Annotated in this window: 114 protein-coding genes, 5 tRNA genes and 1 CRISPR repeat array (2 of these 120 running past the window's edge); of the genes, 64 read left to right on the forward strand and 55 right to left on the reverse strand. The window is 52.8% G+C overall.

Going from position 1 to position 111,025, the window contains the following annotated elements; translation table 11 throughout:
- The 3 genes from E3E25_RS02840 to E3E25_RS02850 form a co-directional block, all read right to left on the reverse strand.
- A protein-coding gene (locus E3E25_RS02840; RefSeq protein WP_167891736.1) for a protein translocase SEC61 complex subunit gamma crosses the window boundary here: on the reverse strand, positions 1 to 138 show its 5' portion. It extends 48 nt beyond the left edge of the window; 138 of the gene's 186 nt are visible here — the first part of the coding sequence; it begins with the start codon at positions 136 to 138; its stop codon lies beyond the left edge, outside the window.
- Between the two features lie 38 nt (positions 139 to 176).
- A complete protein-coding gene (gene ftsZ, locus E3E25_RS02845) occupies positions 177 to 1,298 on the reverse strand; it encodes a cell division protein FtsZ (RefSeq protein ID WP_167891737.1) in 1,122 nt (373 codons plus the stop codon).
- Between the two features lie 121 nt (positions 1,299 to 1,419).
- Positions 1,420 to 2,238, reverse strand: coding sequence for a D-aminoacyl-tRNA deacylase (locus E3E25_RS02850; RefSeq protein ID WP_167891738.1), 819 nt, complete (start codon positions 2,236 to 2,238; stop codon positions 1,420 to 1,422).
- A gap of 374 nt (positions 2,239 to 2,612) precedes the next feature.
- Between E3E25_RS02850 and E3E25_RS02855 the strand changes: the two genes are divergently transcribed.
- The 4 genes from E3E25_RS02855 to E3E25_RS02870 all read left to right on the forward strand — a co-directional run bounded on the left by E3E25_RS02855 (position 2,613) and on the right by E3E25_RS02870 (position 8,500).
- Complete coding sequence (locus E3E25_RS02855; protein WP_240910738.1) at positions 2,613 to 4,526, forward strand: KamA family radical SAM protein; 1,914 nt, start codon at positions 2,613 to 2,615, stop codon at positions 4,524 to 4,526.
- Positions 4,527 to 4,685: 159 nt separating this feature from the next.
- The gene (locus E3E25_RS02860) at positions 4,686 to 5,732 is read left to right on the forward strand and encodes a TAXI family TRAP transporter solute-binding subunit (protein ID WP_167891739.1); all 1,047 of its coding nucleotides are present in this window, start codon (positions 4,686 to 4,688) and stop codon (positions 5,730 to 5,732) included.
- A 12-nt stretch (positions 5,733 to 5,744) separates the two neighbouring features.
- The gene (locus E3E25_RS02865) at positions 5,745 to 6,194 is read left to right on the forward strand and encodes a DUF1850 domain-containing protein (protein WP_167891740.1); all 450 of its coding nucleotides are present in this window, start codon (positions 5,745 to 5,747) and stop codon (positions 6,192 to 6,194) included.
- A gap of 2 nt (positions 6,195 to 6,196) precedes the next feature.
- Positions 6,197 to 8,500: a TRAP transporter fused permease subunit gene (locus tag E3E25_RS02870; protein ID WP_167892625.1), complete on the forward strand. Its 2,304-nt coding sequence runs from the start codon at positions 6,197 to 6,199 to the stop codon at positions 8,498 to 8,500.
- A gap of 41 nt (positions 8,501 to 8,541) precedes the next feature.
- Here the strand turns inward: E3E25_RS02870 and E3E25_RS02875 are convergent, their stop codons facing one another.
- A complete protein-coding gene (locus E3E25_RS02875) occupies positions 8,542 to 8,742 on the reverse strand; it encodes a class III signal peptide-containing protein (RefSeq protein ID WP_167891741.1) in 201 nt (66 codons plus the stop codon).
- 78 nt (positions 8,743 to 8,820) lie between these two features.
- A complete protein-coding gene (locus E3E25_RS02880; RefSeq protein WP_167891742.1) occupies positions 8,821 to 10,029 on the reverse strand; it encodes a hypothetical protein in 1,209 nt (402 codons plus the stop codon).
- Positions 10,030 to 10,081: 52 nt separating this feature from the next.
- On the opposite strand from E3E25_RS02880, the gene E3E25_RS02885 reads away from it, so the two are divergent.
- Both E3E25_RS02885 and E3E25_RS02890 read left to right on the forward strand, forming a co-directional pair.
- A complete protein-coding gene (locus E3E25_RS02885; protein WP_167892626.1) occupies positions 10,082 to 10,666 on the forward strand; it encodes an RNA ligase partner protein in 585 nt (194 codons plus the stop codon).
- A 41-nt stretch (positions 10,667 to 10,707) separates the two neighbouring features.
- Positions 10,708 to 10,784 (forward strand) — tRNA-Thr (locus E3E25_RS02890).
- 749 nt (positions 10,785 to 11,533) lie between these two features.
- On the opposite strand, the gene E3E25_RS02895 is transcribed toward E3E25_RS02890, so the two are convergent.
- A tRNA-Pro gene (locus E3E25_RS02895) sits at positions 11,534 to 11,611 on the reverse strand.
- 206 nt (positions 11,612 to 11,817) lie between these two features.
- Here E3E25_RS02895 and topA point away from each other — a divergent pair.
- Entirely contained in the window at positions 11,818 to 13,971 is a 2,154-nt protein-coding gene (gene topA / locus E3E25_RS02900) for a DNA topoisomerase I (protein ID WP_167891743.1), read from the forward strand.
- Here topA and E3E25_RS02905 read toward each other — a convergent pair whose 3' ends face one another.
- From E3E25_RS02905 to E3E25_RS02915, 3 genes are read right to left on the reverse strand one after another with little or no spacing between them, the layout of a single operon-like run.
- Entirely contained in the window at positions 13,972 to 15,153 is a 1,182-nt protein-coding gene (locus E3E25_RS02905) for an NAD(P)/FAD-dependent oxidoreductase (protein ID WP_167892627.1), read from the reverse strand.
- A 5-nt stretch (positions 15,154 to 15,158) separates the two neighbouring features.
- Positions 15,159 to 15,362, reverse strand: a complete 204-nt coding sequence (locus E3E25_RS02910) for a DUF362 domain-containing protein (RefSeq protein ID WP_167891744.1) — start codon at positions 15,360 to 15,362, stop codon at positions 15,159 to 15,161.
- A complete protein-coding gene (locus E3E25_RS02915) occupies positions 15,334 to 16,056 on the reverse strand; it encodes a transcriptional regulator (protein WP_167891745.1) in 723 nt (240 codons plus the stop codon). The genes E3E25_RS02910 and E3E25_RS02915 overlap by 29 nt, the downstream gene beginning before the upstream one ends.
- 131 nt (positions 16,057 to 16,187) lie before the next feature.
- Here E3E25_RS02915 and E3E25_RS02920 point away from each other — a divergent pair, with 131 nt between their 5' ends.
- From E3E25_RS02920 to cas2, 3 genes are all read left to right on the forward strand, one after another.
- The gene (locus E3E25_RS02920; RefSeq protein WP_167891746.1) at positions 16,188 to 16,868 is read left to right on the forward strand and encodes a thioredoxin family protein; all 681 of its coding nucleotides are present in this window, start codon (positions 16,188 to 16,190) and stop codon (positions 16,866 to 16,868) included.
- Positions 16,869 to 16,985: 117 nt separating this feature from the next.
- On the forward strand, positions 16,986 to 17,918 hold the full coding sequence (locus E3E25_RS02925) for a hypothetical protein (protein WP_167891747.1): 933 nt from the start codon (positions 16,986 to 16,988) through the stop codon (positions 17,916 to 17,918).
- A gap of 53 nt (positions 17,919 to 17,971) precedes the next feature.
- Positions 17,972 to 18,807: a CRISPR direct-repeat array (repeat unit 30 nt; unit sequence CTTTCAATTCTCCTAGAGTCTTATTGCAAC).
- A gap of 514 nt (positions 18,808 to 19,321) precedes the next feature.
- Positions 19,322 to 19,579: a CRISPR-associated endonuclease Cas2 gene (gene cas2, locus E3E25_RS02930; protein WP_167891748.1), complete on the forward strand. Its 258-nt coding sequence runs from the start codon at positions 19,322 to 19,324 to the stop codon at positions 19,577 to 19,579.
- On the opposite strand, the gene cas1b is transcribed toward cas2, so the two are convergent.
- The 8 genes from cas1b to E3E25_RS02970 form a co-directional block, all read right to left on the reverse strand.
- Positions 19,576 to 20,556 carry a type I-B CRISPR-associated endonuclease Cas1b gene (gene cas1b, locus E3E25_RS02935; RefSeq protein WP_167891749.1) on the reverse strand — a complete coding sequence of 327 codons (981 nt, stop codon included), beginning with the start codon at positions 20,554 to 20,556 and terminating at the stop codon, positions 19,576 to 19,578. The genes cas2 and cas1b overlap by 4 nt on opposite strands.
- Positions 20,557 to 20,559: 3 nt before the next feature.
- Positions 20,560 to 21,075, reverse strand: a complete 516-nt coding sequence (gene cas4, locus E3E25_RS02940; protein WP_167891750.1) for a CRISPR-associated protein Cas4 — start codon at positions 21,073 to 21,075, stop codon at positions 20,560 to 20,562.
- A complete protein-coding gene (gene cas3, locus E3E25_RS02945; RefSeq protein WP_167891751.1) occupies positions 21,072 to 23,249 on the reverse strand; it encodes a CRISPR-associated helicase Cas3' in 2,178 nt (725 codons plus the stop codon). Before cas3 ends, cas4 begins: the two co-directional genes overlap by 4 nt.
- On the reverse strand, positions 23,246 to 23,863 hold the full coding sequence (cas5b, locus tag E3E25_RS02950; RefSeq protein WP_167891752.1) for a type I-B CRISPR-associated protein Cas5b: 618 nt from the start codon (positions 23,861 to 23,863) through the stop codon (positions 23,246 to 23,248). The genes cas3 and cas5b overlap by 4 nt, the downstream gene beginning before the upstream one ends.
- 4 nt (positions 23,864 to 23,867) lie before the next feature.
- Positions 23,868 to 24,956 carry a type I-B CRISPR-associated protein Cas7/Cst2/DevR gene (cas7i, locus tag E3E25_RS02955; RefSeq protein ID WP_167891753.1) on the reverse strand — a complete coding sequence of 363 codons (1,089 nt, stop codon included), beginning with the start codon at positions 24,954 to 24,956 and terminating at the stop codon, positions 23,868 to 23,870.
- Positions 24,953 to 26,434 (reverse strand): type I-B CRISPR-associated protein Cas8b1/Cst1, encoded by a 1,482-nt coding sequence (gene cas8a1, locus E3E25_RS02960; RefSeq protein ID WP_370456639.1) that lies wholly within the window; start codon positions 26,432 to 26,434, stop codon positions 24,953 to 24,955. Before cas8a1 ends, cas7i begins: the two co-directional genes overlap by 4 nt.
- Positions 26,403 to 27,191: a CRISPR-associated endoribonuclease Cas6 gene (cas6, locus tag E3E25_RS02965; RefSeq protein WP_167891754.1), complete on the reverse strand. Its 789-nt coding sequence runs from the start codon at positions 27,189 to 27,191 to the stop codon at positions 26,403 to 26,405. The genes cas8a1 and cas6 overlap by 32 nt, the downstream gene beginning before the upstream one ends.
- 259 nt (positions 27,192 to 27,450) lie before the next feature.
- On the reverse strand, positions 27,451 to 28,149 hold the full coding sequence (locus tag E3E25_RS02970) for an acetate--CoA ligase family protein (RefSeq protein WP_167891755.1): 699 nt from the start codon (positions 28,147 to 28,149) through the stop codon (positions 27,451 to 27,453).
- 184 nt (positions 28,150 to 28,333) lie between these two features.
- Between E3E25_RS02970 and E3E25_RS02975 the strand changes: the two genes are divergently transcribed.
- Entirely contained in the window at positions 28,334 to 29,596 is a 1,263-nt protein-coding gene (locus tag E3E25_RS02975) for a DUF4139 domain-containing protein (protein ID WP_206204646.1), read from the forward strand.
- Here the strand turns inward: E3E25_RS02975 and E3E25_RS02980 are convergent.
- Positions 29,593 to 29,826: a hypothetical protein gene (locus E3E25_RS02980; protein ID WP_167892629.1), complete on the reverse strand. Its 234-nt coding sequence runs from the start codon at positions 29,824 to 29,826 to the stop codon at positions 29,593 to 29,595. The two genes, E3E25_RS02975 and E3E25_RS02980, sit on opposite strands and share 4 nt — an antisense overlap.
- Positions 29,827 to 29,919: 93 nt before the next feature.
- Here E3E25_RS02980 and E3E25_RS02985 point away from each other — a divergent pair, with 93 nt between their 5' ends.
- From E3E25_RS02985 to trmBL2, 3 genes are all read left to right on the forward strand, one after another.
- On the forward strand, positions 29,920 to 30,450 hold the full coding sequence (locus tag E3E25_RS02985; RefSeq protein ID WP_167892630.1) for an SWIM zinc finger domain-containing protein: 531 nt from the start codon (positions 29,920 to 29,922) through the stop codon (positions 30,448 to 30,450).
- Between the two features lie 51 nt (positions 30,451 to 30,501).
- Positions 30,502 to 34,167, forward strand: coding sequence for a reverse gyrase (gene rgy / locus E3E25_RS02990; RefSeq protein WP_167891757.1), 3,666 nt, complete (start codon positions 30,502 to 30,504; stop codon positions 34,165 to 34,167).
- A 365-nt stretch (positions 34,168 to 34,532) separates the two neighbouring features.
- The gene (gene trmBL2 / locus E3E25_RS02995; RefSeq protein WP_167891758.1) at positions 34,533 to 35,327 is read left to right on the forward strand and encodes an HTH-type transcriptional regulator TrmBL2; all 795 of its coding nucleotides are present in this window, start codon (positions 34,533 to 34,535) and stop codon (positions 35,325 to 35,327) included.
- 66 nt (positions 35,328 to 35,393) lie between these two features.
- Here the strand turns inward: trmBL2 and E3E25_RS03000 are convergent, their stop codons facing one another.
- The 6 genes from E3E25_RS03000 to E3E25_RS03025 form a co-directional block, all read right to left on the reverse strand.
- Positions 35,394 to 36,314 (reverse strand): CGP-CTERM sorting domain-containing protein, encoded by a 921-nt coding sequence (locus E3E25_RS03000; RefSeq protein ID WP_167891759.1) that lies wholly within the window; start codon positions 36,312 to 36,314, stop codon positions 35,394 to 35,396.
- Positions 36,315 to 36,340: 26 nt separating this feature from the next.
- On the reverse strand, positions 36,341 to 38,161 hold the full coding sequence (locus E3E25_RS03005) for a hypothetical protein (protein WP_167891760.1): 1,821 nt from the start codon (positions 38,159 to 38,161) through the stop codon (positions 36,341 to 36,343).
- Between the two features lie 111 nt (positions 38,162 to 38,272).
- A complete protein-coding gene (locus E3E25_RS03010) occupies positions 38,273 to 39,289 on the reverse strand; it encodes a DUF4855 domain-containing protein (RefSeq protein ID WP_167891761.1) in 1,017 nt (338 codons plus the stop codon).
- Positions 39,290 to 39,425: 136 nt separating this feature from the next.
- Positions 39,426 to 39,638: an ArsR family transcriptional regulator gene (locus E3E25_RS03015; protein WP_167891762.1), complete on the reverse strand. Its 213-nt coding sequence runs from the start codon at positions 39,636 to 39,638 to the stop codon at positions 39,426 to 39,428.
- Positions 39,635 to 39,964 carry an Sjogren's syndrome/scleroderma autoantigen 1 family protein gene (locus E3E25_RS03020; protein ID WP_167891763.1) on the reverse strand — a complete coding sequence of 110 codons (330 nt, stop codon included), beginning with the start codon at positions 39,962 to 39,964 and terminating at the stop codon, positions 39,635 to 39,637. Before E3E25_RS03020 ends, E3E25_RS03015 begins: the two co-directional genes overlap by 4 nt.
- 4 nt (positions 39,965 to 39,968) lie before the next feature.
- A complete protein-coding gene (locus tag E3E25_RS03025) occupies positions 39,969 to 40,694 on the reverse strand; it encodes an arginase family protein (RefSeq protein ID WP_167891764.1) in 726 nt (241 codons plus the stop codon).
- Between the two features lie 139 nt (positions 40,695 to 40,833).
- Between E3E25_RS03025 and hxlAB the strand changes: the two genes are divergently transcribed.
- From hxlAB to E3E25_RS03050, 5 genes are read left to right on the forward strand one after another with little or no spacing between them, the layout of a single operon-like run.
- A complete protein-coding gene (hxlAB, locus tag E3E25_RS03030) occupies positions 40,834 to 42,054 on the forward strand; it encodes a bifunctional 3-hexulose-6-phosphate synthase/6-phospho-3-hexuloisomerase (protein ID WP_167891765.1) in 1,221 nt (406 codons plus the stop codon).
- 9 nt (positions 42,055 to 42,063) lie between these two features.
- Positions 42,064 to 42,819, forward strand: coding sequence for a hypothetical protein (locus E3E25_RS03035; RefSeq protein WP_167891766.1), 756 nt, complete (start codon positions 42,064 to 42,066; stop codon positions 42,817 to 42,819).
- 1 nt (position 42,820) lies between these two features.
- Positions 42,821 to 43,465, forward strand: a complete 645-nt coding sequence (locus E3E25_RS03040) for a TIGR02253 family HAD-type hydrolase (RefSeq protein ID WP_167891767.1) — start codon at positions 42,821 to 42,823, stop codon at positions 43,463 to 43,465.
- Complete coding sequence (locus E3E25_RS03045) at positions 43,462 to 43,641, forward strand: hypothetical protein (RefSeq protein ID WP_167892631.1); 180 nt, start codon at positions 43,462 to 43,464, stop codon at positions 43,639 to 43,641. Before E3E25_RS03040 ends, E3E25_RS03045 begins: the two co-directional genes overlap by 4 nt.
- Positions 43,642 to 43,644: 3 nt before the next feature.
- Complete coding sequence (locus E3E25_RS03050) at positions 43,645 to 44,460, forward strand: glutamate cyclase domain-containing protein (RefSeq protein WP_167891768.1); 816 nt, start codon at positions 43,645 to 43,647, stop codon at positions 44,458 to 44,460.
- Between the two features lie 4 nt (positions 44,461 to 44,464).
- Here the strand turns inward: E3E25_RS03050 and E3E25_RS03055 are convergent, their stop codons facing one another.
- Together E3E25_RS03055 and E3E25_RS03060 are read right to left on the reverse strand one after the other, a co-directional pair.
- On the reverse strand, positions 44,465 to 44,830 hold the full coding sequence (locus E3E25_RS03055; protein ID WP_167891769.1) for a hypothetical protein: 366 nt from the start codon (positions 44,828 to 44,830) through the stop codon (positions 44,465 to 44,467).
- Complete coding sequence (locus E3E25_RS03060; RefSeq protein ID WP_167891770.1) at positions 44,784 to 45,599, reverse strand: helix-turn-helix domain-containing protein; 816 nt, start codon at positions 45,597 to 45,599, stop codon at positions 44,784 to 44,786. Before E3E25_RS03060 ends, E3E25_RS03055 begins: the two co-directional genes overlap by 47 nt.
- Before the next feature lie 214 nt (positions 45,600 to 45,813).
- Here E3E25_RS03060 and E3E25_RS03065 point away from each other — a divergent pair, with 214 nt between their 5' ends.
- The 14 genes from E3E25_RS03065 to E3E25_RS11560 all read left to right on the forward strand — a co-directional run bounded on the left by E3E25_RS03065 (position 45,814) and on the right by E3E25_RS11560 (position 57,302).
- Positions 45,814 to 46,290 carry a hypothetical protein gene (locus E3E25_RS03065; protein WP_167891771.1) on the forward strand — a complete coding sequence of 159 codons (477 nt, stop codon included), beginning with the start codon at positions 45,814 to 45,816 and terminating at the stop codon, positions 46,288 to 46,290.
- 6 nt (positions 46,291 to 46,296) lie between these two features.
- Positions 46,297 to 46,650 (forward strand): roadblock/LC7 domain-containing protein, encoded by a 354-nt coding sequence (locus E3E25_RS03070; RefSeq protein WP_167891772.1) that lies wholly within the window; start codon positions 46,297 to 46,299, stop codon positions 46,648 to 46,650.
- Between the two features lie 59 nt (positions 46,651 to 46,709).
- Positions 46,710 to 47,396, forward strand: a complete 687-nt coding sequence (locus tag E3E25_RS03075) for a DUF2226 domain-containing protein (RefSeq protein ID WP_167891773.1) — start codon at positions 46,710 to 46,712, stop codon at positions 47,394 to 47,396.
- Positions 47,397 to 47,443: 47 nt separating this feature from the next.
- Positions 47,444 to 48,064 (forward strand): HD domain-containing protein, encoded by a 621-nt coding sequence (locus E3E25_RS03080; RefSeq protein WP_167891774.1) that lies wholly within the window; start codon positions 47,444 to 47,446, stop codon positions 48,062 to 48,064.
- A gap of 101 nt (positions 48,065 to 48,165) precedes the next feature.
- Positions 48,166 to 48,678 (forward strand): KH domain-containing protein, encoded by a 513-nt coding sequence (locus E3E25_RS03085; protein WP_088180074.1) that lies wholly within the window; start codon positions 48,166 to 48,168, stop codon positions 48,676 to 48,678.
- Between the two features lie 28 nt (positions 48,679 to 48,706).
- On the forward strand, positions 48,707 to 50,023 hold the full coding sequence (gene aspS / locus E3E25_RS03090) for an aspartate--tRNA(Asn) ligase (RefSeq protein ID WP_167891775.1): 1,317 nt from the start codon (positions 48,707 to 48,709) through the stop codon (positions 50,021 to 50,023).
- 60 nt (positions 50,024 to 50,083) lie between these two features.
- The gene (locus E3E25_RS03095; protein WP_167891776.1) at positions 50,084 to 52,126 is read left to right on the forward strand and encodes a hypothetical protein; all 2,043 of its coding nucleotides are present in this window, start codon (positions 50,084 to 50,086) and stop codon (positions 52,124 to 52,126) included.
- A gap of 56 nt (positions 52,127 to 52,182) precedes the next feature.
- Positions 52,183 to 52,539 (forward strand): peptidyl-tRNA hydrolase Pth2, encoded by a 357-nt coding sequence (pth2, locus tag E3E25_RS03100; RefSeq protein ID WP_088180077.1) that lies wholly within the window; start codon positions 52,183 to 52,185, stop codon positions 52,537 to 52,539.
- A 46-nt stretch (positions 52,540 to 52,585) separates the two neighbouring features.
- Complete coding sequence (locus E3E25_RS03105; RefSeq protein ID WP_167891777.1) at positions 52,586 to 53,938, forward strand: AAA family ATPase; 1,353 nt, start codon at positions 52,586 to 52,588, stop codon at positions 53,936 to 53,938.
- Positions 53,939 to 53,943: 5 nt separating this feature from the next.
- Entirely contained in the window at positions 53,944 to 54,453 is a 510-nt protein-coding gene (locus E3E25_RS03110) for a hypothetical protein (protein ID WP_167891778.1), read from the forward strand.
- Between the two features lies 1 nt (position 54,454).
- Positions 54,455 to 55,705, forward strand: coding sequence for a tRNA pseudouridine(13) synthase TruD (gene truD / locus E3E25_RS03115; RefSeq protein ID WP_167891779.1), 1,251 nt, complete (start codon positions 54,455 to 54,457; stop codon positions 55,703 to 55,705).
- 52 nt (positions 55,706 to 55,757) lie between these two features.
- Entirely contained in the window at positions 55,758 to 56,495 is a 738-nt protein-coding gene (locus E3E25_RS03120) for a phosphoglycolate phosphatase (protein WP_167891780.1), read from the forward strand.
- Entirely contained in the window at positions 56,470 to 56,730 is a 261-nt protein-coding gene (locus E3E25_RS11555) for a hypothetical protein (RefSeq protein WP_240910739.1), read from the forward strand. The genes E3E25_RS03120 and E3E25_RS11555 overlap by 26 nt, the downstream gene beginning before the upstream one ends.
- A gap of 5 nt (positions 56,731 to 56,735) precedes the next feature.
- On the forward strand, positions 56,736 to 57,302 hold the full coding sequence (locus E3E25_RS11560) for a GNAT family N-acetyltransferase (protein ID WP_370456640.1): 567 nt from the start codon (positions 56,736 to 56,738) through the stop codon (positions 57,300 to 57,302).
- Here E3E25_RS11560 and E3E25_RS03130 read toward each other — a convergent pair.
- From E3E25_RS03130 to E3E25_RS03140, 3 genes are all read right to left on the reverse strand, one after another.
- Positions 57,295 to 58,440 carry a M20 family metallopeptidase gene (locus tag E3E25_RS03130; RefSeq protein ID WP_167891781.1) on the reverse strand — a complete coding sequence of 382 codons (1,146 nt, stop codon included), beginning with the start codon at positions 58,438 to 58,440 and terminating at the stop codon, positions 57,295 to 57,297. The genes E3E25_RS11560 and E3E25_RS03130 overlap by 8 nt on opposite strands.
- Before the next feature lie 414 nt (positions 58,441 to 58,854).
- A tRNA-Val gene (locus E3E25_RS03135) sits at positions 58,855 to 58,932 on the reverse strand.
- A 10-nt stretch (positions 58,933 to 58,942) separates the two neighbouring features.
- Positions 58,943 to 59,020, reverse strand: a tRNA-Ala gene (locus E3E25_RS03140).
- A 259-nt stretch (positions 59,021 to 59,279) separates the two neighbouring features.
- Here E3E25_RS03140 and E3E25_RS03145 point away from each other — a divergent pair.
- Both E3E25_RS03145 and E3E25_RS03150 read left to right on the forward strand, forming a co-directional pair.
- Positions 59,280 to 59,567, forward strand: a complete 288-nt coding sequence (locus E3E25_RS03145) for a DUF357 domain-containing protein (RefSeq protein ID WP_167891782.1) — start codon at positions 59,280 to 59,282, stop codon at positions 59,565 to 59,567.
- A gap of 10 nt (positions 59,568 to 59,577) precedes the next feature.
- Complete coding sequence (locus E3E25_RS03150; protein ID WP_167891783.1) at positions 59,578 to 59,955, forward strand: DUF555 domain-containing protein; 378 nt, start codon at positions 59,578 to 59,580, stop codon at positions 59,953 to 59,955.
- A gap of 146 nt (positions 59,956 to 60,101) precedes the next feature.
- On the opposite strand, the gene E3E25_RS03155 is transcribed toward E3E25_RS03150, so the two are convergent.
- Positions 60,102 to 60,848 (reverse strand): hypothetical protein, encoded by a 747-nt coding sequence (locus E3E25_RS03155; RefSeq protein WP_167891784.1) that lies wholly within the window; start codon positions 60,846 to 60,848, stop codon positions 60,102 to 60,104.
- A 125-nt stretch (positions 60,849 to 60,973) separates the two neighbouring features.
- Here E3E25_RS03155 and pyrG point away from each other — a divergent pair, with 125 nt between their 5' ends.
- A complete protein-coding gene (gene pyrG / locus E3E25_RS03160) occupies positions 60,974 to 62,572 on the forward strand; it encodes a glutamine hydrolyzing CTP synthase (RefSeq protein ID WP_167891785.1) in 1,599 nt (532 codons plus the stop codon).
- Here pyrG and E3E25_RS03165 read toward each other — a convergent pair.
- Positions 62,569 to 63,459 (reverse strand): hypothetical protein, encoded by an 891-nt coding sequence (locus tag E3E25_RS03165; protein ID WP_167891786.1) that lies wholly within the window; start codon positions 63,457 to 63,459, stop codon positions 62,569 to 62,571. The genes pyrG and E3E25_RS03165 overlap by 4 nt on opposite strands.
- 115 nt (positions 63,460 to 63,574) lie before the next feature.
- Between E3E25_RS03165 and E3E25_RS03170 the strand changes: the two genes are divergently transcribed.
- Positions 63,575 to 63,967 (forward strand): 30S ribosomal protein S8e, encoded by a 393-nt coding sequence (locus tag E3E25_RS03170; protein WP_167891787.1) that lies wholly within the window; start codon positions 63,575 to 63,577, stop codon positions 63,965 to 63,967.
- A 103-nt stretch (positions 63,968 to 64,070) separates the two neighbouring features.
- Here E3E25_RS03170 and E3E25_RS03175 read toward each other — a convergent pair whose 3' ends face one another.
- From E3E25_RS03175 to E3E25_RS03185, 3 genes are all read right to left on the reverse strand, one after another.
- Entirely contained in the window at positions 64,071 to 65,150 is a 1,080-nt protein-coding gene (locus E3E25_RS03175; RefSeq protein WP_167891788.1) for an NOG1 family protein, read from the reverse strand.
- Positions 65,151 to 65,208: 58 nt separating this feature from the next.
- Positions 65,209 to 65,421: a hypothetical protein gene (locus tag E3E25_RS03180; protein WP_167891789.1), complete on the reverse strand. Its 213-nt coding sequence runs from the start codon at positions 65,419 to 65,421 to the stop codon at positions 65,209 to 65,211.
- 63 nt (positions 65,422 to 65,484) lie between these two features.
- Positions 65,485 to 66,291, reverse strand: coding sequence for an MBL fold metallo-hydrolase (locus tag E3E25_RS03185; protein ID WP_167891790.1), 807 nt, complete (start codon positions 66,289 to 66,291; stop codon positions 65,485 to 65,487).
- Positions 66,292 to 66,347: 56 nt separating this feature from the next.
- Between E3E25_RS03185 and E3E25_RS03190 the strand changes: the two genes are divergently transcribed.
- The 3 genes from E3E25_RS03190 to E3E25_RS03200 are packed head-to-tail and all read left to right on the forward strand — an operon-like array spanning position 66,348 to position 69,531.
- Positions 66,348 to 67,163, forward strand: coding sequence for an undecaprenyl-diphosphate phosphatase (locus E3E25_RS03190; protein WP_167892632.1), 816 nt, complete (start codon positions 66,348 to 66,350; stop codon positions 67,161 to 67,163).
- Positions 67,160 to 68,419, forward strand: a complete 1,260-nt coding sequence (gene glmU / locus E3E25_RS03195) for a bifunctional sugar-1-phosphate nucleotidylyltransferase/acetyltransferase (protein ID WP_167891791.1) — start codon at positions 67,160 to 67,162, stop codon at positions 68,417 to 68,419. The genes E3E25_RS03190 and glmU overlap by 4 nt, the downstream gene beginning before the upstream one ends.
- Positions 68,416 to 69,531, forward strand: coding sequence for a DUF835 domain-containing protein (locus tag E3E25_RS03200; protein ID WP_167891792.1), 1,116 nt, complete (start codon positions 68,416 to 68,418; stop codon positions 69,529 to 69,531). The genes glmU and E3E25_RS03200 overlap by 4 nt, the downstream gene beginning before the upstream one ends.
- Before the next feature lie 6 nt (positions 69,532 to 69,537).
- Here the strand turns inward: E3E25_RS03200 and E3E25_RS03205 are convergent, their stop codons facing one another.
- A complete protein-coding gene (locus tag E3E25_RS03205) occupies positions 69,538 to 70,713 on the reverse strand; it encodes a CBS domain-containing protein (RefSeq protein ID WP_167891793.1) in 1,176 nt (391 codons plus the stop codon).
- A gap of 136 nt (positions 70,714 to 70,849) precedes the next feature.
- Here E3E25_RS03205 and E3E25_RS03210 point away from each other — a divergent pair.
- Positions 70,850 to 70,935, forward strand: a tRNA-Ser gene (locus E3E25_RS03210).
- A gap of 199 nt (positions 70,936 to 71,134) precedes the next feature.
- On the opposite strand, the gene map is transcribed toward E3E25_RS03210, so the two are convergent.
- Entirely contained in the window at positions 71,135 to 72,022 is an 888-nt protein-coding gene (gene map / locus E3E25_RS03215; RefSeq protein WP_167891794.1) for a type II methionyl aminopeptidase, read from the reverse strand.
- 99 nt (positions 72,023 to 72,121) lie between these two features.
- On the opposite strand from map, the gene E3E25_RS03220 reads away from it, so the two are divergent.
- Together E3E25_RS03220 and E3E25_RS03225 are read left to right on the forward strand one after the other, a co-directional pair.
- Positions 72,122 to 73,603, forward strand: a complete 1,482-nt coding sequence (locus E3E25_RS03220; protein WP_167891795.1) for a TrkH family potassium uptake protein — start codon at positions 72,122 to 72,124, stop codon at positions 73,601 to 73,603.
- Positions 73,600 to 74,460: an energy-coupling factor ABC transporter ATP-binding protein gene (locus E3E25_RS03225; RefSeq protein ID WP_167891796.1), complete on the forward strand. Its 861-nt coding sequence runs from the start codon at positions 73,600 to 73,602 to the stop codon at positions 74,458 to 74,460. The genes E3E25_RS03220 and E3E25_RS03225 overlap by 4 nt, the downstream gene beginning before the upstream one ends.
- Here the strand turns inward: E3E25_RS03225 and E3E25_RS03230 are convergent.
- The 6 genes from E3E25_RS03230 to hjc all read right to left on the reverse strand — a co-directional run bounded on the left by E3E25_RS03230 (position 74,414) and on the right by hjc (position 79,526).
- The gene (locus tag E3E25_RS03230) at positions 74,414 to 75,244 is read right to left on the reverse strand and encodes a hypothetical protein (protein ID WP_167891797.1); all 831 of its coding nucleotides are present in this window, start codon (positions 75,242 to 75,244) and stop codon (positions 74,414 to 74,416) included. The genes E3E25_RS03225 and E3E25_RS03230 overlap by 47 nt on opposite strands.
- Positions 75,228 to 75,782 carry a class IV adenylate cyclase gene (gene cyaB / locus E3E25_RS03235; protein ID WP_167891798.1) on the reverse strand — a complete coding sequence of 185 codons (555 nt, stop codon included), beginning with the start codon at positions 75,780 to 75,782 and terminating at the stop codon, positions 75,228 to 75,230. Before cyaB ends, E3E25_RS03230 begins: the two co-directional genes overlap by 17 nt.
- On the reverse strand, positions 75,779 to 76,330 hold the full coding sequence (locus tag E3E25_RS03240) for an archaemetzincin family Zn-dependent metalloprotease (RefSeq protein WP_167892633.1): 552 nt from the start codon (positions 76,328 to 76,330) through the stop codon (positions 75,779 to 75,781). Before E3E25_RS03240 ends, cyaB begins: the two co-directional genes overlap by 4 nt.
- 167 nt (positions 76,331 to 76,497) lie before the next feature.
- Positions 76,498 to 77,535 carry a lysyl aminopeptidase gene (locus E3E25_RS03245; protein ID WP_167891799.1) on the reverse strand — a complete coding sequence of 346 codons (1,038 nt, stop codon included), beginning with the start codon at positions 77,533 to 77,535 and terminating at the stop codon, positions 76,498 to 76,500.
- 73 nt (positions 77,536 to 77,608) lie between these two features.
- Positions 77,609 to 79,135 carry a hypothetical protein gene (locus E3E25_RS03250; RefSeq protein ID WP_167891800.1) on the reverse strand — a complete coding sequence of 509 codons (1,527 nt, stop codon included), beginning with the start codon at positions 79,133 to 79,135 and terminating at the stop codon, positions 77,609 to 77,611.
- Positions 79,125 to 79,526, reverse strand: a complete 402-nt coding sequence (gene hjc / locus E3E25_RS03255) for a Holliday junction resolvase Hjc (protein ID WP_167891801.1) — start codon at positions 79,524 to 79,526, stop codon at positions 79,125 to 79,127. Before hjc ends, E3E25_RS03250 begins: the two co-directional genes overlap by 11 nt.
- Before the next feature lie 71 nt (positions 79,527 to 79,597).
- On the opposite strand from hjc, the gene E3E25_RS03260 reads away from it, so the two are divergent.
- The 4 genes from E3E25_RS03260 (at position 79,598) to E3E25_RS03275 (ending at position 82,478) form a co-directional block, all read left to right on the forward strand.
- The gene (locus tag E3E25_RS03260; protein WP_167892634.1) at positions 79,598 to 80,122 is read left to right on the forward strand and encodes a gamma carbonic anhydrase family protein; all 525 of its coding nucleotides are present in this window, start codon (positions 79,598 to 79,600) and stop codon (positions 80,120 to 80,122) included.
- 5 nt (positions 80,123 to 80,127) lie between these two features.
- Positions 80,128 to 80,922 carry a polyprenyl diphosphate synthase gene (gene uppS / locus E3E25_RS03265; RefSeq protein WP_167892635.1) on the forward strand — a complete coding sequence of 265 codons (795 nt, stop codon included), beginning with the start codon at positions 80,128 to 80,130 and terminating at the stop codon, positions 80,920 to 80,922.
- 100 nt (positions 80,923 to 81,022) lie between these two features.
- The gene (locus E3E25_RS03270) at positions 81,023 to 81,697 is read left to right on the forward strand and encodes a TBP-interacting protein (RefSeq protein ID WP_167891802.1); all 675 of its coding nucleotides are present in this window, start codon (positions 81,023 to 81,025) and stop codon (positions 81,695 to 81,697) included.
- A 52-nt stretch (positions 81,698 to 81,749) separates the two neighbouring features.
- Entirely contained in the window at positions 81,750 to 82,478 is a 729-nt protein-coding gene (locus E3E25_RS03275) for a hypothetical protein (protein ID WP_167892636.1), read from the forward strand.
- Here the strand turns inward: E3E25_RS03275 and E3E25_RS03280 are convergent.
- Entirely contained in the window at positions 82,468 to 84,351 is a 1,884-nt protein-coding gene (locus tag E3E25_RS03280) for a threonine--tRNA ligase (RefSeq protein WP_167891803.1), read from the reverse strand. The two genes, E3E25_RS03275 and E3E25_RS03280, sit on opposite strands and share 11 nt — an antisense overlap.
- Before the next feature lie 121 nt (positions 84,352 to 84,472).
- Between E3E25_RS03280 and E3E25_RS03285 the strand changes: the two genes are divergently transcribed.
- The 5 genes from E3E25_RS03285 (at position 84,473) to E3E25_RS03305 (ending at position 87,765) form a co-directional block, all read left to right on the forward strand.
- Entirely contained in the window at positions 84,473 to 85,060 is a 588-nt protein-coding gene (locus E3E25_RS03285; protein WP_167891804.1) for an exosome complex RNA-binding protein Csl4, read from the forward strand.
- A gap of 2 nt (positions 85,061 to 85,062) precedes the next feature.
- The gene (locus tag E3E25_RS03290) at positions 85,063 to 85,695 is read left to right on the forward strand and encodes a DUF2067 family protein (protein WP_167891805.1); all 633 of its coding nucleotides are present in this window, start codon (positions 85,063 to 85,065) and stop codon (positions 85,693 to 85,695) included.
- On the forward strand, positions 85,685 to 85,972 hold the full coding sequence (locus tag E3E25_RS03295; RefSeq protein WP_167891806.1) for a DNA-directed RNA polymerase subunit L: 288 nt from the start codon (positions 85,685 to 85,687) through the stop codon (positions 85,970 to 85,972). Before E3E25_RS03290 ends, E3E25_RS03295 begins: the two co-directional genes overlap by 11 nt.
- 84 nt (positions 85,973 to 86,056) lie before the next feature.
- The gene (locus tag E3E25_RS03300; protein ID WP_370456665.1) at positions 86,057 to 87,382 is read left to right on the forward strand and encodes a hypothetical protein; all 1,326 of its coding nucleotides are present in this window, start codon (positions 86,057 to 86,059) and stop codon (positions 87,380 to 87,382) included.
- Positions 87,379 to 87,765 (forward strand): ribonuclease III family protein, encoded by a 387-nt coding sequence (locus tag E3E25_RS03305; RefSeq protein ID WP_167892637.1) that lies wholly within the window; start codon positions 87,379 to 87,381, stop codon positions 87,763 to 87,765. The genes E3E25_RS03300 and E3E25_RS03305 overlap by 4 nt, the downstream gene beginning before the upstream one ends.
- On the opposite strand, the gene E3E25_RS03310 is transcribed toward E3E25_RS03305, so the two are convergent.
- Positions 87,760 to 88,566, reverse strand: coding sequence for a sugar phosphate isomerase/epimerase (locus E3E25_RS03310; RefSeq protein WP_167891808.1), 807 nt, complete (start codon positions 88,564 to 88,566; stop codon positions 87,760 to 87,762). The genes E3E25_RS03305 and E3E25_RS03310 overlap by 6 nt on opposite strands.
- 94 nt (positions 88,567 to 88,660) lie before the next feature.
- On the opposite strand from E3E25_RS03310, the gene sppA reads away from it, so the two are divergent.
- The 3 genes from sppA to E3E25_RS03325 are packed head-to-tail and all read left to right on the forward strand — an operon-like array spanning position 88,661 to position 91,141.
- The gene (sppA, locus tag E3E25_RS03315; RefSeq protein ID WP_167891809.1) at positions 88,661 to 89,668 is read left to right on the forward strand and encodes a signal peptide peptidase SppA; all 1,008 of its coding nucleotides are present in this window, start codon (positions 88,661 to 88,663) and stop codon (positions 89,666 to 89,668) included.
- Positions 89,669 to 89,673: 5 nt separating this feature from the next.
- A complete protein-coding gene (locus tag E3E25_RS03320) occupies positions 89,674 to 90,156 on the forward strand; it encodes a PH1570 family protein (RefSeq protein WP_167892639.1) in 483 nt (160 codons plus the stop codon).
- On the forward strand, positions 90,146 to 91,141 hold the full coding sequence (locus E3E25_RS03325; protein WP_167891810.1) for an AI-2E family transporter: 996 nt from the start codon (positions 90,146 to 90,148) through the stop codon (positions 91,139 to 91,141). The genes E3E25_RS03320 and E3E25_RS03325 overlap by 11 nt, the downstream gene beginning before the upstream one ends.
- Here the strand turns inward: E3E25_RS03325 and folP are convergent.
- Positions 91,119 to 91,937: a dihydropteroate synthase gene (gene folP / locus E3E25_RS03330; RefSeq protein ID WP_167892638.1), complete on the reverse strand. Its 819-nt coding sequence runs from the start codon at positions 91,935 to 91,937 to the stop codon at positions 91,119 to 91,121. The genes E3E25_RS03325 and folP overlap by 23 nt on opposite strands.
- Before the next feature lie 69 nt (positions 91,938 to 92,006).
- On the opposite strand from folP, the gene E3E25_RS03335 reads away from it, so the two are divergent.
- The 5 genes from E3E25_RS03335 to E3E25_RS03355 all read left to right on the forward strand — a co-directional run bounded on the left by E3E25_RS03335 (position 92,007) and on the right by E3E25_RS03355 (position 96,429).
- Positions 92,007 to 92,975 (forward strand): beta-ribofuranosylaminobenzene 5'-phosphate synthase family protein, encoded by a 969-nt coding sequence (locus E3E25_RS03335; protein WP_167891811.1) that lies wholly within the window; start codon positions 92,007 to 92,009, stop codon positions 92,973 to 92,975.
- A 1-nt stretch (position 92,976) separates the two neighbouring features.
- Positions 92,977 to 93,768 (forward strand): N-glycosylase/DNA lyase, encoded by a 792-nt coding sequence (locus E3E25_RS03340; RefSeq protein WP_167891812.1) that lies wholly within the window; start codon positions 92,977 to 92,979, stop codon positions 93,766 to 93,768.
- Positions 93,769 to 93,947: 179 nt separating this feature from the next.
- Positions 93,948 to 94,823, forward strand: coding sequence for an ABC transporter permease subunit (locus E3E25_RS03345; protein WP_167891813.1), 876 nt, complete (start codon positions 93,948 to 93,950; stop codon positions 94,821 to 94,823).
- Between the two features lie 5 nt (positions 94,824 to 94,828).
- On the forward strand, positions 94,829 to 95,746 hold the full coding sequence (locus tag E3E25_RS03350; protein ID WP_167892640.1) for an ABC transporter ATP-binding protein: 918 nt from the start codon (positions 94,829 to 94,831) through the stop codon (positions 95,744 to 95,746).
- A 95-nt stretch (positions 95,747 to 95,841) separates the two neighbouring features.
- Positions 95,842 to 96,429, forward strand: a complete 588-nt coding sequence (locus tag E3E25_RS03355) for a hypothetical protein (protein ID WP_167891814.1) — start codon at positions 95,842 to 95,844, stop codon at positions 96,427 to 96,429.
- A gap of 4 nt (positions 96,430 to 96,433) precedes the next feature.
- Here E3E25_RS03355 and E3E25_RS03360 read toward each other — a convergent pair whose 3' ends face one another.
- Positions 96,434 to 97,699 (reverse strand): UbiD family decarboxylase, encoded by a 1,266-nt coding sequence (locus E3E25_RS03360; RefSeq protein ID WP_167891815.1) that lies wholly within the window; start codon positions 97,697 to 97,699, stop codon positions 96,434 to 96,436.
- 73 nt (positions 97,700 to 97,772) lie between these two features.
- On the opposite strand from E3E25_RS03360, the gene E3E25_RS03365 reads away from it, so the two are divergent.
- Positions 97,773 to 99,167: a DEAD/DEAH box helicase gene (locus E3E25_RS03365; protein ID WP_167892641.1), complete on the forward strand. Its 1,395-nt coding sequence runs from the start codon at positions 97,773 to 97,775 to the stop codon at positions 99,165 to 99,167.
- Here the strand turns inward: E3E25_RS03365 and truA are convergent.
- From truA to tdh, 4 genes are all read right to left on the reverse strand, one after another.
- Entirely contained in the window at positions 99,114 to 99,917 is an 804-nt protein-coding gene (truA, locus tag E3E25_RS03370) for a tRNA pseudouridine(38-40) synthase TruA (protein WP_167891816.1), read from the reverse strand. The two genes, E3E25_RS03365 and truA, sit on opposite strands and share 54 nt — an antisense overlap.
- A 254-nt stretch (positions 99,918 to 100,171) precedes the next feature.
- A complete protein-coding gene (pheT, locus tag E3E25_RS03375) occupies positions 100,172 to 101,878 on the reverse strand; it encodes a phenylalanine--tRNA ligase subunit beta (protein ID WP_167891817.1) in 1,707 nt (568 codons plus the stop codon).
- 9 nt (positions 101,879 to 101,887) lie between these two features.
- Positions 101,888 to 103,390 (reverse strand): phenylalanine--tRNA ligase subunit alpha, encoded by a 1,503-nt coding sequence (locus E3E25_RS03380; protein ID WP_167891818.1) that lies wholly within the window; start codon positions 103,388 to 103,390, stop codon positions 101,888 to 101,890.
- Positions 103,391 to 103,461: 71 nt separating this feature from the next.
- On the reverse strand, positions 103,462 to 104,514 hold the full coding sequence (tdh, locus tag E3E25_RS03385; RefSeq protein WP_167892642.1) for an L-threonine 3-dehydrogenase: 1,053 nt from the start codon (positions 104,512 to 104,514) through the stop codon (positions 103,462 to 103,464).
- 153 nt (positions 104,515 to 104,667) lie between these two features.
- On the opposite strand from tdh, the gene E3E25_RS03390 reads away from it, so the two are divergent.
- Positions 104,668 to 105,411, forward strand: a complete 744-nt coding sequence (locus E3E25_RS03390) for a MinD/ParA family protein (protein ID WP_167891819.1) — start codon at positions 104,668 to 104,670, stop codon at positions 105,409 to 105,411.
- A gap of 17 nt (positions 105,412 to 105,428) precedes the next feature.
- Positions 105,429 to 106,655, forward strand: coding sequence for a hydroxymethylglutaryl-CoA reductase (NADPH) (gene hmgA / locus E3E25_RS03395; protein WP_167891820.1), 1,227 nt, complete (start codon positions 105,429 to 105,431; stop codon positions 106,653 to 106,655).
- On the opposite strand, the gene E3E25_RS03400 is transcribed toward hmgA, so the two are convergent.
- The gene (locus tag E3E25_RS03400) at positions 106,652 to 107,302 is read right to left on the reverse strand and encodes a hypothetical protein (RefSeq protein WP_167891821.1); all 651 of its coding nucleotides are present in this window, start codon (positions 107,300 to 107,302) and stop codon (positions 106,652 to 106,654) included. The genes hmgA and E3E25_RS03400 overlap by 4 nt on opposite strands.
- A 271-nt stretch (positions 107,303 to 107,573) precedes the next feature.
- Between E3E25_RS03400 and E3E25_RS03405 the strand changes: the two genes are divergently transcribed.
- Positions 107,574 to 108,257: a hypothetical protein gene (locus E3E25_RS03405; protein ID WP_167891822.1), complete on the forward strand. Its 684-nt coding sequence runs from the start codon at positions 107,574 to 107,576 to the stop codon at positions 108,255 to 108,257.
- Between the two features lie 16 nt (positions 108,258 to 108,273).
- Here the strand turns inward: E3E25_RS03405 and gatE are convergent, their stop codons facing one another.
- The 4 genes in view from gatE to gatD are tightly spaced (each overlapping or abutting the next) and all read right to left on the reverse strand, a layout consistent with a single transcriptional unit that may run on beyond the window.
- Entirely contained in the window at positions 108,274 to 110,163 is a 1,890-nt protein-coding gene (gene gatE, locus E3E25_RS03410; protein ID WP_167891823.1) for a Glu-tRNA(Gln) amidotransferase subunit GatE, read from the reverse strand.
- On the reverse strand, positions 110,160 to 110,606 hold the full coding sequence (locus E3E25_RS03415; protein WP_167891824.1) for a type II toxin-antitoxin system VapC family toxin: 447 nt from the start codon (positions 110,604 to 110,606) through the stop codon (positions 110,160 to 110,162). Before E3E25_RS03415 ends, gatE begins: the two co-directional genes overlap by 4 nt.
- Positions 110,599 to 110,817 (reverse strand): antitoxin family protein, encoded by a 219-nt coding sequence (locus tag E3E25_RS03420; protein ID WP_206204603.1) that lies wholly within the window; start codon positions 110,815 to 110,817, stop codon positions 110,599 to 110,601. Before E3E25_RS03420 ends, E3E25_RS03415 begins: the two co-directional genes overlap by 8 nt.
- Positions 110,817 to 111,025: the 3' end of a Glu-tRNA(Gln) amidotransferase subunit GatD gene (gene gatD, locus E3E25_RS03425; protein WP_167891825.1), read on the reverse strand. 1,111 nt of this gene lie beyond the right edge of the window; 209 of the gene's 1,320 nt are visible here — the last part of the coding sequence; its start codon lies beyond the right edge, outside the window — the gene reads right to left on this strand; the stop codon is at positions 110,817 to 110,819. Before gatD ends, E3E25_RS03420 begins: the two co-directional genes overlap by 1 nt.

A 111,025-nucleotide genomic window follows, 5' to 3' on the forward strand; every position in this document is an offset into this window, starting at 1 on the left:
GAGGCCGATTAAGACCATTCCGATGCCGGTAATCTTCGCTGCCATCTTAAATTCCTTCATTCCCGGCTTTTTAGTGACCATCAAAACCCTCCGCGACTCCGCGAAGAAGCTTTTAAGCTTTTCCGTGGTTGTTGCCACCCTCGTCACCTCGCTAAATTTTGAAAATGAAAGGGTCGTCAAAGCTCCTCAAGGTCGAGCTTAATAACTTTTCTCTCCGACTCCTCCGGATAGTAGAGGGTCTCCTCTTCCGCCACCGCGTAGGGTGAACTGACGCCGGTGACGACTATGAGTATCCTTATCATCTTGCCGAGTTCCTCGTCGAGCTGTATTCCCCAGATGACCTGAGCCTCAGGGTCGAGCTTGCTCGTGACGAGTTCGATAATCTGCTGGGCCTCCTCAAGCTTGACGTCGCTTCCGCTGATGCTTATCAAAGCTCCCTTGGCACCGCTTATGTCCACGTCGAGGAGCGGGCTGTTGAGGGCCTGCTGGGCGGCCTCTAAAGCCCTCTTCTCGCTGTCGCTCTCGCCGATACCGATCATGGCGACGCCGCCGTCCTTCATGACGGCCCTGACGTCGTTGAAGTCGAGGTTGACGAGGCCTGGCTTGGTGATGAGCTCGGTGATGCCCTTGACGGCCTGGACGAGTATCTCGTCCGCGACCTTGAAGGCCATGTGGATCGGCAGGTTGGGAGCGACCTCCATGAGCTTGTCGTTCGGGATGACTATGACTGTGTCGCTGTTCTTCCTGAGCTTCTCAAGGCCGTATTCAGCGTTCTTTATGCGCCTTATGCCCTCCACGGTGAACGGGAGGGTTACCACCGAGACGGTCAGGGCGCCCATTTTCTTGGCTATCTCAGCGACCACGGGGGCGGCACCAGTGCCGGTTCCTCCTCCGAGACCGCAGGTGATGAAGACCATGTCGGCACCTTCAAGGGCATCGCGTATGTCCCGCTCGTTTTCCTTGGCGGCCTCCTCACCCATCTTGGGGTTGTTTCCGGCTCCGAGACCGCGGGTGAGCTCCTTACCGATGAGTATCTTCTTGTGAGCGCGAACCTTGAGAAGGTCCTGAGCGTCGGTGTTAACCGCGATGACCTTCGCACCCTGAATACCAACCTGCATCATCCTGTTAATGGTGTTACAGCCGGCACCGCCGACACCAACGACATAAATCTTGGCCTGTATCTGCTCAAGAATCCTCTTGAGCTCTTCATCAATGTCCGTCTGGGGGACTTGGGCCTCGGGGACCTTGTTAAGGTCGGCAGAGGTTCTTTCGATAGCGTCTTCAATCAGCTTCAGCATCTTTTCACCCTCCGGGCAATTTAACATCTGTTTCACTTTGTAGGCAGGTAGTATATAAATTTAGCTAAGGGCGAGTGCTGATTTTAAAATCCCGCTTAACATCTTTAAAGATTTCGATTGTTTAGTCACGTATGAACTCCAAGCCCAGTTCCTCGGCCAGCGCCCTAGCCATCTGCCTGGTTTCGCCCTTGCTGCCCTTCCAATCGACGTATATAGCATCCACGTTCCCGGAGGTTCTCTCTATCGCCTTTAGAATGAGTTCCCTCTTGAGCGGGTGAGCGTACTTCGCCGCTATATGGCTGAACGCCAGATCAGTTTCAAGGGCCCTCTTCGTCTGCTTCGGTGCATAGTGTCCTCCACCTATTCCTATGGCAACTGGGAACTTGACCTTCTCGTAGTTTTCAAGCACGTGGATTATCGTCTCGGCTATTATCTCCCCTGCCCTGTCGACTACCCATTCTTCCTCGCTTGAACCTATCTCTATGAAGAAGCTCGGCACTTCAAGCTCGCTCGGGCCGTGATGGGTTGCCTCGTAGCAGACGGTCCAACCCAGGTCGTTGAGTTCACTCATCTTCAGTAGTGCCAGCTTCATCGCTGCTGGCTGAGCTATGGCGAGGCTCTCATCTTTTCCGCCGTATATTCCCTTGCCCCAGTTTCCGGTCACGTGGACGGTGAGTGCCGGCAGTCTTTGTTTGCTTGAGTGCCTGGAGGCGAAGACTATGATTTCTGGCCTAATGCCGAGCTGCTCCTCGATGGCCCTGTCGAGGCCGTCGTAGTATATCATCTCATCGTTGGTTGTCAGGATAAGAGTTTGGCCCCTTCTGTAAATGGGATTGCCGTCAAAAAGTTTATCTGTTTCCGTGAAGCCAAAGTTTTCCACGAGCCTCTCCTTTATGTTCATAGATGCAAGATCGATTTTTGTGGTCATTATTACCCTCATCTTTCATCCCCACTTCCCCTGGAGGGGGCACGTTAAAACTCTTTTGTTCTGCCCTTTTTGCTATTTCAGTTCAGCTTCATCCCTTTGGACATTAGTGTAAACTTCAAGGTTTGCAATAGTAAACTAACATCGCTGGTTTTGATTTAGTTAAACTGAATTTTGTCAAAATTTCAAGATTTCTCTGGAAATTATGTAAAATTTTCACTATTTTTGCCTCTAATCTTTAAATTCGTCATGTTTTACTCGATAGTAAAAGTAAAATATATATAGCCTTTGAATGTCACTAAAAGCTGAAACACGACCCCCATGATGGGATTAATACATTAATGTCCCTGAGGGAACATATGTATGTAACTGTACATGGAGGGTGGCGTATGGAGAAACAGATGGAAAGCGCCATTTCCACGTTTAACGTGGAGGAATCCCCCTGGGGACTCAGACAGGGGATAGAGCACGAAAAGTTTCTGGAGGTGTTCGAGCCCCTCCCCGAAATCAGGGAAATCCTGCTCACCAGCGAAACCCTCGAAGAAGCAAGGGAGAGACTATCCAGGTTCACGGAGGATCTTCTTTGGAAATACAAAAACGGAGAACTCAATGTTGATGCAATTGACAGATGGCTAGGAATCGAGGCGGCAAACGTCTTCCTCAACATAATCTCTGAGTACGGGGAAAAGGCCGCTGGATTCAGCACTCTTGAGTATCTCTGGAAGGCTGCAAAGGGGGACAGACACGTCCTGAGCATAATAACCGAGGGCTTCGTTGAAGAGTTCAGGCACTTATTTAAGGCAATGGCCGGCGTGAGCGGCTATTCCAAGGGCTGGCTCGGGCCTAAACTTGAAGCGGCAGGTATCAAATTCGTTGATTTCAGCAAAATAAAGGGAAGGAAAGCGGCCCTTGCCCGCTCTGAGTATCTGGACAAGGAATGGAACTATATCAGGGGTTATCTCAAGAGGTATCCAAGTGGCCTCGACAGGGAGGTAATCGAGAAGAGGAAGAAGCAGAGAGAACAGCTTATGGAGTACTTTGGAATAACCGAGGACGAGTGGTTCGACTATAAGTGGCAGTTCTCCCACGTCCTCAAAAGGGAAAAGGGCCTCGAAACTCTCAGAGAGCTCAATGAACTCGGCATCGTCAAGGTTCCGGAGGATGACCTTAAACAGGTGGAACTGGCCGTCAAGTATCATATCCCATGGGGTATAACCCCATACTACCTTCACCTCTGGGACTTCCAGGAGCCGTATCGCTACGACCGTCAGGTTAGGCGGCAGGTGATGCCCCCAGACTGGTACATGAGGAACATGATAATTCACCGCGAGGACAGGGAGTACTACTTCGACTTTATGGGGGAGCATGACACATCTCCGATAGACCTCGTTACGAGAAGGTACGTCACAATAGCGATTCTCAAGGCCTACGACACCTGCCCGCAGATATGTGTTTACTGCCAGAGGAACTGGGAGGTTCTTGAGCCTTTCATGGCAGGTTCCTTCCCCGGATGGGACAAGATTGAGGAGGCCCTAAACTGGTTTGCGGAGCACGACTCGATGATGGACGTTCTCATAACCGGCGGTGATCCTTTGGCTCTGAGCGACAAGATAATCGACAAGATAATGTCTAGATTCGCCGAGATGGACCACGTAGTCAACATCCGCTGGGGCAGCAGGATATTCGTGACGGTCCCAATGAGGATAACCGAGAGCCTGGCCGAGATACTCGGCTCCTACATTGAGCCTGGGAAGAGGAACGTCTCCATATCCACCCACGTGGAGAGCGCCTACGAGGTCACGCCGGAGATGGGGGAGGCTGCCTACAAGGTGAGACGTCAGGGTATTTACATCTACAACCAGCTGGTCTATCAGAGGAACGTGAGCAGGCGCTTCGAGAACGTTGCCCTCAGGATAGCGCTGAAGAAGGTGGGCATTGATCCGTACTACACCTTCTACCCGAAGGGCAAGATAGAGCAGAAGGACTACCTCGTGCCCATAGCCAGGGTCGTCCAGGAGAGAAAGGAGGAGGCAAGGCTCCTGCCTGGACAGTTCAGGCCGGACGAGCCCGTCTTCAACGTCCCGAGGATGGGTAAGAACCACCTCCGCGCTTGGCAGGACAGGGAACTCGTCGGAATAAGGCCGGACGGAAGCAGGATATACCTAATGCACCCGTGGGAGAAGGGCATCAGCGAGACCAAGCTGTACACCTATCCGGACGTTCCCATCAAAGAGTACCTCGAATACCTTGAGAGCATCGGCGAAGATCCGAACGATTACTGGACTATCTGGTACTACTACTGAATTATCTTCGCATTTCGAACCTTTCTTTTTGTTTAATGTCCTGTAAAACTTCCAAACTGCCAAAAAATATATAATGGATTGGTGCACATAAGGTATGATGCGTGTACATGTTTAGACGCCTGCCCTTTGGTGGGCGTTGATGCTAAGAGGTGGTGGAAAATGAAAAAGAGATGGAGTGCCCTTGGCCTGATGTTGGTGTTGGTTCTGGCGGTTGTTGCCGCCGGCTGTACCCAGGGCGGTGGAGGAACCCAGACTGGGACCGAAAGCAAGCCGATTGTACAGAAAAACGACGAAGGAAAGTATGAAATAACAATATATACCGGTTCAGGTCCTGGTAGCGTCTATTTTGCCATAGGTTCGATGCTCGCCAAGGTTACCAACAAGAAGAGCAAGATAATAGCCGCCAAAGCCGTTACCAGTGGAGCCAGCGTTGCCAACTGTAAGGCCGTTGGAAAGGGTGAGGCTCAGGTGGCCATAGCTCAGAACGACGTTACATGGTATGCCTGGGAGGGCAAGTTCCAGTTTGAGGGTAAGCCCATAAAGGTTCTCCGTGCCATAGGCACCCTCTATCCGGAGCCGGTCCAGATAGTGGTTAGAGCAGACAGCGACATCAAGACCATCTATGACCTAAAGGGCAAGAAGGTAGTCGTCGGTGCCGCCGGAAGCGGTGTCGCTGCTACCGCCGAGAGGGTTCTCAAGGCCGCAGGAATATGGGATGAAATAGAGCCCGTTTACCAGACCTTTGAGGAAGCCGCCCAGAGCCTCGTTCTTGGCCAGGTCGATGCGGAGTTTACGGTCATAGCGTACCCGGCCCCGGCAATCAACCAGATAGCGGTTAAGGTTCCCGTTAGGATCCTCTCAGTCCCGGACGAGGTCGTTCAGAAGCTCCACGACGAGGGTTATCCGTTCTACGTTAAGGTCACCATACCGAAGGGAACCTACAACGGCATGGACGAGGATGCACAGACTATAGCCGTTAAGGCAACCCTCATCGTCCACAAAGACCTCCCGGACGAGGTGGTCTACGAGCTCACCAAGATCCTCTACGAGAACATCGATGATCTCGCCAAGGCCCACCAGGTTGCGAAGCAGATAGACATCAACCACGCTTTCGACGGTCTCATGGTTCCGCTCCACCCAGGAGCTATAAAGTACTACGAAGAGCACGGCATCACCGTTCCGGATAAGTACAAACCCAAGGAGTGAGGGGGGAACCTTTTGAGGAAACTCTTTCTTTTTTTGTTTCTGCCAATCGTTCTGCTACTTCTTCCCGTTTCCACAGTTGGGATAGAATTTGATGGGGATGTGTGTTATTATCACATGAGCGGCAACTCTACCCTTGAAGTCCACTATACCCACAGTGTATCACTGACCAAGGTTGTTGATGTGTACAGTGTCTCCAGAGATGGCCTCTATTTTATCCAAGAGCGATGGCAGGAATTTTTGGCGGGGCAACCTATAGATTTCGACTACAGGGACGGTCCGTTTTACGTGAAGAACGTCAGGGAGTATCTGGGGAACTCTTGGGAGTACTGGTTCATTCCAGTCAACAACGTCACCATAACCATAGACGGGGACGTCGCCTTCAGACAGCCTGGAAATGAGGGAGTACTTGAGATACGGGTGGGGAGAGCCCCTCTCATCTTGTCGATCCTTAGGGGGTGTTGAGTATGGGGGAGAACCTTGAAAAGATCGAGAAGAAGATAAAGCTCGAAACGACTAGAACCCTTCCTCCGAAACTGAACAAGGTAGTGAGCTCGGCATCGATACTGATTGGTATATTCGAGATACTCTTTATCTTCAACTTCATGTTCCTGCTCTACTCGATTTTTGACAAGCTCGGAATAACCATTGAATTCCTCAAACTGGACTTCCAGGACCAGCAGGTCATGGCCTTTGTCCTAGCGATGATATTCATAATAACTTTCCTCAGGTATCCAGTCATGAAAAAGCAAAAGTACCTCGACAAAGTGATGATCCTCGACTATATCTTAATAATCGTCGGTGTGGTCGCCGCCCTCTACAAGTTCTGGCGCTGGCCAACGTATATGGTTTACTATGACGTCAACCAGACAGATGTCATCTTTGGAGTACTCGCCATAATCCTGGTTCTCGAAGCCACTAGGAGGGCCATAGGGTGGATTCTGCCGACGATAGTGGCTGTGTTCCTCCTTTACGGAATCAGAGATGCTGGCTTCAACTGGACCAGGATAATTCAGTACCTCTACCTAGACCAGGGAATATTTGGAATCCCCTTCTATGTCATGACGATATACGTCTTCGCCTTCGTTTTCTTCGGGGCGTTTCTCCTTAGGATAGGCGTCAGCGATTACATAACTGAGTTCATGATAAGCGTCTTTGGAACCCGGCCCGGCGGACCTGCAAAGGCTGCCGTCATATCGAGCGGTATGATGGGAACGGTGAGCGGTTCAAGCGTTGCAAATGTCCTCACCACAGGAACATTCACCATTCCACTGATGAAGAAAGCCGGGTATCCTCCAGAGATAGCGGGGGCGGTTGAGCCGGTTGCCTCAACGGGAGGTCAGCTCATGCCACCGGTGATGGGTGCAGCGGCCTTCATTATGGCACAGTTCCTGGGGGTTCCATACAACAAGCTCATCATAGCAGCGGTTCTCCCGGCCCTGATATACTACGCTGGAGTGTATCTCTTCATAGACCTAGAAACCAAGCGTCTTGGCCTCAAGGGAATGCCAAGGGAGCACTTTAAACCGCTGAGCTACTTCCTGAAGAAGATTTACATACTGCTCCCGATAGTCGTTATCACAGTGGCCCTTGTATGGGGCATAGCACCACACATTGCTGCAGTATCGTCCTTGGGAATAGCAATCTGGGTAGCGTGGATATCCAAGGACGAGATACCCGGACACGAGCACTTTTACGTCGCGCTGGCATTGCTGACGACACTCCTGATGTTCACCAGCAGGGAAATAGCAAAGCCCGTTGGGGCAGTTCTCTTCATCCTCTTGGCGGTGCTGGTGGGCGCTGCCCTCTTCACCGACAAGGTCGAGTTCAACGAGAAATTTTACATAAGCTTCCTCTTCATAACCATGACAATACTCGGAAAGGCCCTCTACATGAGAAAGGAGGAAATCCTTCTGATGAGCGGAACCTTTGGCATAATATTCTCCCTCATAGTCGGCTACAGGTCAAAGACGGAAGGTGGAAAGAAGATGTACAGTGCAACCTATGAATCAATGATAGACGCGGGTAAAACAAGCACTACGGTCATGCTGGCAGCCGCTTCTGCGGGCCTCATCCAGGGAGTGCTCACGATGACAGGACTTGTCACGGCCCTCGGTTACAAGCTCGTTGACCTCGCCGGAGGAAACCTGCTCCTACTCCTTATAATGGCCATGATATTCAGCCTTATCCTCGGTATGGGTGTTCCAACGACGGCCAACTACGTTATAACCTCACTGGTTGCCGCTCCAGCTGTATATACGGCTGTTGCGGGCAATCCAATATACGATGCCCCAGTTCCTGGTTACAGCACTGCTATAGCTCTCCTGGCGGCACACTTCTTCGTGTTCTACTTTGGAATACTGGCAGACCTAACGCCTCCAGTGGCTTTGGCAGCTTACGCTGGCTCTGCTCTGGCAGGGGGAGACTTCTGGAAGACGGCAATTAACTCGGTGAAATACGCTTTGGCTGGATACATAGGACCCTACATATACTTCACCCACCCGGAGATGTTCCTGATAACCGTGCAAGACTGGACGCCGGAAGTAGCCCTGAGGGTGTTCTACTACCTGCTGGCGACGATACTGATAATGTACATGATGGCAATAGCGATTACGGGCCACTTCAAGTCCCTCAAGGTACCAATGGTCATGAGAGCGGTTCTAGTGATCGTTGGCCTGATAGCAGCATCACTCCACATAATACCCGTCGGAATAGAACTGGCCTTCCTGCTAGGTCTGATCTTCTACGAGAAAAAGGGCGGAGCTTCTTAACGTTTCCTTTTTTATGTATCTGGCCTTTTGACAGAAGGGTCTCACTCTGCGCCGATCGAAGTGTTACTCTCTCCACTGCCCGTCATTTGGTTCAAGATATTCACAATTTCCCGAGAAGTTCTCTCGTTCTGTTCTGCCACTGATTTTGAGAGCTTACCGAGTATCCGAACTACTGTGAGCACTATCAGCAGAGCGGCGGCCACCATGAAAAGGTATTCAATTGCAGCCTGTCCTCTCCGCATACCATCACCCCCATACCATATTAAGTAACTCAATGTTAATAAAATTTTTGTCAGAGGGCAGACAAGAAGAAAAAGACGTCAGTAGAGCATGACCTCGAAGCCAAGCTCGCTCAGCAGATCGGCAAGCTCCTCGCTGTCCACGTATACGAGCAGGTGATGGTTGCCAAGGGTTCCGTCCAGAAAGTCGCCCGCGTCCTCAACGCGGAGCTTGACCTGCGTCCTGCACCTGAAGTCGCTGTGCTCCTGGCCGACCACTTCAACGCCAGCAACAACCGCCTTCCTTCCGCGTATCTTCATGAGGCTTGCCCTTCCCCTTGGCAGCTGAACGTCTACGCCGACTCCCATGCCGCTCTCGAAGTGCGACCTGACGATGTACTTCCCGATGAGGGGCGCGGTGCAGTGGGCCAGGATCACGTGGTTCTCCCCGTAGTCGGCTATGTTACCCATGAACGCTGGCTTATTGAAGAAGCGCCTCGCTATCATCATGCCGAGGAGAGCGTTCAGCTCACCCTCACAGGCGGCTGGAATTCCCTCCGCGTTGAACATGGCCAGCGCCAAGCAGGGTGTTGCCTTGAGTTTGCCTATCAGGTCGAAGCAGCCGATGGTAAAGCCATCGAGCCGGTAGTCCTCCAGTATTCTCTTTATGGCGAGGTATATCCTCCCGGCCTTCACTAAATCCTCCCTGTCGGGCTCCTTTATCTCTGCTGCCTTCCCGACTATCCCCTCAACCGCCTTCCAGCCTTCCGCATCGGTTGTGGCCTCGTAGTACTCGTAGAACTTCTTGAGGCTGATGCTGGTGTATGGGAGCTCGAACTTCTCGTTGATGAGCCAGGGGGAAACGCGCCCTATCAACCCTATGCGCATGCGGAGGAACTTCTCTAAGAGGTCCTTCATGTCGTCGTAGCCAAGGAGTGCGGCTTTAAGCTCGTTGAGGTTCTTCACCAGGGTGGAGGGCACCAGCCTGTCCCTGAAGTACTCCCTGAGCTCGATTCCAGCGGCAAGGGAGTTGTTGAACGGGTCGCCGTAGATGACTATCGGCCGCCGGTAAACGAAAAACTCCTTCAGCGGGCCTTCTGTGCCGCCGGTGAGGGGGTAGAGAACTATGGCATCAACTTCGTTGAAGTTGACCTCCTCTTTGGCCTCCTTGAAATCCCTCTTCGTCGAGATGAAAAAGCCTCCAACAACATCGAATTCTCCTGCGAGGGCCGTTATGAACTCCGAGGCCTTTTTCTCGAATGCCTTTGGGTTTGCAAGCTCGCTGACTCCAAAAACGACTCCAACCTTCATGCTTTCACCTAACCGTTTTAAACTTCCGCACTTAAATAAGCTTGTGGTGGTCATGAGGTTCGTCCTTGATACGAGCATCTTCGTAAACCCAGAGATACGGGACAGGTTCGGTGGCTCCCCAACTGAGGCCATGAGGACCTTTCTGGGCTACGCCGAGAGGCTCTTCGGGAAGGTGGAGTTCTACATGCCCCCCGGCATCTACCGCGAGGTTATGCACTTCGTTGATGAAGAAGAACTCCTCCCGGAGATTGAACTCTACGTGATTAAGAAGCCCCCCAACGTCCACGACATCAAGATTCCTGCCTTTGTGGTCTACGAGCTGATAGATGACATCAGGAGGAGGATAGACAAGGGACTCCGCGTCGCCGAGAAAGCCGTCCGCGAGAGCGTCATTGAGACTGACAACGTGGACAAGATAATCCAGAAACTGAGGAGGAACTATCGAAAGGCCCTCAGAGAGGGCATCGTTGACAGCAAGGAAGACTTTGAACTTATATTGTTAGCAAAAGAGCTTGATGCGACTATAGTTTCCGCTGACGTTGGCATACTCACATGGGCGCAGAAGATGGGCATCAAGTGGATAGATGCCGCCAACTTCAGGGACGTCCTGGAAGGCCTCGTTGAGAAAATGGGCTGAGGGAAAAATTTATAAATGCCGGCCTGCATGGTATCATCGACGCCCCGGTGGCTCAGCCTGGTGGAGCGGCCGCTTGGTAAGCGGCAGGTCGCGGGTTCAAACCCCGCCCGGGGCTCCACAACGAAAGACAAGGGGGCGGAGCCCCCTTATCTCTCTGTACTCTCAAACCCCCGGAGTGGGGCTTCGCCCACGTTAAGAAACTTTTCTGGGGAAAAGTTTCATTAAAACTGACATGCCTTTTAGAGTTGTTAACCTAATTTAGGGGTTTGCTTTAAACTCCATCCTCGTGATAGGGGTTTCTTCTCCTTAGCGCCCTTCGGGCGCTGTTTTAAAGTAAACACTCCTTTTAAATTGCCCAACGCAATTGCAAACCCTCTTAACTGCACCTTTTAAAGAAGCATACCAACTCCTAACTCCTTCTGGACAGTTAAGACTTTTTGGTCAAGCTTTGCGCAAGCAAAGGTTGCTGGGGGGCTAACGCCCCCACACCCCCAAAACTTTGCCCCACCGAATAAGCTTTTTAGAAAAGCTTGATCAACAGACGCCTCTTCCGTTAACGCTGAAACTTTGCCCTGCAAAGTTTCCTGTACTCTCAAACCCCCGAAATGGTTACACTCTATATCCTATTCCGTTCCTTCCAAACTGGCGGGAATCAGGCGTACACTCTTAACTTTGCCTGTGAGGAGGGTTTAACTTTAAAACAGGGGGTTGAACGGGTTTCATTCTTATTCTGGCGTTCTTTGAATGCCTTGAGGCGAGTGAAACACTATTAGAATGGCAATTGGGGGGTAAACCGCGTAGAAGACAAGCATTTTAGAATTGCACGCGCTCTTTCCGTCAACGCTTTGCGCCAGCAAAGGGTTGTACTGGTGGGGCCGCCGGGATTCGAACCCGGGTCACGGGCTCCCAAAGCCCGCAGGATGGACCAGGCTACCCTACGGCCCCGCCCGCGGTAGGTGCATGGGGAGGTTCCTTATTAAGCTTTTCGCTGGAAGCTTTTCCTAAGGGACTTCACATCGAGGTTGCGGATGGAGGTCATACCCTGAATTGGCATCTTCAACGGGAGCTACACTCTTTTGGTCAGGCTTTATCCAAAAGCTTGCTCCGCAGGATTTTTATAATCCACCCGCCTATCGCCTCAAGGTGTCGTCATGGTCACGCTCATCATAGCCGAGAAACCCAACGTCGCGAGAAAGATAGCCTACGCCTTGGCTGAGGGCAAGCCGGTGAGGAAGACCATCGGCAAGGTTCCCTACTACGAGTTCACGCGCGACGGGAAGAGGATAATCGTCGCTCCAGCAGTTGGTCACCTCTTCTCTCTCGCACCGAAGACTAAAATCTACAGCTATCCAATCTTTGACATCGAGTGGGTTCCCGTCTATGTGGCCGAAAAAGGAAAAAGCTACGCCAAGGACTACATCAAGGCATTGGCAACGCTCGCCAAGCGCGCCGACGAGTTTGTGGTGGCATGTGACTACGATACCGAAGGTGAAGTTATTGGCTACACCGCCCTCAAGTACGCCTGCGGCGTTGACCCGTCAAAGGCAAAGCGCATGAAGTTCTCCGCACTCACCAAGAAGGACCTCCTCAGAGCCTGGTACAACCTCGAACCGACGATAAACTTCGGGATGGCCGATGCCGGAATAGCTCGCCACGTTCTCGACTGGTACTGGGGCGTGAACCTCTCCAGGGCTTTAACATCGGCCATAAAGCGTGCCAGCGGCAAGTGGCAGGTTCTCTCCACCGGCCGGGTCCAGGGTCCGACGCTCAAGTTCCTCGTTGACAGGGAGAAGGAGATTCAGAACTTCAAACCCACACCATACTGGGTAATCAAGATGCTCCTCGAGAAGAATGGCCAGCAGTATACGGCGGTCTATGAAAAGGAGCGCATACTCGATGAAAACGAGGCGAAGCGCATCGTTGAGGAGGCAAAAAAGGGCCCGGCCTTCGTCGAGAAGGTCGAGGTCAAGCAGCAGAACAGGCATCCCCCCGTGCCCTTCGATCTCGGAACCCTACAGAGGGAAGCTTACTCCGCCTTTGGATACAGCCCGAAGAAGACGTTGGAGCTTGCACAGCGCTTGTATGAGCGCGGGCTCTCGAGCTATCCCAGGACAAGCTCCCAAAAACTTCCCAAGAACCTAAACTTCCGCTCCATTCTCCAGAACCTCGCCAAGTTACCCGAGTACAAGCCATTCGCCCATGAGCTCCTTGGTAAGGAGCGGCTCAAGCCCGTCGAGGGCAAGAAGGATGACCCCGCCCATCCGGCAATCTACCCGACGGGTGAACTACCCAAGCCCGGCGAGCTTACCAAGGACGAGGCCAACCTCTACGACCTCATTGTCAGGCGCTTCCTGGCCCTCTTCATGGAGCCGGCGGTGAGGGAGATTATGAAGGTCGTGATAAACTCCAACTCCCATCGCTTCATTCTGAGCGGTGCAAGAACGGTTAAGGAGGGCTGGCTGAAGGTCTACGGCAAGTACGTCAAGTTCGACGAGGTAATCCTTCCTGCCTTCAGAGAAGGTGAGCCAGTCAAGGTCCTCCAGATAAAGCGCGAGAAGAAGAAGACGAAACCTCCAGCCCGCTATTCGCCCGCGGCGGTTATCAAAAAGATGGAGGACCTGGGTATAGGGACGAAAGCCACGCGCGCCCAGATTCTGGAGACCCTCTACAGCAGGGGCTACATCGAGGGCAAGCGGAAGATAAAGGTCACTCCCCTCGGCATGCGCGTCGTTGAGGCCCTGGAGAAGAACGTGCCTGACATAGTGAGCGTCGAGCTGACAAGGGCCTTCGAGGAGAAGATGGAGGAGATAATGGCCGGGAAAGCAAAGAAAGAAAACGTCATTGAGGAGAGCAAGAGCCAGCTCATCAAAATCCTAAAGGTCTTCAAGGAGAAGGAGCTCGACATAGGGAAGATGCTCATGGAGACTACCGGAACCGGGGCGACCACCTCAAAAACGGCCGCCAGAAATGCATCCATAAAAGAGCTCAGCGAGGAAGAGGAAAAGGCGGTTAAAAAGGCCGTTGGTGGGGAGGAGAAGAAAGGTCCGCTCGTCATAGGCAAGTGCCCCAAGTGCGGCGGCGACCTCGTGGTGCGCTACAACAGAAAGACCGGGAAGAGGTTCGTCGGCTGCTCCAACTGGCCGAAATGCAACGTCACATATCCACTCCTCCAGCGCGGCGAGATAATCCCCACGGGCAAAACCTGCTGTGGCGGCGCCCCCGTGGTCAAGATACGTGAGAGGGGCCGTGAGTACGAGATATGTGTGGACATGAACTGCAGGGATTGGAAGAAAGGTAAGAAGTGATCAAAGCAGCTGCCTGAGGAGGTTTATTCTCCTCGGGCTGAGGATGACCTTCGGATGCTTCAGGAGGGCCTTGATGACCTCCCCGTAGTCTCCACCCGCTATCTTCTCAGCGTCGGCGCTGTTGAGTACCTGGATGAAGAGGTCCAGGTCTTCATCGGTGAGCTTCTCCGTGACCTTTCTGACCTTGAGAACCTTTTCGAGCCTCTTTCCATCGGTCTCCCACCATTCTTTGGTGTAGTTCTGGAGGAGCGAAATGTTCTCCTCTTCCAGGGCCTTGACTATCCACTTGCTCGCTATGGTTCCGGCCTCCATGGCCTCGGCCATTCCGCCGCCGTGCATCGGGTTTACCTGCCTGGCGGCGTCGCCGACGACGACCACGTTGTCCTTGGCGAGTTCCTTGACGAAACCACCAACGGGAACGACGCCGACGTTTATCTCGAGGAGCTTCTTTGCTGGAATCTCGTTCTCCCTCAGCCACTTGTCGAGGTAGTACTTGGCCGTCTGCGGGTTGTCGGAGTTTATGCCTATTCCGACGTTGGCCCTGTCCTCGTCCTTTGGAAAGACCCAGACGTATCCCCTAGGGGCTATCTCGTTGCCGAACCAGAGGTGTATCAGGTCCGGGTCGTAGCCCTCGATGAGCATCTCGTACTCGTAGGAGGAATCAAACTCGTGGGGAGGAGCGTAGGTGTTTATCCCAGCCTTTCTAGCGATGGTGCTTTCCACGCCGTCGGCAGCAACTACAACGTCGGCGTAAATCTCGACCGGCTCATCCTCATGCTTGGCCTTGATGCCTGCTATCCTCCCGTCCTTTCTGATGACGTCCAGCGCCTCTGTCCTGGCGAGTACATCTGCTCCAGCCTTGGCCGCGTAATAAGCCAGCATCTTGTCGAAGACCTTTCTCTCGAGGATAACGCCGCTGACGTCCTTATAGCGGAGCTCGAGCTCGTACCCGCTGGGCGAGTACAGCTTGGCACCGTATATCTCGCGGTTGATGAAGCGCCTGTCGTAGGGTATGTCGTACTTCTCAAAGACCTTGATGCTTATGCCTTCGGCACACTGTTTCGGCGTGCCAATGGCGGGCTTCTTATCGATGAGCAGAACAGAAAACCCGGCTTTAGCAACGTTTCTCGCGACTATGGGCCCGGCGATTCCGGCGCCCACTACAACGACGTCGTATTTCATCCCGTTCACTCTCCCACCTCCAGGGGTTCAGCGCTCAGTGCGCCCACTGGGCAGGCGGTAATGCATATCCTGCAGTAGATGCACTTGTCCTGGAAGAATTCCCAGCCGCTCGAATGGACTTCAATTGCAAGCGTCGGGCAGACTCCAGCACAGCCACCGCAGAGATAGCACTTGTCCTCGTTAACCACGACCCTTATTTTCTCCGGCATATTCGACACCGCCAAGCTTTTGTTTTAGCTTGTCCTCGTCGATTTTGATGGTTCCGTCTTTTATTATTAACGGTACGAACCTGTCCAGCTCCTGCGCCTTTACGAGAACCTCTCTCTCCTTGAGGTTGAGCCTGTCGCTCAGCTCCTCGACGGTGGCCTCGCCCGTCAGGAGGAGGTAGTGCAGTATGGCCAGCTGGGTCATGTCGCCTATCTCCTTGAGGTACCTCTCCTTCAGCTCCTTCATGAGTCTGTCTCGTCTGCTTTCGATGGACTGCAGTGCCCGGAGTATCTTCTCAAGCTCCGAACTCAGCTCCAGGAACGAGCTGACCATCTCCAGAAGGCTCTCGTGTTCGGTTGGTATGCGGGTCAGGTCAACCTTGACCTTTTCGATGGGCGTCCCTTCGAGATCAAGGCCACGGTACCAGAAGAGGTTTGGGGTCACCGTGGTAACGTAGGTCTTTGATATGGCTATGTCGTAGTACTTCCTCGCGGGCCCTATGAATGGCCCTTCCCTTTCGTAGGATTTCAGAATGCCCTCTCGTTCCATTATTTTAAGGTGCTTCGCCACCGCCGTTGAGGAGACGCTAACCTTGCTGCTGAGGAAGCTGAAATAGCATTCCGTGCAGGTGAGGTGGCTGAGCAGATCGCGCCTCACCTTGTTCCCCAGTATGTAAAAGATGTCGGGTTCAGTCATGACCTACACCACCCAAATCTGTGACGTAAAGCTTATATAGTGAACATTTAACCTTAGGTTGCAAACCGGAATTGAATTCCACGGAGAGATTGTAATCCAATCGTTATAAACCTTATGTGGAGGTGTTTGGAATGGGATTGATTAGCGACGCTGACAAGAAGGTCATCAGGGAGGAGTTCTTCTCTAAGATGACGAACCCGGTCAAGATCATTGGATTCATCGGAAAGGAGCACTGCCAGTACTGCGATCAGCTCAAGCAGCTGGTTCAGGAGCTCAGCGAGCTCACCGATAAGCTCACCTACGAGTTCCACGACTTCGACAGTGAGGAGGGTAGGAAGATAGCCGAGCAGTACAGGATCGACCGCGCTCCGGCCGTCACGATAACCCAGGACGGCAAGGACATGGGCGTCAGGTTCTTTGGCCTCCCGGCCGGCCACGAGTTTGGGGCGTTCCTTGAGGACATAGTTGACGTCAGCAACGCCCAGACGGACCTCATGCCTGAGAGCAAAGAGGAGCTTGCCCAGATAGACAGGGACGTCAGGATACTCGTGTTCGTAACCCCGACCTGCCCGTACTGCCCGCTCGCAGTCAGGATGGCCCACAAGTTCGCCATCGAGAACACCAACGCCGGCAAGGGCAAAATCCTCGGCGATATGGTTGAGGCCATCGAGTACCCGGAGTGGGCCGACCAGTACAGCGTTATGGCCGTTCCTAAGATAGTCATCCAGGTCGACGGCGAGGACAAGGTCCAGTTCGAGGGTGCTTACCCGGAGAAGATGTTCATGGAGAAGCTCCTCGCGGCCATCGAGTGAGGCCCCCGGTTTTCTACCTTCTTTTGTGATGTTTTTGTCAATGTCCCCCCGATTCTCTGCCCGACTTTTCACGGAAAAGTTATAAATCCCTCAACCCAGCCCATACCGGGTGGGCAAATGGGGACGAGAATCGGCGGTGTGAACGTCAAATTCAGCGGGGAACTTGACGACGGTTTTGAAGAAGCTTTCACCGGACTCTTCGCGAGACGCTATCTTCCGGACGTTGGAAAAAGCTCCGGCGATGTACAGGTCATGGTTGAGCGGTTTAAGGGGGAGAAGTTCAGGGTCTTCAGTGCCGCCTACGACTACATGGGGCGGGACGAATACAAGATAGAATCGGGGACTCCCTCTGCATATGGCAACGAGGCACCGGTGTTCTTTATCCTTCAGGCCGCTGCAAGGGCCGGCGCAAAGCTGGGCAGGGTTTTTATAACGGACTCCGTTGGAGTGGTGGCCCCCAACGGAAAGGCGATTCTCTTCATTGGTTATCCCCACACTGGAAAGAGCACCATGTCAGTCCTTGCAATGGCGGCCGGGATGCCAGTTTTAAGCACTGAGAACACGGTCGTCGAGGTCAGGGACGGGAGGCTTACCATAGTCGGCGGCACGGACGTCCTCGTCTATGATCCAAGGGTCGAGGGCATTTACGACGTTGAGGTGCCCTACGATGAGCAGACCCGGAGCGGGTACAGGATAAAGGACCTGCGAAACGATCCCAAGAGGGTGAACCTGTTGAGGGAGGGCGTGGAGATAGACATGATAGTCCTCCTTCACGCGGCCTTCAACTGTATGGAGGCGAGCTTCTCCAGGATAAAAGGTAGAAAGGTCAGGAAGACGCTCTGGTACTTCTCAACTGCCCTTATGAAGGGGCTTGATTACTATGACCCGATGCCACTTCACGTTCCAATGAACGATGAGATAAGCAGAAACCTTCGTCTGTTCCTCGAAACCGCCTCCAGCAAATATTCCGACCGGATGTTCGAGGCCTTCGGAAACCACAAGACCGTCTTTGATAGGGTCATAGAAATGGCGATGGCGCGGGATGAGTGACTTTCAGACTCTATGCCCTCAACGCTCATGTTAATTCAAAATAAATCGCCGCGCTTTCAATTCTCCTAGAGTCTTATTGCAACATGGGAAGATTTGGTGTGCAATTAATCACTATACGAGTCTTTCAATTCTCCTAGAGTCTTATTGCAACGCAACTCGTCGTCATCGATAAGGACTTGAACCTTGCTTTCAATTCTCCTAGAGTCTTATTGCAACCACCTTGTAGACCTTCCCATCCACGTAGACCCTGCTCTTTCAATTCTCCTAGAGTCTTATTGCAACCCATGTTTTTAGCCAATTTAATCGCATGGGATAGCATTACTTTCAATTCTCCTAGAGTCTTATTGCAACGTAAGGCTTACCCCGCGCCCACTCCTCAAAACTCCCGCTTTCAATTCTCCTAGAGTCTTATTGCAACATACGCCATAAGTCCGAACCTTCCCCCCACTCCTTCCTTTCAATTCTCCTAGAGTCTTATTGCAACTCAGGTACGTCGAAGATGCTTACCTCGACCTTAAGGCCCTTTCAATTCTCCTAGAGTCTTATTGCAACACACCTCTCCCCTATTGCATGCCCGCAAAAATGCACTCTTTCAATTCTCCTAGAGTCTTATTGCAACCTTCTCTTTAAGCTCGTTGAAGGCTTCTTTCTTGAATTCCTTTCAATTCTCCTAGAGTCTTATTGCAACTTTAGCTATTCATACACTTATAAGCTCAAAGTCGCCTTTCAATTCTCCTAGAGTCTTATTGCAACTGGCAACTTTCGACGTCGATGTCGCAAGCTACAGCTCCTTTCAATTCTCCTAGAGTCTTATTGCAACATGGAAGAAAAGAGGATAGAGCTTGAGGAGTTCGACGAACTTTCAATTCTCCTAGAGTCTTATTGCAACAGGCGGGAATTTTGCCCTGTTTTGTCTGTGTAGTCCTAAGAACGCCCCAATATTTAAGCCTTTCTGGAAACCGCCGTAAAAGAAGCTCCAGAAAGACTCAGATTCGAGGCTTCTAATTGGGAAACATAACACAAAATCTCCGGAGAAAGTCCCAGAACTCCAGTGAACAAAACGTTCAAGTGATTTCCAAAGCATCCAAAAACCCTTAAAGCTCAGAAGAGGGACTGAAATCAGATTAAAACCAAAATAAAACAATTTCAACAGGGTTTGAGTTGGAAGGGACTCCCTCAAGCCACAATCCCGAGCTCCGAAGAAAATTCGTAACAACACAACAGCAAAAACAAAACAGGATGTAACAATATAAAAAGACCAAAAACCGATTTCCCAGGCCATCTGAGAGCAGTTTTTTGGATTAAAGGTGCAGATAGGCACCATAAGTCCAATCAAAAGAGCTTGAACGTGATAGAACCAAAACCGTTAAATCTACGTGCTCCAATCTATTCAAGGTGGTGGCGTGTACATAGTCATCGTCTACGACGTGAACGTGAAGCGCGTCAATAACGTCAAAAAGTTCCTGCGCCAGCACCTTCACTGGGTGCAGAACAGCGTCTTCGAGGGGGAGGTAACGAGGGCGGAATACGAGAGGATTAGGGCCGGGCTGAGGGAGATAATTGATGAGGACGAGGATTCGGTGGTAATCTACCGCCTCCGCTCCCGGCCCTTCAGGGAAATTTTGGGGACGGAAAAGAACCCGTTGGAGGACGTTATTTAAAACCACGCCACCAGCGGCTCGTACTCCATCACCCTAAAGAGGTGCTTGATGAGCTTGTAGGCCTCAAGGCGGATAAGCCTCTTCTTCGTCACGTTCTTCTTAAGCTCCTGGTGCCTGACGCTCTTCGTAAGCTCGTTCTCGTATTCCTTCACGACTTTCCTAATCCCTTCATTGCTCAAAAGAACGCCGTTGAGTTCTCTCCTGAAGTCTTCCCGCGTTATAACTCTTCTCTTGACCAGCCTCGTAGCGAGCCTGTCCACTATGACCGGCTTGAAAATCTCGCTTAAATCTAAAGCCAGGGAAAAGCGCCTTTCAGCGGGCTCGTGGAGGTAGCTGACAGTTGGCACGAGCTGGGTGTTGTAGAGCTCGGAAACTATTGTGGCATAGAGCCTTGAGTTGAGGAAGCTTATCAGGGCGTTCATCTCGTTCTCCGGGGGTCTTCTTGAGCGCTTCACTATCTTGAAGCCCTCTGGCAGGTGCTCGTCCCATCTCGAATAGTACTCCTGCCTTATCCTCGCCTCGACGTTCATGACCTCGGTTATTCTATGAGCCTCTTCAAGCTCTTCAAACAGCGTCTCCAGCAGGCCTGAGAAGCCATCATTAACTTTCCAGCGTTTCAGGTTCTTCTCCATGTTGAGAGCTGAGCCTTTAACGAAGAGCCTTGCCAGTTCAAGTCTTTTCTCCAAGTCGAGGTAGTGCTCGGCCTGCCTGATGACCAAATCCCCCGAGTTGAGGCTTTCCCTTGGATAAAAGCTCCCGTCGTAGTGGCCGTAGTGGTTGAAGAAGTGCACCGCTATTCCCTTCTGGGCGAGGAAGTGGAGGGCTTGAGAGCTTATGTTCACGTGGCCGTAGATGTAGATGTCGTAGATTCCCTCCACCGCGAGCGGCTTCTTTCCCCGCTCGTTTTCAAAGTAGAGTGTGTTCTCCCTCCGGAAAAGCGTCCCGTCCGAGAGCAGGGTTATGGAGCGCTTCCTCATCTTTTACACCCAGCAGAGTTCGTAGTAGGCGCATTTGAGGCACTTCTTTGATTTAACGGGCTCTGGCGGCACTGGAAGGGATTTTATCCGCTCGACTTCTTCTATCGCCGCTTTGATTTCATTCTCTCTGCCGTCGAGCGTTATCTCCTTCGTCTCGTTGAGCTTGGGGTAGTGGAGGACCGCTTTGGCGTTGATCCCGAGCTTTTTGAGGTAGTAGAGGTAATACAAAGCCTGCATCTCGTGGGCCTTCTCCATGCTCTTGCCAAGCTTGACTTCATGGATCTCTATGATGTCACCCCTGCGGATGAAGTCGATCTTTATTCTCCCGACCTGCACTTCCTTTTCCTCGCTGCCGTAGCGCCGCTCGTGGAGGAATTTGCCAAGGTCGACCCATTCGCTCTCCTGCTCCATGGTAATGCCCTTGGCGAAGTACCAGAGCTTCGCCGGGCAGATGAAGAGGTAGTTGATTTCCGTGCCGGTGATGAGGAAGTCGGTGAGGGGATACTCCTCAGAACTCACAGCACCTCTCCTCCACTTGCCGGCTCACGCAGAAGGCCCAGCTCAGGGCTGTACTCAAGCTCTGCGACCAGTACGTACTTTCCTGACCCCCTGTCTGAAAGCCTGTGGAAGGCGTCGCTTTCGCTCCTGAAGAGCCACAGCGGAACCGGAACGAGATGGCGGTGAACTTCGATTGACCTTCCACGGTTAATCAGCTCCAGAACCCTATCCTGATAAACTCCTGGAACCGCTTCCAGGCCTTGGAACATCTCGTAGAATTGCTCCTCGCTCTCACTGCCTTTCAACGGCTTTAAACTATTGAACAGCTCAAGGGCCTGCTCGCGGTAGGTCAGAACTTCATCGGTTAGCTTATCCGCTATGGGTTCATACGCACGGGTGACGAGTTCCGGAACCCTCGATTCGAGGAGGGGCTTTCCGTTGAGTTCTTCCAGGAGCTTGAGGCTCTCTCTCACAACTTCCATTGGGTATATTCTTCTGTCTCCCTCCCCACCAGTAGTTAAGATGTAAACGTCCCTTGGATTTCCGAAACCCCGTCTGTTTACCCTGCCGAAGCGCTGAATCAGAGCATCTAGTGGTGCTGGCTCCGTTATTATCGTCGAGAAGCTTATATCGAGCGAAACCTCAACCACCTGGGTAGCAACGACAACGTCGTAGTCCCTGAGGTTCGCGAGGAGCTTCTTCTCCTTTTCCTCCCTGTCGCCGTAGGTAAAGCGACTGTGGAGGAGCATGGAGTTGTATCTATCGCGCAAGTGTGAGTAGACCTCCATCGCCCTTGATATCGTGTTGCAAGCTATTAGAACGGGGCCGTGGGCATTGACTTCCGCGAGCAGTTCCTCAATACTATCCATCGAGCCGTCTATAACGTTCACCCTATGCCTCGTAAAGCGGTCAGCCTCTTCAGACGGAGTGCTCAGCAGGTGGGGCTTAAGAACCTCGCGCAGGAGTTCCTCAAGGAATTCGGGCATAGTCGCGCTCATTACGAGGGTTTTGGCCTTTTTTCTCATCAGCAGTTCTAGCATGGCAAGGATTATGCCCAAAACGTTGGGCTCGTAGGCGTGGATTTCGTCGAAGATGAGGAGAGAGCCAGTCAGCTCGGTCAGGCCCATCTCGGGGAAGCCGACGCCGAAGAAGGGCTTCATAAGCTGGAAAGGTGTCGTGACCTTGAGGGGTGTGTAAATCTTCCTGTAAAGGGAGGATAGACGTTTGTATTCGAGCTCCGAAGAGTAAAGGTAAAAACTGGAAGAGCTATGCAAAACGCCCACGAGCTCCGGCTCGCGGAAGAGAGCTAAAAGGCGTGAGTGCATGGCGTTTATGCTGGCCTTGTAGGGGAGAACGTAGAATATCCTGCTGGCCACCCCCTTTTTGGTTAGGGACGCGTTCCTGTTGGCCCAGAGGAGGGAGGCCTCTGTCTTGCCGTAACCGGTCGGCGCGCGGAGGATTAGGTTGCCCTCCGTTTCGCCTGCCTGTCTCTGTAAGAGCCTCCAGCGCTCGGGCGGAACCCGGGACTCAACGGCGGCCTTTATATCCGACAGCAGGCGAACGCCAAGCTCACCGGCTGAAGCGAGGTGGTCAGAGGCGTTGAGGATTCCGCGGAGAAAAACAAGCTCGCTCCAGTACTTCCTGGCGTTTCGCTCGTACCAGCTGAGCAGAGGGTCGAAGTCGTAGCCTTCAACTAGCTCGGCCCAATCGTTGGGAGGATTAAAAAGATCCTTCCGCCTTCCGAAGAAATACAGCTCCCAGTAGGGAACTCGCTCGAAGAAAATCTCCTCGATGTAATCCCTGTTCTGAAAGAGTTCCTCAACTTTCTCCTCGAACTCCCCGCGGTGTTCCCCGCCCGGCAGTATCTCTTCAAGCTCGTCGAGGGTTCGATGGTGGGTGAGGATTGAGAGTGCAATGAGGTTTCTCTCGTCCCCGGGAAGGTCGAGGAAAGCCGTAAACGGTGTCGAGAGTACCTCGTGCCGATAGCCCCATTTTCGAGGGTCTCTCTGGAATCCACTCGCGCACTTGCCGAGGTCGTGAAGTAGAACGGAATAAAAAGAAAGTTCCCAGACGCGCGGGAAGAGCTCCTCAAGCCATTTGAATGAGGTTTTCATGCTCTTCAGCACGTTTATGGCGTCGTTGATGTGGCACTCAAGGAAATCGTGCGGAATGAACTTGGCGTAGCAGACCTTCATTGACTCCACCTGTGGAGGTAGACTCCGACACCGAGTTCATCGTCGTAGGGGAGTTTCAGTTTCGGTGCTTTGCCCTTTGGAAATGGCAAAACCACAAAGGGCCTGACGAGCCTTGCCTTCCTCGGAGTTACTGAATAGTCGTACTCGACGACGAGGGCGTGAACAACGCCGGGAACCCCGAGCTTAACGGGAACTACAGTCCCACCGACGGGAGCTTCGGACTCATTTAGCTCAACCCGTTTTATCTCATCAACTGTCGCCACGTCGCTCGAACGGCCAAGGAGGAGCTGGTATCTGGGTCTTCTGAAGTGCTCTTCCCACTCATCAGGGAGGTAGAGGTAAAGCTCAACATTGTAGAGGAACTCTCGCCTCATTATGTCGGTCTCGACCTTTCCGAGGGCGTAGATTTTTTCGAGGTCAAGTCCTTTACCTTCGCTCCTGAAGACGTAGCCGACGTATGGAAGCTCGGTCAGATATACAGGCTCGCCCTTCGCCGCCGAGAGGATTCCCTGAATCGTTGAGGGCGGTGGAACTGGTAAGGTTGGCTGATAACCCGACTGGAAAGTTGGATAGCGGAATGAAGCTGTCCACGCTCTCAGTTTGACCCTGATCATGGGCTCACCCGTAGTAAGCCTCGATTTCCTTGGCGAACTCTTCTACCGCCTCTCCGACGGTACCCGTAAAGACCGCGATGCCTGCTTCTTTCACTCTCTCGGCTATTTCATCGACGTCCCAGCCAAGGGAGCGGACGAAGCCAGCATCGTAGCCAATGTAGAGCTTTGTGCCCTCGGGGATTACCTCCTTGAGGTCCTTGAGCCTCTTTGCAAGAGCCTCGGCGTCGAAGCGAATTTCGCCCTTCTCCTCGAAGACGAGGTCGCTTATGAAGGGGTTTATGCCGGCATCTACGTTGAGGAGCAGGACGAACTTCGGGGTCACGTCGGTGTGGTACTGACTCTGCTTGGCACCTCCTGTGAGGAAGCGGAGGGCCTTAATAGTCTCAGTGGCACGCTTCTTTCTGATTTCTGGGGGCATGAGCCACTCCTTTTCAGTCCTCTGGACGCCGAGTTCCTCAGCTATGCGCTCCATTTCATTGATTTCATTAACGACGTCCTCTGCGCCTTTCTTGGGGTTGCCCTTTTTGTCTCTTGGAACGTCGTCCCAGGTGAGGAGGTTCTTGAAGCCTGCCTTGCTGATAATTGTGAACCTTCCAACGGAGTCGAGGTCAAGGGAAAAAGCGCCTTTGAAAACCGTCGAGTAGAACTCCTGGCTGTAGGGGACTGGATCACCTTCGTGCCTTGAGGCGTAGCCCTCATCAACGGTTATGGAGCTTCTATCGGGGAGTACAGAAATCAGCGGGGTGTTCTTAAGAGGAGAGACCCTCGTAACGGTGACGTTCACGCCACCCTTCTTGAAGGCCCTCATGTAGCCAAAGACGTCGTCGTCAGGGTATTTGAGGGGATTTGCTGCCGTAAAGACCTGCTTCTGCTCGCGGTAGAGCGGGGAAAGCTCCCAGTTGAAGTGCTCCTTCAGGGTAAAGCGCCACCAGTAGCGCCAAGCCTGCGGTGAGACGTAGGGATACCGCTTTCCACCCCTCCTGAAGGTCTTGACACGGGTAACGTTCCTATCAGCTAAGCTCTCATCTATACCCAGCATGTTCAAGGCAGAGTGCGGTGCGTCAATTAACACAATACCGGTCGCAAACCTCATTCTTCCACCCCCATTCCGAAGATTCCAACTTCTTCATTCTCCTCAACCTCTTCCTCCTCTTCAGAGGCCTTCATCAGCCTGTCATGGAGCCTTTCATAGACCCTGAAGAGGAGCAGGTGCTTTACCGTCCTCCACGAGACGTTCAGGTCTTCCCCGTAGGAGGTGAGAACCGTCGCGAACTCGTCGAATGTCATGAGGGGCTTCTCTATCCCGAGCCTCTGGCGGAGCTTTTCGAGGTTCACGAAGAAGGCCTCGAACTGGTAGAGTTTTTCCGTCCTCTCTAGCTCTCTGACGCGCCTTGAAAGCTGGTTGTCTGGGAGCTTCTCCAGCGTTTCGACAATTCTATCGCCGACGTCCCTAATAAACTCCAAAGCCTCCTTATCCAAACCCAACACCTCCGAGCAGTAGAAAGATAAAAGTGACCACTTCGCGTTCGCACGGCGGTTTTTTATGTCGATGAAGTAGGGCAAGATGCTTTCCTCCGCCAAAAGCTTGGCGTAAACCTCGTTGGTGTAGCTCCGCTCGTACTTTTCAAACTCCTCCTCACTTGGCCGTTTGCGCCAACCCATCGCTACAATTCTCTTCCAGCCCTTGGGGTCCTCCCTGCTGGCGTGGGCAGTGAAACGAAGAACGGGCATTGGAACATGGATTATCTGGAGGTCCTGTCCCTGGTTGTTGTTCACAAAGTGGTAGAGCGTTATCGAGGCCCTGCCCCAGAGGTCGTTGCGCTCCGTCTTCCTCGTCAGCTCCCCAAGAAGGCGGAAGAGGAAGTTCTCGGGCCTCTTGAAGTCCCTGGCATTCGAAGCGAGGAAGCTTTTCCTGACGTCGTTTATTGCCTCACCGTGGAGTTCGAGCATAAGCTCGTAGGGATAGGTGTGCATCACCAGAACCCTTCCCCCTACTTTGTAAGCAACCAGCGGGAGGAACTGTACGAGGAAGAGGCAGTGGGAGCAGACGTTGAGGCCGTCCTTCGCCAAGGGGAAGTAGTTGGGAACTCCGCCGGTGCCAACCAGAGGGAAGTCGGAGCGGTAGACTGGCTTTGAGCGAGAGTGTCTCCTTCCACAGATTTCGCAGATTGGCGCGCTCGGATCTTCAGGCTCTTGCAGGAGCTCCCTTAGATTCTGGACTATCGCCTCAGGGGTTCTTTTCTTTGACATGCTTGGATTGGCCATCAAGATACCGCTGTTCGGGAGTATCATCGCATGGATATAACCTGAACTCCACTCCTTGCGCGCATAGAGCATCGAGGCGAACTCTATCGCCTTCTCAATGTCTTCACCGGTAAGTTCTTCGGGAGAGTGCTTTTTGCTCAAAAGCAACAGCGCAACGAGACCAGCATCGACGAAGGGGTGCCCAGTCCAGTTAAAAAGTGAAACTTTCTCATTGTGTTCACTTGAAGATTTGTGGAGTGACGGGTTCTTTGGGGGTTGTCTCCTCAGGAACTCGTCAAGGCGTTTTGTCTTTTCGATCCTCCCCACCTCCCCTCCAGTGCCTTTTCACTTTCTCTTTTCCCCCATCAACCTTCACCATCCCGAAGCCGATCGAGTTCTTCTCCCCGAAGCCCGCTAGGTAGCCGGCTTTAAGCAGACCTTCATCGCCCCTCGCGCGGAAGACAAGGTGCCACGCCACCTGAAAGATGCCCGGCTTCACCTCAAAGCGCTTGGGCTTGGCGTTGAGGACTTTCATCTCGAAGTCCTCCAGCGGTTTAGAGCCAAAGATGTGGAGGTGCTTCTCCCTCAGGTTCTCCCGGATAAGCTCGTAGAACTCCGGCTCCGATGGGCTTAGGTCGTAGCTCCTCAGCTTTCCAAACTGAAACCTCTTTGTAGTTACCGCTATCGGCGAGAGAGTCACGAACTTCCTCCCGCTCAGCTTCTCGGGTTCTGCTAAAGCTTTTACCTCCTCAACCGTAAAGCGCTCGCCCCAGAGCTCGACCTCCGGTTTCTGGAGCAGACCAGTAATGAAGGCCTCCGCCACCTCTGGAACGGCCGTCGAGAAGTAGAAGAAGCCCCTTCCATGTCCCAGGAAATACGGCCGTCCCTTTTCGAAGTCCCGCCTTTCTGCCATGAATAGGGAGAAAGTGAAGAGCTTCGGCACCTTCGGTGAGTGGAGGCGAAGGCTCAGCTCCGGGTTAGCCCTCTGAATCCTGCGGTAAATCAGTCCCTGGAGCTTGTGCTGGTGGTTGAAGGGGACTTTGAACGGCTCATTCTCCGGCCGGAGTCTTATTGCAAACCTCAAGGTACCACCCCATTGTGCACATATGGTGGAAATGGTACGTCTTTGGACTTTATAAGGCTTTCCATGCTCCAAAGTATAGAATGAAATGAGCATTGTGTTCTATCCAATGATAATGCAGTAGTAACTTATTACTACGAGAACTACACAACCCAGCTCCCCATGCGTCTACAGAGCATCAAGATGTATAACTGCCATTATAATAACCACGATTATACTTGAAATGTGCCCTAAATACAGAAGAGAGAAAGGGGCAGAGCCCTCAGAGGAGCATCCTCGCGTCAACTGCCACAGCTGAATCCTCGTAGGCAAAGATCGGGTTGATGTCGAGCTCCTTGATCTCCGGGAGCTCAAGAGCCAGTTCGCCGACCTTGGTGATTATCTCGGCGAGGGCCTCGATGTTGACCGGCTTCTCGCCGCGGGCTCCCGCTAAAATCGGGTATGCCTTGATCTCCTTTATCATGTCGAGGGCTTCCTCCCTGGTTATCGGGGCGACGCGGAAGCTGACGTCCTTGAGGATCTCGACGAAGATTCCACCGAGACCGAACATTATAGCTGGACCGAACTGCGGGTCGCGGATCATACCGACTATAACTTCTTTGCCAAGCGGGAGCATCTTGTAGACGATGACGCCCCAGAGGTCTGCGTCCGGCTTGTAGTTCCTGGCGTTCTCCATTATCTTCTTGAAGGCCTCTCTCGCCTCCTCATCGCTCTTGATGTTGACCTTGACACCTCCGGCGTCGCTCTTGTGGATGATCTGTGGAGAAACAATCTTCATAACGACCGGGTAGCCGATCTCCCTGGCGAACTGAACGGCTTCCTCCTCGTTGGTTGCAACTTTGAAGTCCGGAACGGGGACGCCATAGAGCTTGAGTATCTCCTTCGCCTCGGGCTCGACGAGCGGCCTGTTTTCGGCCTTGGCCTTCTCAATGATTGCCCTAGCCTTTTCAATCCTGTCCATACCAATCACCCCATCAGCTTGACAGTTCTCACTCCGACCGGGGGGTTAAAAGGGTTTCCATTTGCAAACCTTTCGTTTCGGCTCCGTTTGAAGCGATGCCAGGGGTATAAATACCCCAAAGTCCAAGGTATTAGTGGTGATCGGAGTGAATCGGAAGATTATTGCTGGCATTGGAGGAATTCTGATGATAATTCTGGCGGTCTTTTCTTTCCAGGGCGGCAAGGCGTCTCAGGTAGATGCGACGGTTGTGCTGTACAACTCCGCCAAGATAGGCGTCGTTGAGAAGACGCTGGAGCTTGAGCTGAAGGAGGGCATGAACGAGGTTCCCCTTGAGGAGCTGGCCGGGCTCGACATAGCCGAAGTCACGATAAGGCCGCTCGATGAAGGCGTTAGGGTTCTTGGAGTCTTCAGCAGGGGTCAGGGAGGAGACGTTTACAGCGCCAACGTCGGAAGCGAGGTTGAGGTCAAGCTGAGGAGCGGCGACACAGTTACTGGAAAGTTCCTCGGCTTCAAGAACGGGAAGATAGCCATCGAGGGTGACGGCTACTACCTCATAAACCCGAACGAGGTTGCCTACTTTAAAGCTAAAAACCTTGAGGGAAAGGCGAGCGTTTATGCCGTCCTTCAGGCTGAGAAGGGAGGAAAGTACAACGTGAGCATCATCTACCGCGTTGCAAACATGAGCTGGGAGAGCAGGTACAAGCTCTACATCGGCGATAACGCGAAGCTTTACGGCTACATCGTGCTGAAGAACCCCACCGCTCAGGAGTTCAGGGACGCGAAGGTTCTTTTGGTTGCCGGCGACGTCCAGCTGTATCAGATTGCCCAGCCGAGGGTTCTCTATGCCATGGCTGAGAAGGGAACCGAGGAGGTCAACGTTGGGGGGCCTGAGAAGGTAGAGGCGTTCTACCTCTACAAGCTTGGGGTAGTTGACATAAACCCCGCCAGCACGATGATGTACCCCTACATAAGCTTCGAGGTTCCCTTTGAGAGGGAGTACCTCTACGAGAGCTGGCCGTATTCCCGGGAAGGGCCGGTCTACGAGTCAATATCCTTCAAGACCGAGAAGGTTCTTCCCGCCGGAATAGTTGAGATATACAGGGAAACCGACGATGGATCGCTCCTCATCGGCGAGAGAGCCATAGAGCACACTCCAGAAGGGGAGACACTCAGGATAGGCATCGGAAGGGACTACGACCTTAAGGGCAGTACGGTAGTCCTTGAGGAGAGGCACGACGACCACTACGCCTACTATAAAGTCAAGATTACCCTCGAAAACTTTGGGAACGAAACTAAGACCGTCGTGATCAGGCATCACAAGTGGGGGAAACTCCTAACCTCGAGCGTCCAGCCAATAGACGAGACCCAGAACTACGTCGAGTTCAAGGTTACGGTTAACCCTGGGGAAAAGAAGGAGATAGTCTTTGACTACGAGAACCGCTATTAGCTCTTCCGGAGTGTTACCTCGAACCTCTTTTCTCCTTTTGATACGTCGAGAACAAGGCTCTTATCGTAGTCTACGAACTTTGTGTTCAGTATCGCGTAGCCTTCGCCCTGAAGGAACTCCGCCATTTTGAGGCCGAGGTCGTCGAAGAACTCCGCCGCCATAGTGGCCATGCTAGGCTCCTTTATGCCGAGCTCATCGTGATAGCGCCTCGCGAGTTCAAAAACATCCATGGTCACCACCGCATATAGTACTCACCGGGGAATAAAACGCTTTCGCCCGAAAGGCTTAAAGCAACTCCGGGTGAAGCCCCTAAAGTGAGTGCCATGGATGAGAGGACCCTCAGGAAGGGGGAGCGCTATTACAAGGCCGGAAAGGTCCTCTGGGTCGTCAAGTACAGGGATAGGCTCTTCTCCAAGGTTCTGGGCACTTACCCCTACTACGTCGAGCTTGGCCTTTCAACAGGCGAGAACCGCTGCACCTGTCCACTTGGAGGAGACTGCAAGCACGTCACAGCGACCATGAAGGCGTACGAAAGCGGCTTCTACTTCGAGAGCTTCGATAAGCATGCCGGGCTCTTTCCAGAGGCGATCGCCATGGAGTTCTTAGCCGAGGTTCCGGAGCTGGCGCTCGACGTTACCCTCAAGGAGCTTCGCTTTGCCCTCAGCACGGACGAGAGCGGGAGCGAGGTTGCCAGACTCTTCAGGAGGGCTTTAAGGCTAGTCGAGATAACGGGCAAAACGGAGGCCATCCACGTCCTTGAGGAAATCCTCGCGGAATACAAGCACGTCTTCAGCGACTACGAGCTTTCGGCAAAGCTCGAGGACGAGCTCAGAGAGCTCGAGGCCACAATCTAAAAACCCTTATAAATCTCCCCGGCACCAAATAGGAACTTAGAGGGTGAGAAAATGAAGGCGATTTACCGCGAGATGTGCCCGAACTGCCTCGGTAAAATCTCCGATGAAAGGCTGTATCTGAAAAATCCCTGCAACGAGTGCCTCGCTGAAACCGCTCGGGCTGACTCCTATTTTGACCTCGTCACGGCGGTTAGAAACGCCCTCCAGCTTAGAGGCACCCTCAAGGAGTGGGAGAGAATATACGACCTTGAGAGGGGCCTTAGGGAAATCGAGGCCTTCTTTGAGAAGGCCACAGGTTTTACCTTCTGGAGCGCGCAGAGAACCTGGGTCAAGAGACTCCTGAAGGGGAGGAGCTTCTCGATCATAGCCCCGACCGGAATGGGTAAGAGCACCTTTGGGGCCTTCATGGCCGTGTGGCACGCCACGAGGGGGAAGAAGAGCTACATAGTCGTCCCGACAACGCCGCTGGTGGTTCAAACAGTCAAAAAGCTCCAGGCGATAGCCGAGAGGGCCGGCGTTGAGATAAACCTCGCCTACTATCACGGCAACCTTCGGAAGAAGGAACGGGAGGAGATGCTGGCCAAGATTCAAAATGAGGACTATGATATTCTCGTTACCAGTGCTCAGTGGCTCGCGAGGAAGTTCGATGAGGTTCTGAAGGGCAGGCGCTTTGACTTCATCTTCGTCGACGATGTTGACGCTTTTCTAAAGGCCAGCAAGAATATAGACCGCTCCCTTCTTCTCCTCGGCTTTAACGAGGAGATAATAGAGAAGGCGTGGGAGATAATCCGCCTGAAAAAGCAGATGTCGAAGTATCTGAACGGCCGCGCCCAGGACAGGGAGGAGAAACTCAAGGAACTCAACGGCAGTATCGGAAAGATACAGCGTGAAATCGAGGATTTCAAGGCCAAAAACGGCGTCGGGATAATGATAATCGCCTCGGCTACCGGTTCAGCCCGGGGCGACAGGATAAAGCTCTACCGTGAGCTGCTCGGCTTCGAGGTTGGGAGCGGGAGAAGCGCCCTCAGGAACGTCGTTGACAGCTATCTTAAGCCTACGAAAGACGTCAAGGAGCACGTCGAGGAACTCCTTGAGAGGCTCGGAAAGGGCGGTATAATATTCACCCCAATCGATCAGGGTCTGGGCTACGCCGAGGAGCTCGCCAACTATCTTCGTGAGAGGGGCTTCAGGATAGAGCTCGTCAGCTCAAAGAACAGGAAGTCCATTGAAAAGTTCGAGAACGGCGAGGCCGACTACCTCATAGGTTCGGCAACCTACTACGGTTCTTTGGTTAGGGGCCTCGACATGCCCCACCTCATCCGCTACGCGGTCTTTACCGGCGTTCCCAAGTTCCGGTTTTCAATAGACCTTGAGAGGCCGACCATCTACCGTGCCCTCGGCCTGCTCAGTGAGATAATGGAGTTCCTGAGCGATGAGGACAGAAAGCAGGCCGAAAGAATGCACGCAAGGCTGAGGAGGCTCATCAGGAACATCCCTCAGTTTGAACTGCTCAAGATCGAAGAAGCCCTCGCTGAGGGACTTCCAATAGAGAACGGCTTCCACAACCACGTCCTTGGTGTTTTCCGAGAGCTGGTGGAGTTCCTGAGGCGGGTTCTCAGGGATGAGGAGGTTCTCAGGAGGCTCGCGGAGGATCCTTTCATCAGCCTGAAGGAGGAAGGTGGCAAGTGGTACATCGAGATTCCCGACGTTAGAACGTACATCCAGGCCACTGGAAGAACGAGCAGACTCTTCGCCGGTGGAATCACCAAGGGACTGAGCGTGCTTATAGTTGACAATGAGAAGGTCTTCAACGGCTTGTTAAGACAGATGCGCTGGCGCTTCACCGAGTTCAAGATGGTGCCCTTCGAAGAGCTGGACCTCGATGATGTTCTGAGGCAGATAGACGAGGACAGGGAGAAGGTCCGTCTTGTTATGGAGGGCAAGATAAGCGCCAAGGTCAAGGACCTCGTCAAATCAGCCCTTATGATAGTGGAGAGCCCGAACAAGGCGCGCACGATAGCCAACTTCTTCGGTCAGCCGAGCAAGACGAGGATAGGTGATCTCGTTGCCTACGAGGTGAGCATAGGGAACATGATGCTGACCATCCTTGCCAGCGGCGGGCACATGTTCGACCTCGTGACGAACGAGGGCTACCACGGCGTTCTGGTTGATGAGAAAGACAGCATGCTGAAGTTCATCCCCGTCTACGACACCATAAAGCGCTGCCGCGACTGTGGCCATCAGTTCGTTGACTGGGAGGAGAAGGGTGTCTGTCCGCGCTGTGGCTCGACCAACGTCCGCGACGCCCTTCAGAACGTTAAGGCCATGCGGGAGATAGCACAGGAGGTCGACGAGATACTCATCGCGACTGACCCCGACACGGAGGGTGAAAAGATAGCCTGGGACATAAGGAACGTGCTCAGCCCGTACACCCCGAACATCAAGCGCATAGAGTTCCACGAGGTGACGAGGCCGGCGATACTCAGGGCCATCGAAGAGGCGAGAGAAGTAAACGAGGGAAGGGTGAACGCTCAGATAGTGAGGCGCATTGAGGACAGGTGGATTGGTTTTGAACTCAGCCAGGAACTCCAGCGCGTCTTTGAGAACCGCAACCTCTCCGCTGGAAGGGTTCAGACGCCGGTTCTGGGCTGGGTTATCGAGAGGTACAAACAGTTCACAGAGAGCGAGACGTATTTCATGGGACTAAAGCTGGAGAACGGCCTCCAGCTCACGGTGGAACTCGGAAAGGACGGCAAAAGCGTTGAGCCTCCGGAGTTCGTAACGGTTGAGAAGGCCGAGCTTGAGGAAAGGGAGCTGAATCCAAGTCCACCTTACACCACCGATGCCATGCTGAAGGACGCCTCGACCTTCCTCAAGCTGTCCGCGCCGGAAGCGATGCGCATCGCCCAGGACCTCTTCGAGCTCGGACTGATCACCTATCACCGTTCCGACAGCACTCATGTCAGCAACACGGGAATAGAGATCGCTAAAGAGTACATCACCCAGGAACTCGGTGAGGAGTACTTCAAGCCCAGGCCCTGGGGTGAGGAGGGGACCCACGAGGCCATAAGGCCGACGAGGCCGATAGACACGGGCAGGCTGATGCAGTTGATCCGCGATGGAATTCTTCAGCTTCCGAAGAACCTCACCCGGAACCACTACAGGCTCTACGACATGATATTCAGACGCTTCATGACGAGCCAGATGAAGGCCGCGAAGCTCCTCATGGAGAGGGCCGTTATCAATGCTGGCGTTGGAAAGGCAGAGATAGAGGGCTACGTTGAGGTAATCGAGGACGGCTGGACAAGGCTTCGCTCTCCACCCTTCAGGCAGTTACCACGGCTTGAGCCCGGGGTTAGGCTTAAGGTCATCGAGGCCAAGAAGTGGAAGGCGCCGAAAGTTTCTCTCTACACCCAGGGAGACATAATAGCGCTCATGAAAGAGCGCAAGATAGGAAGACCCTCAACCTACGCCAAGATCGTCCAGACGCTCCTCCAGCGCTACTACGTCCTCGAGACCCGCGGAAGGAAAAAGCTCGTCCCGACTGAACAGGGTATCAAGGTCTACCACTATCTCATAAGTAAGTATAAGGAACTCGTCAGCGAGGAAAAGACCAGGGAGCTCGAAGAGATAATGGATCTGATCGAGGAAAACAAGGTCGATTATCAGGAGGTTCTCCGTGAGCTTCATGGAGAGATACGCCAGTACCTGGGTTAAGGTTTATTTTTCATACTCCACCCTATGCTTTGGTGTTAATTCAGAATCGCGTTTATTTAATGAATTGGAATATGCTTAATTCGTTGTAACTTCAGCAATGACGTTACAACATGTTTCATTATTTATCATTCATAGTTCATGTCGTGCCTAGATGGTACCTATGAATTTTGCTTCTCAGTAAAACCAAAAATTTTAAAATTTATCCAGTAGTAATGCCTTTGTATATCCATGCAACGGCAATAATATCCAGCGAAGTCATCTCCGAATAATCTTCGAAGCATAACCCTGGACACTAACGACCCGTGGAAAAAATTTATATGGAATGAAATCCAAACAAAAAATAGAAAATCGGGTGGTGGTAAGAAATGGTTAAGGATAGGATGGTAGAGCTCCTTCAGGAGCACTTTGAGTTGAACCTCTACGAGGCAAGGGCGTACGTGGCACTAGTCGGTTTTGGAGTTCTCACTCCGGCAGAGCTGGCCAGCGTCTCCGAGGTTCCGGCGCCGAGGACTTACGATGTCCTCAGGAGCCTTGAGAAGAAGGGCTTTGCCATCAGCCAGCCGGGCAAGGTCAACAAGTACAGGCCGGTTCACCCGCAGAACATCCTTGAGAAGTTCATCGAGGAGTGGCAGGAGAGGGTTGCTGAAGAGCTTGAGGCCAAGAAGAAGGCCAAAGAGGAGCTCCTTGAGCTCATGAGCCCGCTCATCGAGACCGAGATTCCGAAGTACGGCGTCGAAAAGGTCTGGGTTGTCAGGGGAATCAGGAACGCCACCCTCAAGACCAAGGAGATGTTCGAGGAAGTCAAGGAGCAGATCCTCCTTGCCGACGACGGCTACATCGCGGTCAACCTTGAGAGTGACATCATCAAGGCCATCGACAACGGCGCCAAGGCCAAGATAATCGTCACCGAGAGCGTCTTCCACAGGCTCGGTACCTCGAAGATACTGGACTACTACAAGGCCGGCAAGCTTGAGCTTAAGATTATAGACAAGCTTGAGCTTCCGATGCTCATCTGCGACGACGAGGTCTTCTTCGCCCTCGAGGACATGGCGGCAAGGTACTTCAACTACGAGACCCAGATATGGATCAAGGACTTCCGCGTCAAGGCCCTCTTCGAGGGCAAGTTCAACGAGTACTGGGAGAAGGCCAAGAAGGCCTGATTTTTCTTTTCCCTTGTTCTTCATGTGCCTTTTTACTGCCCTGCCTGCGTTAAGAAAAAAGGGGAGCTAACGCCTTCTGAGGATTAACGGAATTACTGCAAGCAGACTTATCAGCCCCGGCCCGCAGATGCCCTTTTTGGTTTCTTTTGTGTTGGTTTGTGTTTTTGTTGTATTTAGGGATGTCTCCTTAGTGTAGGTTGTGCCGTTGGTCTCAACGGCCATGCTGGTAGTATCCGCACTGGTCTTGCAGACCGTCACGTTGATAATTTTAACATCGCCTGGAAACCAGAAATCCTGTATCAGACTGTTGTTTCCAGTTGTGTTCAGGTAAACGAGGGTGACGTTTCTTACCAATTCGTCTTTTTTGATGATGAAATAAACGGGGAAAACGCTCGAATTCACAACGATGGCCGGACCTGGAGACCAGCTACTCGCGCTTTTGCTGGAAGCTATCCAGAGGTCGCTCACGTTCGCTTGACCCCACTCGCCGGGACCCCAGGATTGCAGTTCAATCTTCCAGCCGTTAATCTCGTTGCTAATTTTTCCCCGATGGAGCCAAAACCAACTGCTGACGTTTACCGGCTCAACGCAGAAGTTCCGGGTGTCAAACCTGTAAACCATATCGACCTGAGAATAATCTGGGAGGTAGCACTCCATCTCCACGTACCAGCTCCCGTTGATGAACGTTGCTCTCCTGTAGATTATCCCCTCCGTGGGAACTCCCACCGCGGGAGTAAAGTTCAGCAGGTAAAGCCTGCCGCCATCGAAGAATAGGAGGTACTCGTGGCCGTAAAAGACCTCAGGCCAGCAGTCGGTCATGCCGCAGCTGATTCCCCACTGGAGGACTGAAAGGTGGACCAACGCCTCGGTTCCGTTCGAGAGAACCGAGTATTTTACCTCGTAAAGGGGACTGGGCTCTTTTACGTAGTAAGTTGCTGAAACCGGAAGGGTGAGGAAAAGGAGGAGGGCAATAAGGAGGATTACCAAGCGGAACGTTGTTATCCGGGACGTTTTTATCCCCTCCTTGAAGCGTTTTCTATGAGCAAGCTAACGACTACAAGTAGAACGAGGAAGCCAGGCCCACAGATGCTTTTCCCGCCTGCTCTTGAGGTCGCTCGTTGGGAGAACGTCCCTGTAGACGACTTCACGGAACCTGTCCCAGTTGAGTGAACTGGAGTGGAAGAGTTAGTAGAAGTCCGGTTCACCGATGGACAAATGGCACAGGGTTTAAGTCTAATTTGATTCTTCACGGGTGATAAACCTGGAAGTATAGTGAAAGCAGGTTTTAAGGTCCCATTAGAGTAGTACAGTGCGTAAACCCCTGTAGAATTCCCAAGGAGCCAGAAGTATGAATCATTAAGGTACACAGCGAAGGACGAACCCAAAAACCCGTAAAGGATGGAACCCGGGGCTATTAAATACCCTTTCCCATCCCTCGCGGCGGTAAAGCTCCAGTATTTACCCGGGCCAGGGTAGTATTTCCCTAACTCCCAAAGAGGTATCCGTAAGGTCTCGTTTGAAAAGTGAAACACTACGGAATCCCCAACAACTTTGCCACGGGCAACAAAGCCCTTGTCTCCTGGAATCCCGCTCGAATTTGAAATATGGCGTAGGCAGTCGTTTTCAAGCCTGTAAACCTGTGAAGCCATCTTGGAGGGACCCTCAGGGATGTACTGCCAGAGGAGGTAGTAGGTGCCGTTTGCGACGCCGACGTTAACGTGGTACGACGGCAAAGGGGAGTTTGAAACCCTGTCCACGTGGGGCATTGCGGAGAGGTTGAGGTAAACTGGGGTTTCCCCCTTAAAGAGGTACAGGAAGTCCATAGGAACCCACGCGGCGGATTGCCAGTCGGCGCATGTCATTCCGCTTCCCCAGAGCTCCAGAGGAATATCTTTGAGCTTGAGCATTGCAGTGCTACCGTTGGAGTACAGGTATATTGAAACATGATCCGTTGGTGAGAAATCACAGTTCTCAAGGGCGTTCTTTTCGGGTATCATTATCGTTGCATTAACTGCGTATGGATTTGGTAAGTTCCTTAAAGGATCTCCCACAGGAGTAATCATCCTTAGTATATCCGCAACGGGCTTTAATGTGTCATTTGAATAGAGCAGTATGGGAAGGGTATTGGTAAGTGGTACACCAGCCGAGGAGTCTGGACCGACGTAGAGCTTTCCGTCATTTTTCCAATAGGTTACGTTCACGGGGTAAATCAAAAGCTCCCGACGATAGATTGGGTTGCCGTGCTCATCCCAATTTACAAGATGATAGTAAACTGTAGCACCAAGCTTGTGGAGAAAACCCTTTGGGTAGTAGTGTTCGATCTCATCGACAGGAACTCTGACTGTCCAGTTGGAAATCCTGAACACAATGTAATCCCCCTGAAGTTCCCCCGTAATCCGGCGTGGTGGGGAGTATTTGGTGTATACCCTAACGAGACCACTCAGGATTGCGTAATCCATGGGGGAACCGTTTTCCTGCCACCAACGGAGGATTACGTCATTTCCCACGGAGTAAACTTCGAACCGATTGGTGGGCCAAGGAAGCGTCAGATTTCCCAGTTTGAATGTTTCACCTGAGACGTTCATGAAGCTTATATACGTGAAATTACTGTAGTTCACATAGTGGTAGGAGAAAGCGTAAGCCAAAGTGTAGGTTCCGTAACCCGGAAGCTCAACGTCAACGGTGAGTATCGTCTGGGTTCTAGTCCCAATACCAGAGATGTGGATTTCATAAACGGTTGCTGGAAGTTTAGATACGTCATGAGAAGCGGGAACTGAAGAGTTAGTAAGTGAAATGGAAATGAGGAGAGCTAGAAGGACTGCAATCCGCCTCATATAGTCACCTCCGCGGCAATCTGGCCTCCGTTAGTTCCTTTAATCAGTTTCACTGTGTCTGCTCCTAACTGTTTGGGTGTTAAGAAAATTAAATGGTAACGGGTCATAAAATCACCATTCTGAGCATTTTGCTCTCACCTTATCGACGACTTTCAAATCAGTGCCGAAATAGTAAGCTCTATCCGGGAATAAGGTGCTAACAGCTTCTTGAACTGAAATCGGAGAACTATGGAACTCTTCGATATACACTTCTACAATCGCACTAATGTAATCGCAGGCGCGATTAATGCACTTTTGTTCTGTTTCTTGATTAGGTATTTTGTCACATCCGACTTTTTCTATAAAGTGACCCTCTCTCCATGTTCCCTGAGTATTCTTGCAATATGCACAGTTACTATTTTCCCCCACTATAGTATTATCAGCCTCCATCTCGATTGAAAGTCCATTGTATGACATCCATTTAACGCGAAGCGCCAATTCTTGCAGAGTGTAATCGCTTCCGTCGTCTAATTTAGTAGTCTGATAGTAGTGAGGCTGAACAAACACGTGGTCAAAATACTCTGCAAGGGTTGGAATAGTGACATAGTCAGGGTTCGTTATCCACTTCATAGCCCTGTTTCCAATAGTGGGAATCCAGATTAGTTCTTGTCCGTGCCCGTGAACGTAATCATGGAGGCTCTGGATGAACTCCCTAGAGACGTTTTCACCGTGGGGTCCTGTTTGGAGAGGGCTCTCGTAGCTCCAGTAAAAGCCCTTCATGTTGTCAATATCGACGGAAAGAACTCCATTAATCCAGCCCCTGTAGTATGAATCGGGGACACTTGAAAAAGACGCTTGGGCCTGATCCCTCTGCCTGCCATCGGGGCGACTAAACGGGATTGTTATGTAAAACGGCATGTCAATGCCCAGGGAAAGAACCCATTTCGCTAACTCTCTCCCGTCGTTGTACCCATTAGAGTACATAAAACCACTGCAGTGAGAGTTACGTCCTTCGCCATCAAGTACGACAACCCTATCAAAGCCCCTCTCCCGGAAGTCATCAACAGTAGCCTTCCTGTCTCCGACGGTCATCCTTGACTCGTAGTCAGAACCATTCCATCGAACCCACCATAGTGCGAACTTTGCCACGAGACATCACCATCATAAGTACTGCTGACACGTATACAAAACTATTTGAATTTTTACTTGTCAAAATCACAACACTATGAGTCAAAAATGGGGGGTAAAATCGATTACTCAAGCTCCAATCCAAATATGAAAGGGCTCAAACGTACTTGAACTCTTCCTCGGCCTCGCTGGTTTCTTTAATCTTCCAGAAGAGCTTCCCTTCCTTCTGGTAGCTCTCGACCTTGCCCTGCTCGACGAAGCGGAGAAGGTATCTCCTAACTTCCATCGCCGGGAGCTTCGTGATTTCAACTATCTCCTCGATGGTCTTTGGACCATCCTCCAGAGCCTTAAAAACCTTGACGTTCTTCATTCTCCTCCCTCCAGTTTCCGGTATCTTTCCAACAGTTCTATTATCTTCTCCATTGCCCTTAAGTGTTTCTCAAGTTGGTCAATCTCGTCCGGCAGGGAGTTGGCGAGCTCGTTGAGCTTCTCCATGAGACGCTCCTCAACGCCCTTCATCTCAGCCTGCCTCTGCCTCTTCCTGTGCTCACATACCGGGCAAAAAACCCTTCCGTCCTTCTCGAAGAGTGGTGAACCGCACTTGGGACAGTGCTTGTCGAGCATCTTTGCCCCGGACAGCATGAGGGGCATGAGAACCGTTCTCATCTCCTCCTCTGTGGGTCCATTGAGAGCCATACCATCACCCCGTGAGTAGCTGGAAAACCTCAACCAGGGCTTTTTTGCCCAGTCTCGAGCGGCGAATCTTGTCGGAAACCTCGGCTATGTCAAAGGCTACTATTTTGAAGTTTTTCTTTACCCCCTCAAGGAGATCGAGAAGTTCCTCAAGCGTGAGCTCCCCATGCTGGAAGCGGGCTATCCGGTACTCGGGGCGGAGAACGTCCAGGTCAACCGTCAGGTACACTTCCTCCCCTAGATACTTCTTTGCTTCGGAGATTATCTCGTCGAGGGAGTTCGTCTGAAGGTTCTTATAGGCTCTCCACTTTCCGCGAATCTTTCTGCTCCTCAGGAGGGCTGGGAAAACCTTCACACGTCTCGTCCAGAGCTGGGTCCGCTCGGTGGTTGGTATCATGAGAACCGGCGCTAGAACCGCTGCCCGGTTCACGATGCGCTCCTCCAGGGCGTAAGCCAGCCATGAGCCGTGGTCGAGGTAGTCGTGCATGAGGTCGGTGTGGGCATCGACGCTCAGCAGGGAGCTGGGCCTCAGCTTTTCAATTATACCGTACGTCGCAAGGTGTTCCCCAACTATGTAAGCGTTATCGAGGGGAATCCTCTCCGGGAGGAGCTCAACCCTGCTGGATTCGACTATCATGTAATCCTCGATGAGCTTGTTCCTCTTCAAGAGCTGCAGAACGTAGAGAACCCCGTCCCTGTTGGGCTTCTCGCCGAAGGGAATGAACGTCACCATTTGATTCCACCGACCCGTGTTGGCGCTCGGACTTTTAAACCTTGGCGATGTGTTTGGACATTTAAATGTTAATTCGCGACGCCAAAGTTTAAAAAGTAGCCCCATAAGATTAAAACGAAAACTCCTTGGAGGCGAGGAGATGATACTCCAGGTCGCTCTTGACTTAACTGACGTTGAACAGGCCATTTCTATCGCGGAAAAAGCCGCCCGCGGCGGTGCCCACTGGCTCGAGGTGGGAACACCGCTCATCAAGAAGGAAGGCATGCGCGCGGTTGAGCTTCTCAAGAGGCGCTTCCCTGACAGGAAGATTGTGGCGGACCTCAAGACCATGGACACAGGTGCTCTGGAGGTCGAGATGGCTGCTCGACATGGTGCCGACGTGGTTTCTATCCTCGGCGTCGCCGATGACAAGACGATAAAAGACGCAGTGGAAGTTGCAAGGCGCTATGGAATCAGGGTCATGGTCGATCTAATCGGTGTTAAGGACAAGGTCAAAAGGGCTAAAGAGCTCGAGAAGATGGGCGTTCACTACATACTCGTTCACACCGGCATAGACGAGCAGGTTCAGGGCAAGAGTCCACTGGAAGACCTTGAGAAGGTCGTCAAAGCCGTCAGCGTTCCCGTTGCCGTCGCTGGCGGACTGAACCTTGAGACAATCCCGAAGGTCATCGAGCTGGGTGCCACGATCATCATAGTCGGCGGTGCCATAACCAAGGCTGACGACCCCGAAGAAGTCACCAGGAGAATAATCGACCTCTTCTGGGGAGAGTACATGATGACCATAAGGAAGGCCATGACTGACATAGTCGACCACATAGACAACGTCGCCGAGAGGCTCAAGATAGAACAGGTTCGCGGCTTCGTCGATGCCATGATCGGGGCGAACAAGATATTCATCTACGGCGCCGGAAGGAGCGGTCTTGTCGGCAAGGCCTTCGCGATGAGGCTCATGCACCTCGACTTCAACGTTTACGTCGTCGGTGAGACCATAACGCCGGCCTTTGAGCCGGGTGATCTTCTCATAGCCATCAGCGGTTCCGGTGAGACCAACAGCATCGTCGATGCGGCGGAGATAGCCAAGAAGCAGGGGGGCAAAGTGGTCGCGATAACCTCCTACGCCAACTCAACCCTCGGAAAACTCGCCGATGTGGTCGTTGAGATACCCGGAAGGACCAAGACCGACATCCCGACGGACTACATAGCGCGCCAGATGCTCACCAAGTACAAGTGGATAGCCCCGATGGGAACGCTCTTCGAGGATTCAACGATGATATTCCTCGACGGAGTCATAGCACTTCTCATGGCTACATTCCAGAAGACCGAAAAGGATATGAAGAAGAAGCATGCGACCCTTGAGTAAGGGGTCGCCATGCAGTCTTTTACCCATCTTTTTGTTGGAATCGGGAACACGGGAGCGAGGATAGTCAACAGCATAACCGCGGACGGCATCGTTAAGGTGACCGTCAACCCTGCTTACTACCTCCTGCCCCGCTTTGATGAGTACGAGGAGAGGCTCAGGAACTTCTTCTCCAGCCTTCCCGAGAACACTTTCCTGTGGCTCGTCTTCGACGACAAGGAGATAAACCACGAACTGAGGGAGATAATAACAGAAAGCACCCCGAGGGACACGATAAAGCTCGCCTACGTTTTGACGCCGAAAAAAGAACTGGTCACCGGGAAAAAACCTCCCTGGGCCGCTGACTTTGAAACCGTCTTCTATGACTCCCTCTGGGACTTCTTCCGCAGCGACGATGCCTCGATCTCGATTGCGTTCCAGGGTGCATCGGAGAACATCGCCGAGATGTTCAGCAGGCTTTACTACTACCTCGAAACACAGATGCTCGTCAACATAGACTACGCCGACCTGTTCAACATGATCCGCGGCGGCAACGTCGGGATCCTGCGCCTCCTCCGAGAGGTCGATTTCGGCTGGCATTGGGGCATCTGGGACAGGGGTCTCGTGGGAATACTCGTCGGAAGGGAATTTCCGTTGAAGGACGCGCACGGGATACTGGGTCACTTCCAGGAGATACTGGCCGAGAAGGACGTGATATGGGGCGTGGTAATGGACGAGAACCTCACCAGGGAAGTGGAGATACTGGCTCTCCTGGTCAAGAGGTGGTAAAATGAAGGCGGTTCTCTTTGATATAGACGGTACGATACTAACCGAGATGCCGCTCATCCAGCTCTTCCTCCCACAGGTCTACGACAAGCTCTCGAAGAAGTTTGGGATAAGCAAGGATGAGGCGAGGGAGCAGTTTCTCGGAGAGATATTCGGCAGAAGAGACACCTATGACTGGCACGACTGGAATTTCTTCTTCAGGCTCTTCGACCTCGACCTGAATTATGAGGAGCTGCTCAAGACATACCCCCACAAGCTTCACGTTTATCCCGATACGATTCCAACGCTGGAGTGGCTGAGGGAGGAGGGATACCTCCTCGGGGTCATCACGAGCGGTCCGGGGTACCAAAGACTGAAGCTCAAGCTCGCCGGTCTGCTGGATTACTTCGATGTCGTCGTAACTAGGGACGACGTGAACGCTATAAAACCTGAGCCCAAGATATTTCTCTACGCCCTTGAGGAGCTGGCCGTGGAGCCCGGTGAGGCCATGATGGTTGGAGATTCCCTCAGCCAGGATGTCTACGGCGCCAAGAATATCGGGATGACCGCAGTCTGGATAAACCGCGACGGCGAGGAGGGTTATAATATGGCAGACTATGAAATCAGAACCCTTCACGAACTCAGAAAAATCTTGGGGGGATGGGGATGAAGGAGATATTCGATATGGAAGGTGTTTTCATCAAGTACCGGGAGAAGAGGGTCAAGCTCGAAAATGGGGATGAACTGGTTCACAGGAGCGAGGAGCCGACGGAGCTTTGGTGGAAGCTCAAGGAGGCGGTAAAGGGGAAGCGGGTCAGGATAAGGGTCTATGAGGCAGAGGAATGAGCCATGATAGCCCACCTAATCAACACGGACGCTGGCAACAGGGGAGTTCTCCGGGTGTACATCGACTACCGGAGGGAAAATCCCGATTTTTTACATAATTCTGCAAAGATGTTCTTGGATAATTATGAGCGCGTTCTCGTGATAACGGGGTTTCCAATCCCTCCGATGATGCATGCTGAGACCGATGGGCCGCCAGGAGCACTGGCTCTAGTGAAGGCCATTGAGACCCTGGGGGGTACCGCTGAGGTGCTTACGTACCCTGAGGTAAAGACTGCCTTGGAACCATTCGGCATCAGGTTCACCGACGAACCTGAGATAGAGGACTACTCCCTTGTCGTAGCTGTGGAAACTCCGGGGAGGACAATAGACGGGAGGTACTACTCAATGAGCGGCATGGAGATAACGAGGGAGACCTTCGACTGGGCGGTTTTGAGGGCTAGAGAGCTCGGGGTGCCAACGATAGGGATAGGCGACGGTGGAAATGAGGCTGGAATGGGCAAGATAAGGGACCTGGTCGTCAAGCACGTTCCCTATGGTGAGAGAATAGCAAGCGTCGTTGAGACCGATGAGCTAATTCTTTCGGCGGTTTCAAACTGGGGTGCCTATGGGCTCGTGGCCCAGGCGTCAATAGAGTTTGGCAAAGAACTGCTCCCCGGCTGGGATGAAAAGACAATAGTCAGGATCATATCAAAGTTCGGTCTGATAGACGGGGTCTCCAAAACCCAGACGCCGACTGTTGATGGGATAAGCCTCAACGTCCACGAGAAAATCGTTGAGCTTTTAAACGCACTTGTGGGGGAAACGCTAAGAGAAAGATAAATATTTAAATCCCCAATTCGTTTTTTGTTTTTCTCTTAAGTTCCTGCACCTCGTGGTACCTTAACGGCCGTTCTCCTTTAGCGAAAAGTAACACATCTTCCGATATCCTCACAAGTATATATGTGGAGTTGCCAGTGGATAGCGTATAATATGTAGAGTCTTCAAAATCCGACACAAACTTAAGGAATTCAGGCACCTTCGCTGAAAGTTCCTCAGAATTATGAAACGTCCCCATTATTGGGAGTCCTTCAGTTGTCGCGAGGAGAAACTCCCTGAAATCATACTCTTTGATGAGTTCATCCTTAAAGTTTTGGATTTCAGCCTCAGACTTCGTTTTGAGAAAACTGCGTATTTTGTCTAATATTCCCATTCCTCCTCAACTCCATGAATTTTTTTGAGATCAGCTCGCAGGAGTTTTCAAGTAAGTCCAAACCTTTGTTGTTGAACCAGTTTATAAACTCTTCCTTGTTCTCAAAAAGTGGGATATTAGATTTTTTCATGCAGTTACACAAACGTCTGAGCTGGGAACGGGTTATCCAGACGTAATCCACATTTGCCTCATTTAAAAACCGGGTCAAGTGGTTATTACCTCTTGTAGGAACGAGGGGTGGACTCCGCTGTATGATAATCAACGTTTCAGGGAGAATATGTCCCTTTATATGGGAGACTATGCACTTAAGGTTGGGGTCAACTCCATACTCGAGCACTTTCGAACTGGAGATGTCACCGAGTACAAACAATTTTAAAAATCCGTTTCTCAACTTCACCCGCGTTACGAATATCCCCAGAACCCTCTCGTAGTCCTTTGTTGTCCCGAACAATTCCCTTGATAGCTTATTAATGTCCCATTCCCTTGCAATTCTCCAGACGTGATAATAAGAAACTTCAATTCCATTTTTTATCAGATGTTCGTGTATTTTCTTTGATGACCATCTTTTTTGTCTCAGCTTTATGATAAGCTCCTTCACATCATGATTTATATTCCTCCTTGGTCTGCCTGGTTTTTTAAGAATGGGGTTTTTCACAATCTGGTAAATTCTCCTCTCACTAACTTTATATCTTCCTGCTATTTCTCGAACTGAAACCCCCTCATTATATAACCTAAGAATCTCTTCAATCTCATTACAGCTGAGAGGCATAACCTCACCAATTTGCTATGTTATGCACACTTCTTTTTAAACTTTGTTGAATTATCTGTAGTAATGTTATATCCTCAAATCTGGGCGGATCTTCCTAATATATGCGCATGAAATAATTATTGAAAATTCTACAAAAAAAAGTTAATAAAGCAACTTTTCGCAAATATATCTGAGAAACCCCATCTGAGGGGTGCCTTATGACGGGGCGAAGGTCGTGGAAAGGATGAACGAGAGGTCTGAAGAAATGGCAACAAAAGTGAACAACCTAATACTGTACGGAATATATAACGGAATATATAAAGTTCTTGGAGCCGGTGCAAAAGGCTTAGGCAACTCAATAGGTGAGGAACTCCTTCACAGCATGATGGAGGAGTATGGACTGAACTTTGAAGGAAGCAATGATCCACAGGAATTGCTCAACAGGTTTACTGAAGTTATGATAAACACTTTTGGGTTTGCAGAGAAAGGGGAGATAATCAAGGACGGCAATAAGGTAACGCTGAAACTTGACAACCCGATGGATCTCTACGCTCTCCAGTTGCTTGAAAAGAAGGGCATGAAACCCGTGCTGTATCCCATGGCCAACGCCATAGCTGTTGCAATCAAGAAGTTCAGTGGCAAGAACGTTTTAATAAAAGAAATTAGAGTGGCTGAAAAACATGTTGAGGTTGACATGCTTATATTGGGGTGATGGGGGATGTTTGAGAACGTTATAGCCGATCTTTTAAGAGTTGATGGGGTTAAAGGTGTTGCCATAGTCAGCAAGGACGGTCTCCTCATCGAGGCTCAGGCCAGCGACAGGACTATAGATGCCGAAAGTACCGGCGCGATGGTTGCTACGATCTACGGTACATCGCTTAACGTTTCAAAGGAAATTTTCCACGAAGAGACTATAGACATGGTTACCCTTGAGTCTCCGAAGGGCAAGATAATAACGGTTGAAGCCGGTGAAAACGCTGTCCTTTCAGTTCTGACGGATCCAAAGGTCAACCTCGGTCTGGTCAGAATATACCTAAAGAGAAACGCTCAGAAAGTTGCCTCTATGCTTTGAGGTGTTTAGGGCTATGACCAGAAATAAATTTGAGGTTGTTTTTTTACCATTTTAAGGTGATGAGTATGCTTCCTGGAAGGTTTGAAGAGGTAATCGATTTTGCAGGATTTGAGGACATATCAGATGTCATTAAAAACATTAAAGAGGGATATCTGAAGTTTTCGTGGAGAGAAAACGATACTATAAAAACTGGGTACTTACTTGTCATACGAGGAAGGGTCGTTGGGGCCCTGTTAGAAGACGTCCTCACTGGTGAAGCACTAAAGGGGGAAGATGCACTTAAAAAAATCTCTGAGGTACTGTCTTATAAGGATAAGGTCAAGTTGGTGGAAATATATAAATTCTCAGTTGGGGAACTCCTTAAAGCAGATCTGGAATTAGCCGCCGAAATGTTTGAGCAGTCCACCAGTGGGATGAGGATTACCGATCTCAATGAACTAATTAAATTGCTTGAAGGATACAACGGGAGGCTAATAATTGACGATGGTTCTTTCTCATGGCAGTTACTAATAGAGAGAGGTTTCGTTAAAGCAGCTCAAACATTTAGAGGGCCTTCTTTAAGGGGAGATGAGGCTTTAAAGGCATTATTGAATAACTTGGGCCACGTTCTTAAAACTGGAGGATACCAACTCTCAAATCTGGAATGGAGATACTCTGAGGAAGAAGCTGTATCACAGAAGGACGTTCTACTAAGAGGACTAGAGCTCGTCAAAGAAAAATATGATTTCGAAACTCAAAGATATTGACGTAAACTTCTTTAATAACCATCTCTTCTTATTTTTCAGGTGATGGAATGAAGCTCGATGAGTTCATAACCAATGAGGAAAGCCTCAGGCTCATAGAGAGAACCCGTGAATACGCGCGGCACTTCTTCGAGCGAGAGGGAACCCACGGCTTCAGCCACATCGAGAGGGTTCTGAACCTCTGCATGCACATCGGAAGGGAGGAAGGGGCGAACCTTGAGGTTCTGGCACTGGCGGCACTGCTCCACGACATAGCAAGACCTTTGGAAAGCTCCGGCAGGGTGGTGGACCACGCGGTCGAGGGGGCAAGGATAGCTCGGCAGTATCTCCGGAGTCTTGGCTACGCGGAGGATAAAATCGAGGCGGTTGCTCATGCCATAGAGGCACACCGTTTTTCCCGTGGTCCAGAGCCGCGAACCCTGGAGGCCAAGATACTCAGCGATGCAGACAAGCTCGATGCCATCGGAGCTATAGGCATCGCGAGGGTCTTCATGTACTCGGGTGAGCATGGGAGGGACGTAGAGGCCTCCCTTAGGCACTTCGAAGAGAAAATACTGAGGCTCAAGGACTTGATGTATACTGAAACAGCGAGAAAGATGGCCGAGGAGCGGCACCGCTTTACTGAGGAATTCATCGAGCGCATAAGGCGTGAGATAGAGGGCGAAATCTGAACTTCTTCCTTCTCTTTCCTCTATAATAAGGTTTTTAAATGACTTCTAGAATTAAGGGTTAGCCCTTTAAGTTCATTCTTCAGGCAAAGGGAGGTGAGGAGATGAAGGCGCCAATCTGTGAGGTGTGTTTGAAGACCGACGATATTCTGTGTCCGGCCGACGAGAAAAAACTTCAGGATGGGGTTATTTCCGAGCTTGATGTTAAAGTCGCGAGACTCCTGTACAAGCTTATCGGCGACGTTGACATGGAGTTTAAGAAGGCCGTCGAAGCCGGTGACCTCATAGTCATCGTGGTTGGGGAGGGCGACGTCCCAATAACCATCGGCAAGGGCGGTAAGAACATTAAGGCCCTCATGAGGGAGCTCGGTAAGAGGATACGCGTCATCGAGGCGGTGGAAGTTAAGGGCACCGACGACGTTAAAAAGCTCGCCACGGACCTCCTCTACCCGGCAGGGGTCTTTGGTGTGAACATAGTCTACAAGCCCGGTGGAGGAACCTATTACAAGGTTCTTGTGCTCAACAGGGACAGGAGAAAGCTCCCCGAAAAGGCTGAGGTACTGGAGAGCATACTCTCCCAGATAGCCGGGGAGGACGTTAAGATAAACTTCATCTGATTCCTTTTTCCTTATGGAGGTTTTGAAGATGTATCGGACGCACTACTCAAACCAGATTACCGAAGAACTGAACGGCCAGCGCGTTAGGATCGCCGGCTGGGTCTGGGAAATCAAGGATCTCGGTGGAATAAAGTTCCTCTGGATAAGGGACAGGGAAGGGATAGTCCAGGTAACAGCCCCCAAGAAGAAGGTTGAGCCCGAGCTGTTCAAGCTGATACCCAAGCTAAATGCCGAGGACGTTATAGCGGTCGAAGGCGTTGTGAACTTTACGCCAAAGGCAAAGCTGGGGTTTGAGATACTGCCAGAAAAGATAGAGGTGCTCAGCAGGGCCGAGAGCCCACTCCCGCTCGATCCGACCGGCAAGGTCAAGGCCGAACTTGACACGAGGCTCGACAACAGGTTCATGGACATCAGGAGGCCAGAGGTAATGGCCATATTCAAAATACGCTCGAGTGCTTTCAAGGCCGTTCGCGATTTCTTCCACAGCGAGGGCTTCATTGAGGTGCACACTCCCAAGATAATAGCCACCGCCACAGAGGGCGGAACCGAGCTCTTTCCAATGAAGTACTTCGAGAAGGATGCCTTTTTGGCCCAGTCACCCCAGCTCTACAAGCAGATAATGATGGCCACCGGTCTCGATAGAGTTTACGAGATAGCCCCCATATTCCGCGCCGAGGAGCACAACACCACGAGGCACCTCAACGAGGCTTGGAGCATCGACGCCGAGATGGCGTTCATAGAAAACGAGGAAGAGGTTATGGGACTCCTTGAGAGGCTCGTGGCTCATACCATCGAATACGTCCGCGAGCACAACGCGAAGGAGCTTGAAGTTCTTGGATTTGAACTTGAGGAGCCAAGGCTGCCCTTCCCGCGCGTCACCTACGACAGGGCCCTTGAGATACTCGCGGACCTCGGCAGGGAAATTCCCTGGGGCGAGGACATAGACACCGAGGGCGAGAGGCTACTCGGGAAGTATATGCTAGAGAACGAGAACGCGCCCCTCTATTTCATATACCAGTATCCCAGCGAGGCAAAGCCGTTCTACATAATGAAATATGAGAATAGGCCGGAGATAAGCCGCTCCTTCGACCTTGAATACAGGGGAATAGAGATAACGTCCGGCGGCCAGAGGGAGCACAGAGTTGACGTCCTCGTCGAGCAGATAAGGGAGAAGGGACTAAATCCAGAGAGCTTTGAGTTCTACCTCAAGGCCTTCCGCTACGGAATGCCCCCGCATGGCGGTTTCGGCCTCGGTGCGGAGAGGCTGATAAAGCAGATGCTCGACATTAACAACATCAGGGAAGTCATCCTGTTCCCAAGGGACAGGAGAAGACTAACACCGTAACATCTTTATATCACCTTTTCCTTTTGGTGATTAGTTAACTACTCTTTGGAGGCTGGAGATATGAAAAAGGTAGTCGCTTTAATCCTGCTGGGCCTGATGATTTTCTCCCTGACACCCATGGTACATCTAGTAAAATCCGCAAGCGTGCCGGAATACGCCAGCATATCCAGCGTCTCCCTGGGTCTGGGAGACAAGGCAGTTCTGGGCCCCTTTGAGGTTCAGTTTGCCGATGTCAATCCCAACTGGAGCAAGATATACATTCAGGTCGATGGTCCCCAGGGTCCCCTCAGATACGTTATCGGTCAAGATGGTTATCTCCTCTACCCGTCGAGCGCGAACGTATACTTAAACGTGAGTCTCGTATGGATTAGATACGATACCAAGTCAATTCTGCTCGAGCTAAAATCTCCACTCCAAAAGGTTCTCTCGGGGAAGAACCTTGTGGTTGGGAACGAGCTGACCCTGCCGGAGGGCTTCCCGCAGATTAAAATAAAGCTGACCTCGGTTTCTGGCGATACCGCCTCGTTCAAGGTCACCATGCCCTACGGCGACATATACACACTCACCATAGACAAGGGCTCCGCCGGTAGCGTGAGGTACAAGCTTGACTCAAGCCACTCATACTCCAACTACCTGTCCATAGAGGTTACAAACACCGTGAACAACGGTGCCACGATAAACGTCTACGTCCCCAAGGTTGCGTCCACGAAGTTCAAGATAGTAAAGAAGGGCGGGGAGGTCAACCCACCCGAGCAGGTTGAGACGGTTCTCCTCTACAACGACCTTCTCTACGTCAACGAGAAGCTACCCGTTACTGTTGATAACACCACGTACTACGTCAAGCTCGTCTCGACAATACCGGACGTCGTTAAGGTCGAGGTTCTGAGGGGAAGCAGCAGCCTCGGTACGATGCTCCTCGAGGTTGGGGACGAGCCAAAGAACGTTCCAAACGCCCCCTTGAAGCTCTCGGTTCAGAAGGTTGAGCCCGACTACAAGAGGGCGATAATAAGGGTTTACGGCCCTGCCGGCTCCCAAGTAACCCCAATACTAAGGCAGGCCAACGTCATAGCCAAAATCGATGCCGTTCCAAGGGCGATGCTTCTCAACGACAACCTTGTGGTCACGATAAACGTTCAGAACCTCGGAAGGGGAGACGCCTACGACGTGAGCGTTGCCGCGCCGATACCCAATGACTTTGAGCTCATCAGCATGACCAAGACCTGGACCCTTAAGACATTCCCTGCCTTCACCAGCATGCCGGCGCTTATCTATGTCCTCAAGCCAACCAAGGTCGGTGAATTCGAGATTGGAAAGGCCATCGTTACCTTCTACGATGACAAGAGCCTTGAGACAGGGAAGAAGAGGACGATATACTCCCCGATTCTCAGTGGCATTAAGGTCTACAACATACCCGCTATAGACGTCACCGCCCAGGCCTACAACGGCACCTGGAGCAACTACGTGAGCGCAAAGGTCGGTGATACCGTCAAAGTCAAGTTCACGCTCTCTGCTGACGAGGGCAACCCAGACTACGAGTTTGTAACGAACGCCACGCTCCTCCTAAATCTCCCGGCCAGCCTTGACGGACAGTCATCAATCAAGATAGGAACCATCAAGGCCGGGGAAACCAAGACCCTTCAGATAGACCTGACCGTTCTCAGGGAAAATCTCACCAACATATGGGCTGCGCTTATCTACCTCGACCCGCTCGGAAACGAGCACAGGCTTGAGCTCGGAAACTTGGTAACTATAAACAGCATCCCGCCAGAGGTAATAATTAAGGAAGTCAAAGTCTGGCCGACCCCGGAGGAACTTCCTGGCTATGTAAACCAGACCCTCGCCAACATGAGTGACCCCACTCCTCTCGCCGAGGAGCTCAAAGGTGTTGTTGAAACCTACAGCCCGACCGGCAACCCATGGAAGCCACTCGCGATACTCCTCATCATAGTGGCCTTCGTGCTCGCTGGAATAACCTACAAGTACTGGGACGAGGCCGAGAAGCTCAGGGAGAAGCTGGAGAGGAAGAAGAGCAGACGCCCAGGAGGACTGCCGAAGAAGGCCGGGGAAGAAGAGAAGGAAAGCACCGAGATAACTGAACTCTGACCTTTCTTTTCCTTAAATTTATAAGCCCCTTTTCTCACTTCCTTGCGGGATGTGAGATGTTCAGGTACAAGCAGGTCATAGTCGCGAGGAAGGATTTGAAGCTCAGCAAGGGCAAGTTTGCCGTCCAGGTTGCTCACGGAGCGGTTACCGCTGCACTGAAGGCCCAGAAGGAAAAACCAGAGTGGTTCAAGGCCTGGTTTCACGAGGGACAGAAGAAGGTAGTCGTCAAGGCCGAAAACGAGGGGGAGCTCTTCGAGCTGAAGGCCCATGCAGAGAAGCTCGGCATTCCCGCTGCGCTCATCAGGGATGCCGGCCTAACCGAAATTCCGCCGGGAACGATAACGGTTCTGGCTATTGGTCCGGCGCCGGAGGAGCTCGTTGACAAAGTTACTGGCCATCTGAAGCTGGTGTGAGCGGAAGTCTTTTAATCATTTAGCCGTTTTAATCTTCGGTGAGAGCGTGAGGCTGAAGAAGCTCACTGTTAAGAACTTCAAGAGTCTCAGGGACTGCGAAGTAGAGCTGGATAAGTTCAACGTTATCATTGGTCCTAACGCATCGGGCAAGACAAACCTTATTGAGGTCTTCAAGCTTCTCAGAAAAATCTATGTTGAAAAAGACACAAATCCCTTCCTTGAATGGTGGGGTTACAACAACGTTGTATGGGCCGGGAAAGAGGAACTGCCAATAACTGTGGGAATGCTTTTCGACGTTGAGGGTTATGATGTTTACTTTGAGACAACTTTTACGGGGACTGGGGGAAGTTTTGGGATTTTAAAGGAGGTACTGGAAGTTAGTGGATATGTACATATCGAGAAAACTGGGGAGGTAATAGTTGTAACTCACGATAACAAATTAATTTCGGAGATTTTTGAAGTTCTAAATCGTGTAGAGAGCATTGGTATGAATGTTTATATAAATGATATTGAATCAATAAGACCAGATTTAAAAAGGTTAAAAACTTCTGTAATAGGAGGCTACTCTCTAAAAGGTATCCCTTCAAACTTGGGATTGTTTTCTTTTATAATGCCTAATGTTCCTCAGACAATACTTATAAACGTCTTGTTTGAGGAATCTCCTGTGAAGGTTTCAATCATTGGAACCTCCTCGAACTATGGATTTGTTCTTGCTCCTTCCATGTCGGTAGGAAGGGAACTTTATCCCAATATTGTTTCTCAGTTTCCACTTATATTTCTGGAGTTTCTAAGATCCTATCCCCTAAGAGATGTTAGTCCCTCTATTAAAACACCCCAATATCCCCGCAAGGAAACAACCCTCAACGAAGACGCTTCAAACCTCATTCCGCTCCTCTATAACATCTGGCTCCGCGAAGGCAGATTGCCGGAGGAAATAGCTGAGCCTCTCTCCATAGCCTTCCCCAACACAAGGATATTCTTCCAGCTTACTGAAGACGGCAGGGTCATGATGAAGGTCTTTGAGAACGATCTTGAACTTGCTCCGCCAAGCATCTCTGACGGTTTCTATAAGGTTCTTGCAATCCTTACTGCAGTTTATCTCAAACCTCCTCTCCTGATAATCGATGAGATAGAAAACTCTCTCCATCCGGAGACGCTTGAGCTGATAATAGACACGCTCAGGGAAAGTGAAAGCCAAGTTATAATTACAACGCACTCCCCGATCGTCGTTGATATTGTTGAGCCCTCTGACCTTGTGCTCGTTGATAAGGAGAACGGCGAGACGGTCTTCAGAAGAATAAAAGACCCAGAGAGGATAAAGAAGTTCCTCAACGAGAGGGGCCTCACATTGAGCGAGGGCTGGCTTTACGGTTCACTCTTTGAGAACAAAGAGCAGTGATGGGCATGGCAAAGGAGATAGTCATCATCACTGAGGATACCTACGGGGGAGAGTTCTTCAAGCGTCTCTTGGGCAGATTGAACCACGAGGGGCTTGCTAACACCAAACTCAAGAAGCTCTCTGGAAGGAAGAATCCGATTCACGCTCCCTATCTCTGCAATCCTAAGTTAACCAAAATCATCAAAGCTGCTGAGAGTGCTTTCCCTGAATTCATACTTATTGTTTACGATGGGGATGGTCCTGCAAATTATGGGTCACGTAAACGGGACATTGCGAAACACATCCCTAAAAAAACGGAGGTTCCGGTTAAAATTTTCCTCTTTGAGTACGAGATTGAAGAATGGATATGCAAAAGCCTCGGCTACAGTTGGAGTACCAAACCTTCCGATGAACTGAAAAAGAGAGAGCGTTACACCAAATCCAATCTTCCAAAGTATGCTGACAAGCTCGACTTTGAGAGGCTCAAACGGAACTGCAAATCCTTTCGCGAATTTTTGGAGATTTTAGGTGATTGAGATGGACTACCACGAGTTCTTCTCTCAGTTCAGGTATCTGAGCGAGAGGCCCGGTATCGGAGGGAGTATCAAAACTCAACCAGAGGATTTCGTGGTCATCGAAGACCCCCTGCCCCAGATATTTGAGGGCAGGAAGCACGCCATCTTCCTCCTCAAAAAGCGAAACTGGGACACCATGAGCGCCGTCAAGGAGATAGCGAAGCGTGCCGGGATTAGCTATAGGGACATCGGCTTCGCCGGGACGAAGGACAGGCACGCGGTGACGTATCAGTACATCAGCGTGCCGGCCGGAGCGAGGGAGGCGGTTGAGAATGTCCAGATAAGGGACATAGAGCTGAGGTTCGTTTCCTACGGCAGGTTTATCAAGCTTGGCCACCTCATTGGAAACCGCTTCAGGATAATCGTGAGGAACGTAAATGAGAGAGCCTTTGAGAGGACAAAGGAGATAGTTCACGAGCTCCGCGAGAAAGGAGGCTTTCCCAACTACTTTGGCTACCAACGTTTCGGAGAGAGACGTGTCACGAACCACCTGATCGGGAAGCTCCTCCTGCAGGGGGACTTCGAGGGTGCCGCGAGGCTCTTCCTCGGAGCGCACGAAGGGGGTATGGAAGGGGACGAGGCCAGGAGACACTTCTGGGAAACTGGCGATGTTGAGAAAGCTCTGGAGGAATTTCCGAACTTCCTGCGCTATGAGAGAACCATGCTCCACCGCTACAAGGAGACGGGAAGCTGGAGAAGGGCCTTCCTCTCGCTGCCCATGCCAATACTCCGCATCTTCATCCACGCCTACCAGAGCTACCTCTTCAACCTCTACGTTTCCCGGAGGATTGAAAGAGGTATTCCCCTGAACGAGGCCCTCGTCGGCGATATCGTCGTCCAGGTGAAGGGAGGAATCCCCTACCGCGACAGAACGTATCGCGTCACCAAGACTAATATCGGCTTTGTAAACGAGAAGATACGGCGCGGCGAGGCCGCGGTGAGTGGCCCCCTCTTTGGCTTCGCCATGAGGCGCGCTAAAGGGCTTCCTGGGAAGCTAGAGGGGGAGATTCTTGATGAGGAGGGTATAACGCTCGATACATTCAGAAAGCTACCAAAGCCAATGGCAGAGCCCGGCGGGAGGAGGGAGCTTTTGATTAGGCCCCTTGGCCTCACCTACGGCCACATCCCCGGGACTGGAATGTGCTTCAGGTTTTTCCTGCCGAAGGGGGTCTACGCGACCAGTGTGCTCAGGGAGATAATGAAGGACCATTAATGGGTAGAAATCCTTATAATCGCTCCCTCCTTCCCGTTTTCTGGGTGAAAGAATGATCAAGGCAATATCACTCGACATAGACGGAACGATAACCTACATTGACAGGAGAATAAGCATCGAAGCCCTAAAGGCAATTCGCCTGGCCGAGGAGCTCGGCGTTCCGGTAATGCTCGTAACTGGCAATTCGGTCCCCTTTGCAGAAGCCGCTGCCGTTTTCATCGGCACGAGCGGGCCGGTGATAGCTGAGGACGGTGGGGCCCTTTCGCTCAGGAGTGAGGGGACAATGAGGAAGAGGATTTTCCTGACCGACATGGACGAGGAGTGGATTCTATGGAGCGAGCTTAAGAAACGCCATCCCGAGGCCGAGCTGAGCTATTCGACAATGGAACGGAAAGCCGGCCTCGTGCTGAGGAGAACGGTTCCCGTTGAAGCCGTGAGGGATGTAATCGCCGAACTCGGCCTTAATCTCATCGCCGTTGATTCCGGCTTCGCGATACACGTCAAGAAGCCCTGGATAAACAAGGGGACGGGGATAGAGAAAGCCTGTGAGATACTCGGGATAAGTCCCAGGGAAGTTGCCCACGTCGGGGATGGAGAAAACGACCTGGATGCCTTCCGCGTTGTCGGCTACCGCGTCGCCGTTGGTCAGGCCCCGGAGAGTCTGAAAAAAGAAGCCGACTACGTGACGAAAAAGACCTACGGGGCCGGTGGAGCCGAGGGAATCCTTCACGTGTTGAAGAAGTCCGGTTACCTGGGTGAGAGTGATGCGGATCCGCTTGGCAACCCTTGATGACGTTGGGGGAATAGTTGCACTCCACGCTGCCAACGAGAGGCTCAGCGGCAACCTCTACGAACGCTACACCCGAGGCGGTCCCTGGATGAGCGTCGAGACCTGCGCGATCCATCTGAACAACCTCCTCCTTGATGACCAGCTCGTGGCCGTTGCCGAGCTAAACGGCATTATAGTTGGCGAGGTCGAGGTTCTGTTCTCCGAGGAGCCCGTTGGTGGGGGCTCAGGAAAATAGGGCACGTGGACGTTATCGAGGTTCACCCCGACTATAGGGGCAGGGGAATCGGAAGGCTTCTGATGGAGTTCGTTGGGGAGGTCGCTAAGGAGCGGAAGGTCGAGATGCTGACCGTCCAGCCGGATGAGGATGCGGAGGGATTCTACAGAAAGCTCGGCTTTGACGCTGAGCTTTTCACGGGGACAACCGTATGGGTTCCGGCGAGGGGCGGAGGAACCGTGGAGCCTTCGGCGTTCGGCTGGAAGGACGTTAAAAACCTTGACTTGGTTGCTGGCAGATTCCAGAGCTCCTACAGCATGTTCTTCTCGGCCTTTAAGGACAACATCGCCGGGATTCACTATACGATCGAATCCGGCAGGAGCGGCGGCTCATACTATGCCCTCAGGAGTCTCCCCGGGAGGGAGGGCGTCGCACTCCTTCTCTGGGGCAGGATTGGGGACTTGAAGGCTGTTCTCGGCAGGGCAAAGGTCCTCGGGTTCGAGCGGGTTCTGACACTCCTGCCGGGCGACGTTGAGAGCTTCGGCGCTGAAAAGGTGGGAAAAATTAAGATCCTCGCGAAGGAGCTCACCTGAGGAACTCCATGGCAAGGGCAACTTCCATCGCCGTGCCGAGGTGGAGAACATCTTCATCAACGTCGAACCTGGGGTGGTGGTGCGGGTAGATTATGCCCTTTTCCTCGTTGTATATTCCGAGCGTCAGGAACGCTCCGGGGACTTTCTGGAGGTAGAAGGCGAAGTCCTCGGCGCCCATAGTCGGCTCGACATCGCTGTGCCTCAGCCCGTACTTTTCGGCAACGTTTCTGGCAAAAGCCGCCATGCCCTTATCGTTAACGGTCGGCGGGACGAGCTCCTCTATCGACAGTTCGTAAGAAGCCCCGTGTGCCATGGTGACGCCCTCGAATATCTCCCCCATGCGCCTCTGAATCAGCTCGCCTATCTCGTGCTTGAAGAATCTTACCGTTCCCTTCATCTGGACTTCCTCTGGAATCACGTTGAAGGCCGTCCCAGCCTGCACAGCAGTGACGCTTACAACGCCAGTCTCAATTGGAGGTACGTTTCTGCTCGCTATGGTCTGGAGTGCGAGTATTGCTTCCGCAGCTATGGGAATTGGATCGACGGTCTGGTGTGGCGATGCCCCGTGACCGCCCTTACCGATTATCCGTGCCTTGAATATGCCCGCACCGGCCATGAACGGGCCTTCCCTTATCCCTATCACCCCGCTGGGCATGTCGATCCACACGTGGAGGCCGAACACTGCATCCACTCCTTCAAGTGCACCGCCCTCTATCATCTTCACCGCCCCGTTGCCGCCCTCCTCGGCCGGCTGGAAGATTAGCCTCACCCTGCCGTTGAGCTCATCGATATGCTCGGCTATTATCTTCGCCGCCCCGAGGAGCATGGCCGTGTGGGCATCGTGTCCGCAGGCGTGCATCTTTCCGGGAATCCTGGATTTATAGGGGACGTCGTTCTCCTCCTGAACTGGCAGGGCGTCCATGTCGGCCCTTAGGGCTATCGTCTTCTTACCCTCGCCGATGTCCGCTATTATCCCGGTTCCGACACGTTTAATGGAGTATCCCCACTCGCGCAGGTGTTCTTCCACTATTCTTGAGGTTCTCTCCTCCTCGTACTTGAGCTCCGGGTGCATATGGAAGTCCCTTCTCCAAGATATTATCTCCCCCCTAATCTTCAGGGCTTCTTCGAGCGGGTTCATGGTCTCACCTGGACTTAAAATTGTAAAACCCCCATATTAACTTTTCGATGAGTGTCTTAATGAATGCCACAACTCTTAGGGACTCTCAGAAAACCACTCACTCTTTGCCAGCGCTGGAACTTTGCCTGTGCAAAGTTTCGTCGGGGTTTGTGATTTTTCGTGGATTATTGTTTAGGTGGGGTTTCGCTTAGATTGGCAGTTCTGTTTGGGATTCTTTTGGCCTACGCGTCTAAAATGGGTTCGGGCTTTTTAGCGCTCCCTTGGAGCGCGGTTGACGTCGAATCCGTTGAAGAACGCCCTTTTGACATGAATCCAAAGTACACCCCGCCACTAAAACAAAAAATCCCCTAAGGACTGACCACTCAAAAGGAATCACGACCTTTTGATCAAACTTTTCGCCAGAAAAGTTTGTACTGGTGGGCCCGCGGGGATTCGAACCCCGGACCTCCACCTTGTCAGGGTGGCGTCATAACCAGTCTAGACCACGGGCCCAACCCAGGGATGGTGGACCGGCCGGGATTTGAACCCGGGGCCTCCGCCTTGCCAAGGCGGCGCTCATACCAGGCTGAGCTACCGGCCCACACCCAACAGCTCCGCACGGCCCTAAAACCCGGCTCTCAACTCTCTCCGGGCCTACCCGTGCGGGCATTTACCTATCATCGGGTGGGCTTTATAAACTTTACGCTTTGCTCCTTTGCCTTTATGTTCCCCTCCGAGCGTTTTGAAGGTAAGAGCGCCCAACTGACGGCTGGTCTTGTGAACGTTGGTCAACTGGAACGTATCGAATCACAGGATAAGGTTTATAAGACTCTCCCCCAACCAACCGTGAGGCGAGACCGGTGGGACGGGAGATAACCGATGAGAAGCTCCAGAGGTACTTTAAAATCACCGCTGAAGCGCTGGAGACCCTTGAAATAGCGGTTCATGAGAAGAGCCTTTTAAGAAGCGTTGCGGAGGACTTCCTCACCATGGCGAGGAGCTATTTTGAGGACGCCAAATACTACTACGAGAAAGGCGACTACGTAACTGCCTTTGCCGCGCTCAACTATGCCCACGGTTTTATAGACGCAGGTGTAAGGCTGGGAGTCTTTAAGGGAGAGGACGACAGGCTGTTTGCCTTTGGTTGAGGTGGGAGCTATGGGAGACTACGTGGTTGTTTTGGAGGCACCCATTATAGTGAGGGACGTCGAGACGAGCGAGGACGCGATAAACGTCGCGGTGAGCAAGGTCGCGAAGGCGCTCAACAAGGAGAAGCTGGACTTTGTGAGGGTTGAGATAGGCTACTCCCAGTGCCCTGTATGCGGGGCCCACTTCGAGAGCGCCTTCGTAATAGGCTCGGTGGGTCTGGTTGGAATGTACCTGACGATCAAGGTCTACAACGCTCAAACCATTGAGCATGCCGAGAGGATAGCCAAAGCCGTCATCGGAAAGGCCCTTAAGAAAGTTCCGCTCAAGGTCTACGAGATTAGGGAGCTTACGGAGGAGGAAGAGGGGAACGGTGTAGAATTAGAGTGAGCCTGTTTCTTCTTGCTTTTCTTCAAATGCGGTGTCTAGGTAAACCCATAGCGCGCCGAGACTGCTGAGAAGGTATCTCAGACCCCCGGTAATGAGCATCAGGAAGGGCGTGCCGAGACCAAGGTATGTGATGTACCCGACAATGGCTAAGGTCTCAACGACCGAGAGCCCAAGTCCCAGTGTGAAGTATCCCCGGGGTTGCCCTTCGCCACCCTCCAAATCTCCCCAACGGGAGCTATGTTCTTCGTGAAGTAATAAGCTGGAACTACGAGGGCGAATGCGGGGGAAGCAATGAGGCCTGTTATGAAGCCTCCAAAGGGTCCTAAAAGCGCTATCGGTATTGCAAGTAGTATTAGGACTAGAATCATTACGAAGAAAACCAGTATTTCCGAGGTCACCAACGCCGGGAGCGAGCGGAGTCCCGATAGAATTGAGTCTGAAATCCTCTTTTCGTTCTCTTTCGGTAACTCGACGGCAAAATCTACCATCGCGTAGCTGAACCACAGGAACGACAGAAATGCGAATATAACAAAGATTACAAAGGTGGGCAGTTCTTCCCGGAGGTTTTTCTTCGCCTCTAGGTACTCGTAGTAGGTGTCCTCGTAGACGCTGAGGCCGTCCACATTAAATGTTCGCTCGTTGGGTTTGTAGTAGTCTTCGTCGCACTTCATCCCATGCGAACCGAAGAAGTCTGGGTCGGTGTTAAAGACGCTGTGGCAGACTATGGCCTCGTTTTCCCTGAGCATTCGCTCCCTGATATGCTTGAGCCTCGAATAGTCCTGAAGGAATCCGTTTATGAGGGGGAACGGGAGAACGTAAGTAACTAGGAGCGCCGTGATGAGCAGGGCCAGAAATTTCCTATTTTTAAGGGTGGTTGCTATATCTAACTTCACAGTTTTCATAGTTACATCGTTAAATAGTATGAATGCAGAGTCTTTTAAATTTTTCTCTTGGGCTACCAACAAAGCTTTTAAGCACTCACCAATCAACCAACGACATAACCGGTGGAGGTTTTGCCATGACAAAGTTCATATTCGTCACGGGTGGTGTTGTCAGCGGTCTGGGTAAGGGTATAACCAGCGCTTCCCTCGGAATGCTCATGAAGGCTCGCGGTTTCAGAACCACCAACATCAAGATAGACCCCTACCTCAACTACGACGCCGGAACCATGAACCCCTACCAGCACGGCGAGGTTTTCGTCCTCGACGACGGCGGTGAGGTTGACCTTGACCTCGGCAATTACGAGCGCTTTCTGGACACCAGTCTGAGTTTTGACCACAACATAACCACTGGGAAGGTCTATTCCGCGGTCATTGAAAAGGAACGCAGGGGTGACTATCTGGGTGCGACCGTTCAGGTTATTCCCCACATCACCAACGAGATAAAGGAGCGCATAAGGGAAATAGCTCGCGACCACGATGTTGTTGTCGTCGAGATCGGCGGAACCGTCGGCGACATAGAGAGCATGCCCTTCCTTGAGGCGGCCCGTCAGATGCAGCTTGAGGAGGGAAGAGAGAACGTCGCCTTCGTCCACGTCACATACGTGCCCAAGCTTAAGGTCGTCGGCGAGCAGAAGACGAAGCCCACCCAGCACAGCGTTAAGGAGCTGAGGAGCCTTGGAATCCAGCCCGATGCGATAGTGGCCCGCTCGGAGGATCCACTGGAGGAGAGTGCCAGGAGGAAGATAAGCCTCTTCACCAATGTCCCTCCAGAGGCCGTTATAAGCGCCTACGATGTTGAGGACACATACGAGGTTCCGCTCATGCTCGAAAAGGAGGGGCTGGCCAGGTACATCACCAAGAGGCTCGGCCTTCCCGAGAGGGAGCCGGAACTCGATGCATGGCGTGAGATGGTCGAGAGGTACAAGTCCCTCACCGACACGGTTGAGATCGCCATAGTGGGCAAGTACGTCAAGCTCGCCGATTCGTACCTCAGCATAAAGGAGGCGTTAAAGCATTCGAGCGTTGCCAACGGTGTGAAGGTCAAAATACGGTGGATCGAGGCGGAAGACCTTGAGAGGAGCGGAACGAAGCTCCTTGAAGGTGTTGACGGCATAATAGTCCCCGGCGGCTTTGGAGCTCGCGGAACGGAGGGCAAGATGCTCGCGGCCCGCTACGCAAGGGAGAACGACATACCTTTCTTGGGGATATGCTTCGGCTTCCAGCTTACCGTTGTTGAGTTTGCGCGTAACGTCCTGGGACTGAAGGGTGCGCACTCCACCGAGATCGACCCGCAGACACCGCATCCAGTCGTTGACCTTATGCCGGAACAGAGGGGCCTCGACAAGCTCGGCGGAACGATGCGCCTTGGTGCCTATCCAGTCAAGATAAAGCCTGGAACCCTAGCTAGGGAACTCTATGGAAAGGAGCTGATTTACGAGCGCCACAGGCACCGCTGGGAGGTCAATCCGGAGTACATAGAGAAGTTTGAGGAGGCCGGCCTGGTATTCAGCGGCATAGCCGGTGACGACGAGAGGAGGATGGAGATACTCGAACTTCCAGAGAAGAGGTACTTCATAGCGACGCAGTTCCACCCGGAGTTCAAGTCCCGGCCGATGAACCCGGCGCCGGTCTTCCGCGGTTTGGTTAAGGCGGCAAAAGAAAAGAAAGGCCTTTAAACTTCAATTCCGAGCTCAAGAAGCTCCTCATCAACTTTTTTCAGTTCCTCCATTCTCTGGAGTTCCCTGTAGAACGCCACCCCCGCCGTCCAGATGAAGACATAAAGCAGGGCATCAAACGGTGCCTGAAGGAACGCCGAGACGTACGGCGCTATGTTCTCTGGTATGGCTATCTGCGTTACGAATGCTATTGGACTCGCCACCATCATTATGGCGATAGTTCCAACCCCCAGGAGAGCACCGAAGCCCACTGTGGAGCGGACGTTCCTGAATGCCAGTCCAAAGGCCTCGAAGGCCGCTCCAATACTTCCCCCCTCCACGTAGAACGGGATTGCAAGGGATGAGAGGCCAACCGTAAAGGCCAGGACGACGAGCATCATCAGCAGGCCAATGAGGACAAGCACTATTCCCGCCGGTGCCAGAACGACACCCAGAACTATCGGGATAGTGACAACACCTATGAAGACCAACATTATGATGCCGTAAACGAAGTTTACCAAGATTACCCCGGGGAAGTGCTTCAGGCCCTCTATCAAAAGCCCGCCGAGGGAGTACTCTTCACCCTTCAGATGCATGAAGATCCCCTTCGTGACCCCGTATTCAAATATAGCTCCAACGATAAGGGCGATGAGGGAATAGACGGCGAGCCCTTTGAGGAGATCCATCAGCACCTCCATCTCGGTTCCACCTATCGGTGTTCCGTATTCCTCGATTATGACGTTTCCCTTCTGGATTGAAGTCTGATTGTACTCGTAGTTAACTTCGCCGGGGATCAGGTACGCTCCCAGCGGGGCCATCATGAAGCTCATGAGCAGCACAAGCAGGTATAGTCTCTTGTTCTTGAGGACGAGTGAGAATGCGTTTGTGAAGGCGTCAACCGCTCCCATGCCACCACCTGATGGAGTAATGGGGGCTAGGATTTAAAAATCCTTCCAGAAAAGCTTATAAACGAACCCCCCAAAGTGGCGATAGGTTGAGTATTAAGCTCATGAGGTGAGATAAATGGCTATCTGGCAGGGAAGGTCACTCAAGAAGCCTTCAGGCGGAAGGATTATCCTCGCTAGGAAGAAGAGGAAGAGGGAGCTCGGAAGGGAGCCGGCTTTTACCAGAGTCGGTGAGGACAGGGAAAAGAAGAAGATAATCAGAACCTACGGTGGAAACAGGAAGGTTCGCCTTATAGAGGCCCTCTACGCTAACGTCTTCGAGAACGGTAGGGGCAAGAAGGTTAAGATACTCAGCGTCGTTGAGAACCCGGCTAACAGGCAGTACGTCAGGAGGAACATCATCACAAAGGGCGCCATCATCGAGACCGAGGCCGGCAAGGCCATCGTCACCAGCAGGCCCGGCCAGGACGGCGTCGTCAACGCCGTTCTCATCAAGGAAGAGAGCGCCTGAATTTTTTTCTCCTTTTAAGTGCTATCGTTAAGTACTGTTAACCCTGAAAACTTTACGCTACCGTTAACCCACTGGAGTTCATGATATTAACGGTAAAAAGGCATCAGAGCTCCAGTTCTTCCCGGTACTTTCTCAGTTCCTTCTCCATTATGCGCTTTGCCTGCTCCTCGACCATGGGCTTTACGAGCTCTATAACGCGCTCCTTCAGCCTCTCAAGGCCTTCGCCATTGAGCGCCGAAATTCTGAGTGGTTCAAGTCCCTTAGCTCTGACGAACTCCTCTACCTTTCTAATCTTCTCCTCGTCTGCTATGTCCACCTTGTTGAGGACTACGATGAATGGAAACTCGCCGAATTCACTGTAAATTTCCTCGAACAGGTGGGTCTGCTCTTCAATCGGATAACCGCAGTACTCGCTGGGGTCGAATATATAAACTATCACCTTTCCGAGGTGCTTTAAGGCGAGGATGGCCTGTCTCTCTACCTCGTTCCTCTCGCTCAGCGGCCTGTCGAGCAAACCCGGTGTGTCTATTACCTGGTATTTCAGGTAGTGCTCCTCGAACTGGCCGACGTTTATGCCCTTGGTTGTGAACGGGTATGTGGCCACTTCAGGTCTGGCGTTGGTTAACGCCCTCAGAAGGGTTGACTTGCCCACGTTGGGGTGACCGGCTATGACGACAGTTGGGAGTTCAAGGTCAACGACCGGCAAATCCTTTAGAACGTTCCTCGCCTGATTGAGGTACTCAAGGTCGTCGGCTATATCCCTAAGAACGTCCGCAACGCGACCGTAGAAACTCCTCCTGAGCCTTGCAATCTCATTTGGGTCTCTAGAGTAGCGTATCTTTTCAACGTACCTCTGCTCCAGGTTCCTTATCGTCCTTATCGCCCAGTTGATCCTCGCAAGAGAGCGGTGGAACTGGTTTCTGTCAACGAGCGTGTCGACAAGTTCCCTGTAGAACGCTGGCAGCTCCGAAACACCCGGTGTTCTGTCCAGGAGCTTTCTGAGGTTGTCCCTAACCACGTTTGAGACAGTCCTTACGCGGAGCTCCTCTCTCTGTCTTGCCTTTGCCCTCGGGCCACCCTTGGGCGTGAAGGCCGATGCGGCCTTTTCGGCCCTCCTGAAGGCCTTATCGATGAGCTCATCAGCGGTAAGAACCGTAGGCATCTTCTCAAAAGGATTTCTCATAACATCACCCCGTCATCTCGCGGAGAAAAGTTAAAAGGAGAGTTTAAAAAGTTGCCCCTCATTCTCCGAGGGACTTGGAGATAGTGTAACCAATAAACGAGGCCAAAAATACCAGGAGGAACAAAATAAGTGCCATTATCCTCCCAACTTGGTTGCTATCAGTGAATCCCGCCACTATCATTAGGAAAAAGACCACCACGAGCAGGATCCCAAGTTTCTCAAACAGATTTTCATGAGTGTTGAGTTTTTCAATTATCGCACCCAATCCCACGCATTCCACCCCCTAAAGCTCTGTCTCGAAACCACAACGGTGCGAAAATATAAAAAACTATCGTCAGAGTTCAATTACCTTCCCAACGTGAAGCGGCTCTATCCTCTCACCGAGCATGGCCTTCAGGTACGCGTAGGAGTCAATGCCAGTGCAGTGGCCGGCGTAGAGCCGTTCGGCCTCTATCCTTTCGGCGACTTCGTTGAGAATTTCCCTCTTGGCACCATTGAGATGAAGGCCTCCTATCAGCGCTCTGACAGGTTTTCCGCTCACATCCTCCGCATGCCACGCTATGTTCAGAACCCCCGAGTGACCGCAGCCAGTGACGACGGCAACCGCATCGCCGAGGTCGATTATCAGCGCCATGTCGTCCGGGACGGAGTCCCTCTCTAGTTTTCCGTCCCTTTCAACGTAGCCCACCGCCCTGTCCCATGTGCGCCTGAGTATCTCTCCCGAACTCCAGAACCCCGGTGCGAACTCGAAGGGCTCCTTCCTGAGAACGAACTCCGCTTCCAGTTCTTCAAGTTCTTCCCTGCTGAAAGGAATACCAATGTCCCTCCTCTTGGGTTTCAGGGCTATCCTGTTTCTGAAGATTTCCGGGTGGCCTATGACCATCAACGGCTTCGTTCTGGCTTCGAGGAGATCCTTCATTCCCCCTGTGTGGTCGTAGTGTCCGTGGGTGATGAAGAGGAAGTCAATCCCGTCCGCATCGATTCCCAGCTCCCCCATGTTGTGAAGGAGCACACTCCCATCCGTGCCAGTATCAACGAGAACCCTGATTCCTTCGTGTTCAACTAGCGCCGAAAAGCCATGGGCGCCGAGGAGGCCCTTTCTAAACCCGGCATGGTTCTCATATAACACAGTTAGTTTCATGGCGACCCCTCGAAAAGTTTATGTTCTGGGGAATTAAAACCCTTGGTGTGGTTGCCATGGTTAACATCGGTGAATACGTAGCACCGCTGGTTTCAGGCATCGTTGTTGCACTTTCGTCTTGGCTTTCCATTAGTCCCGAGGGATACTTTGTCTCAAACCTCCTTCACAACGTCGATCCGGCCTACGTGGACTACCTAGTGCCCGCCTATCTGGGGATTACCTTCGCGGTTCTCTTCTACTTCAAGGAGAAGATAGCACTCGGTTCCCAGAACGCCCTTCGAAAGAGCTTCGACTCTGAGACGAGGTATCTTCTCTACGCCACCATCTTCACGGTTCTCCTCGGTTATCCCATACTAGCCGAGGTCAGGGACGTTATTACCCCCCGCACCTCAGACATGGTAAACGCCGTGATTGGAGTTGTGATAATCATCCTCGGCCTGCTCGCGGGCACGAAGTCGCTGGCACCGTTCAAGGGGCTGGAGAGCCGCATTCGGGAGGAAAAGGAGGAAGCAACTCTCCTAGATGCAATAATATCCGGCCTCTCGCAGGGAATCACACTCCTCGGAGGTCTTTCCAGGAGTGGGCTGGTTCTCCTTGGTCTCCTGTGTACAGGCATAAGCGTGAGGCGGGCCCTTGAGTTGAGCTTTATTGTGGCCCCAGTGTACTTTGTTATGAAGCTCGCGTTCCTCGGCGGTTGGGAGCCTGCGCTCCCGGTTTCTCTGCTGTTCACGGCTTTCCTCGCCGCGTTCGTCGTCAGTATCGTAACGATGAAAGCTCTCGTGAGGTTCTCGGAGTCCATTGGCCAGAGGGGTTTTCTGGTCGTCTTTGGGTCCATCTCCATCGCTGTTTACCTATTGGGGGTGATTCTATGAAGGCCGTGGTTCTCGCAGCCGGGAAGGGTGAGAGGCTACGCCCGCTGACAGATGACAGGCCAAAGGTTATGCTTAAGGTCGCAAACAGGGCGATAATCGAGTACGTGCTTGAAAACCTCGACCCCTTCGTGGACGAGTTTATCGTGGTGGTCCGCTACGAGAAGGAGAAGCTGATGGAAACCCTTGGGGACGAGTTCAACGGAAAGCCGATAACCTACGTCGAGCAGCTCCCCGGAGACGGAACGGCCAAGGCCATAGAATCGGCGGGCAAGTTAATCGGTGACGAGGAGTTCATAGTTGCGAACGGGGACATATACTTTGAGATAGACGGTGTAAAAGAGCTTGTGAGTGCCTTCAGAAGGGAAAGGGCCGATGCGGCGCTGCTCGTCAAGGAGTTCGATGATTTGAGCCACTTCGGCAAGATCGAGGTCAAAGGGAACCTAGTCACGGCCGTTAAGGAAAAGCCCGGCAAGGTCTCGGGCTACGCGAACCTTGGCGTTTATATCTTCAAACCAGACGTCTTTGACTTCATTAAGGAAACTCCCCTCAGCAAACGAGAGGAATACGAAATAACCGATACGCTCAACTTGATGCTGGATGCTGGAAGGAGAATAACCTACGCCGTCTATTCCGGCTACTGGAACGACGTTGGCAGACCTTGGAACATGCTGGAGCTGAACGAATACCTCCTCAAGAACAAGCTTAAACACAGCATCAGGGGCATCGTGGAGGAAGGAGCCACGATAGTACCTCCAGTTGAGATAGGAGAAGGTACGGTCGTCAGGAGCGGGGCCTACATAATCGGGCCGGTTAAGATAGGCAGGAACTCCCGCATCGGGCCGAACTGCTTCATAAGACCGTACACCAGCATAGGCGACAACTGCCACATAGGCAACGCCGTGGAGGTCAAGAACTCCATCATAATGGACAACTCCAACGCTCCGCACCTCAACTACGTCGGGGACTCGATAATCGGGGAGAACACTAACCTCGGCGCTGGCACCATCACGGCAAACCTGAGGCACGACAAGGGCACGATAAAGGTTGAGATAAAGGGCAAGCTCGAGGACTCCGGAAGGAGGAAGCTCGGGGCGATAATAGGCCACAACGTCAAGGTGGGCATAAACGTTAGCATCTATCCCGGTAGAAAGATAGGGAGCAACTCCTTCGTCGGGCCAGGGGTGATAGTTGACAGAAACGTTCCAAGCGGGAGCCTCGTGGTAGCGAAGCAGGAGAAAACGGTGATGACGAGATGAGCTGGCATAACCTCATCTCCATAGTCAATTTTATCTCCAGATGGGTGCTGTTCTTTGCGGTGTTTTACAAAACGTACCAGACGAGAGAAAAAAGCTGGATGCTTCTAACGGCCGCCTTTTTTATCAATGCCTTGGACATCGAGAGCTACATTTTTAAACCCCTTGGCATCGAGATGGCCCACGATGCGTACAGAATCGCCTCGAAGATACCTAACTTCTTCATAGCGACGCTGTTGATCTGGGGAGGCCTTCATCTCAAATACCGCACGAGCAAGTTCAAACACGTAGTTGCCGTCTCCGTGCTCCTGGTGCTGTCCTATGTGTGGCTGTTCCTGCTGGCCGCCAACGCGTTCCATGACAACTTTTTCGTTGAGTCCACGTTTCCGTCCCTTGTCTATGGCGCCGCCCTGATATATTTCGGCATGGTTCTGAGGGAGAATGAGATATCCGACCGTGGTATAGACTCGCTCTTCCCGGTAGGGTTGATGCTACTAGGTGTGTTGAATCTGACTTACCCCATCACCCGTAACATCAACTGGTTTACCCCCATCGGTTTTTTCCTGGGTGCGCTCTTCCGCATCATGGCCGCGGTAGGAGCGGTTAAGTTCGTGTTCATACCGTTTCCACCTGCCAGAGTTCCTGCAGCACCAAAGAAGAACATTCCCCCCGGTGCCTACCTCTGTCCGTCAAAGGATACTGCCTTGGGAAAATTCGGCAGTATCGAAGAGACCCCAAACCTCTTGATGATAACCAGGGAGAACATGGACGCCATAGTTGATAAAGTTCACCCCAGCGCCCTAGTTTTCTGGGTTACCAGGGTCATGGAGGGGCAGATACGCAAATCCCCGGAGATATACGCTATAAGTCCCACCAAGATAGACATACTGACTGACTTGATAGCCAAGGCCGTCGAGAGCGGATACAGGGTTGTCTACATTGACGCCGTCGAGTACCTGATCGTGGAGAACGGCTTCGAAAACGTCCTTAAGTTCCTCCTCAACGTGAAGGACCACGTTCTCGTCGCGGGCGGAACACTGATCCTGGTGGTTGACCCTGGAACTCTCGACAGAACCCAGAGAAGAATTTTGGAAAGGGAATTTCCGGGGGAATGAACCCCCTCAACCTAATCCCATCTTCTCAAGGAACCTCTTTGCATAGTGGGTGTCCTTTTCAAGCTCTGCCTTCTGGAGGAGCTGTCTCTCGATGGCCCTGAGTGCGTCGTGAACGGCCTGTATCGCACCCCAGGTCTCCCCCGTTGCTATGAACACTCCCCTGTCGGTGACGACACGCATTCTGGCCTGGTAGAGGTGTACTCCCCTGAAGCGCTCGTTGAAGCGCCTGATATAGAGGTAAATTATGCCCTCCTGGCCGAGGAGGTCTTCGTAGCCGTCAACGAAGCGCCTAACGTCCTCGATTATCCTCTCCCTAGTGAAGTCGCTGAGTACGTCCGCATCTCCACCGAGCTGGAGGTAGAAACGGACCTCCTTCTCAACCATCCTTGAGATTGGTAGAAGCATGTCCTTGACGGTGAGGATTCCCCTGACTCTGTTGCCCTCGTCAACGACAACCAGTCCGTCTATGTCGTTGTCCATCATCGTCTTAACGGCGTCCCTTAGCGTAGCCTCCGCGGGTATGGTTATAACGCCCCTTATCATCACGTCGCGGAGCTGCATGCTGAACGGGGGTATCTTCTCACCTGCAACTTCTCCGTACTGGGCCTTGAAGCGAGGTTTGATGAACCTTATTATCAGGTCGTGCAGGGTAACGAGGCCTTCGAGCCTTCCCTCTTCGTTGACCACGGGTATTCTTGAGATAGCATGATCACGCATCGTTGCGAGCGCCTTTGCCACGGTGTCGTCGGGCCCGAGGGTTATGACGTCCTTTGTCATGACCTCTTCGACCTTCTTCTTTCCGAACTCGCCCTCCGCTACCCTCTTGAGCAGTTCTATATCGCTTATAACTCCTATGATTTCAGCCTTGCTCTCTCCAACCGGGAGGGAGCGCAGGTCAACCTCGATCATGAGCTTGGCGGCCTTGCTAAGATCCTCATCCGGCTTGATAACTGGGGCGGTCTTGTAGACGTCCCTAACCTTGGCCTTGGTTGGGTCCCACTTGAGGTGGGAGCGTACTATAAGGTCCTGGGTCAGGACTCCCTTGTACAGGTTTCCGTCGAAGACCAGAATAAGGTCGGGGTCTTCCTTCTCAAAAATTCCGATCGCCTCAGAAAGCGGGGCGTCGATGTCTATTTTCTGGAACCTGTCGGTCATAACCTCCTGCACAAGAATACCGACCATTTCTGCCACCTCCTTTTCACTTATTATTAGGGCGGCCGATAATTTAAACCTTTGCAACCGAGAGCTTTTAGTTAATTTAGGTTAATAAATCTTTCGCGGAAAGATTTATAAAACTCCCGCGAGAACTCTCCATCGCGCCGGGGTAGCCTAGCCTGGGAAGGCGCGGGACTCGAGATCCCGTGCGCGCTGCGCACCAGGGTTCAAATCCCTGCCCCGGCGCCAACTGCCGAGCCCTTCGGGGTGCCTTCCAAGTTTTCACAATTCTTGTTGTGTTTCCCCTGTGGAGAATGCCCTTTGGACGTTGATCTGTGTGTTTGGATAAAACCCCCATACCTATCACTAAAATTGAAAAGGAGATGCAACTCCCCGCCTATATTTTATGGGATTTTGACTTTTGCTCAAGCTTTTTCTAAAAGCTTGCTCAGGTCGTTATGTACGCTCCGTCCTTTTCCACTATAACCGTGTGCTCGAACTGGCTCACCAGACCGCCGCGAACTTCCCTCAGTATCTGGTAGCTGTAAATCGCTCCGGCCCTATCGAGTTGCGCCAGGGCGAGTTTAAGCTGACCCTCCGGCATGAAGCCCTGAAGCCAGCGGTAAGCGAAGGGAAGCCCGTTGTACTCCCTCTTTATGTGCATGAGCAGTCTCCTCGCCTGAGCCATTCTCACGGGCCTGTCGCGGATGTGCATGAATATAAGCGCGGGGGGAACCTCTATGACCTGCCCGGCTCCGGTGGTCGCGAAGGGCTCTATTGCTATCACGTCCCCCTCCTTCAGGACGTAACTGTCGTTGGGACGGTATATGTTTGGGATGCTTATGCCCGAGTGAAGCTTGTAGCGCTCTATCTTGTGGCCGCTGAGGTTGACTATCGGGTTGAAGCCGTAGCCCCGTATTGTTTCCTCTATGGCCTTCCCAATCTCGCTGATCTTGACTCCAGCTCGTATCACGCTTATGGCGTTTTCAAGTGCCTCCTTCGATGCCGCCATCAGGTCGTCCTCCTCCATCCCCACCCTAAAGGTTACTGCGGTGTCCGCTATGTATCCGTCCACGTGGACGCCAAGGTCAAGTTTGAGGTAGTCTCCTTCCTTGAGGACGCTATCGTCGCCCTTGTACGGGGTGTAGTGGGCGGCAATTTCGTTTATGGACAGGTTGCATGGAAAAGCAGGCTTCCCGCCGAGTTCCACTATCCTTTTCTCCACGAACTCCGCGATGTCGTAGAGCTTTGCCCCGGGCTTTATCATGTCGACGACTTCCTTCTTCACCTGGCGTGCTATCTCTCCTGCCTTTATGAGTGCCTCTCTCTCGTCCACTTTCTATCACCGCCATAAGAAGGCCATATTACCCCTTAAACCTTTCCACTCCGGGAAAAACCTTTTATTTACTGCAGACCCTACCTCTACGGTGGGCCCATGCTAGAGCTCAGAAAGTACATAAACATCTCGGACGATATCTTTGTGGTTAAGAACCTCATCGGGGCAATCCTGCAGGGTGTGGGGCTGGCGTACCTCTTCCCCGTGTTGCTGGTGTGGTTCTACCCCGATGAAATCGGTTACGTTGTTTACTTCGCTCTCCCCGGAGTGTTCTCCATTCTGCTCGGTGCGTGGCTCGCAAGACACATGGGGAAGGTTGAGGACGTTAACCTCAGACAGGCCATGGTCTCGGCCGCTTTTACCTGGCTCTTTGCATCGTTCATAAGTGTCATGCCGTTCATCTACATAGCTGGTATGCCTTTTGTGGACTCCTACTTCGAGAGCATGAGCGCTTGGACCGGAACGGGCCTCACCATGATGAGCAACCTCGAGAGTTATCCCCATATACTCCTCTTCTGGCGCGCTTGGATGCAGTGGCTGGGCGGAATCGGTATCGTCCTAGTCGCACTGACGGTTCTCATCCGCCCCGGAGTGGCTGCGGCTAGGCTCTACCGGGCCGAGGCTAGGAGCGAGAGAATAGTTCCTAACCTCGTCAACACCTCGAAGGTCATCTTTCAGATATACCTGGTTCTCACGCTGGTTGGCGTATACCTCTATTACATTAACGGCATGCCACTCTTCGATGCGGTAATACACTCCATGACCGGCCTTGGAACCGGTGGTATGAGCAGCCACGACCTGAGCATCGGCTACTTCAACAGCACCTCTATAGAGGCCGTTACGATATTCCTCATGATAATGGGTGCGGTCAACTTCACGGTTCACTACAGGATCTTCAGGGACAGGCACCTCAAGCCCTTCTTCGACGACGTTCAGGTCAAGTACATGTTCATATTCCTGTTTCCAGCGATAGCCATGATAGCCCTTAGCCTTACTCAGGTCGGGGATGGTATAGGTGACGCCCTCAGGCAGGCGGTTTTCCACTCCGTTTCGGCAATAACCTGTACCGGATTTGGAATCGCTGACCTGAGCAAGTACCCGGAGATGGGTAAGTTCATACTCGGCATCCTTATGGTCATCGGAGGTGGCGCTGGAAGCACCGCGGGTGGTATAAAGCTCATACGTGTCATATTGATGTACGAGAGCCTCAAGTGGACCCTTCAGAGCGCCATACTGCCCAAGGGTGCTGTCATCAAGAGAAAGGTGGGCAACTATCTCTTCAGCGAGGAGGACATCCAGGAGGTCATGAGCTTCACGATGACGTACTTTGCCTTTCTCCTCATAGGCACCCTCTACACGATGCTCCGCCTTGGCACGAGTTTGACGGACTCGTTCTTCGAGGTCGCGTCCGCCCAGGGCAACGTTGGCCTCAGCATCGGCATAACCTCCCCCACACTGCCGGTTGACATTAAGATTCTCCTCATTCTCCACATGTGGATTGGAAGGCTGGAGATATTCTCGACCCTAGTGTTCATCATAAGCGTGTTCCTCCTCGCCCCGAGGGTGGTGACGAGGAGATGAACGTCATCACCGTGGAGAACCTTAGCTTCAGGTACAGGAGGGCAAGGGAATACTCACTTAGGAATGTCAGCTTTGAGGTTAGACGGGGCGAACTCCTCGGAATAATCGGGCCGAGCGGAAGCGGAAAGTCCACACTATGTCTGACGCTCAACGGGATCATCCCCAATTCAATAAAGGGCGAGTTCTCGGGCGATGTCATAGTTAGGGACCCGGAGACGGGGGAAGAGTACAACACCAAGGAAACGCCGGTGGCAAAGCTCTCAACGCTCGTCGGCCTTGTCCTTCAGAATCCCGAGAGCCAGCTCTTCAACATGACCGTCGAGGAGGAAATAGCCTTCGGCCTTGAAAACCTGGGATTCGATAGGAACGAGATACTCAGAAGGCTCCGGTGGGCGCTGGAGGTAACCGGACTGAGGGGGCTTGAGAACGAGTTTCCGCCCAACCTCAGCGGAGGGCAGCAGCAGAGGCTGGCCATAGCGGCGGTTCTGGCCATGGAACCGGCCGTGCTGGTTCTAGACGAACCGACCTCTCAGCTTGACCCCGTCGGACGGAAGGAAGTTCTGGGACTGGTTTCCCTCCTCCGGAAGGAGCACGGCATCACGGTGGTCTTGGTTGAGCATCACACCGATTACATCCTTCGCTTCGCCGACAGGGTGCTGGTCATGGCAGGTGGAGAAATCGTCCTGGAGGGAACCCCGAGGGAGATAGCCGAGGAGGCCGAGACGCTGAAGAGGCTCGGCGTGAAGCTCCCTCCAAGCCTCGAGATATCTCACGAGCTCAGGAAGAGGGGTATGCTGAAAGGGCCGGCCATTACTGAGGAGGAGCTTCTCTACGGGATAGGATATCCTCCAGTGTGAGCGCCTTCCCAAGGAGCGCGTATTTGAGGTCGTAGAGCTTGAGCATGAGCTCAAACCTGGCGTCGGGGTCTTCCACCTTATCGGCGATTTTAAACGCGGCTTCCAGTATTTTAAGCGCTTTCTCCCTATTGCGGTTGCCCTCGATCTCGGCCAGATAGTAGAGAGCCATCGCTTTATGAAATGGGCTGGAGATGTGGTCGATTATCAACTTTGCCCGCTGGACGTCGCCCTCCCTGTAGAACATCTCCGCCAGATGCACTAGGACGACATCGAGCTTCTCCGGATCACGAACCATCTTCATGGCATAGCCAGCTTTTTTCAGCAAGCCCTCTTTTATCAGCTCCATAAGGACATCCCTGATTATGTCCGAACTCTCCCCCGCGAGGTTTATCGAGGTTCTGAGGGCCATATCACCGTTGAGTTCGTCGTTTAGATGATAGAGGAGAACCGCCAAGTCTCCAAGCAGTATCGATCTGTAGCGTGGGTTAAAAATAGAGTTGATTAGGGGTATCAAGGTCTTGACAGTTTCTCTCACATCTTCAATGTTCACAGAGGCTTCGTTTTTTGATCGCCTTAGTTCCGCCAGCCTATCCATTGCTGACCGCAGGATCATCCGAAGTGCCAGAAACCTGTTCGATTCACTTTCAATTTCACCAACTAATTCAACCGCCTGCCCGATATCTCCGATTCCTATAAGGGCCTCTATGTCTTCCAAGATCTCCAGTTCGGACCTTTTTTTCTTTTTCTTACCCAGAGACCGGAAGAACTCATCCAGCCTCCCCATGTTCCACCTCCTTTTCAAGCATCAATTCAAGATAGGAACGTCTCTCAAACTTCTCGACCCCAAGGGACTCAAGAATCTCACGGAGTAACATCACGGTTTCTTCTACTACCTCCTCCCTGTCTGCAAGGGCTTCAATCTCAATGAACTTTCCGAGGCCGTTTACATCATCCAGGTCTATTATGATGCCCTTGTCGACGTAGTATTTTTCCCGGGTCTTCTCTATGGTGAGAACCTCCTCGAAACCCAGGTTTCTGAGTATCTCCGTGTGCTTATCGGGGTCGCTTATTGGGACCTCTATCTCCCTCCGGGTTTTGGAGTTCTGGTCTATCTTTGGTCCCTTATAAGTTAGGAATGCCTCGAAGTGTCCGTTGAAGCGTCTTACCCTTATCCTGAGGGCTTCATCGGTTTCGGCGAAATTCCTGCACGGATGTCTGAAGTAGGTGTCCTCATGGTACTCAGTTCGTATCAGCTTGAAGTTCTCCCTAACGCGCTCAAACACCCTCTCGTTCGCGTATCCCTTAACCTCAATCTCTATCATAACCCAACCTCCAGGTTTTCCTTAAGCCTCCTGAGACACGCGGAACAGTAAACGGGTTCCTTGATGTCCGTATCAACGACGGAGTTTGAGAAGTGCATGACGCACCGCCTATCCGGACAGTGTCCCAGGCCAAAAACATGCCCCAGCTCGTGCATGGCTTCCTTAATCACCCTTTCGATGAAGAGTCCCTCGTTCGGGGCTTCTCCATAGAATTCAGGCCTGAGCCTGAACGTTGAGATGACCGCGGCCCCGAGTCCAGGATGTGCGAGTCCAAAAATGAAGTTCAATCCCTCCTCGTAGAGGTCGAGGTCGGTTATCCCGAGGACGGCGCGTGCCCTCTTCTTCCTTCCCACTTCGGAGAGATGGGGTAAGAACCTCCTCCCAAGGTACTGATGTCTCAGGGGATTGTAAGCCTCGGAGAAGGGGTCTTCGGAAAGGGCGTCACTCACCGCGACGGGAATGCCTAAGGGAGTGTAGTAAGAACCGACGAACTCCAGCACCGCCCCAACCACCAGCCCCTCAACCCCTCCGATGGGTACGAGGAGTATAGTCCCCGGCTTCCCTTCGAATGTTTGGACTTCATCCGGCGCGTGTACGGGATGCGGGAATTGGCTCGGTACAGGCTCTGCCCTCACGCCTCCCACCGTTATCTAATTTGCCTTGGGGGAGATAAACCTTTCCAAAGGAAGAAGAGAAGAGACCTCACGGGAGTTGCTCACGGTGTGAGGTCCATCTCGCGAAGCTCCTCGAGGAAGCGCCTGGCGAACTCGATGGTCTTGTCTATGTCCCTCAGGTCGGCCGTCTCGACCTGGCTGTGCATGTAGCGTATCGGTATGCTGAGGACTGCAGTGGCGACGCCCTCCCTGTTAATCTGCATTATGTTGGCGTCGGTTCCGGTCGGCCTCGGGCTGGCCTCAACCTGGAGTTCTATGCCGTACTTCTTGGCAACCTCGTCGGCGAAGGCGCGAACCTTGGGGTTGATGTTGGGCCCGACGTCCATGACCGGGCCGCCTCCGAGCTTGGGAACTATCTTGCCCTTGTCGCCGACCTGCTTGGCGAAGGTGACGTCCATCGCTATGCCTATCTCCGGGTCTATGGCGTAGCTGGCAACCCTGGCACCCCTCAGGCCGACCTCCTCCTGAACGCTCGCAACAAAGTAGATGTCCGCCTCGTGGTTCTCAACTGCCCTAGCGGTCTCTATCATGGCGTAGAGGCAGACGCGGTCGTCAAGGTAGGGCGTCGCAATCCTGTTCTCGTTGAGCCGGACGAAGGCCGGGGCGAACTCTCCAACAGTTCCGACGCGGAAGCCCATCTCTTCGGCTTCCTCCTTACTGTCGGCGCCGACATCGACAACGATGGTGTCCCAGTCAGCGGCCTTCTTCCTGTCCTCGGGCTTCTGAAGGTGGGGCGGTATGTGGCCCACCACGCCAAAGTGCTCTCCCTTCCCGGTGAAGAACCTTATCCTCTGGGCGACGAGGGTTCTTGGGTCAACGCCTCCAACGGGAACGACGTGGAGGTAGCCTTCCTTGTCTATGTGGTTGACCATGACGCCTATCTTGTCCATATGGGCGGCAATCATTATCCTGGGCCCGTTGCCCTTCTTGTGGGCGATAACGTTGCCGAGCTTGTCAACGTATATCTCGTCCACGTGGTCCTTCAGGGCATCAAAAACGACGTCCCTTATTCCAAGGAACTCGTAGCCGGAAACTCCTGGGGCTTCAACAACTTTCCTGAGGAGTTCAATGTCCACCATGGCTTTCGCCTCCTTTAGATTTCCATCTGAATGTGTTCGGCCAGCTTAATAAGGTTTACGAAAGAAAAGGGGTTCAGCCGAGGATGACCTGCAGGTAGGCCTCCTCCTCTGGCTCAAGGTGCTCTATTTCCCACACAATAAGCCCGTCTTTGACCTCTGCCCTACCCTTGGTTGCCTTGATCTCTATCGCGTTGACGCCCTTCTCGAATCTGAAGTTATCGACGCCCTTCAGCCTCGGTGCCTTCACCTTAACGAAGTAGTACCTGTCCAGCATCTCCTCCTGGATTATTGGCCTGAAGAACGCTGTATACGAGGTTCCAGCCAGGATTATCCCCGCGATCAGAAGTATTGCCGCCAGCGGTCCGTAGTTCCTCGGAGGCTTTGCCGGGGTGGTTGTAGTGGTCAGCGGGGGCGTCGTGGTCGTCGTTGGTGTCGGGGTTTGGGTGACCGGTGGCGTCACCTTCACGCTGGCCTCACCGCCTATGTATCTGCTGCTCTCCGCGTGGAGCATTATCGTCCCGTAGCCGATCTTTTTGAGGTCCACCACAGCCAAGCCAGAGGCGTTCGTGGTCGAGTATTCCTTGCCGAGGGGCCCCGCGGCGGTGACCGTTATGTTGGGTACGGGGTTCCCGGTGGAATCCACGACCTTCACTCGGAGCGTCTCGTTCTCCTGGACGGCGCTTAGGAACAGTTTTCTGACCTCAACGAATGTCGTCACTACCTTTCCGTCGAGGTTCAGGATGACCTCGTAGGTTCCAGGTTTGTCTACGAGGTACGAAACGATTCCTTCGTCGTCGGTTTTGAAGGGTATCCCGTTTATCTTCACGGAGATGTCCGGAACGCCCTGACTGTTTTCATCGTAAACGTGGACGTATATGGCCCCATCCTTGAAGTACGCATCGTACCTCAGGTTTCTCTGGTACACCCGGAACGTTGTCGTTTTGCTCTTGAACCTTCCACTGAAGTTTGCCCAGAAGTACACGGAGTAATCGCCAACTCTAGGCCTCGTGAGCTTTACGTCCTTTATCCAATTTTCACCAGGCCGGAGATATATCGTGGTGACGAACGTTTCCAGAACGCTGCCATCGCGGGTGAGCGTGTATCCAAGCCGGCCTATGATAACACCGTTCGCCTGGGAGGTCATCTCCAGTCTCACGGTGACGTTGCTACCGTAGGTATACTCATTGTTGACATCAATCTTAAGTGTGTAGTCAACCAGTGTTTCCACCCTGACGGTTACCTGGGCCTCGGAATAGCTTGAACCAACCCTGGCCACGAGGGTCAGGTTGTACCTTCCGGGATCGAGATTGAGGAGCTTGACCGATATTGTATCTTGGATTGTGCCATTTGGCCCAATGGGCTCCCTGATGACCTTGCTCCCGTAGAGAAAGCCCTCCGCAGGGCCGGTAACGTACACCGTGACGTTCGACACCGTCTGGTTCCCCAGGTTTCTGAGCTGGAATGGGATTATTATGGTATCCCCTGGAACACCCGTGAACTCATCGTTAAGCGGGACGATTACAAGAGGTGACTGGGCGCTCACGTGCGGAAGAAGAATCGGAACCAGCAGGATTATCAGCAGTATGCCCTTAAACTTCACCCTTTACCACCCCTTCGAGGGACCTTTGCCTCCCGATAACTTCGTCGAAGGTAAGATAGTTCTTTGTTTGCAGGCCCACCTTATAGTTTTTGCCGCTTTTTTCTAGGCTCTCCGGAAGGAAGAAGCGCCAGCCGTTGTTCACGAACTTGACCGCTATAACCGGCTTTGCACCGAACCTTTCCGCAAATGAGATGAGCTTCTCGTAATCCTCGCTGCTGAAGTAGAGCTTCTCGCTCCTGGTGCTCTTCACCTCTATGCAGAGGTGGACCTTTCCGTTGCCGGCGATTATATCAACTTTCTTGCTCCCGGCGGAGCGCACCACCGCGAAACCGGCCTTTTCGAGCATCTTTATAAGCTCTCTTTCCGCGCTCGCCCCCCTTCTGTACTTCATTGCACTCCCTCATCCTATATTGCCCGGTTAGGTTTATAAGCTATGTCGAGGAGTTAAGGCCGGTGATGGACATGGCGATTTATGAGTTGGCCGGAAAGAAGCCTAAAATTCACGAGACCGCTTTCATCGATGAGACCGCTTCGGTCATAGGCGATGTCGTTCTTGAGGCAAAGACGAGCGTCTGGCCAAGTGCCGTTCTGAGGGGCGATATAGAGCAGATTTACGTTGGCGAAGGCTCGAACGTCCAGGACAACGTCAGCATACACACCTCCCACGGACAGCCCACTATAATAGGAAAGTACGTCACCATTGGCCACAATGCAGTGGTTCACGGTGCGGAGATAGGCGACTACACCATCATCGGAATGGGTGCCGTCATACTCGACGGGGCCAAGATAGGCAAGCACGTCGTCATCGGTGCCGGCGCTCTCGTCCCGCCCGGCAAGGAGATACCGGACTACAGCCTGGTCGTCGGCGTTCCGGGTAAGGTAGTCAGGCAGCTCAGTGAGGAGGAAATCGAGTGGACAAAGAAGAACGCCGAGATTTACATAGAGCTTGCCGAAATGCACCTCTCCGGCAGGAAGAAGATTGAGTGATGGCCATGATTTCCCGCCTCCTCTCCCACGTTCCCCACATTTTATTCAAGCCTGTCTATGACCTCTACGAAAGCTACCTTCTGGACAGGGTTAAGTCCGGGAGAATCCCAAGGCACGTGGCCATAATAATGGACGGGAACCGTAGGTGGGCGCGGAAGCTGGAGAAGCCCCCGTGGTACGGCCACCTCTTCGGCTCCCGGAAGCTTGAGGAGATACTCGAATGGTGCCGCGAGCTCGACATAAGGACTCTCACAGTTTACGCCTTCTCCACCGAGAACTTCAAGAGAACTCCCGAGGAGGTAAACGCCCTCATGAACCTCTTCGAGGAGAAGTTCAAGGAGCTTCTTGAGGACGAGAGAGTTCACAAGTATGGAATTCGAGTGAACGTCCTTGGGAGGAAGGAGCTCTTGCCTGAAAACGTCAGAAAAGCCGCCGAGGAGGCGGAGAAGGCCACGCGGAAGTACGGCAACTACACCCTCAACATAGCCCTTGCCTACGGGGGGAGGAGTGAGATAGCCGATGCCGTGCGGGACATCGTAAGGGACGTTCTGGCCGGAAGGATAAAGCCGGAGGATATCGACGAGGAGCTCATAAAGGAGTACCTGTACTACCCGAACATGCCCGACCCGGACATCGTTATAAGAACCGGCGGCGAGGAGAGGATAAGCAACTTCCTCCTGTATCAAATCGCCTACAGCGAGCTTTTCTTCGTTGACGTTTACTTCCCCGAGTTCAGAAAGATAGACTTCCTCAGAATCATTCGCGAGTACCAGAAGAGACAGAGGCGCTTTGGAAGGTAGCTTTCCATCATCGGAGCCATCCCATGCCGGGACGACCCTTTTTAAAATTTTCCGCTAAAGCTTATTAACGTTGGGGCCGATTTTCTCACGGTGGTGATTAATGGCCTACGGTGAGCTGAGCCCGAGAATCAAGAAGGTCTATGCCCAGGTGAGATATCTGGATGACTATCACTGGGAGATAAACGGTGGAAAGATAATCGGACTTCACAAGAAGAGCAACGTCAGGGTTACCATTGAGGTGGCCGACAACAGGGAACACGCCGAGAAAATGGCAGAAAACGGTGGCGAAGGGATCAGGATAATAGCGATACCAGATAAAAGCGTCTTCTTCGTCCACAACGGCGTATTCATACTGACCTACCGCTACCTCAAGGCGACCCTCGCGGACATAAACGACCACATAGTCTGGAGCGGCTTCAAGGTCGTCGAGGACGGGGAGAACCTTATCCAGGAGGACTTCTACGAGTACCTCGGAGGGGCCTTCATCAACCACATCAAGAACAACATGCTCGCCGGCCAGGATTACATCTTCTGGCAGTTCTACAAGTGCGAAGCCTGTGGAAAGTACGTTGATGTGGAAAGCCTTGAGAGGCACCTCAAAGGGCACGGAATAAAGCACCACGAGAAAAGCGAAGAGCGCTACGAGGTCTTTGAGATAAACTTTAGAGACGGTAAAATCTACGACAAGTACGGCAAGGATGTTCCTGTTAAGGAGTTCAGTGAGGAGGCAAGGGACTTCCTCGATGAGATAATGGCTGGTATGAAGGGGGCATGATGTACTCTGCAACGTTCTTCCCCTCAACTTTATGGGGGGAAGGCGGGTGGAGATGAACGTCATCGACCTCTTTCGGGAGGAATATCTCCCTGGCTCTACCGTCAGCATTATCTACGATGCGTATTCTTCTGCCTGGAGAATACCCCTCCTTCTTCTCCGGTATGCAGTTGAGAACGGCCGCCTCGGTATAATATCCAACTACTTGGGACCCATCAGGTCGTTCATGAGGAAAGCAAGCACAGTTGGCTTTGATATGGAAACAGCCCTTCAGAAGGGCGATGTGGCTGTTATAGACCTCTTTGGAACGAGGTACGGCTCACGGGAGTCAATCCCAAACGTCTTTTATCTGGACAAAGTCGAGCCTGAGACCCTCAATCCAAAGATAGACCGCATATACAACACCCACCTGAAGAGCCTCATTCAAGACCGACCGGTTTTCCGTCTGGTTTATACCCTCGATGGAGTTTCTCTGCTCCTCGGGGAGGACAATACCCTGAAGCTTCTCAACCAGACCCTCGCATCCAGAACCCACCAGCTTCCGGACTCCATACTGGTGCTGGCCCTCAACAGGGACGTTGTCTCGACCCGGTTTGTGGCGTGGGTTTCGGAGATAAGCGATTATGTGATCCTTGCCAAGTCCTGGCTTGAAGAAACGGGGCTTAAAGAAGCACTGTATCTGATATCTGCGCCTTACGAGGACTTTGAACCGGAGATGTACTCGTTCCGCGTTACAAAGAGAAGTGGAATGGAAAAGCTGAAGATAAGAAAAATCAGCCCCTGAACTTGGGGCGCCTGCTGAGGAGCAACGGCAGGGGTCTTGGCCTGTAGGGGAAGCCCTCGGTCTGACCCTTTATCTCCCTGATGAGGTCCTCGAGCTGCATCTCTACCTGCTTTCCGTCGCTCCTTCTCCTGACGGTTACGGTGCCCTGCTCCTTCTCGTTCCTGCCGACGACGATGACGTAGGGAACCCACTCCTTCTCGGCCTTCCTTATCTTCTTGTTGAGCCTGTCGGAGGTATCGTCAACGTCAACGCGAATCTTTGCTCCCTCAAGCTTCCCGGCCACGTAGAGCGCGTAGTCGAGAACCTCGTCGCTGACAGGAATTACGCGTACCTGTATCGGGCTGAGCCAGAGGGGGAACATTGGCTTTACGCCCTTCGCCTGGAGCTTGGCCTGCTTCTCAAGGATTGCATACATGACCCTCTCGATTGCTCCGCTCGGGGAGCAGTGGAGTATGAGCGGGTGCCTTTCCTTGCCCTCTTCGTCGTAGTAGGTTATTCCAAAGCGCTCTGCATTCTCGACGTCGATCTGGACGGTGCTGAGAGCTGCAGCTTTGTCGAGGTTGTCCACGAAGTTGAACTCGAACTTGAGTATGAAGTAGAAGAACCTCTGCTTCCACATCTCGATGAGGACCGGCTTGCCGATTATCCTCGCCAGCTCAACGATGAAGTCCCTGTTCTCCTTCCAGAAGTCCTCGGTGAACCTTATGGCAACTTCGTAGTCCTCGGGAGTGAGTCCAACTCCCCTGAGAACCTCCATGCTGAGCTTGTACTGCTTCTTGAACTCGTCCATGGCCTGCTTGAGGTCTCTGGCGACGGTGTGCATATCGGGCATCGTGAAAGCCCTGAGCCTCCTGAGGCCGGAAAGCTCTCCGCTCTTCTCGCGCCTGAACGAGTAGCGGGTAAGCTCGTACATCCTGAGCGGCAGGTTGCGGTAGCTTATCGTGGCGTCCTTCTTTATGAGGAACTGGCCGAAGCAGGCTGCAAACCTGAGGAAAAACTTCTTGTCGCCGCTCTTAACCACGTACTGCCTAGCGGGGAAGCGGTTGAGGTACTTCTCGAGCGCCGGGTGCTCGAAGTCATACATGATCGGGGTCTCGACCTCCATGGCGCCGTACTCTATGACCTTCTCGGTGACGTACTGCTCGAGGAGACCCTTGATGAGCCTGCCCTTGGGATAATAGCGGAGGTTTCCAGGGTCGCTTCCTGGCTCGTAGTCAACCAGCTCCTGCTCAAGCATTATCCTGACGTGGGGAGGCTCTCTCTCCGCCACCCTGCTCTTGCTTATCTCATAGTTGGCGAACTTCCTGAGATTCTCATGCCCCGTGAAGTCAAACTTTTCGACCTCGACGAGCTCTCCTTCGGGCGTGAGGATGTACCAGTAGCTCTTGAGCTCCTCCTCCTCCTTCTCAAGGGCTATGTTGCGCTCCTCCTTGCTGACCGCCTCGCCACTCGGGACTATCGTCCTGCTGAGTTCTGCTAATGGGTGTCCCTTGCAGCTCAGCCTGAAGGCCTTGTAGTAGCCGAAGGGCGCGCGCTTGACCTCAAAACCCTCCTCCCTCAGCCTCTCCTCGATCCTCTGGAGAACTTTCAGCGCCACGTCGGGTTTTGCCAGCTCGCTGCTCAGGTGGGCGAAGGGATAAACGAATATCCTGTCGGCCTTTACCTGTGAAGCAACGTCCTTAATCTCAATAACTGCCTTTTCGACGACCTCGTCGGGGTTGGTCTCGTCGGCCTTCTCAACGCTCATGAAAACCGCCAGAACCTCGTCAAGTCTGCCCTTCTTCTGCTCCTCGCTTATCGGTTCGGGGCTTTTCAGGGCCTTGTCTTTTACCTCGTATTCCAAATAGTCGCTGTGTATCAGAAGCATTCTCATCTTTAACCACCACCATAGGCTCAATTGGAATTACTAAAACTTTTCCCTTCGCCCTTATAAATCCCCCGCATGGCAAAGGCTTAAAAAATCCGGGCTGGAACTTTCATGGAGGTGTGGGAGAATGGATGAAAAGAGGAGTGCAAGGAACGGTGACCTGGTTCTTCCTGGGGACTACCTCGGCGTCATTGAGGAGTATTTCCCCGGTGAGGGTGTTAAGGAGGAGAACGGTGAGCTCTACGCAATAAGGGCAGGTAAGGTAAGGATAGACCAGGATAAAATGGAGATAAGCGTCGAGCCCGTGACGGACACACCGCCCCTTCCTCAGGTCGGTGACATAGTCATTGCCAAGGTCATTGAGGTCAAGCCCCAGGCGGCAATAGTTCAGCTCATTAAAATCGAGGGAAGGAACGACCGGGAGATAGCGACATCGAAACTCGCCGGAATCCACATCTCTCAGGTCAGAGAAGGCTACGTGGAGGGCATGAGCAGCGAGTTTAAGATAGGCGATATCATCAGGGCGAGAGTCATAGCAAACGAGAAGAGTCCAATCCAGCTGTCCACCAAGGGCCACGACCTAGGTGTTATCTACGCCCTCTGCTCCCGGTGCAGGGCGCCCCTCGTGAGACGTGGCGACAAACTCATCTGTCCGCGCTGCGGCCACGTCGAGACCAGGAAGCTGTCCTCCCTCTACAGAAAGTTGAAGGTGTGAGTATGGCCAGGGCGAAGAAGGTAATAACTATCCACGTCCGGGACGACAGGGAGAAGGAGGAGTTTCTCAGGGAGCTTCAGAGGCTTCGCCTTCCTGCGTTCATCTATGTTCACGCCAAACTCAACGACCTCAAGATAAACGTTCAGGGAACCAAGGACGACATCAGAGAAGCCATCCGCAGGATAAGGGAAATACACAACCGTGTCAGGGCCAAGCTGTACCCCGACAGACGCGGCCTCTACCGCTACACGATAGACGACCTTCTCAGGGAGTCCGGGGCGAGTGTCTCAACCCCGATACTCGTAAAGACCCTGGAACTCCTGGGAGAAACCGTTGAACTGAGAGAGGGCGAGCTGATAACGTCCATGCCATGGGAGGAGCTGGTTTCCCTGACTGGAACCCTCGGCGAGTACCTCTCGGACATCTCCCTCCAGACCACCAGGCAGATAAGGGAGGTCATCCTCCCCGTGGCGATTCTCAAAGACCTCGACCCCATGGAGGTAATTGACCTGCTCGTTGAACTCGGTCTGGCCGAGTGGAAGGAGGATAAGTTTAAATACGAACTGGTGAAGAACAAGGAGCAGGCGATGAAAGAGCTCCTCAAACACTTAGAGGGTGAGGAAAATGAAGATTGAGGTCATCAAGCGTGAGGAAAACGTCCTTGAGTTCTACCTTGAGGGTGAAGACCACACCTTCGCCAACCTGCTCAACGAGGTACTCCATGAGAACAAGCACGTGACCTTCGCGGGTTACACCATCGAGCACCCGGTTCTTATGGCGAGAAAGCCCAAGTTCAGAATCGTCACCGACGGAAAAGTAAGTCCGGAAAAGGCCCTTGAGGAAGCCGCTCAAAAGATATTCGACAGGGCTAGGGCCGTTCTCGATGCATGGAAGGCCGCTATAGGCGAGTGAGCCTTTTCCTTTTCCGTTCCCCACCCAAACCCTTAAATGCCGGACTCTTCTAACTTTAAGTTGAAATCAACGACCCCTACCGGGGTGGAATACTTGGAACGCTCGGGTCATCTACTGATCGTCATCATCCTGCTGGGTCTGTCAATAAGGCTTATCCTGGCCCCCTACTCGGCCGGCAGTGATTTGGCCCAGTTCTACGGCTTCGCTGGAACCATGATCGAGCATAAGGCGTGCTTCTACTCCTATGCCGACGCGACCGGCTTCTGGAATAAGGGCTGGCCGTATCCCTGGCCCTACGTCTACGGCCCGGTCATGGCGTACGTCCTTGGTCTCGTGAGGTACGTTGTCGGAGGTTCCGTCCGGGCTTTCTGGAGCGGTGGGAGCTACTACGTTTACGTTGACCCGACGTGGGCGTTCTCCGTCAAGCTGGTTTTCATCCTCGCCGACACTGCTGTGGCCCTTCTTCTGTATCTTTTAATCCGCGAGAAAAGTCAAAAACTCGCCATCCTTGGGGCTGCACTCTACTACCTGAACCCGATAACGATTCACGTCTCGGCCGTTTACGGAATGTTTGATGAACTCGCGCTTGCCTTTTTCCTCGCGGGACTTTACGCCTCCCGCAGAGAGCGTTTCTCCTATGCCCTCTACGGATTTTCTCTGGCGGTCAAGCACACCCTCCTATTTCCGGCGCTTTTGAACCTCTGGGATGCCTTTTTAAACGGGAGGAGAGCCATCTCACGAGTTCTCTTCTTTCTGCTCGGCGCTTTAACCCCATTTCTGCCGATGATGCTCTTCTGCCCATCGAGTCTGAAGGGGTTACCGGACTTGCTGAGGGGTATACAGGTTTCGTACCCCCTTCCCGTCTCCTACAGCATGAACGGGGTTTCGAGCCTCGCGACCTACCTCCACATAACGGGGGGGAGGGACACCCTTTTCCTCCTCCGATACTGGTACGTTTCAGCATTTATCCTTCTCTCGCTGGTTCTCATCAGGCATGTATTTAACAGAAATCTTGTCGTCTCTACTGCCCTTGCCTACGCCGTCTTCACCGCCACCTACTGGCGCGTCAACCCGCAGTACCTCGTTCCTCTGGTGGCGTTCCTGATACTGCTCGCGGCGGTTGATATGGACATAACGGGTGTCTTGTCGCTGTTCACGGTTGTTTACGCCGGAATCTGGCCGATAATGCAGCCCTCCGCATTCTGGTTCCACGTGCACATGGAGAACCCCAACTGGGCACTTGTCCACTTCGTTGACTCCATAACGTTCAGGATATTCTCGGATGAACCTTACGTTGCCTACAGCGTTGGTCTGACGCTCCTCCTCTATGCGTTGATACTGTCAGCCACTCTGCCCCATCTCAAAAACCTTAAAGCCTGGCTCTCGGAGAGGGAATGGGTGAGAGCTTGAGGTACGAGAGGGACTTCACGGACAAGGGGCTCGCGAAGTTCGGAGATTCACTGGTGAACTTTGTCTTCTCGCTGGCCCTAAGTGAATACCTTGGGAGGCCCACCGGAGAGAGGGTTCCCAACGCGTCTCTGACCATAGCCCTCGAGCTGGCCGGGCTGAGGGGCGTTATTCCGCCGAGGACCGACAAGCACGGTAAGGGCGACATAGCGGAGGCGATATTCGCCTACGCGTGGCTTGAGGGCAAGATAACTGTGGAGGAAGCCGTCGAGATTCTGAGGGAGAACTTTGCCGAGGACGTTACACACTTTTCGAGAAAAAAGGAGGCGATAGGAAGGGCTTTCGCTGAAGTCTTCAAAGTAATAGGGGAGAGGTTGGGGTTATAGGCTCGTGAGAAGTTCTATCAGTCCATGCTTCGTTGGAACCTTCGCGAACTTCTCGGGGTCTTTGACCTTGAGGAGAAGCGGCACATCGCCGAAGAGCTTGAGCACCTTTCCGAAGGGTATGCTACCCTCTCCTGGCAGGAGGTGCAGGTCGCCGACGCCGTAGGCGAGTGCATCTTCTGGTTCAACCTGGGGGAAGAGCTTTCCGAAGTTGTCGTGTATCATGAGTATTACCGTCTTGTCCGTTCCGAGCTTGACGTCTTCAAGCAGCTTGTCGGCATCACCCTGTGCGCTGAGGAAGGCGTGGGCTACATCGAGGGCAAAGCCTACGTTCTCCCTCTCGACGTTATCCACAACGTAGAGCGTGTCCTTGACGCTGAAGGTGTTCTCAAGGGCTATCTTTATGTTGAACGGCGCCACCATGTCGGCGAGCTGCTGAATGGCTTCTATCTCAAGGTCGAGCCTTCCTGTTCTTCCGCTCTGCATCACTATAACCTTGGCACCGAGCTTTATTGCAACGTCCGCCATCGCCCTTGCCACGCGGAAGTGTCTGGTGTAGTAGATGTGGTCGCGTAGATTGACGGAGGTGGGCATCCTGACTATGTAGTCGATGCCAACGCCCCTGAGCGTCGTTTCGATGTTCCTGAGCTTCTTTTCAATTACGACACCGTTCATTATCAGCCCTAGGGTGTGGGGAAATATCGAGACGAAGTCGTAGTTCTTTATCTTGACGTCCGCTAGGACTGATGCGAGTGTTTTGTCCTTGGTGACGAAGTGCGGGTAAATCGTTACGCCTATCTCCATGCTACCACCTACAAGAGAGTTGAGCGCTGGATATAAAAGCTTACCGAGGGGCAGGGTTTAAAAGTTCCGGCTGGAGATATAGGTGGGTGAGCGAATGAGAGAGAACATCTGGAAGTACATTTCAGCCGTTCTCGTACTCCTTCTTGCGGCGTCGAGCGTAGCCGTCGTCCTGCTCTACATGCAAACTTCAGAACTGAAAACCTACCAACCGCCCTCAAACGTTACTACAACGGTTCTCGTCCAAGGGCCCAACGTCACGTGCAACACCACTTCGTACCAGCTTCAGATAGACGAGCTCCAGAGGCAGATTGATTTTCTGAAGGCTCAGCTCAGGGAGCAGAACCTGCCCGAGGGCAACGCAACGATAGCTATAGTCCCCATATTCGGCCTCATAGACGACTACACGGCCCTTAGCGTGATTCCCACTCTGAGGGAGATAGCCAAGAACGATTCCATCGCGGGTGTTGTTCTTTGGATAGAGAGCCCTGGCGGCTACGTTGGGCCGGTGAGGGAGATATATTCCACTGTCCGGAAGCTCAACCTTGTAAAGCCGGTTGTTGCGTACACAGGAGGTATAGCCGCTTCCGGCGGCTACTACATAGCCGTCGGGGCCGAGAAAATAATAGCAGACCCCCTGGCAGACGTGGGAAGCATCGGCGTCATCTACGTTCACTACAACCTCCAGCAGAACTATGAAACGAACGGAATAAAAGTCGAGGTCTTCAAGACCGGGCCCTACAAGGACATGGGCGCCGAATGGCGCGGTCTCACCGAAGAGGAAAAGGCCATGATAACGGAGATGGTTGATACTTACTTCCAAGGCTTCCTCCAGGCGGTGAGCAACGGCAGGGGCATGAGCATCAACGAGACGAAGAAATACGCAACCGGAAGAACCTGGTTCGCCATGAACGTTACCGGAAGTCTGGTTGACGAAACCGGCGACCTGGACTACGCGGTTAGCGTGCTGGAAAAAGCCCTCAACGTCACCAACCCCCGGATAGTCATCTACAAAGGTTCCACTCCCTCTGACTTCGGCATATTTGGAAGCACCGCCCTGCTCCTCGACCCAAGGTACGTTAGCGCTTACGTAAGAACGGGGTGATGGCCATGCTCTGCGAGGAGAAGCTTGAGGTGTTTGATAACGGCTTTGAGGACGAAAAATTTAAACTCCGGGTCGAGTTCTACGGGAACGACGCCAGAAGGCTTCTCCTTGCGGTGATCAGGGAGCTTTACCTTCCAGACTACGGCGAGGACTACGTCTATCCATTCGAGTGCGCCAAGGAGTTCTGGGGGATTTACATGGATGGCAGTGAAGCGGTTGCCGAGGAGTTCAGGCCGAGTCCGGTAAAGTTCCTCAACCGGAGCGTTCTCAAGAGGCTGGAGAAGGCACTGGAGGAGACGGGTGCACCCGAGGAAGTCATGAAAAGCATAGACTTAGAGAAGGCGGAGATTCACAAGCTCAAGAAAGGTTTATTAGCCCTTGGGAAGAATTTCATCCTTGACGAGGGCAGAAAGACACTCATAGTCTTCAACAAGCCGAGCGCGCGGGAGCTGATACTGAAGTATCTGGGGATGCTCGATGGAGCTTGAAGCGGGGATATGGATAGCGGTTTCGCTCATAGTCCTCTACCTCGTATGGGAGACGGTTAGTCCCATCCTTTCTCCCATAATCCTTGCGGTGACGCTCGCCTACATCCTCTACCCCCTCCACGAGAGACTGGCGAGGAAAACTGGCAACAAGGTCTCGGCGTTCATCATGACGGCCATCCTTACCCTGACCACCTTCCTCTTCATAATCGGGTTCGCCCTCTGGATAAACGATGTCAAGAGCTCGTTAGCGTACTACATCAACTCCTTCTTCGAGTGGCTCCTCACCTGGAACCTTCCGGCTGCCGTCTACGAACTCCTTCAGAAGCTCGCTGAAGACATTCCGAAGCGCTTTGAGGAATACGTCCTCGGATACACGTACTCCCTCCCCAAGCTCTCCCTTCAGGCGATAGTCATGGTCTTCGCATTCTACGGTATGCTCATAAACGCCAGGGCCATTCGGAGGGAAGTCTACTCACTTCTGCCACCAGAGAACAGGGAGCTGGCGATAAAGCTCCTCGAAAAGGCCGGCGAGACACTTCACGGTCTTCTCCGCGGCTGGCTGGCCATCAGCATCCTCAAAGGTGTCTTCACCGCAGGTGGTTTCATCCTCTTTGAACTCGCCAAGCCTGGAGGAGCCATAGCCGCTGGAATCTTCACCGTGATCTTTGAGCTCCTGCCAGTTTTTGGAGGCTGGGTTGTCTGGCTCGCCGGTGCGGTTTACATGCTTAAGGGCGGAAACGTTGCCGGCGCCATTGTGTTTGCTCTTTACGGAATCGTCTTCATCTCGCCCCTTCCCGATATACTCCTGAGGCCCAGGCTCGGAACAAGGGAGAAGGGTGTCAACGCTCTAATCTCGCTCGTTGGAGTCTTTGGCGGCTATCTGGCCTTTGGGTTCGTTGGAATAATAATCGGACCAGTGGCCCTCTCGTTGCTGGCGACTCTCGTCGAAGAATGGAAGGAAGTCAAGGTGAAAAGCGCCGGATGAAGCTTGCTACCTTGACCGCGTCGAGGGTTTCTTTGACGTCGTGCGTTCTAACGATGTGTGCTCCCTTGAGGACGGCTATTGCTGTTGCCGATAAACTTCCGGGTAATCTCTCCGCTGGGTCTTTTCTACTGGTTATCGCCCCTATGAAGGACTTCCGGGAGACCCCTATAAGGATGGGCCGTCCGAAGATTTTGAGGATGTCGAGGTTGGCTATGACCTTTGAGTCCCACTCGTACCAGGGGGGCCACTCCGGGCGGAGGAAGCCTATCGCCGGGTCTATGGCTATCTCCTCGATACCGTGTCTCTCGGCTATGACGAGGCTCTCCTGCAAGAAGTCTATCACCGTGTGGACCGGGTCGCTGAGGTTCCTAACCTCGCCGTGGGCGCAGACTATCACGGGAGCGGTATATTCAGCCGCGACCTGCGCCATCCGGGGGTCGCCCTTCAGACCGGTGACGTCGTTTATAATGTCCGCTCCCGATTTAAGGGCCTCTTCGGCGACTTTTGCATTGGTGGTGTCTATGCTTATGGGAACGTTAACGTGGTCGCGGATGGTTTTAATCGCCCATACTGCCCGCCTTACCTCCTCCTCGACTGGAATCTGGGTCTCAAGGTAAGGGGCCGTCGATTTGGCGCCGATGTCGATGAAGGTTGCTCCATCCTCAACCATCTTTACTGCAGTCTCAATGAGTTTCTCCTCGTCGTTCCTGACGCTCCCCTTGTAGAAGCTCTCAGGCGAAACGTTGATGACGCCCATTATCCTCGGCTCACCTAGGTCAACTCCCGCGAACTTCATGGTCTTCACCGCCTAAAAATAGCCGCTGGGTATAAAAGGACTTTTGCCCTTCCAGTTCTGGTGGTGTTCATGCTAATCCGTACTCCGAGGAGGCTTCATCTGGGTCTCATCGATCCATCGGCCACCTTTGGGAGACGCTTCGGAAGCCTTGGCGTTGCCCTCGAAGGCGGCTACGAGGTCAGAATCGTTGAGGGCGAGGCAATGGATATAATTGCCGAAGGTGAGGACAGAAAAACCATCGAGTTCGCTATAAAGAGGATGAACTCCGCCTACGAAACCGGAGTCAACTACATCGTTGAGGTCAGGAAGGCCATCCCCCGGCACGTTGGTCTCGGCTCCACGACCCAGCTCAGCCTGGCGGTCGCGATGGGAATAGCCCGGCTTAACAACCTGAACGTCTCTGTTGAAGAGCTGGCTAAGGTTCTTGGAAGGGGAAGGAACGGTGGTGCCGGAATCTACTCCTTCGCCTACGGCGGATTCGTCATAGACGGCGGCGTTAGGAACGGCATTCCGCCCCTGATATTCCGCGAGGACTTCCCGGAGGGGTGGGCTTTTCTGCTGGTTATTCCCGAGCTCAAGCCCGGCCTCGACGAGGAGGAAGAAAAGCCAGTGATGGCGGGAGTCGTCGGCAGGGTGGACGTGGCGATGGAGATAAGTCACAGAATACTGCTCGGCCTCCTCCCGGCCTTGAAGGAGCGGGACGTGAGAACCTTCGGTGAGCACCTCTCCGCTATACAGAGGCTCGTGGGAAAGCACTTTGAGCCGTACCAGGGTGGGGAGTTCAGGGAGGACGTTAAGCTTATACTCGACTTCCTGGCAGAGAAAACCTACGGCTGTGGCCAGAGCAGCTGGGGGCCGACCGTTTACGGGCTGATACTCAGGAGTGACTTCCAAAGGCTCAGCGCCGAGGTCCACGACTACCTGAGGGAGCACGGGATAAGGGCGAAGGTCGAGCTTGGCCTTCCGAACAACACAGGGGCGGAGATAATTGGGGAGAGCGCGTTCCTTGAGAGGCTGATAAAATCTGTGGGTGGTTAGCTTGACGCTCGATAGGTTCATCAAGGTAAGGTACCGGGCCGACGAAGAAAAAGTGGGGATCCTCAGGGAGATTTTAAGCGAACTTGGCATTGACTGTGCCCGAATCATTGAGGAAAAGGTTGACCTCCAGTTCGATGCCCTCAAAAACCTCCATGCGAACCTTGGGGACGATGAGCTTTTCATCAAGCTGGTCATAGCGAATTCCATTGTGAGTTATCAGCTGACGGCGAAGGGCGAAAGGTGGTGGTGGGAGTTCTCCGAGCACTTTTCCGAGAACCCACCAGTAGGAAGCATAGCCGAGGCGTACTCCTCCTTTCTGCCGAATTCGAGGACCAACAGAAGGCTGGTCGCCGGGAAGGTGAGGAGGCTGGAGAGGCTCGAACCTTTTCTCGATTCGCTCTCCCTACGTGACCTGAGGGACTACTACTTCAACGGCATGGAATGCCTTCGTGACGGGCTTGCAAAGGGCCTCGGCTCAAAGAGAAGCGCCAAGACTATAGTCTTCGCGGTTAAGATGTTCGGCTACGCGGGCAGGATAGCCTTTGGGGAGTTCGTGCCGTATCCAATGGCCATCGAGATACCCGATGACGTGAGGATAAACGCCTATACAAAGAGATTCACGAACGAGCCGCCGGTGAGCTTCTGGAACAAGATTGCGGAAGAGACGGGTATCCCACCACTGCACATAGACTCTATACTCTGGCCCGTCCTGGGGGGGAACAAGGAGGTCCTGAGAAGAGTGAGGGAGCACTGTCCAAAATGGGAGGACGTTTTGAAGCTGGCTTCCCTCTAAGTTTCCCAATGATTCGCGGCTTCATTTAATCTCCACTTGGGCCATCTCCTGGGGAAAGAAAACCTCCCGTGCTTAATCTATTGTGAGCTCTTTCAACTCGATTGACAAAATTTTTATACTTCTTGCGTTAATTTTAATCGGGAGTAGTTTACTCCAATACTGCAATGGGGGGTACATCTATGCTTTGGGGTTTTCAGCTTGAGTTTAAGCAGAGCCTTCGAACCAAGAAGCTCTGGGTTCTGCTGGGGATTATGGTGCTTCTGTACATCCCTCAGCTCTACCTCCAGAAGTCATTTGGGCGGGAACTTGAGAGCGTTGGGGATGCCATCGCCGTGCTCGTGGACAACGTTACGGGAATGGGAGGGTTTTTCATAGCCCTTTTGGCCCTGCTGATGGGTGCAACGGCTATAAACAGCGAGATTGAGAAGGGAACCCTTAGGATCGCAATGAGCAAGCCGATTAAGAGGTTTGAATACATTGGCGGAAAGTTTGGGGCTCATGCTTTGATACTGTTCTTTGCGCTCCTGTTAACGACGGTCGTCGGTGTTGTAGGCCTTGGCTGGCTTGGGGCACCCATGGGCTGGGAGCTCTTCAAGGAGTCGCTAATACTCAACATGCTCCTGCTCTTGGCAATGATACAGCTGGTGGCGCTCGGCTACATTCTTTCAACGTACATAAGGTCGTCCAGCACAGCCCTTGGCGTCTCCCTCGCGGTGTTTTTTGTAATCTTCATGATAATGCCGGCAATAGTGCAGTTCATGGCCATCAAGGACTACGTGGGAAATCCGGATCAGCCGATTAACTGGGGAGAGGCCCAGGGGAAGATCAAGGACTACACTACCAAATTCCTCTTCTACGTCCCGACGAAGCAGGTGGACGTCATAGTGAAAGACGCCTCAAGGATCTCCGGGGATATTATGAATCCCGAGGTTGAATATCTTGGCCTCATGCATGGGATAAGGGAAAACCTCACGAACTTCGGAATACTCGTAGGGCTCACGCTGGTGTACCTTGGAATCGGATTCTACCGCTTCCTCCGTATGGATCTGAGGTGATGGCTATGATCCGAATCGAGAATCTGGTCAAGGTTTACGGAGACGTTCGTGCCCTCGACGGCCTGAACCTTGAGGTCAGGGCCGGTCAGATATACGGCTTCCTTGGCCCCAACGGCGCCGGAAAGAGCACCACCATCCTCAGCACCCTGGGCCTGATATTCCCGCAGGAGGGGAGGATTCAGCTCTTCGACCTTGAGGTTTTTAGGAACGGCAGGTTCAACGAAAACAACCTCGTTGAGGCCAAGAGGAGAATAGGCTACATGCCTGAGCATGCCACCCTATGGGACTTCCTTACCCCGGTTCAAACCCTCGATATGATCGCCGACGCCTTTGGAATCCCGAAGGCCGAGCGGGAGAGGCAGGTCAGGGAGCTCCTTGACCTGGTCAATCTATGGGAGGACAGGAACCGGAAGGTCGGCAAGTTCTCGAAGGGTATGCGCCAGCGTCTCCTGCTCGCTCAAGCGCTCATAAACGACCCTGAGCTTCTAATTCTTGATGAGCCGATGACGGGCCTCGACCCGACTGGAATAGCGGAGTTCAAGGACATCATCAGGGAGCAGAAAAAAGCCGGGAGGACGGTCTTCTTCTCAAGCCACATCCTGGCTCACGTCGAGGAGATATGCGACACCGTTGGCGTAATAGTCAAGGGTAAGCTCCGCGTTGAGGACAACCTTGACAGCATCAAGAGGGAGTTCCTGAAGAAGGCGGGCTACACGATCGTGGTGGAGACCAACGTTCCGGTGGACTTCACGGGGGTCGGGTGGAAGGTCACGCCGCTCGGTGAGAGGAAGTACCGCATAGTGGCGCCGGAGGACATCAGAGAGCAGATTCACGATTTCGTTGCCGCACAAGGGGCTAAGATTCTCACCATGCAGGTCAAAGAGCCGAGCCTTGAGGAGATATTCCTCAAGATGGTGGAGTGAATCCTTTTCTTGTTTTTTCACCCCTTATTTAGAATTCGAACCAAAATCTTTTTAGGTTGTCCAACAAAAGTTCGGATAGTTTAAAGGTGAGTTCCATGTTGCTACCGATGCATATTTTTGTTGCCTATATGATAGGCGCCTGGAGGGGCTGGGATAAAAGACTACTGGCGGCATTCGTTGTTGCGAACTCCGCTCCTGACTACAGCTTCATCCAGATGCTTCTGGCAACTGGAGACTTCACGAGGACTTTCTTCAACCATGGCTTCGTTTCGTTTTTTTATGTCCTTCCGTTTGGTCCCCTGGGAATCATAGGAAACGGACTTCATCTGCTAGCCGATACATTTACCGGTGGTATCCCGTTCTTTCCTGACGGTGTCTGGTACGGTTTTCCGAGGCTCGGCTGGCACATCTGGGGGAAGTTTATCCTCGTCCCGTGGGAGATACCGATAGCGGTGGCAGGCATCTATGCTGCTTACAGGCTGGGAATCGGAAAAGTCGCCTACACGCTCTCTGCGTTTTTCTTAGGCTATGCCGTCTTTGCCCTGCTAACGCCGCTCTATCTCTTAAATCCCCTTCTTGCCACAGGGTTTGGCTTTCTGGTCCTCTGGTATCTGGTAGAAAAAGCCAGGCTCCTAGACAGGCTGGGGGTCAGGCTTGGAGAGGCTGTGAAAGTGAAGGGATAAAAAATCAAACTTCCGCCCTCTCGAATTCTTCCTTTCTTTCCAGCGGCTTGGTTGCGTCTATTCCCCACTTCGCGGTGAGGCTCTTCTCTGCGGAGGGGTCCAGGGAACTGCCGCGGGCGTTGGGGATGACCACCAGATCCCTATCGGCCTGGAAGCGCGTCGCTATCGCCCATTCCACTTCTCTGTCGTCGTATATGTCCACGTCCTCATCCACAACGACCACGTGCTTCAGGCTCGGGTGCCCGGTGAAGGCAGCAAGAATCGCATTCTTTCCGTCCCCGTCGTGCTGTTTGGTTATGCTCACCACCGCGTGGAGCCACATCGCACCGCCCTCGGTCAGCCTTACGCCGTGAACTCTGGGAACAACCCTCTTAACGCTCGCGTAGATCTGCGGCTCCTTCGGCAGGCCCATAAGCATGAAATGCTCGTAGCCGCCGGGGAGAAGGGCATGGAAAACCGGTTCATCGACGTGGTACATTCTTTCAAAGACCACCACCGGCTGCTTCCTCACGTAGTCGTAGGTTCCGGTTATATCGACGAACGGTCCCTCGTCGGTCAGCTCGGGAAGTATCTTGGCCTCGAAAACGAACTCCGTCTCAACCGGGACGGGTATTCCTCCGAGGTCGAAGACTTCGAGGGGTCTTCCAAAGGCCCTCCGGCTCATCGCCGAGGCTATCTCAAGCTCGCTTATGCCGTAGGCCACGCTCGTGGCTCCGGCGAGGAGGACGTGGATCGGGTTCCCGACGACTATCCTGACGTCCAGCTCCTCCCCAGCCTCTGCCTTTTCCTTCCACATAGCGTACAGATGCCTCGGAACGAGCCTTATGGCGGCTCTTTTATCATCAATGACCATCATCCTGTGGAAGGACATATTGACAAAGCCTTCCTCGTCCCTGGCTATGACCATGGCGGATGTGAAGTACTGACCGCCGTCCTTGGGGTAGTACTTTGGAATCGGAAGCTCGGTTAGGGAGAAGTCCCCGGTTGAGTTCGCCATGAAGGGTGCGCCATCAACCGTCCTGTAGGGTTCGGGATTTTCCATGGCATCCGCTATGAAGTGGAGGAGTTTCTCCTTCTCGGTTCCCAGGTAGCCCGCTATCCTCTCCCTCGTGCTCCATATGTTGCCCGCAACGGCCCAGCCATCCACGTTCCTGAAGAGAACCGGTCTATCGCGGTATTTCAGGAGGTACTTGGTTATCTCAAGCTCCTTGCTCACGGGCTCTTCCACAATGACGGTATTCTCAAAACGCTCGATGATTTCCCTCAGCATTCTATCACCTTAGATGGGTGTTCCAAAAGGTCTATAAAGCCTTTTTCCAAACCTCCGATGATTGGCCATGCCTATGGTAGTCCTTCGCATCCCGGACGGTTCGGCATTGGTGAAAATCGAGAAGGCTGACCCCCAGGTTTATTTCAAGATATACGAGCTGCTCAGCTACAAGAAGGACTTCGGGAAATGGGAGAAGCCGGAGAGCCTCTACGACCCTTACGAGAGAACGTTCCCAGTGGGTGTCCTTCCGAGGGTTAAGAAGTTCCTCAACTGCAAGGGTTATCGGGTGAGAATTAAGGACGAGAGGCAGATCAGGGGAGTAAAGCTCAACTCCACCTGGAACGAGAACTACGTCATGCGCAGATACCAAGCGAGGGCGATAAAAAAGGCCCTTAAGGAGAAGATGGGCGTACTTTCCCTTCCTGTGGGAAGCGGTAAAACTGTTGTCGGTCTCAGGATAATCCACGAGCTCGACCTCTCCGCGCTGATAGTCGTCCACACGAAGGAGCTTCTCTACCAGTGGGCGGACAAGGTTAGGGAAGTTTTGGGCGTTGAGCCGGGCATAGTCGGGGACAACAAATGGGAGGAGCGCGCCGTTACCATTGCCATGATACAGACCCTTCTCTCGAGAGGCGCGGAGAAGCTCCAGAACGAGTACGCGATAGTGATGTTCGACGAGTGCCACAGAACCTCAGCCGCCGAGAAGTTCTACCAGCTTGGACTCAGCCTTCCCCAGGTTTATCGGTTCGGCCTCTCTGCGACCCCCTGGCGCCGCGTTCGCGGGGAAGAGATAAAGATCGAGGCCGTCGTTGGCCCGACCATATTTGAGGTCAAGGCCGAGGATCTGATAAAGGAGAGGTTCCTTGCAAAGCCCCGTTTTGAGATAATAACCTACGAATCGACCATGCCGTCGTTCAGTGAGCGCTACAAGGAGCTCTACGAAGACATGATAATGAACAACGACGAGAGGAACAGGGCAATAGTCAAGAAGGCCGTTGAACTCGCTAGGAAAGGGCATCGTATCCTCATTGACGTGAAGCGCATAGAGCACGGTAAAATCCTGAAGGAGATGCTTGAAGCGGAGGGAATAAAGGCCGAGTTTCTAAGCTCCCAGAGCCCAAACAGGTGGGAGATACTGGATGCGTTTAAGGATGGCGAGGTTCCGGTTCTGGTTTCCACTCTCCTGAAAGAGGGTGTTGACATACCCGAGATTTCGGCGATAATACTGGCCGGCGGCGGAAAGAGCGACATCATGACGATTCAGACGATAGGCCGTGCGCTGAGGCCGAAAAAGGGAATGAAGGCCGTCATCGTTGATGTCCAGGACGACGACCCCTTACTCTTCACCCACTTCATCGAGAGGCAGAAGGCACTCAAGCAGTACTACGGCATGTACTATGACAGGGAGATGGCCTCAAAGCTCGATGAGAAGGTCCCCAAGAAGGGCCGCTCTCGTAAGCGCCCGTGAGTAGCGCTCGAACAGGTCTCTCTTCGCTTTGTTAATACCTCTCTCATCCCCCTTGAACTCGATGCCCGGATAATCTATGTGCCACAGAACCAGGCCCTCAGCAGGGGCGGGCGGGATTTTTTTCGTGTAGATTCCCTCCAGCATGTTCTTCACCTCTCTGGCCTCGAGCAATCCCAAACCGCAGAAGCGGAGGGCGTTCACGATTCTTCTCGCCATCTCCCAGAGGAAGCTCTTGCCCTCAATCTCTATGACGTAGTAGCCGTGGCGCCGGCTCACCCCAAGGCGGGTCAGCTCTCTAAGGGGGTCTTTTCCCGGCTCTAGTCTAGCGAAAGCGGAGAAATCGTGCGTTCCAATGAAAAGGGAGGCGCAGTTCCCCATGGCTTCCTCGTCGAACCCCTCATCAACCAGATAATACCGGTAGGTCTTTGACTTTGCCCAGAAACGCGGGTGGAAGTCGTTCGGCACCTCGGCAACGCCGAGAACCCAGACATCGCGGAGGTGGTGGTTGAGAACCTCTCCCCTGAGTAGGTCGGCCCGGCCCTCGACGTCAAAGGCCACGACGTTGAAAAATGCGGAGACGCCCCTATCGGTTCTGGAAGCCCCTTTAAAGTTCGAACTCTCGGCGTCCCTTATTATCCCAAGCTTTGAGAGTACCCTTATGAGCTCCCCTTCAACCGTCCTAACGTCTGGTTGCCTCTGAAACCCGTAGAATGCCGTGCCGTCGTACGCTATCCTGAGGGCCATCCTCATGGTTGGTGAATCTGGTGGAGGGTATAAATGTCTTTCCCAGAGCCGTCTTTGGAATATCGCCAAATTACTTTGCAAAAGTAAACCCTGATTTTGGATTCAATCCAATGGAAGTGGAGAAAGATTGATAAAGAGCCTTAATTAGTTGTACTTGGAGGTGGGAAGATGGAATGGATCTGGGATATGGAGATATTCACAAACGTCACGAACTTTGAGATAATGTGCACGTTCCTTTATAAGGGCCTAAAAAAAGGGGATTAAAGATAAGGCTCCCTGTAGAGCGGCCACAGGAACAGCTCGAAGGCCGCTACTGGCATTTCTATTCCCCAATTTTCTAGAACGGCCGGATGGATTTCCCCGATAATGCCGATTTCTTTCCCGTCCACGATGATTCTTCCCGCCCTGCCCGGAATGAAGCTTGGGTGCTCTATTTCTTCAAGCCCGTACTTGAAGCCGAGGTGGCGCATAACGCTTTCCAGTATCTCCTTGGCCTCGGTAAAGGTTACGCGTGGGTGAGCTAAGGCAACCGCCAGCTTGCTCTCGCTCACGGTCTTCGTTTCTCTGCTTTCGTCTATCAGCGTGACCTTTCCGACCTCGAAGATCCTCTGTGGGTATTCCTCGTGGGTGTTCTGGCTCAGGAAATCGAGCAGGCTCGGGGTGAGCCACACTCTGAGGGCAGACCACTTGGGGCTTATCGGGTTCTCTATCTCGACGAGCTCCGCCGGCGGGTTGTTGAAGTAGTCTCTCCCGTATTCCAGGTTCATCTTTTCATACTGAGCCTCTCTGTTGGTGAGGTTGAAGGTCATGACCTCCTGCAGGCCGAAGCCGACCATGAGCTCCCTGACGGCGTCCTCGAATTCGACGAACTTGTCCCCCCTGCCCTGGACGGCAAGCTTCGGCTCCTCAGGTTCGATCTCGTTATAGCCGTAGGCTATGAGGACATCCTCCAGAACGTCGCGGGCGTGCATTATGTCATCGCGGAAAGCCGGATAGAGGAGTTTTGCCTTCCCGTCAACCAACTTGACATCGTACATCATTCTCTCGAGGAGGCCCTTGATCTCCTCGTCACTCAGCTCAAGGCCGGTGAGCCTCTTGATGTAGTCCAGCTCGACCTCGAACTCCTTCGGGGCCAGGTCCGGTGTCTCAACCTCGAAGTCTGGATAGACGACCTTAACGCTCTTTATCTTTCCGCCGCGTTCGGCTAAAGCCGTGACTACGACGTTTAAAGCCAGCATTATCTTCTTCAGATCCCAGCCGGTGACGTCAACGAAGACTCTCCTCGTTTCTGTGGTCACCCTGCCGGTTATCTCCGAGTTTATGATTGGGGGCATCGAGAGAACTTTGCCCTCGCTGTCCACGAGGAGCGGGTAGTAGGGCTTGTCCTTGATGAGGTGGCCGTACTCCCTGCCCTTCTCGTGCCTCTCAAGGATTTCTTCCAGCGTGAGCTCCTCCTCGAAGCCCAGCGGGACGAACTTCTCGCTCTTCTCAGCGGCGCGGTAGTATATTGGCGGCTTCACCTTATCAAAGTCGAAGATGCCTATGGCGACCTCTCTTCTCCTCCTCCCGAAGGTTAAAGCCACCTTCTCCTGGAGGTTTATCATCTGCTTTAGCGCCTCTTCATCGAGGCTCAGTCCCTCAACTATCGCGTAGACACCATACGGGCGGATGTTTTTCAGCTTCTCGTCAACGTAAACGGTTACACTGCTCTTCTCGACATCATATTTTGGAAGACCGCTCTCGAAGCCGAGCGCCCAGCGTATCTGCCTCGCTATTCCTTCCGCACTCCATAGGTCGGGCCTGTTGGTGTCTTTCGAGTCGGCCTTGAAGTAAAGCTCCCCGTTCTCCTCCCAGACGTCGTCCAGCTCGCACTTCGCGTAGAGGAAGAGGTCCTCCCACTCCTCAACCGTGAAGCTCTTCCCGATGAGCCTTTCCAGATCCCGCTTTGACACATCGAACTTGGGCATGCTATCACCTCACCACACCAGTTTCGCTTCCCTGAGCCATCTTAAGTCGTAGCTGAAGAGGTAGCGTATGTCGTCTATTCCGAGCTTGAACATTGCCAGCCTGTCTATTCCTATTCCCCATGCTATGACCGGGACGTCTATGCCAAGGGCCTTTGTCATCTCCTCGCGGAAGATTCCGGCACCGCCGAACTCGACCCAGCCGAGCTCTGGGTGATAGGCGCTCATCTGGACGCTCGGCTCCGTGAACGGGTAATAGTCAGGTAAAAATTTCACCTTCTTCGCTCCAGCTATCTCCACCGCGAAGCGCTTGAGTATTCCGAGGAGGTGTTTGAAGGTCAGGTCTTCGCCGACGACGAAGCCGTCAACCTGGTTGAACTCTATGAGGTGCGTCCTGTCGAGAACGTCCGGACGGAAGACACGCTGGATTGTGAAGTACTTCCCTGGAATCTCAACGCCTCTCGCGAGCTGTCTGGCATCTAAAGCCGTTCCATGCGCCCTGGGCATAAGGAGCATCGCCCTCTCCGGAGACCAGACGTAGCCCCATCCCCTTGAACCTGCCAGACCGTGCTCGTGGGAAGCCCTTACCCTTTCGACCAGGTCTTTTCCGGGCAGGTGGCCGCTCTTCGGGTATTTGAGCTGGTAAGTGTCGGTCCAGTCTCTCGCCGGGTGGTTCTGGGGCTGGAAGAGTGCATCGAAGTTCCAGAACTGGGTCTCTATGAGGCTGTCAACGGTCATCTCTATGAAGCCCATCTCGATTAATCTTCTCCTCAGTTTGTCGAGGAAAGCCCTGTACGGCTGCTTCTTGCCGGGGTAGAATCTCCTTACAGGGGCCTGGATGTTGAAGCGCTTGAACTCGACTTTCCTCCACTTGCCGGACTTTATCAGCTCGGGGGTAAGGGTCGATACCTCCTCTTTCAGCTCAAGGCCCTTCCTGACGAGCTCTTCCCCTTCAGGGGTCATCTCCACGAATCTCTCGGTTGCTGTGTCTTCCTCGGCTATTTTTCTCCTCTTAAGCTCCTTGGCCGGAACCAGTTTCTCAACTTCACTCAGAGGTACGACTTCCCTCTCGGCGAGGAGCTTGAGGACTTTATCAATGGGCCTCTCCTCCGCGTTCATTCCCTTCTCGGTGATTTCAAGAACTAGCCTCCCCTCCTCCTTTCTCACGGATGCCCAGCCTTCTTTCCTCAGAAGGCCGACTATCGGTTTCAGCTCATCCTCGCTGAGAACCTCACGCAGGTCGTCCAGGGTTACCTTTCTCTTCTCTTTTAGAACCCTCAGAGCCCTCCACTCGGGGAGACCTATTTCAGCGTACTTTCTTCCGGTCTCGGTTAGCTTTGCTATTCTTTTGCTTCTTTCCTCGAGCCTCGCCAGCCCTTTGCTCTGGAGTCCTAGGACGGAGCGCATGACCGCGACCTGGTCGAGGCCAGTTTTCTCGACGAGTTCTTCAAATTTGACCCTTTTAACCTCGTTGAGCTTTATGAGCGTGAGTTTCTCCTGGTAGCTTAACTCCATAAGCTCACCTCCTTGGGTTGAGTTTGAGAAGAGTTACTTAAGAATTGCGGTGGAAGAAAAGGGAAAACGAGTCAACCCTTGTGCGGGAAGAAGACGACCTTTCCGGTCTTGCCCGCCCTCATCAGCTCGAAGGCCTCCTCGAAATCATCAAAGCCCTTGTATTTGTGGGTGATTATCGGGTCAAGGTTGAGCTTGCCGCTCTGGATTAGGCTGGACACTGTGTACCAGGTCTCCCAGAGGTGCCTTCCAGTTATGCCGTGAACCTCGAGGGCCTTGAAGATTATCAGGTTGTTGAAGTCCAGAGTAACGTCGCGCGGGAACAGACCGAGCAGTGAGACCCTTCCACCGGGTGTGGTGGCCTTGAGACCCTGTTCGAGAGCCTTCGGCGCTCCACTGAATTCTAGGAACACCTCAACTCCGGCCCCGTCGGTTACGTCCATCACGAACTTAACCGGGTCCTCCTCGAAGGGATTAACCACGTAGTCGGCGCCAACTTTTTTGGCCAGCTCGCGCCTGAATTCGCTCGGTTCGCTCACGATAACTGGATACGCCCCGGATGCCTTTGCGACGGCAATTCCAAGGAGTCCGAGCGGGCCAGCACCGGTTATGAGTGTACTCCTGCCGGCTATTGGCCCTGCCAGAACGGTATCGACGGCGTTGCCGAGCGGCTCCTGGAGGGTAGCATACTCGGGCTTCATTCCCTTCGGGTTCTTCCAGGCGTTCTGGGCCGGAACTATCGCGTATTCCGCGAAAACACCGTCCATATCGACGCCGAAGATCTTCGTGTTCTGGCAGACGTGGTAGCGATTGTGCCTGCAGGCGTAGCACTTGCCGCAGACGATGTGGGTCTCGGCACTTATGTAGTCGCCGACCTCGAGGGTGTCGACACCTGGGCCGACCTCGATGACCTCACCGGCTACCTCGTGTCCCATAATCTGGGGTGGCTTGATCCTGCTCTGGGCCCACTCGTTCCATTCGTAGATGTGGAGGTCAGTTCCGCATATACTGGTGGCGAGAACCTTGATGAGAACCTCACCGGGCCCGGGCTTTGGAACGTCGACCTCGACGAGCTCGGCACCGTAAGCGGGCTTGGTTTTTACAATAGCTGGCATTTTCTCGGCCATGGCAATCATCTCCTTAACCTTACAATGCCTATCTGAACGGGGGATGATATAAACCTTTTGCGGCTGGGTGTGGGAGCGGAGATGCTTTCCCGGCCTATTGGAAAACCTTATATCCTCTTTTGAGTATTTTCCACTTGATAAGGGGGTTTAAAGATGGCGCTGATAGTAGTAACGGGGAGGGGCGGTGCTGGAAAGACCACGATGACCGCTAACCTTAGCACTTACCTGGCCATGCGGGAGTATCGTGTGCTGGCGGTAGATGGTGACCTTTACCTCCCCAACCTTGGCTTTCACTTCTCCCTTGACACCGTCAAGTATACCCTCCACTCCCTTCTGAGGAACCCGGACATCGACCCGGAATGGGCAATATACAAGCACCCTCAGACTGGGGTCCATGTCATGCCTGGGAGTACTCAGCTCCAGGACGTTCTCGGAATCTCGCCGAGGAGGCTGGTGGAGATACTTGAGAAGGTCAAATACAAGTTTGGGGTTGTATTCGTGGACTCCCCAACGGGTATTCCCTTTGATACTCTCCCGACCTTTGAGGTGGCAAACTATCAGCTGATAGTGGTGGAGATTGAACGCTCCCCCATCTACTCCTTCGAGACCATGGTGAAGAACGAGATTGAGAAGCTCAAGGTTTTGGGCGAGAGGTACAACCTCAACATCGGCGTCATCCTGAACAAAGTTAGGGAATCCGCCGATGTCGTTGAGAAGATTGTTGAGGCGGTTGAGAGCGACCTCGACGTTCCCGTCATTGGATGGATCCCCTTCGACTACAACGTTCCTGAATCCATCAACGAGGGCATTCCAATCGTCAAGTACTTCCCCGAGAGCGACGCTGCCATAGCCCTGAGGGAAACGGGGGAGATACTTGAGGAGTGGATATTCGGCTGATTTCTGGAGGTGTTTGCATGAACGTGGAAGAGCTTGTGGATAAGGTAGCGGGCGGAGAAATAAAGCTCCACCAGGTTGAGAGGTACACAAACGGCGATAAGAAACTCGCCACTGAAATAAGGAGGAGGGCGCTTGAAAAGAAGCTCGGTGTTAGCCTTGAGAACATAGGGCACTACTCGATAGACCCCGAGAGGGTCATAGGCAAGAACATCGAGAACATGATAGGCGTCGTCCAGATACCGATGGGAGTTGCCGGCCCTCTTAAAATCAACGGGGAATACGCCAAGGGCGAGTTCTACATCCCCCTCGCCACCACCGAGGGAGCGCTAGTTGCAAGCGTCAACCGTGGCTGCTCCGCCTTGACAGAGGCGGGTGGGGTGAAGACTACGATAATAGACGACAAGATGACCCGAGCGCCCCTTCTCAAGTGCCCCGACGCGAGAAGAGCTAGGGAAGTCGCCGAGTGGGTAAAGGCTAATCTCGACTACCTCCAGGAGAAGGCCGTCAGCAAGGTCACCAGACACGGAAAGCTGAGGGACGTTAAGCCCTACATCGTCGGCAACAACCTCTATCTCCGGTTCGAGTTCAAGACCGGAGATGCCATGGGCATGAACATGGTCACCATATCAAGCGAGGAGATAATGAAGGTCATCGAGGAGCACTTCCCGGACGTGAAGTACCTCGCCCTCTCGGGCAATCTCTGCGTGGACAAGAAGCCGAACGCGATGAACTTCATCAACGGCCGTGGGAAGACCGTTATTGCCGAGGCCATAATCCCGCGCGAGATAGTCGAGAAGAAGCTGAAAACCACTCCGGAGCTCATAGCCGAGGTCAACTACAGGAAGAACCTCATCGGTTCGGCCCAGGCCGGTTCCTATGGCTTCAATGCTCACTTTGCCAACATAGTTGGTGCAATATTCCTCGCAACCGGCCAGGACGAGGCTCAGATTACCGAGGGCTCGCACGGCATAACCCTCGCGGAGGTTACCCCCGAGGGAGACCTCTACATCAGCGTCACCATGCCGAGCCTTGAGATTGGGACGGTCGGCGGAGGAACTCGCGTCCCGACCCAGAGGGAGGCGCTGAGCATAATGGGCGTTGCCGGCGGCGGAGATCCGCCCGGTACAAACGCCAAAAAGTTCGCCGAGATAATAGCCGGTGCAGTTCTCGCCGGGGAGCTTTCTCTCCTCGCGGCAATAGCGGCGAAGCATCTGGCGAAGGCACACGCCGAGCTGGGGCGTTAGCCTTTTTTCTTTTCTTCCGTTCCGAGCCGGATAACGAAGACCTTTGTGCGGGTTTCTCCCGTTGAGATGACCTCTACTCCTCTGAAATAGAGCAGTGAGAATGGATAGTCGAGTATCAGATAAATGATTAGGGCAAAAATTATTGTGCCGAGAAGACCAGCCCAGTAATTTCCGAACTCCATCACGGATGAGAAAACAACACCACCTAACAGACTCACCAGAAAGTTCAGCGTGGAGCGGTGCTTGTGCCTTATCCCGCCAACCTTTCCATTGCCTATGATCCTGAGAAGTTCACGCAGTCCCTCTTTTCTCCGCACCCTGAAGGCCAGGGTAAACTCAATCCCCGGGATGTCCATGAGGTCAATCGGGACACTTGATTCGAGCAGATAAAGGACACGGTTTAGATCGGTTTTTACCTCTACCACGCCAAGAAACGCCATTCCTTCATAAAGAGAATCTCCCTCAGTTTCCAAAAGGTACGGATCTGGGTCTATCAGCCGTGTGTACCGTACACCCTTAAGGTTCAGGTGTTCTTCCACAATCTTCGTGCATTCTGAAAGAGATTCACACCTAACGCTGGCATATTTGAGGATCTTTCCTCCGCTTATTAGGTGGAACGTTCTCCTAACCCGTTCCCTTAAAGCCATCGTTAAGAATACCTTCCGGAGTTTAAAACTTTCACCCTTTGTAAAGCCTGTTGGTTTGCCACTTGGTATTGTTAGTGAAGAATTTCTCTCATTTTGCCACGTTTATAGCTGAAGTTTGGGATGTTACGCTCTATACTGTCCTGTACTGTAACATCTTATGGATTTTTATCTTGATTTTACCTGTTTTTGTTGCCATTCTCACAATTTTCCTGACGTGAGTTTGGAGAAAAGTTAATTTAGGACATTTTTCAATGTGTGTTGGGGGAATCCAATGATCCCTGTTGAAATTGGAGGGCACACCTGCAAATCCATACTAGTAAGCTCAACCTCAAAGCTGTTTGAACTACTGTTCGCGGACGTGGTTATCCAGTCCCCTACCTACAAGAGCTTCCTCCTCGATAGTGGGCTTTACATCGTTGATTCCCACGGAACAAAGCTTCTACGAATGGAATGCTCAAGAGGAAAAGGGGTCCTGCTGGACGAGTTCTATTACCTGGGTATACCCCCCGAAACCGTTATCGAGACGTATCTGACAGCACTTTTCAATCTTCTCGAGATGGTCAAGATCCGTGAAAAACTGTTCCCGGAGTATTACGTGCTCGATAAGGTGGTTCAACCTGAAAAAATCGAGATTAAAGATCATCCCGCGGGGTTCCGAAGAGGAACGTATACACTTATAGATGAACTCCTCGCCAGAAACTACCGGCGGATTAAAATAGGGACCCCTCGAAAGCTGGCCAGGGTACGTTATGACCCACTGGAGGCTTTTGGGGCCCGGGTGCTTGCCAACACGATTCTGCTGTTTGATAAAAAAGACCTCCGGGAGCTGGCTTTTTTACACTTCAAAGACCACAGGATAGCGAGAACGCTCTACACCCATTCAACGGACTCATACCTTAACAGTGCGTTTTTTGGTTACCTGAAATTCAAAGTCCGCAAGTTCTTGGGGGTCTAATGAAAAATATGGGGCCTTAGGAAGCGGCCTCCTGGATCTTCTTCCTCACGAGCGAGCTGACTAGCTTTCCGTCCGCCCTTCCACGGAGCTTTGCCATCGCTCTGCCCATGATCATTCCCATCGCTCCCATCCCTTTGGCCTTGATGACCTCGATGTTCGCCTGAACGACCTCGTCTATTATTCTCTCAACCTCTTCCTCGCTGAGCAGCGTTAGGCCCTTCTCTTCTGCCACCTGGGCGGCGCCCTTCTCGGGGTTCCTCGCCAGCTCCTTGAAGATCTCCTCGAATGCTTCCTTGGCTATCTTCCCTCTCATGTAGAGTTCGAAGGTTTCCCTAATGTGCTCGTCGGTGATGTTCTCAACGGGAACTTCCTTTTTGAGTCCCTTGAGGACCACCACGAGGATTGAGGCGGCTAAAGATGGCTTGATGCCCTTGGCTACCAGCTCCTCGAAGAGCTCATCGCGCTCGTCGTTCACTAGGGTCTCGGCAAGGCTTCTGTCTAGCCTATACTCCTTCACGTAGCGCTCAACGCGTTCCTGCGGCAGCTCCGGCAAATTCGCCAGTATCTCGTCCTTCATCTCGTTAGTTATCAGTATCGGCGGTATGTCTGTTTCCGGATACATCCTGGCCTTGCCCGGGAGCGGGCGCATGTACTGGGTGTTTCCATCCGGCAGGGCTCTCCTGGTCTCCTCTGGCACTCCCTCGATGGCCTCCCTCGCGCGCTGGAGGACCTCACGGAGGGCGTTCTTTGCGGTCTCCTCTTCAGCTGCAACGAGAACGAAGGCATCATCTTCGTCGAGTCCGAGCCTTTCGATGACGGCCTTGACCTCTTCCTCCCTAATTCCATAGTTCGGTAATTCGTCGATGTGGAATATGCCCTTCACGTACTTCTTGGCCCTGTCGGCCATCTCGGTGCCAAGCCTCCTTCCGGGCTGTATCTCCTTACCTATAAGTCCGCGGAACTTCGGAAGCTTAACTGCAAGAACCTTTCCGCCTTTCTTTACCGTGCGGGCGATTATCTTCGAGCCGGTGTTCTCGAATATATCCGTAACGTCGTGGAACTCCTCCCTTATGTCCTCGGGCTTGACCCCGCGCTTCTTCAGCTCGTCCCTTATCGCTAGAAGGTTCAGCTGCCTCTCAATCTCGCGCTCGATGATGACGGGTATCATGTCCAGCTCCTGCACACCTTTGATTTCGACCCTTGCACCTCCTCTGATGGAGACGTTGAGGTCCTGCCTGATGGTTCCGAGACCGCGCTTGACCTTTCTCGTAGCCCTGAGCGCATCGCCGATGTACTTGGCAACCACCTTTGCCTGCTCCGGGTGGTGTATGTCCGGGGTCGTGCTTATCTCAACGAGGGGAATGCCAAGGCGGTCGAGGCGGTAGATTACCTCCTTCTCCCTTCTCTCAACGATACGGCACGCGTCCTCCTCAAGGCATATCGTCGGTATTCCAACGCTTCCCCAGGGGGTATCGACCTTCCCGTTCATGGCTATTATCGCGGTCCTCTGGAAGCCGGAGACGTTTGAGCCATCTATGACTATCTTGCGCATGAAGTGGACCTCGTCAACAGGAGTGGCGTTGAGGAGGTAGCTTATCTGGAGAGAGACCCTGAGTGCCTCCTCGTCGGGCATGTGGGGCGGTTCTTCGTCGATGTAGACGAGGTCAGTAAGCTCATAGTTCCCCTCGTAGATGTATGTCCTGCCCTTTTTGAATTCTTCAAGCGCGGCTGGATCGATTTCACCGAGCTCGCTTATCGTTGGCCTGAGCCTGCGCTGGAATGTGAAATCAACCTCTTCGCTAAACTCACTCGGGACGGGTGAGAACAGCTTTTTTGTGTCCAGCTGCCTGTGGATTTCAAGGCCAACCTTGAGGCCAAGCTCCTCGTAGTTGAACTTCCCGGTCATCTTAACACCTCCAGTGGAGTTCTCAAAAAGTCATCATCAAAGGTCGCTATCTTGTCTATCCCATAATACTCACAGGCTGATACAATCAGGGAATCGTTTGGGAGCAGACCAAACTTTTTGCGGATATCCCGGGAGAGATGCATTATCTCCCAGTTCTCGTCGAGGAAAATCAAAACATCCGATGCAAGAAGGGAATCCAGGAGTTCATCAAAGGTTTCTACGGGCTCATATAGCTCAGGGTTCTTGGCGAGCTCCTTTCTGAGCGAGTAGAACCTGTAGCTTCCAGTTAGTTTGGTATAGTTTCTTGCAAGCAGCTGAAAGGCAACCTCTCCGTATATCGTTGGCGTAATCGCGAGGATGTACTCACTGACCAGTCTCTCCATCAGTTCAGTTCCGCGTTTCTCCCCGAGCAGGTAGTCTATCCAGACGTTTGAATCAACCATCACCGGCTCTCTTGAGGATGTGCTCATGGTACGCCTCCTCCCAGTCTATGTCCCCGACATCCTTCAGCCCTCTAAGCGCTCCAGCGTATCTCTTAATGGCCTCTTTGGGGTCAGCTATGAGTATCTCCACCTGGGTCCCCTCAGGCAGGTCCACCTTATCGAGGGGCTTGAAGACCCCGTTCCTGTAAACCGCTCTGATCCCCACACCCATCACCTCAGGAAAGTGTCAAACCTCGTGTAGGGGGTTATCTCTCCGGCGTAGTTGGTCAGCATCATCTCGCGGATTTCCTTCGGGTCGTCGGTGTGGCCGAGAACCCACATGAGTTTAACATAGGCAGTCTCTGGGAGCATGTCCTCGCACGGAATCACGCCTGCCTTTAGGAGTCTTCTTCCGGTGGAGTAGACGTTGAGGTTCACCC

This window comes from Thermococcus sp. MAR1 (assembly GCF_012027305.1).
Lineage (GTDB): Archaea > Methanobacteriota_B > Thermococci > Thermococcales > Thermococcaceae > Thermococcus.

Bases quoted from the DNA above. Each gene is read 5' to 3' on its own strand.
- E3E25_RS03165 (WP_167891786.1), bottom strand. From the start codon at position 63,459: ATGGGAGCGGTTGACGCCTTCACAAACGCATTCTCACTCGTCCTCAAG.
- E3E25_RS02985 (WP_167892630.1), top strand. From the start codon at position 29,920: ATGGATGAGAGGACCCTCAGGAAGGGGGAGCGCTATTACAAGGCCGGA.
- E3E25_RS03335 (WP_167891811.1), top strand. From the start codon at position 92,007: ATGCTAATCCGTACTCCGAGGAGGCTTCATCTGGGTCTCATCGATCCA.
- E3E25_RS02880 (WP_167891742.1), bottom strand. From the start codon at position 10,029: ATGAAGGTTGGAGTCGTTTTTGGAGTCAGCGAGCTTGCAAACCCAAAG.
- E3E25_RS03015 (WP_167891762.1), bottom strand. From the start codon at position 39,638: ATGAAGAACGTCAAGGTTTTTAAGGCTCTGGAGGATGGTCCAAAGACC.
- E3E25_RS03405 (WP_167891822.1), top strand. From the start codon at position 107,574: ATGATCCCTGTTGAAATTGGAGGGCACACCTGCAAATCCATACTAGTA.
- pyrG (WP_167891785.1), top strand. From the start codon at position 60,974: ATGACAAAGTTCATATTCGTCACGGGTGGTGTTGTCAGCGGTCTGGGT.
- E3E25_RS02860 (WP_167891739.1), top strand. From the start codon at position 4,686: ATGAAAAAGAGATGGAGTGCCCTTGGCCTGATGTTGGTGTTGGTTCTG.
- E3E25_RS03050 (WP_167891768.1), top strand. From the start codon at position 43,645: ATGATAGCCCACCTAATCAACACGGACGCTGGCAACAGGGGAGTTCTC.
- E3E25_RS03295 (WP_167891806.1), top strand. From the start codon at position 85,685: ATGAAGATTGAGGTCATCAAGCGTGAGGAAAACGTCCTTGAGTTCTAC.
- E3E25_RS02850 (WP_167891738.1), bottom strand. From the start codon at position 2,238: ATGAGGGTAATAATGACCACAAAAATCGATCTTGCATCTATGAACATA.
- E3E25_RS02975 (WP_206204646.1), top strand. From the start codon at position 28,334: ATGATAATTCTGGCGGTCTTTTCTTTCCAGGGCGGCAAGGCGTCTCAG.
- E3E25_RS03080 (WP_167891774.1), top strand. From the start codon at position 47,444: ATGAAGCTCGATGAGTTCATAACCAATGAGGAAAGCCTCAGGCTCATA.
- E3E25_RS03270 (WP_167891802.1), top strand. From the start codon at position 81,023: ATGGCCTACGGTGAGCTGAGCCCGAGAATCAAGAAGGTCTATGCCCAG.
- E3E25_RS02920 (WP_167891746.1), top strand. From the start codon at position 16,188: ATGGGATTGATTAGCGACGCTGACAAGAAGGTCATCAGGGAGGAGTTC.
- ftsZ (WP_167891737.1), bottom strand. From the start codon at position 1,298: ATGCTGAAGCTGATTGAAGACGCTATCGAAAGAACCTCTGCCGACCTT.
- E3E25_RS03035 (WP_167891766.1), top strand. From the start codon at position 42,064: ATGCAGTCTTTTACCCATCTTTTTGTTGGAATCGGGAACACGGGAGCG.
- E3E25_RS02855 (WP_240910738.1), top strand. From the start codon at position 2,613: ATGGAGAAACAGATGGAAAGCGCCATTTCCACGTTTAACGTGGAGGAA.
- E3E25_RS02885 (WP_167892626.1), top strand. From the start codon at position 10,082: ATGAGGTTCGTCCTTGATACGAGCATCTTCGTAAACCCAGAGATACGG.
- E3E25_RS03110 (WP_167891778.1), top strand. From the start codon at position 53,944: ATGGCAAAGGAGATAGTCATCATCACTGAGGATACCTACGGGGGAGAG.
- hmgA (WP_167891820.1), top strand. From the start codon at position 105,429: ATGAACGTGGAAGAGCTTGTGGATAAGGTAGCGGGCGGAGAAATAAAG.
- E3E25_RS03355 (WP_167891814.1), top strand. From the start codon at position 95,842: ATGTTGCTACCGATGCATATTTTTGTTGCCTATATGATAGGCGCCTGG.
- cas7i (WP_167891753.1), bottom strand. From the start codon at position 24,956: ATGAGGTTTGCGACCGGTATTGTGTTAATTGACGCACCGCACTCTGCC.
- E3E25_RS11555 (WP_240910739.1), top strand. From the start codon at position 56,470: ATGCGGATCCGCTTGGCAACCCTTGATGACGTTGGGGGAATAGTTGCA.
- E3E25_RS03060 (WP_167891770.1), bottom strand. From the start codon at position 45,599: ATGCCTCTCAGCTGTAATGAGATTGAAGAGATTCTTAGGTTATATAAT.
- E3E25_RS03365 (WP_167892641.1), top strand. From the start codon at position 97,773: ATGGTAGTCCTTCGCATCCCGGACGGTTCGGCATTGGTGAAAATCGAG.
- E3E25_RS03310 (WP_167891808.1), bottom strand. From the start codon at position 88,566: ATGGAGATAGGCGTAACGATTTACCCGCACTTCGTCACCAAGGACAAA.
- hjc (WP_167891801.1), bottom strand. From the start codon at position 79,526: ATGAAGTACAGAAGGGGGGCGAGCGCGGAAAGAGAGCTTATAAAGATG.
- E3E25_RS03025 (WP_167891764.1), bottom strand. From the start codon at position 40,694: ATGGTGACGTTCATTCCCTTCGGCGAGAAGCCCAACAGGGACGGGGTT.
- glmU (WP_167891791.1), top strand. From the start codon at position 67,160: ATGAAGGCCGTGGTTCTCGCAGCCGGGAAGGGTGAGAGGCTACGCCCG.
- E3E25_RS02970 (WP_167891755.1), bottom strand. From the start codon at position 28,149: ATGGACAGGATTGAAAAGGCTAGGGCAATCATTGAGAAGGCCAAGGCC.
- E3E25_RS03185 (WP_167891790.1), bottom strand. From the start codon at position 66,291: ATGAAACTAACTGTGTTATATGAGAACCATGCCGGGTTTAGAAAGGGC.
- E3E25_RS02870 (WP_167892625.1), top strand. From the start codon at position 6,197: ATGGGGGAGAACCTTGAAAAGATCGAGAAGAAGATAAAGCTCGAAACG.
- E3E25_RS02980 (WP_167892629.1), bottom strand. From the start codon at position 29,826: ATGGATGTTTTTGAACTCGCGAGGCGCTATCACGATGAGCTCGGCATA.
- E3E25_RS03040 (WP_167891767.1), top strand. From the start codon at position 42,821: ATGAAGGCGGTTCTCTTTGATATAGACGGTACGATACTAACCGAGATG.
- E3E25_RS03345 (WP_167891813.1), top strand. From the start codon at position 93,948: ATGCTTTGGGGTTTTCAGCTTGAGTTTAAGCAGAGCCTTCGAACCAAG.
- truD (WP_167891779.1), top strand. From the start codon at position 54,455: ATGGACTACCACGAGTTCTTCTCTCAGTTCAGGTATCTGAGCGAGAGG.
- E3E25_RS03055 (WP_167891769.1), bottom strand. From the start codon at position 44,830: ATGGGAATATTAGACAAAATACGCAGTTTTCTCAAAACGAAGTCTGAG.
- E3E25_RS02910 (WP_167891744.1), bottom strand. From the start codon at position 15,362: ATGCCGGAGAAAATAAGGGTCGTGGTTAACGAGGACAAGTGCTATCTC.
- E3E25_RS03230 (WP_167891797.1), bottom strand. From the start codon at position 75,244: ATGGGGAGGCTGGATGAGTTCTTCCGGTCTCTGGGTAAGAAAAAGAAA.
- E3E25_RS02875 (WP_167891741.1), bottom strand. From the start codon at position 8,742: ATGCGGAGAGGACAGGCTGCAATTGAATACCTTTTCATGGTGGCCGCC.
- rgy (WP_167891757.1), top strand. From the start codon at position 30,502: ATGAAGGCGATTTACCGCGAGATGTGCCCGAACTGCCTCGGTAAAATC.
- E3E25_RS03275 (WP_167892636.1), top strand. From the start codon at position 81,750: ATGAACGTCATCGACCTCTTTCGGGAGGAATATCTCCCTGGCTCTACC.
- E3E25_RS03400 (WP_167891821.1), bottom strand. From the start codon at position 107,302: ATGGCTTTAAGGGAACGGGTTAGGAGAACGTTCCACCTAATAAGCGGA.
- E3E25_RS03175 (WP_167891788.1), bottom strand. From the start codon at position 65,150: ATGAGAAATCCTTTTGAGAAGATGCCTACGGTTCTTACCGCTGATGAG.
- E3E25_RS03390 (WP_167891819.1), top strand. From the start codon at position 104,668: ATGGCGCTGATAGTAGTAACGGGGAGGGGCGGTGCTGGAAAGACCACG.
- E3E25_RS03415 (WP_167891824.1), bottom strand. From the start codon at position 110,606: ATGGTTGATTCAAACGTCTGGATAGACTACCTGCTCGGGGAGAAACGC.
- E3E25_RS03225 (WP_167891796.1), top strand. From the start codon at position 73,600: ATGAACGTCATCACCGTGGAGAACCTTAGCTTCAGGTACAGGAGGGCA.
- topA (WP_167891743.1), top strand. From the start codon at position 11,818: ATGGTCACGCTCATCATAGCCGAGAAACCCAACGTCGCGAGAAAGATA.
- gatE (WP_167891823.1), bottom strand. From the start codon at position 110,163: ATGACCGGGAAGTTCAACTACGAGGAGCTTGGCCTCAAGGTTGGCCTT.
- E3E25_RS03020 (WP_167891763.1), bottom strand. From the start codon at position 39,964: ATGGCTCTCAATGGACCCACAGAGGAGGAGATGAGAACGGTTCTCATG.
- E3E25_RS03005 (WP_167891760.1), bottom strand. From the start codon at position 38,161: ATGAGGCGGATTGCAGTCCTTCTAGCTCTCCTCATTTCCATTTCACTT.
- E3E25_RS03200 (WP_167891792.1), top strand. From the start codon at position 68,416: ATGAGCTGGCATAACCTCATCTCCATAGTCAATTTTATCTCCAGATGG.
- E3E25_RS02905 (WP_167892627.1), bottom strand. From the start codon at position 15,153: ATGAAATACGACGTCGTTGTAGTGGGCGCCGGAATCGCCGGGCCCATA.
- E3E25_RS03205 (WP_167891793.1), bottom strand. From the start codon at position 70,713: ATGGTCGGTATTCTTGTGCAGGAGGTTATGACCGACAGGTTCCAGAAA.
- E3E25_RS03285 (WP_167891804.1), top strand. From the start codon at position 84,473: ATGGATGAAAAGAGGAGTGCAAGGAACGGTGACCTGGTTCTTCCTGGG.
- uppS (WP_167892635.1), top strand. From the start codon at position 80,128: ATGATTTCCCGCCTCCTCTCCCACGTTCCCCACATTTTATTCAAGCCT.
- E3E25_RS03325 (WP_167891810.1), top strand. From the start codon at position 90,146: ATGGAGCTTGAAGCGGGGATATGGATAGCGGTTTCGCTCATAGTCCTC.
- E3E25_RS03190 (WP_167892632.1), top strand. From the start codon at position 66,348: ATGGTTAACATCGGTGAATACGTAGCACCGCTGGTTTCAGGCATCGTT.
- pheT (WP_167891817.1), bottom strand. From the start codon at position 101,878: ATGCCCAAGTTCGATGTGTCAAAGCGGGATCTGGAAAGGCTCATCGGG.
- tdh (WP_167892642.1), bottom strand. From the start codon at position 104,514: ATGGCCGAGAAAATGCCAGCTATTGTAAAAACCAAGCCCGCTTACGGT.
- hxlAB (WP_167891765.1), top strand. From the start codon at position 40,834: ATGATACTCCAGGTCGCTCTTGACTTAACTGACGTTGAACAGGCCATT.
- E3E25_RS03095 (WP_167891776.1), top strand. From the start codon at position 50,084: ATGAAAAAGGTAGTCGCTTTAATCCTGCTGGGCCTGATGATTTTCTCC.
- cas5b (WP_167891752.1), bottom strand. From the start codon at position 23,863: ATGATCAGGGTCAAACTGAGAGCGTGGACAGCTTCATTCCGCTATCCA.
- E3E25_RS03075 (WP_167891773.1), top strand. From the start codon at position 46,710: ATGAGTATGCTTCCTGGAAGGTTTGAAGAGGTAATCGATTTTGCAGGA.
- E3E25_RS03070 (WP_167891772.1), top strand. From the start codon at position 46,297: ATGTTTGAGAACGTTATAGCCGATCTTTTAAGAGTTGATGGGGTTAAA.
- sppA (WP_167891809.1), top strand. From the start codon at position 88,661: ATGAGAGAGAACATCTGGAAGTACATTTCAGCCGTTCTCGTACTCCTT.
- E3E25_RS03150 (WP_167891783.1), top strand. From the start codon at position 59,578: ATGGGAGACTACGTGGTTGTTTTGGAGGCACCCATTATAGTGAGGGAC.
- E3E25_RS03350 (WP_167892640.1), top strand. From the start codon at position 94,829: ATGATCCGAATCGAGAATCTGGTCAAGGTTTACGGAGACGTTCGTGCC.
- E3E25_RS03220 (WP_167891795.1), top strand. From the start codon at position 72,122: ATGCTAGAGCTCAGAAAGTACATAAACATCTCGGACGATATCTTTGTG.
- E3E25_RS03380 (WP_167891818.1), bottom strand. From the start codon at position 103,390: ATGGAGTTAAGCTACCAGGAGAAACTCACGCTCATAAAGCTCAACGAG.
- cyaB (WP_167891798.1), bottom strand. From the start codon at position 75,782: ATGATAGAGATTGAGGTTAAGGGATACGCGAACGAGAGGGTGTTTGAG.
- E3E25_RS03280 (WP_167891803.1), bottom strand. From the start codon at position 84,351: ATGAGAATGCTTCTGATACACAGCGACTATTTGGAATACGAGGTAAAA.
- trmBL2 (WP_167891758.1), top strand. From the start codon at position 34,533: ATGGTTAAGGATAGGATGGTAGAGCTCCTTCAGGAGCACTTTGAGTTG.
- cas1b (WP_167891749.1), bottom strand. From the start codon at position 20,556: ATGAGGAAGCGCTCCATAACCCTGCTCTCGGACGGGACGCTTTTCCGG.
- cas3 (WP_167891751.1), bottom strand. From the start codon at position 23,249: ATGAAGGTCTGCTACGCCAAGTTCATTCCGCACGATTTCCTTGAGTGC.
- aspS (WP_167891775.1), top strand. From the start codon at position 48,707: ATGTATCGGACGCACTACTCAAACCAGATTACCGAAGAACTGAACGGC.
- E3E25_RS03260 (WP_167892634.1), top strand. From the start codon at position 79,598: ATGGCGATTTATGAGTTGGCCGGAAAGAAGCCTAAAATTCACGAGACC.
- E3E25_RS03320 (WP_167892639.1), top strand. From the start codon at position 89,674: ATGCTCTGCGAGGAGAAGCTTGAGGTGTTTGATAACGGCTTTGAGGAC.
- E3E25_RS02915 (WP_167891745.1), bottom strand. From the start codon at position 16,056: ATGACTGAACCCGACATCTTTTACATACTGGGGAACAAGGTGAGGCGC.
- E3E25_RS03045 (WP_167892631.1), top strand. From the start codon at position 43,462: ATGAAGGAGATATTCGATATGGAAGGTGTTTTCATCAAGTACCGGGAG.
- E3E25_RS03170 (WP_167891787.1), top strand. From the start codon at position 63,575: ATGGCTATCTGGCAGGGAAGGTCACTCAAGAAGCCTTCAGGCGGAAGG.
- E3E25_RS03130 (WP_167891781.1), bottom strand. From the start codon at position 58,440: ATGAACCCGCTCGAAGAAGCCCTGAAGATTAGGGGGGAGATAATATCT.
- truA (WP_167891816.1), bottom strand. From the start codon at position 99,917: ATGAGGATGGCCCTCAGGATAGCGTACGACGGCACGGCATTCTACGGG.
- E3E25_RS03290 (WP_167891805.1), top strand. From the start codon at position 85,063: ATGGCCAGGGCGAAGAAGGTAATAACTATCCACGTCCGGGACGACAGG.
- E3E25_RS03420 (WP_206204603.1), bottom strand. From the start codon at position 110,817: ATGGGTGTGGGGATCAGAGCGGTTTACAGGAACGGGGTCTTCAAGCCC.
- E3E25_RS03245 (WP_167891799.1), bottom strand. From the start codon at position 77,535: ATGGTGGACATTGAACTCCTCAGGAAAGTTGTTGAAGCCCCAGGAGTT.
- E3E25_RS03120 (WP_167891780.1), top strand. From the start codon at position 55,758: ATGATCAAGGCAATATCACTCGACATAGACGGAACGATAACCTACATT.
- E3E25_RS02925 (WP_167891747.1), top strand. From the start codon at position 16,986: ATGGGGACGAGAATCGGCGGTGTGAACGTCAAATTCAGCGGGGAACTT.
- pth2 (WP_088180077.1), top strand. From the start codon at position 52,183: ATGTTCAGGTACAAGCAGGTCATAGTCGCGAGGAAGGATTTGAAGCTC.
- E3E25_RS03360 (WP_167891815.1), bottom strand. From the start codon at position 97,699: ATGCTGAGGGAAATCATCGAGCGTTTTGAGAATACCGTCATTGTGGAA.
- folP (WP_167892638.1), bottom strand. From the start codon at position 91,937: ATGAAGTTCGCGGGAGTTGACCTAGGTGAGCCGAGGATAATGGGCGTC.
- E3E25_RS03085 (WP_088180074.1), top strand. From the start codon at position 48,166: ATGAAGGCGCCAATCTGTGAGGTGTGTTTGAAGACCGACGATATTCTG.